This is a genomic window from Sphingomonas sp. CFBP 13706 (assembly GCF_014842355.1).
GTDB classification, from domain to species: Bacteria; Pseudomonadota; Alphaproteobacteria; order Sphingomonadales; family Sphingomonadaceae; genus Sphingomonas; species Sphingomonas aerolata.
Genome location: NZ_JACYVM010000002.1, coordinates 110,829 through 226,171, shown reverse-complemented (window position 1 = coordinate 226,171; position 115,343 = coordinate 110,829). Strand labels below are relative to the sequence as shown.

General features: G+C 66.0%; 100 protein-coding genes, 1 tRNA gene and 2 pseudogenes (2 of these 103 cut by a window edge). 44 read left to right on the top strand and 59 right to left on the bottom strand.

Going from position 1 to position 115,343, the window contains the following annotated elements; genetic code table 11:
• The 3 genes from IFS44_RS04425 to IFS44_RS04415 all read left to right on the top strand — a co-directional run.
• On the top strand, positions 1-764 hold the 3' end of the coding sequence (locus IFS44_RS04425) for a lytic transglycosylase domain-containing protein (protein WP_107929884.1). Its footprint begins 1,108 nt before the window's first position; only the last 764 of its 1,872 coding nucleotides appear in the window; its start codon lies beyond the left edge, outside the window; its stop codon occupies positions 762-764.
• A gap of 6 nt (positions 765-770) precedes the next feature.
• Positions 771-1,298: a molybdenum cofactor biosynthesis protein B gene (gene moaB / locus IFS44_RS04420; RefSeq protein WP_031394583.1), complete on the top strand. Its 528-nt coding sequence runs from the start codon at positions 771-773 to the stop codon at positions 1,296-1,298.
• 221 nt (positions 1,299-1,519) lie between these two features.
• A complete protein-coding gene (locus tag IFS44_RS04415) occupies positions 1,520-1,804 on the top strand; it encodes a hypothetical protein (RefSeq protein ID WP_192097663.1) in 285 nt (94 codons plus the stop codon).
• 9 nt (positions 1,805-1,813) lie between these two features.
• On the opposite strand, the gene IFS44_RS04410 is transcribed toward IFS44_RS04415, so the two are convergent.
• Positions 1,814-1,996: a hypothetical protein gene (locus tag IFS44_RS04410; protein ID WP_031394581.1), complete on the bottom strand. Its 183-nt coding sequence runs from the start codon at positions 1,994-1,996 to the stop codon at positions 1,814-1,816.
• A 153-nt stretch (positions 1,997-2,149) separates the two neighbouring features.
• Between IFS44_RS04410 and IFS44_RS04405 the strand changes: the two genes are divergently transcribed.
• Both IFS44_RS04405 and IFS44_RS04400 read left to right on the top strand, forming a co-directional pair.
• Positions 2,150-2,872 (top strand): outer membrane protein, encoded by a 723-nt coding sequence (locus tag IFS44_RS04405; RefSeq protein WP_192097662.1) that lies wholly within the window; start codon positions 2,150-2,152, stop codon positions 2,870-2,872.
• An 82-nt stretch (positions 2,873-2,954) separates the two neighbouring features.
• Entirely contained in the window at positions 2,955-4,025 is a 1,071-nt protein-coding gene (locus IFS44_RS04400; RefSeq protein ID WP_192097661.1) for a PA0069 family radical SAM protein, read from the top strand.
• 31 nt (positions 4,026-4,056) lie between these two features.
• Here IFS44_RS04400 and IFS44_RS04395 read toward each other — a convergent pair whose 3' ends face one another.
• From IFS44_RS04395 to thiS, 4 genes are all read right to left on the bottom strand, one after another.
• The gene (locus tag IFS44_RS04395) at positions 4,057-4,212 is read right to left on the bottom strand and encodes a hypothetical protein (protein WP_156360324.1); all 156 of its coding nucleotides are present in this window, start codon (positions 4,210-4,212) and stop codon (positions 4,057-4,059) included.
• 115 nt (positions 4,213-4,327) lie between these two features.
• Positions 4,328-4,990: an HAD-IA family hydrolase gene (locus IFS44_RS04390; RefSeq protein ID WP_056406138.1), complete on the bottom strand. Its 663-nt coding sequence runs from the start codon at positions 4,988-4,990 to the stop codon at positions 4,328-4,330.
• A 141-nt stretch (positions 4,991-5,131) separates the two neighbouring features.
• Complete coding sequence (locus tag IFS44_RS04385; RefSeq protein ID WP_031394577.1) at positions 5,132-5,314, bottom strand: CsbD family protein; 183 nt, start codon at positions 5,312-5,314, stop codon at positions 5,132-5,134.
• A 105-nt stretch (positions 5,315-5,419) separates the two neighbouring features.
• Positions 5,420-6,427 carry a sulfur carrier protein ThiS gene (thiS, locus tag IFS44_RS04380; RefSeq protein WP_192097660.1) on the bottom strand — a complete coding sequence of 336 codons (1,008 nt, stop codon included), beginning with the start codon at positions 6,425-6,427 and terminating at the stop codon, positions 5,420-5,422.
• A 142-nt stretch (positions 6,428-6,569) separates the two neighbouring features.
• On the opposite strand from thiS, the gene aroQ reads away from it, so the two are divergent.
• The 6 genes and pseudogenes from aroQ to glnA all read left to right on the top strand — a co-directional run.
• The gene (gene aroQ / locus IFS44_RS04375; protein ID WP_031394575.1) at positions 6,570-7,028 is read left to right on the top strand and encodes a type II 3-dehydroquinate dehydratase; all 459 of its coding nucleotides are present in this window, start codon (positions 6,570-6,572) and stop codon (positions 7,026-7,028) included.
• Positions 7,029-7,042: 14 nt separating this feature from the next.
• Positions 7,043-7,531: an acetyl-CoA carboxylase biotin carboxyl carrier protein gene (gene accB, locus IFS44_RS04370; protein WP_037527677.1), complete on the top strand. Its 489-nt coding sequence runs from the start codon at positions 7,043-7,045 to the stop codon at positions 7,529-7,531.
• On the top strand, positions 7,531-8,883 hold the full coding sequence (gene accC, locus IFS44_RS04365) for an acetyl-CoA carboxylase biotin carboxylase subunit (RefSeq protein ID WP_031438893.1): 1,353 nt from the start codon (positions 7,531-7,533) through the stop codon (positions 8,881-8,883). The genes accB and accC overlap by 1 nt, the downstream gene beginning before the upstream one ends.
• Before the next feature lie 102 nt (positions 8,884-8,985).
• Positions 8,986-9,321, top strand: a complete 336-nt coding sequence (locus IFS44_RS04360) for an arsenate reductase family protein (protein WP_192097659.1) — start codon at positions 8,986-8,988, stop codon at positions 9,319-9,321.
• 156 nt (positions 9,322-9,477) lie between these two features.
• A complete protein-coding gene (locus IFS44_RS04355; protein WP_031394505.1) occupies positions 9,478-9,816 on the top strand; it encodes a P-II family nitrogen regulator in 339 nt (112 codons plus the stop codon).
• Between the two features lie 120 nt (positions 9,817-9,936).
• A pseudogene (gene glnA / locus IFS44_RS04350) lies at positions 9,937-11,348 on the top strand (type I glutamate--ammonia ligase); the annotation flags it as partial.
• Positions 11,349-11,544: 196 nt separating this feature from the next.
• On the opposite strand, the gene IFS44_RS04345 reads toward glnA, so the two are convergent.
• Positions 11,545-12,510, bottom strand: coding sequence for a quinone oxidoreductase family protein (locus tag IFS44_RS04345; RefSeq protein WP_192097658.1), 966 nt, complete (start codon positions 12,508-12,510; stop codon positions 11,545-11,547).
• Positions 12,511-12,614: 104 nt separating this feature from the next.
• On the opposite strand from IFS44_RS04345, the gene IFS44_RS04340 reads away from it, so the two are divergent.
• Complete coding sequence (locus IFS44_RS04340; RefSeq protein WP_192097657.1) at positions 12,615-14,039, top strand: aldehyde dehydrogenase family protein; 1,425 nt, start codon at positions 12,615-12,617, stop codon at positions 14,037-14,039.
• A gap of 34 nt (positions 14,040-14,073) precedes the next feature.
• Here the strand turns inward: IFS44_RS04340 and IFS44_RS04335 are convergent, their stop codons facing one another.
• From IFS44_RS04335 to IFS44_RS04325, 3 genes are all read right to left on the bottom strand, one after another.
• On the bottom strand, positions 14,074-15,849 hold the full coding sequence (locus IFS44_RS04335) for an SLC13 family permease (RefSeq protein WP_192097656.1): 1,776 nt from the start codon (positions 15,847-15,849) through the stop codon (positions 14,074-14,076).
• Between the two features lie 85 nt (positions 15,850-15,934).
• The gene (locus IFS44_RS04330) at positions 15,935-20,098 is read right to left on the bottom strand and encodes a translocation/assembly module TamB domain-containing protein (RefSeq protein WP_192097655.1); all 4,164 of its coding nucleotides are present in this window, start codon (positions 20,096-20,098) and stop codon (positions 15,935-15,937) included.
• Positions 20,095-22,077 (bottom strand): autotransporter assembly complex protein TamA, encoded by a 1,983-nt coding sequence (locus IFS44_RS04325; RefSeq protein ID WP_192097654.1) that lies wholly within the window; start codon positions 22,075-22,077, stop codon positions 20,095-20,097. The genes IFS44_RS04330 and IFS44_RS04325 overlap by 4 nt, the downstream gene beginning before the upstream one ends.
• Before the next feature lie 173 nt (positions 22,078-22,250).
• On the opposite strand from IFS44_RS04325, the gene IFS44_RS04320 reads away from it, so the two are divergent.
• The gene (locus IFS44_RS04320; protein WP_167396669.1) at positions 22,251-22,418 is read left to right on the top strand and encodes a hypothetical protein; all 168 of its coding nucleotides are present in this window, start codon (positions 22,251-22,253) and stop codon (positions 22,416-22,418) included.
• Here IFS44_RS04320 and IFS44_RS04315 read toward each other — a convergent pair.
• The gene (locus IFS44_RS04315; protein ID WP_192097653.1) at positions 22,415-23,047 is read right to left on the bottom strand and encodes a S24 family peptidase; all 633 of its coding nucleotides are present in this window, start codon (positions 23,045-23,047) and stop codon (positions 22,415-22,417) included. The genes IFS44_RS04320 and IFS44_RS04315 overlap by 4 nt on opposite strands.
• A 90-nt stretch (positions 23,048-23,137) precedes the next feature.
• Between IFS44_RS04315 and IFS44_RS04310 the strand changes: the two genes are divergently transcribed.
• The 4 genes from IFS44_RS04310 to IFS44_RS04295 all read left to right on the top strand — a co-directional run bounded on the left by IFS44_RS04310 (position 23,138) and on the right by IFS44_RS04295 (position 26,168).
• The gene (locus tag IFS44_RS04310; protein WP_031438885.1) at positions 23,138-23,326 is read left to right on the top strand and encodes a hypothetical protein; all 189 of its coding nucleotides are present in this window, start codon (positions 23,138-23,140) and stop codon (positions 23,324-23,326) included.
• Positions 23,323-23,649: a hypothetical protein gene (locus IFS44_RS04305; RefSeq protein ID WP_166746094.1), complete on the top strand. Its 327-nt coding sequence runs from the start codon at positions 23,323-23,325 to the stop codon at positions 23,647-23,649. The genes IFS44_RS04310 and IFS44_RS04305 overlap by 4 nt, the downstream gene beginning before the upstream one ends.
• A 66-nt stretch (positions 23,650-23,715) precedes the next feature.
• Entirely contained in the window at positions 23,716-24,912 is a 1,197-nt protein-coding gene (locus IFS44_RS04300; protein ID WP_244649923.1) for an acyl-CoA dehydrogenase, read from the top strand.
• A gap of 50 nt (positions 24,913-24,962) precedes the next feature.
• Positions 24,963-26,168 carry a CaiB/BaiF CoA transferase family protein gene (locus tag IFS44_RS04295; protein ID WP_192097652.1) on the top strand — a complete coding sequence of 402 codons (1,206 nt, stop codon included), beginning with the start codon at positions 24,963-24,965 and terminating at the stop codon, positions 26,166-26,168.
• 79 nt (positions 26,169-26,247) lie between these two features.
• Here the strand turns inward: IFS44_RS04295 and IFS44_RS04290 are convergent, their stop codons facing one another.
• Positions 26,248-27,555: a sugar MFS transporter gene (locus IFS44_RS04290; protein WP_192097651.1), complete on the bottom strand. Its 1,308-nt coding sequence runs from the start codon at positions 27,553-27,555 to the stop codon at positions 26,248-26,250.
• 172 nt (positions 27,556-27,727) lie between these two features.
• Here IFS44_RS04290 and IFS44_RS04285 point away from each other — a divergent pair, with 172 nt between their 5' ends.
• The 6 genes from IFS44_RS04285 (at position 27,728) to IFS44_RS04260 (ending at position 32,831) form a co-directional block, all read left to right on the top strand.
• Positions 27,728-28,489 carry a class II aldolase/adducin family protein gene (locus tag IFS44_RS04285; RefSeq protein WP_192097650.1) on the top strand — a complete coding sequence of 254 codons (762 nt, stop codon included), beginning with the start codon at positions 27,728-27,730 and terminating at the stop codon, positions 28,487-28,489.
• A gap of 40 nt (positions 28,490-28,529) precedes the next feature.
• Entirely contained in the window at positions 28,530-29,075 is a 546-nt protein-coding gene (locus IFS44_RS04280) for a (2Fe-2S)-binding protein (RefSeq protein ID WP_159511215.1), read from the top strand.
• Positions 29,076-29,199: 124 nt separating this feature from the next.
• A complete protein-coding gene (locus IFS44_RS04275) occupies positions 29,200-30,099 on the top strand; it encodes an RcnB family protein (RefSeq protein WP_192097649.1) in 900 nt (299 codons plus the stop codon).
• A gap of 90 nt (positions 30,100-30,189) precedes the next feature.
• The gene (locus IFS44_RS04270) at positions 30,190-30,873 is read left to right on the top strand and encodes a prolyl hydroxylase family protein (protein ID WP_159511217.1); all 684 of its coding nucleotides are present in this window, start codon (positions 30,190-30,192) and stop codon (positions 30,871-30,873) included.
• 84 nt (positions 30,874-30,957) lie between these two features.
• A complete protein-coding gene (gene recJ, locus IFS44_RS04265; protein WP_192097648.1) occupies positions 30,958-32,709 on the top strand; it encodes a single-stranded-DNA-specific exonuclease RecJ in 1,752 nt (583 codons plus the stop codon).
• 47 nt (positions 32,710-32,756) lie between these two features.
• Positions 32,757-32,831 (top strand) — tRNA-Glu (locus IFS44_RS04260).
• 682 nt (positions 32,832-33,513) lie between these two features.
• On the opposite strand, the gene IFS44_RS04255 is transcribed toward IFS44_RS04260, so the two are convergent.
• The 9 genes and pseudogenes from IFS44_RS04255 to xrtV all read right to left on the bottom strand — a co-directional run bounded on the left by IFS44_RS04255 (position 33,514) and on the right by xrtV (position 44,585).
• Positions 33,514-33,717, bottom strand: coding sequence for a hypothetical protein (locus IFS44_RS04255; RefSeq protein ID WP_192097647.1), 204 nt, complete (start codon positions 33,715-33,717; stop codon positions 33,514-33,516).
• Between the two features lie 45 nt (positions 33,718-33,762).
• Positions 33,763-35,751: a BCCT family transporter gene (locus IFS44_RS04250; protein WP_192097646.1), complete on the bottom strand. Its 1,989-nt coding sequence runs from the start codon at positions 35,749-35,751 to the stop codon at positions 33,763-33,765.
• An 8-nt stretch (positions 35,752-35,759) separates the two neighbouring features.
• Positions 35,760-36,467, bottom strand: coding sequence for a glycoside hydrolase family 97 N-terminal domain-containing protein (locus tag IFS44_RS22880; RefSeq protein ID WP_192097645.1), 708 nt, complete (start codon positions 36,465-36,467; stop codon positions 35,760-35,762).
• A 150-nt stretch (positions 36,468-36,617) separates the two neighbouring features.
• Complete coding sequence (locus IFS44_RS04240; RefSeq protein ID WP_192070620.1) at positions 36,618-37,640, bottom strand: potassium channel family protein; 1,023 nt, start codon at positions 37,638-37,640, stop codon at positions 36,618-36,620.
• 212 nt (positions 37,641-37,852) lie between these two features.
• Positions 37,853-39,160 carry a mechanosensitive ion channel domain-containing protein gene (locus tag IFS44_RS22750; RefSeq protein ID WP_192097644.1) on the bottom strand — a complete coding sequence of 436 codons (1,308 nt, stop codon included), beginning with the start codon at positions 39,158-39,160 and terminating at the stop codon, positions 37,853-37,855.
• A gap of 301 nt (positions 39,161-39,461) precedes the next feature.
• Positions 39,462-40,478 (bottom strand): annotated as a pseudogene (locus IFS44_RS22745) (endonuclease/exonuclease/phosphatase family protein).
• 1,401 nt (positions 40,479-41,879) lie between these two features.
• Positions 41,880-42,740 (bottom strand): hypothetical protein, encoded by an 861-nt coding sequence (locus IFS44_RS04220; RefSeq protein WP_031438869.1) that lies wholly within the window; start codon positions 42,738-42,740, stop codon positions 41,880-41,882.
• A gap of 257 nt (positions 42,741-42,997) precedes the next feature.
• Complete coding sequence (gene epsI, locus IFS44_RS04215) at positions 42,998-43,687, bottom strand: exosortase-associated protein EpsI, V-type (protein ID WP_192097641.1); 690 nt, start codon at positions 43,685-43,687, stop codon at positions 42,998-43,000.
• A gap of 4 nt (positions 43,688-43,691) precedes the next feature.
• Complete coding sequence (gene xrtV / locus IFS44_RS04210) at positions 43,692-44,585, bottom strand: exosortase V (protein WP_192097640.1); 894 nt, start codon at positions 44,583-44,585, stop codon at positions 43,692-43,694.
• Positions 44,586-45,008: 423 nt separating this feature from the next.
• On the opposite strand from xrtV, the gene IFS44_RS04205 reads away from it, so the two are divergent.
• Positions 45,009-45,533, top strand: a complete 525-nt coding sequence (locus IFS44_RS04205) for an FxDxF family PEP-CTERM protein (protein WP_167396671.1) — start codon at positions 45,009-45,011, stop codon at positions 45,531-45,533.
• A 366-nt stretch (positions 45,534-45,899) separates the two neighbouring features.
• Complete coding sequence (locus IFS44_RS04200; protein ID WP_128082073.1) at positions 45,900-46,325, top strand: hypothetical protein; 426 nt, start codon at positions 45,900-45,902, stop codon at positions 46,323-46,325.
• Between the two features lie 490 nt (positions 46,326-46,815).
• Here the strand turns inward: IFS44_RS04200 and IFS44_RS04195 are convergent, their stop codons facing one another.
• Together IFS44_RS04195 and IFS44_RS04190 are read right to left on the bottom strand one after the other, a co-directional pair.
• On the bottom strand, positions 46,816-47,694 hold the full coding sequence (locus IFS44_RS04195; RefSeq protein ID WP_192097639.1) for a hypothetical protein: 879 nt from the start codon (positions 47,692-47,694) through the stop codon (positions 46,816-46,818).
• Positions 47,691-48,962 (bottom strand): PQQ-dependent sugar dehydrogenase, encoded by a 1,272-nt coding sequence (locus IFS44_RS04190; RefSeq protein ID WP_192097638.1) that lies wholly within the window; start codon positions 48,960-48,962, stop codon positions 47,691-47,693. The genes IFS44_RS04195 and IFS44_RS04190 overlap by 4 nt, the downstream gene beginning before the upstream one ends.
• A gap of 246 nt (positions 48,963-49,208) precedes the next feature.
• Between IFS44_RS04190 and IFS44_RS04185 the strand changes: the two genes are divergently transcribed.
• The 3 genes from IFS44_RS04185 (at position 49,209) to IFS44_RS04175 (ending at position 52,728) form a co-directional block, all read left to right on the top strand.
• Positions 49,209-50,702 (top strand): FAD/NAD(P)-binding protein, encoded by a 1,494-nt coding sequence (locus tag IFS44_RS04185; RefSeq protein WP_192097637.1) that lies wholly within the window; start codon positions 49,209-49,211, stop codon positions 50,700-50,702.
• Positions 50,699-51,628, top strand: coding sequence for an AEC family transporter (locus IFS44_RS04180; RefSeq protein ID WP_192097636.1), 930 nt, complete (start codon positions 50,699-50,701; stop codon positions 51,626-51,628). The genes IFS44_RS04185 and IFS44_RS04180 overlap by 4 nt, the downstream gene beginning before the upstream one ends.
• A 107-nt stretch (positions 51,629-51,735) precedes the next feature.
• A complete protein-coding gene (locus IFS44_RS04175) occupies positions 51,736-52,728 on the top strand; it encodes an SDR family oxidoreductase (RefSeq protein WP_192097635.1) in 993 nt (330 codons plus the stop codon).
• Between the two features lie 58 nt (positions 52,729-52,786).
• Here IFS44_RS04175 and IFS44_RS04170 read toward each other — a convergent pair whose 3' ends face one another.
• The 15 genes from IFS44_RS04170 to IFS44_RS04100 form a co-directional block, all read right to left on the bottom strand.
• A complete protein-coding gene (locus IFS44_RS04170; protein WP_244649919.1) occupies positions 52,787-54,835 on the bottom strand; it encodes a beta-galactosidase in 2,049 nt (682 codons plus the stop codon).
• A 133-nt stretch (positions 54,836-54,968) separates the two neighbouring features.
• Positions 54,969-56,525, bottom strand: coding sequence for an alpha-L-fucosidase (locus IFS44_RS04165; protein WP_192097633.1), 1,557 nt, complete (start codon positions 56,523-56,525; stop codon positions 54,969-54,971).
• A 21-nt stretch (positions 56,526-56,546) separates the two neighbouring features.
• The gene (locus IFS44_RS04160) at positions 56,547-58,097 is read right to left on the bottom strand and encodes a GH39 family glycosyl hydrolase (protein WP_342366330.1); all 1,551 of its coding nucleotides are present in this window, start codon (positions 58,095-58,097) and stop codon (positions 56,547-56,549) included.
• Positions 58,098-58,256: 159 nt separating this feature from the next.
• The gene (locus IFS44_RS04155) at positions 58,257-59,792 is read right to left on the bottom strand and encodes a tryptophan halogenase family protein (protein WP_342366329.1); all 1,536 of its coding nucleotides are present in this window, start codon (positions 59,790-59,792) and stop codon (positions 58,257-58,259) included.
• Positions 59,789-61,339: a tryptophan halogenase family protein gene (locus tag IFS44_RS04150; RefSeq protein ID WP_192097631.1), complete on the bottom strand. Its 1,551-nt coding sequence runs from the start codon at positions 61,337-61,339 to the stop codon at positions 59,789-59,791. The genes IFS44_RS04155 and IFS44_RS04150 overlap by 4 nt, the downstream gene beginning before the upstream one ends.
• 55 nt (positions 61,340-61,394) lie before the next feature.
• Positions 61,395-64,502: a TonB-dependent receptor gene (locus IFS44_RS04145; RefSeq protein ID WP_192097630.1), complete on the bottom strand. Its 3,108-nt coding sequence runs from the start codon at positions 64,500-64,502 to the stop codon at positions 61,395-61,397.
• A gap of 406 nt (positions 64,503-64,908) precedes the next feature.
• The gene (locus IFS44_RS04140; protein ID WP_192097629.1) at positions 64,909-66,954 is read right to left on the bottom strand and encodes a M13 family metallopeptidase; all 2,046 of its coding nucleotides are present in this window, start codon (positions 66,952-66,954) and stop codon (positions 64,909-64,911) included.
• Between the two features lie 60 nt (positions 66,955-67,014).
• Positions 67,015-68,514, bottom strand: a complete 1,500-nt coding sequence (locus tag IFS44_RS04135; protein WP_192097628.1) for an ABC transporter permease — start codon at positions 68,512-68,514, stop codon at positions 67,015-67,017.
• Positions 68,511-69,458, bottom strand: a complete 948-nt coding sequence (locus IFS44_RS04130) for an ABC transporter ATP-binding protein (protein ID WP_042467059.1) — start codon at positions 69,456-69,458, stop codon at positions 68,511-68,513. Before IFS44_RS04130 ends, IFS44_RS04135 begins: the two co-directional genes overlap by 4 nt.
• A gap of 15 nt (positions 69,459-69,473) precedes the next feature.
• Positions 69,474-69,704 carry a helix-turn-helix domain-containing protein gene (locus IFS44_RS04125; protein WP_031393448.1) on the bottom strand — a complete coding sequence of 77 codons (231 nt, stop codon included), beginning with the start codon at positions 69,702-69,704 and terminating at the stop codon, positions 69,474-69,476.
• A complete protein-coding gene (locus tag IFS44_RS04120) occupies positions 69,704-70,225 on the bottom strand; it encodes a DUF2975 domain-containing protein (protein ID WP_056675356.1) in 522 nt (173 codons plus the stop codon). Before IFS44_RS04120 ends, IFS44_RS04125 begins: the two co-directional genes overlap by 1 nt.
• A 201-nt stretch (positions 70,226-70,426) precedes the next feature.
• Positions 70,427-71,821, bottom strand: coding sequence for a dihydrolipoyl dehydrogenase (gene lpdA / locus IFS44_RS04115; protein ID WP_037529779.1), 1,395 nt, complete (start codon positions 71,819-71,821; stop codon positions 70,427-70,429).
• Positions 71,822-71,842: 21 nt separating this feature from the next.
• Positions 71,843-72,184, bottom strand: coding sequence for an acyl-CoA thioesterase (locus IFS44_RS04110; protein WP_042466532.1), 342 nt, complete (start codon positions 72,182-72,184; stop codon positions 71,843-71,845).
• Positions 72,185-72,228: 44 nt separating this feature from the next.
• Complete coding sequence (locus tag IFS44_RS04105; RefSeq protein WP_031393452.1) at positions 72,229-72,441, bottom strand: hypothetical protein; 213 nt, start codon at positions 72,439-72,441, stop codon at positions 72,229-72,231.
• A 111-nt stretch (positions 72,442-72,552) separates the two neighbouring features.
• Entirely contained in the window at positions 72,553-73,932 is a 1,380-nt protein-coding gene (locus IFS44_RS04100) for a pyruvate dehydrogenase complex dihydrolipoamide acetyltransferase (RefSeq protein ID WP_192097627.1), read from the bottom strand.
• Positions 73,933-74,066: 134 nt separating this feature from the next.
• On the opposite strand from IFS44_RS04100, the gene IFS44_RS04095 reads away from it, so the two are divergent.
• Positions 74,067-74,522, top strand: coding sequence for a universal stress protein (locus IFS44_RS04095; protein WP_031394497.1), 456 nt, complete (start codon positions 74,067-74,069; stop codon positions 74,520-74,522).
• Between the two features lie 94 nt (positions 74,523-74,616).
• The gene (locus IFS44_RS04090) at positions 74,617-75,900 is read left to right on the top strand and encodes a M20/M25/M40 family metallo-hydrolase (protein WP_192097884.1); all 1,284 of its coding nucleotides are present in this window, start codon (positions 74,617-74,619) and stop codon (positions 75,898-75,900) included.
• Between the two features lie 3 nt (positions 75,901-75,903).
• Here the strand turns inward: IFS44_RS04090 and IFS44_RS04085 are convergent, their stop codons facing one another.
• The 4 genes from IFS44_RS04085 to IFS44_RS04070 all read right to left on the bottom strand — a co-directional run bounded on the left by IFS44_RS04085 (position 75,904) and on the right by IFS44_RS04070 (position 78,537).
• The gene (locus IFS44_RS04085; RefSeq protein ID WP_206757810.1) at positions 75,904-76,773 is read right to left on the bottom strand and encodes an RcnB family protein; all 870 of its coding nucleotides are present in this window, start codon (positions 76,771-76,773) and stop codon (positions 75,904-75,906) included.
• 130 nt (positions 76,774-76,903) lie between these two features.
• Complete coding sequence (locus IFS44_RS04080; protein ID WP_031439458.1) at positions 76,904-77,386, bottom strand: GAF domain-containing protein; 483 nt, start codon at positions 77,384-77,386, stop codon at positions 76,904-76,906.
• A 19-nt stretch (positions 77,387-77,405) separates the two neighbouring features.
• Positions 77,406-77,819 carry an alternative ribosome rescue aminoacyl-tRNA hydrolase ArfB gene (arfB, locus tag IFS44_RS04075; RefSeq protein WP_031394492.1) on the bottom strand — a complete coding sequence of 138 codons (414 nt, stop codon included), beginning with the start codon at positions 77,817-77,819 and terminating at the stop codon, positions 77,406-77,408.
• Positions 77,812-78,537 carry an RluA family pseudouridine synthase gene (locus IFS44_RS04070; RefSeq protein ID WP_056406102.1) on the bottom strand — a complete coding sequence of 242 codons (726 nt, stop codon included), beginning with the start codon at positions 78,535-78,537 and terminating at the stop codon, positions 77,812-77,814. The genes arfB and IFS44_RS04070 overlap by 8 nt, the downstream gene beginning before the upstream one ends.
• Positions 78,538-78,583: 46 nt before the next feature.
• Here IFS44_RS04070 and IFS44_RS04065 point away from each other — a divergent pair, with 46 nt between their 5' ends.
• On the top strand, positions 78,584-79,339 hold the full coding sequence (locus IFS44_RS04065) for a M15 family metallopeptidase (protein WP_192097625.1): 756 nt from the start codon (positions 78,584-78,586) through the stop codon (positions 79,337-79,339).
• Between the two features lie 32 nt (positions 79,340-79,371).
• On the opposite strand, the gene wrbA is transcribed toward IFS44_RS04065, so the two are convergent.
• Together wrbA and IFS44_RS04055 are read right to left on the bottom strand one after the other, a co-directional pair.
• The gene (wrbA, locus tag IFS44_RS04060) at positions 79,372-79,971 is read right to left on the bottom strand and encodes an NAD(P)H:quinone oxidoreductase (protein WP_031439461.1); all 600 of its coding nucleotides are present in this window, start codon (positions 79,969-79,971) and stop codon (positions 79,372-79,374) included.
• A 65-nt stretch (positions 79,972-80,036) separates the two neighbouring features.
• Entirely contained in the window at positions 80,037-80,756 is a 720-nt protein-coding gene (locus IFS44_RS04055) for a pirin family protein (RefSeq protein ID WP_056406100.1), read from the bottom strand.
• Positions 80,757-80,871: 115 nt separating this feature from the next.
• On the opposite strand from IFS44_RS04055, the gene IFS44_RS04050 reads away from it, so the two are divergent.
• The 4 genes from IFS44_RS04050 to IFS44_RS04035 all read left to right on the top strand — a co-directional run bounded on the left by IFS44_RS04050 (position 80,872) and on the right by IFS44_RS04035 (position 84,740).
• A complete protein-coding gene (locus IFS44_RS04050; protein WP_192097883.1) occupies positions 80,872-81,765 on the top strand; it encodes a LysR family transcriptional regulator in 894 nt (297 codons plus the stop codon).
• Between the two features lie 137 nt (positions 81,766-81,902).
• Complete coding sequence (gene zwf, locus IFS44_RS04045; protein ID WP_192097624.1) at positions 81,903-83,396, top strand: glucose-6-phosphate dehydrogenase; 1,494 nt, start codon at positions 81,903-81,905, stop codon at positions 83,394-83,396.
• Between the two features lie 185 nt (positions 83,397-83,581).
• On the top strand, positions 83,582-84,283 hold the full coding sequence (gene ctrA, locus IFS44_RS04040; protein WP_031396653.1) for a response regulator transcription factor CtrA: 702 nt from the start codon (positions 83,582-83,584) through the stop codon (positions 84,281-84,283).
• Between the two features lie 109 nt (positions 84,284-84,392).
• Entirely contained in the window at positions 84,393-84,740 is a 348-nt protein-coding gene (locus IFS44_RS04035) for a hypothetical protein (RefSeq protein WP_192097623.1), read from the top strand.
• Between the two features lie 13 nt (positions 84,741-84,753).
• On the opposite strand, the gene IFS44_RS04030 is transcribed toward IFS44_RS04035, so the two are convergent.
• On the bottom strand, positions 84,754-86,439 hold the full coding sequence (locus IFS44_RS04030; protein ID WP_192097622.1) for an amidohydrolase family protein: 1,686 nt from the start codon (positions 86,437-86,439) through the stop codon (positions 84,754-84,756).
• Complete coding sequence (locus tag IFS44_RS04025; RefSeq protein ID WP_192097621.1) at positions 86,436-87,290, bottom strand: NAD(P)-dependent oxidoreductase; 855 nt, start codon at positions 87,288-87,290, stop codon at positions 86,436-86,438. Before IFS44_RS04025 ends, IFS44_RS04030 begins: the two co-directional genes overlap by 4 nt.
• A 57-nt stretch (positions 87,291-87,347) precedes the next feature.
• Between IFS44_RS04025 and IFS44_RS04020 the strand changes: the two genes are divergently transcribed.
• Entirely contained in the window at positions 87,348-88,604 is a 1,257-nt protein-coding gene (locus tag IFS44_RS04020; protein WP_056406096.1) for a threonine ammonia-lyase, read from the top strand.
• 137 nt (positions 88,605-88,741) lie between these two features.
• A complete protein-coding gene (locus IFS44_RS04015; RefSeq protein WP_192097620.1) occupies positions 88,742-89,515 on the top strand; it encodes an arginyltransferase in 774 nt (257 codons plus the stop codon).
• Between the two features lie 10 nt (positions 89,516-89,525).
• On the opposite strand, the gene IFS44_RS04010 is transcribed toward IFS44_RS04015, so the two are convergent.
• The 4 genes from IFS44_RS04010 to IFS44_RS03995 form a co-directional block, all read right to left on the bottom strand.
• The gene (locus tag IFS44_RS04010; RefSeq protein WP_192097619.1) at positions 89,526-90,338 is read right to left on the bottom strand and encodes a transglutaminase family protein; all 813 of its coding nucleotides are present in this window, start codon (positions 90,336-90,338) and stop codon (positions 89,526-89,528) included.
• Entirely contained in the window at positions 90,338-91,273 is a 936-nt protein-coding gene (locus IFS44_RS04005) for an alpha-E domain-containing protein (protein ID WP_031439469.1), read from the bottom strand. Before IFS44_RS04005 ends, IFS44_RS04010 begins: the two co-directional genes overlap by 1 nt.
• Positions 91,273-92,796, bottom strand: coding sequence for a circularly permuted type 2 ATP-grasp protein (locus IFS44_RS04000; protein WP_192097618.1), 1,524 nt, complete (start codon positions 92,794-92,796; stop codon positions 91,273-91,275). The genes IFS44_RS04005 and IFS44_RS04000 overlap by 1 nt, the downstream gene beginning before the upstream one ends.
• Before the next feature lie 71 nt (positions 92,797-92,867).
• Positions 92,868-94,901: a protein-disulfide reductase DsbD family protein gene (locus IFS44_RS03995; protein ID WP_192097617.1), complete on the bottom strand. Its 2,034-nt coding sequence runs from the start codon at positions 94,899-94,901 to the stop codon at positions 92,868-92,870.
• A 70-nt stretch (positions 94,902-94,971) separates the two neighbouring features.
• Here IFS44_RS03995 and IFS44_RS03990 point away from each other — a divergent pair, with 70 nt between their 5' ends.
• Positions 94,972-96,654: an alkaline phosphatase family protein gene (locus tag IFS44_RS03990; protein WP_192097882.1), complete on the top strand. Its 1,683-nt coding sequence runs from the start codon at positions 94,972-94,974 to the stop codon at positions 96,652-96,654.
• A 108-nt stretch (positions 96,655-96,762) separates the two neighbouring features.
• On the opposite strand, the gene IFS44_RS03985 is transcribed toward IFS44_RS03990, so the two are convergent.
• Positions 96,763-97,695 carry a right-handed parallel beta-helix repeat-containing protein gene (locus IFS44_RS03985; RefSeq protein WP_192097616.1) on the bottom strand — a complete coding sequence of 311 codons (933 nt, stop codon included), beginning with the start codon at positions 97,693-97,695 and terminating at the stop codon, positions 96,763-96,765.
• 237 nt (positions 97,696-97,932) lie between these two features.
• Between IFS44_RS03985 and IFS44_RS03980 the strand changes: the two genes are divergently transcribed.
• A complete protein-coding gene (locus IFS44_RS03980) occupies positions 97,933-99,141 on the top strand; it encodes a cation:proton antiporter (protein WP_192097615.1) in 1,209 nt (402 codons plus the stop codon).
• A gap of 57 nt (positions 99,142-99,198) precedes the next feature.
• On the opposite strand, the gene metH is transcribed toward IFS44_RS03980, so the two are convergent.
• The 4 genes from metH to IFS44_RS03960 all read right to left on the bottom strand — a co-directional run bounded on the left by metH (position 99,199) and on the right by IFS44_RS03960 (position 105,043).
• Positions 99,199-101,826 (bottom strand): methionine synthase, encoded by a 2,628-nt coding sequence (metH, locus tag IFS44_RS03975; RefSeq protein WP_192097614.1) that lies wholly within the window; start codon positions 101,824-101,826, stop codon positions 99,199-99,201.
• 134 nt (positions 101,827-101,960) lie between these two features.
• Positions 101,961-103,019, bottom strand: a complete 1,059-nt coding sequence (locus tag IFS44_RS03970) for a homocysteine S-methyltransferase family protein (RefSeq protein WP_031396518.1) — start codon at positions 103,017-103,019, stop codon at positions 101,961-101,963.
• Positions 103,020-103,148: 129 nt separating this feature from the next.
• On the bottom strand, positions 103,149-104,093 hold the full coding sequence (gene metF / locus IFS44_RS03965; protein WP_192097613.1) for a methylenetetrahydrofolate reductase [NAD(P)H]: 945 nt from the start codon (positions 104,091-104,093) through the stop codon (positions 103,149-103,151).
• On the bottom strand, positions 104,090-105,043 hold the full coding sequence (locus IFS44_RS03960) for an ArsR/SmtB family transcription factor (protein WP_031441608.1): 954 nt from the start codon (positions 105,041-105,043) through the stop codon (positions 104,090-104,092). The genes metF and IFS44_RS03960 overlap by 4 nt, the downstream gene beginning before the upstream one ends.
• 207 nt (positions 105,044-105,250) lie before the next feature.
• On the opposite strand from IFS44_RS03960, the gene IFS44_RS03955 reads away from it, so the two are divergent.
• Both IFS44_RS03955 and IFS44_RS03950 read left to right on the top strand, forming a co-directional pair.
• A complete protein-coding gene (locus tag IFS44_RS03955; protein WP_031396521.1) occupies positions 105,251-105,622 on the top strand; it encodes a hypothetical protein in 372 nt (123 codons plus the stop codon).
• Positions 105,623-105,956: 334 nt separating this feature from the next.
• Positions 105,957-106,904, top strand: coding sequence for an aldo/keto reductase (locus IFS44_RS03950; protein WP_192097612.1), 948 nt, complete (start codon positions 105,957-105,959; stop codon positions 106,902-106,904).
• A 38-nt stretch (positions 106,905-106,942) separates the two neighbouring features.
• Here the strand turns inward: IFS44_RS03950 and IFS44_RS03945 are convergent, their stop codons facing one another.
• Entirely contained in the window at positions 106,943-107,302 is a 360-nt protein-coding gene (locus tag IFS44_RS03945; RefSeq protein ID WP_197977758.1) for a response regulator, read from the bottom strand.
• A gap of 198 nt (positions 107,303-107,500) precedes the next feature.
• Positions 107,501-108,886, bottom strand: a complete 1,386-nt coding sequence (locus tag IFS44_RS03940) for a helix-turn-helix domain-containing protein (protein ID WP_192097610.1) — start codon at positions 108,884-108,886, stop codon at positions 107,501-107,503.
• 191 nt (positions 108,887-109,077) lie between these two features.
• Between IFS44_RS03940 and IFS44_RS03935 the strand changes: the two genes are divergently transcribed.
• Together IFS44_RS03935 and IFS44_RS03930 are read left to right on the top strand one after the other, a co-directional pair.
• A complete protein-coding gene (locus IFS44_RS03935) occupies positions 109,078-109,236 on the top strand; it encodes a hypothetical protein (RefSeq protein WP_166746134.1) in 159 nt (52 codons plus the stop codon).
• A 146-nt stretch (positions 109,237-109,382) separates the two neighbouring features.
• The gene (locus IFS44_RS03930; protein ID WP_192097609.1) at positions 109,383-110,345 is read left to right on the top strand and encodes a cation diffusion facilitator family transporter; all 963 of its coding nucleotides are present in this window, start codon (positions 109,383-109,385) and stop codon (positions 110,343-110,345) included.
• Here IFS44_RS03930 and IFS44_RS03925 read toward each other — a convergent pair.
• Positions 110,339-111,874 carry an aminoacyl--tRNA ligase-related protein gene (locus tag IFS44_RS03925; protein WP_192097608.1) on the bottom strand — a complete coding sequence of 512 codons (1,536 nt, stop codon included), beginning with the start codon at positions 111,872-111,874 and terminating at the stop codon, positions 110,339-110,341. The genes IFS44_RS03930 and IFS44_RS03925 overlap by 7 nt on opposite strands.
• A 194-nt stretch (positions 111,875-112,068) precedes the next feature.
• On the opposite strand from IFS44_RS03925, the gene IFS44_RS03920 reads away from it, so the two are divergent.
• Positions 112,069-112,965 carry a DMT family transporter gene (locus tag IFS44_RS03920; protein ID WP_192097607.1) on the top strand — a complete coding sequence of 299 codons (897 nt, stop codon included), beginning with the start codon at positions 112,069-112,071 and terminating at the stop codon, positions 112,963-112,965.
• A 106-nt stretch (positions 112,966-113,071) separates the two neighbouring features.
• Here the strand turns inward: IFS44_RS03920 and gcvPB are convergent, their stop codons facing one another.
• Positions 113,072-114,652, bottom strand: a complete 1,581-nt coding sequence (gene gcvPB / locus IFS44_RS03915; RefSeq protein WP_192097606.1) for an aminomethyl-transferring glycine dehydrogenase subunit GcvPB — start codon at positions 114,650-114,652, stop codon at positions 113,072-113,074.
• Positions 114,649-115,343, bottom strand: the 3' portion of a protein-coding gene (gene gcvPA, locus IFS44_RS03910; protein WP_192097605.1) for an aminomethyl-transferring glycine dehydrogenase subunit GcvPA. Its footprint extends 664 nt past the window's final position; only the last 695 of its 1,359 coding nucleotides appear in the window; the start codon falls outside the window, past its right edge — the gene reads right to left on this strand; its stop codon occupies positions 114,649-114,651. Before gcvPA ends, gcvPB begins: the two co-directional genes overlap by 4 nt.

Sequence of the window (115,343 nt, the reverse complement as noted above, 5' to 3'; positions counted from 1 at the left end):
GCGAATTCCGTAATCTCGTCCGGGTCGCAGAGGCGCTCAGCCTGCCCGCCACGACCGTCTGGCTCGCGCATAATTGCCCGCAGGGGATCACCACCGCGGCCGAGGCGCGCTATCCGACGCCGAACTGGACGCCTGACAGCGGCTGGCACATCGACAAGGCGCTAGTCTACGCGCACACGCTCGAGGAATCGCGCTTCCGCAACACGGTGCGCAGCCCCGCGGGTGCTTACGGCCTGATGCAGATCATGCCCGCGGCGGCGACCGATTTCGCGCGCGAACGCGGCACGTCGATCGACCTCAAGGCGCTGACCAAACCGTCGACAAACATGGACATCGGCCAGCGGCATCTCGAACGGCTGCGCGACATGGCCGGCGTTACCGGGGGGCTGCTTCCCAAGGTGATCGCAGCCTATAATGCGGGCCCGCGCCCGGTCGGCGACTGGAACGCAATCGTCCACGATAATGGCGATCCGCTGCTGTATATCGAGAGCATTCCCTATTGGGAGACGCGCGGTTACGTCACCACCGTGCTGCGCAACTACTGGATGTACGAGGCGCAGGGTGGGCGGAAGGCCTCGACCAGCCGCAACGCACTGGCGCAGGGCATGTGGCCGCGGTTCCCCGGCCTGCCCGGCGCGACCGCGATCCGCATGAACGCCCGGCCCAATGCACGCGCGAGCGCGAGCCTCACCGCGCATCAGCCGATGATCGCGGTCAACGCCAGCGTCGGTGCGCAATCCTCCACCGTCACACGCGCGGACTGATCGTTTATGCCAATCGACGAAAGCCGGACCTTCCTGCCGGTCCGGATCGCCGTGCTGACGGTGTCCGATACGCGCGGGCTGGCCGAGGATCGCTCGGGCGATACGCTCGTCGCGCGGCTGGCAGAGGCAGGGCATGTGCTCGCCGATCGCCGGATCGAGAAGGATGACGTCGAGACAATCGTCGCCCGCCTCCACGCCTGGATCGATGATCCGGAAGTCGACTGCGTCATCACCACGGGCGGCACCGGCGTCACCGGCCGCGACGTGACGCCCGAGGCGGTCGAGCGCGTCGCCGAAAAGATGATCCCCGGGTTCGGCGAGCTGTTCCGGATGCTCAGCTACAAGACGATCGGCACGTCGACGGTGCAGTCGCGGGCCTGCGCCTGTGTCGCGCACGGCACCTATATCTTCGCGCTGCCGGGTTCGACCGGCGCTGTGAAGGACGGGTGGGACGGGATCCTGCGCGACCAGCTCGACAGCCGTCACCGGCCCTGCAACTTCGTCGAACTGATGCCGCGATTGCTCGAGCGCTGACCGCGCACGTCGACGGGCCATGTTTCGGCATCGATTCCCAACTGATGGCGCGATTTCCGCTGGGCGTGGATCGTGCCGATCGCCGCTGCGGGCAAAAAGACGAGGTTTTAGAGCGCAAAAGCGAAGTGTCTTAGTGTAGTAGTCAACTGGCACGCCAGATGCATTGGTCTTCATGCCGCCCCCGGGCGGCTCGACCTCATCTTCTGGAAGGACACACCGTCATGCCCGCTCTGCCAACCACGCGCACGCTCGGCCGCACCGTCACCCTCATCACGATCGCCATCGCCACGGCCGCCAGCCCGACGATCGCGAACGCCGCTCCGCGGGGAAGCGCGACACAGGCCCAGATGACGACGCTGAAATATGATGCGAAGTCGCGCAAATATTGCCTGACCGAACCCGCGGTCACCGGCACCCGCATCGACCGGATCACCTGCCGCACCGCATCCGCCTGGGCCGCGTCGGGCCTCGACATGCCGAAGGAGTTGATCCTCGCCCAGAAATGATCGTGGCGTTCAGCCTCTCGCGGCGTGGATCAGATCGACGAGCTGCTTGTTGATCGCCGCGCCGTGGAGGTGGAGATGCACCGCGTCATACCCCTCGCGACGCAATCGCTGGCGCAGACCGTTGACCGAATCGCACTCGCCGGACCGCGCAAGTTCGAAGGCCCGCTCCACCGTCGTCAGATTCTCTGCCATGCCCCGTTCTACGCGCAAAACCGCCGCGCGACCATCCGCGGCGCCTTACCCGGCCTGCCGCGCTTCCGGTTAACGTCCTGTCAGCATTCCCGCGCGATACCAGGCAGGTACCGGCCCGTCGACGACGACGGGCGGCAAGGGGGAAGTATCAGTATGCGTAAAATCTACCTGCTCGCGCTCGTCGCAGCCGGGACGGCCGCCACGCCTGTCGTGGCGCAGTCGTCCGACGGCCGGACCTATGACGGTCGCGCCTATGATCGATTCGACCGCGATTCGCGCGGCAATCCGGCGAGCCAGGTGTCGGGCCTGCGGGTCGAACCGCGGATCGGCTATGAACGCGTCATTTCCGAGCTGAACGTCGACACGGCGACCGACTCGGCAAGCGTCCGCGTCGGCAAGAGCGGCGTCACCTATGGCGGCGAGGTCGGCTATGACGCGCAGGTCAATGTCAGCGCGGTGCTCGGCGTCTATGCCGGTCTCGAAGGGTCGAGCGCGAAGGAGTGCGAGAACGACACCGTGAGCGTGGGCGATCGCACCTGCATCGCCGCCAACCGCAACATCACCGTTGGCGCCCGCGGCGGCTATCTCCTGTCCCCGACGACGCTTCTCTATGTGAAGGGCGGCTTTTCGAGTGGCCGGTTGCGCCTGAGCAACCGCAACGCGACGGTTGAGGAAAACAACGTCGCGGTGTCCGACTCGCTAAGCGGCTTCCACGCGGGTGCCGGTATCCAGACCGCATTCTCGTCGCGCTTCTACGGCAAGCTCGAGTACGTCTACACCGATTATAACGGCTATGAGGTGAACGACGGCACGACCAAGACCAGCCTCGATTTCAGCCGCCACCAGGCGATCGCGGGGTTCGGCGTCAGGTTCTGACCGCGCATGACGACATTGGGCGGCGTCGGGGACGCCGCCCGTTTGTTCTTTCTTCGTTCCCCGCTCGGTGTTAGTATCGGGGATGACCAGACCCCGCCCGGTACGCGGCGCGACGCTCAACGGCGAAAGCACGCGCTTCAACCTTCCGCAGACCGAGGCGGACGGCGACTGGCTTGATGCGCGCGATGCGATCGACGGCGCGGCCCCCCGATTGCGGACGACCATCACGGTCGAGCGGGCCAGAACGATCATCAGTCGCAATGCGTCGCCCGACATCCCCTTCGACCGCTCGATCAACCCCTATCGCGGTTGCGAGCATGGCTGCATCTACTGCTTTGCCAGGCCGAGCCACGCGTTTCACGATCTGTCGCCCGGGCTTGATTTCGAAAGCCGGCTGTTCGCCAAGCCCGACGCTGCCGCGCTGCTCCGGGCCGAGCTGGCGAAACCGGGGTACAGCGCGCGGCCGATGGCGCTGGGGACCAACACCGATCCCTATCAGCCGATCGAAGCCGACTGGCGGCTCACTCGCGGCATCATCGAGGTGCTGGCCGAAACCAACCACCCGCTGACGATCACGACCAAGTCGGATCGCGTCATCCGCGATCTCGATCTGCTCGCCCCGATGGCGGCAAAGGGTCTGGCCGCGGTCGCGATGTCGATCACCTCGCTCGATCCTAAGATTGCGGCAACGCTCGAACCCCGCGCGCCGCATCCCGAGCGACGGCTTGCGGCGGTCAGCGCGCTCGCGGCGGCGGGCGTGCCGGTCTATGTCTCGATCGCGCCGGTGATCCCCGCGATCACCGATCACGAGATCGAACATCTGATCGCGCGCGCCGCACAGGCCGGTGCGCGCTTTGCGTTCTTCATCCCGGTCCGCCTGCCCTGGGAGGTTGCGCCGCTGTTCCGTGCGTGGCTGGACGCGCATTTCCCCGATCGCGCCGGCAAGGTCATGGCGACGATCCAGTCGATCCGCGGTGGACGCGACAATGATCCGGGGTTCGGCAGCCGGATGAAGGGGCAAGGGCCCTGGGCGGACTTGCTGAAGACCAGGTTCGACATCGCCGTGCGCAAGCACGGGCTGAACGCGGAGCGGGTCGGACTGCGGTGTGACCTGTTCCGCGCGCCACAGGGGCCGCAGGGGGAGTTATTCTGATCCAGGCCCGGGCCGGTTACGGCCCCCGTGATCAGATCAGGCGCAGCGCCTGATCCAGCTGCTCGCGATAATATCGTTCAAGGTCGCGGTGCATCTGCGCGACCGCGGGGTTCGGTGCGATGCGCGCGAGTACGGCCTGGTCGTCCATGAAGCGTTCGAGCTTGGCTGGTCGCACCGGAAATTCCATCCGCCGATCCTGCGCTCAACTCATTACCAGTGTATATCCATAATGCGTCGAAAACAGATCAATCTCGGATAGTTACCCGTCATGCGGCCGGATCGACGATGTCATGATCCAGCCCTTATTCGCGGCCAAGCCGCCAGCGACCAGGACCCTCGGCCGTAAGCTCAACACCGTCATAATCCACGATCGCATGCCGCGCTGCGTCCACGCGGTGGTCGCGGCCATGCGTTGCCGTGATGACGACGACATCGGATCCCGCGGCATCGGCTGCCGCAATACCTGCCGGTGCATCCTCGAAGACAAGACAGTCGGATGCCGGTACACCCAGACGCTCGGCGGCCAGCAGGAAACAGTCGGGCGCGGGCTTGCCGTTTGCGACGTCCTCGGCCGCGATGAACTGCGCCGGGATCGCCAGACCCGCGGCGGCAAGACGCCGCTCGGCCAGCGCGCGCGGTGCCGAGGTCACGATCGTCCAGCGCCCAGCCGGCAGTGTCGCGAGGAAATCAGCCGCACCACGGATCGGGGTAATGTCCCCGACATCCTCCATCTCGGCGGCAGTGATCGCAGCCGCTTCGACGACCGGGTCGACGCCGGGCAGACCAAGCCGCCGAACCGTCTCGACCGACTGAACGCCGTGAATGGTAGGCAGGAACGTCGCGACATCCAGGCCGTGCGCGATCGCCCATGCCGTCCAGGTCCGCTCGGCAGATGCGATCGACGTCAGGATCGTGCCATCCATATCGAACAGAAAGGCGGCGTAGCTGCGGGTCGGCAGGGTCATGGAGTATCTCGCTTGGTCATTTGGCTGTCCTGGTCGGCAGCGACACCATTACCAGGTCCCGCGCAGCGCGCGACGGCGACGCCAAAGAAAAGGCCGCTCCGGTTTCCCGAAGCGGCCATATTCCTGTCATCAAGCCTAAGCTTAGATGTCGTCGCCGAGTGCGCCCTTGACGCTGCCCTTGACGTTCTGCGCAGTACCCTTGGCCTGCTGTGCTTCGCCCTCTGCGACCATACGGTCGTTGTCGGTCGCCTTGCCTACGGCTTCCTTGACGTTGCCTGCGACCTTGTTGCCTGCGGCTGCGACCTTATCGGTGAATTCGCCCATGAGAGCCTCCACTATGTTGTGCGATACGCCAATCGTACCGCTCTGAACTTGTGAGACTATAACGGCCGTCTTTATCGAGGGTTCCGTGACGTTTGCGTCATGCGCTCAGATCAGGCCGGCAAGCGGGCTCGAGGGATCGGCATAACGTCGCCGCCCCATCCGCCCCGCGCGATAGGCAAGCCGCCCCGATTCGACCGCGGATTTCATCGCCGCCGCCATCATCAGCGGATCCTTCGCCTCGGCGATCGCGGTGTTCATCAGCACGCCGTCGCAGCCAAGCTCCATCGCCACCGCCGCATCCGACGCCGTGCCGACGCCCGCATCGACGAGCACGGGCACCCCTGCCCCCTCGACGATCAACCTGATCGTCACGCGGTTCTGGATACCCAGACCCGAGCCGATCGGCGCACCCAGCGGCATGATCGCAACCGCGCCCGCATTCTCCAGCCGCTTGGTCGCGATCGGATCGTCGACGCAATAGACCATCGGCTTGAAGCCCTCGCTCGCCAGGATCTCGGTCGCGCGCAGCGTTTCGACCATGTCGGGATAAAGCGTCTTCGCCTCGCCGAGCACCTCGAGCTTCACCAGCTCCCAGCCGCCCGCCTCGCGTGCCAGCCGCAGCGTCCGGATCGCCGATTCGGCATCGAAACAGCCCGCGGTGTTGGGCAGGTAGGTGATCTTCTTCGGATCGATGAAGTCGGTCAGCATCGGCGCATTGCGATCCGACACGTTGACGCGGCGCACGGCGACAGTGACGATCTCTGCCCCCGAGGCCTCGACCGCGGCGGCGTTCTGCGCGAAATCCTTGTACTTGCCGGTGCCGACGATCAGTCGCGAGCGGAAGGTGCGGCCGGCGACCGTCCAGCTGTCGGTGTCGATCGCCGCGGCATGATCGCCGCCGCCGACGAAGTGCACGATCTCGAGGTCGTCGCCATCCTCGACCATCACGTCCGCCAGCGTCGAACGCGGCACCACCTCCATATTGCGTTCGACCGCGATCTTTTCAGGGATGAGGCCCAGTTCGGTCGCGAGCCCTGCAAGGCTGAGGCCGGTGGAAACACGCTTGTGCTCGCCGTTCACGGTGATCGAGACGGTGCCGTCGGAGTGGGGCATGCAGAGTTTTCCGTTCGTTTCGACCGAAGTCGGGAAACCACCCGTCCGCTGCCGGTCTCATGTCTCGACTTCGCTCGACACGAACGGGTAAGGGGGGTGCATATAGAGGGTGGTTTGCCGCCCCTGCAACCAGGAGCAGCCTTTGCCCGCGACAGTCCCTGCCACCGTCCCTGCGACAATCTTCGTCCTGAACGGCCCCAACCTCAACCTGCTGGGGACGCGCGAGCCGGAGATTTACGGCGACGAGACGCTCGACGACATCGCCGGCCAGCTTGAGGATCGCGCCCGCGAGCTCGACCTGACGATCGACATGCGCCAGTCGAATCACGAAGGGCACCTCGTCGACTGGATCCAGGAGGCGCAGGCGCGCGGCGCGAAGGCCGTCATCCTCAACGCCGGCGCATTCACGCATACCTCGGTCGCGGTCCATGACGCGATCAAGGGCGTGAAGACGCCGGTGATCGAGGTTCATCTTTCCAATCCCCACGCCCGCGAATCGTTCAGGCACGTCAGCCTGGTCGGACAGGCGGCGAAGGGCACGATCGCGGGTTTCGGCGCGCTTTCGTATCTGCTCGCGCTTGAAGCCGTCGCACGGTTCTGACAGGAGGCCCCGCCATGACCGATACACCAGAAACAACAGGCGCAATGCAGGTCGATGTGACCCTGGTGCGCCAGCTCGCCGAACTGCTCGACACCACGCAGCTGACCGAGATCGAAGTCGAGGACGGCTCGCGCCGCATCCGCGTCGCACGCAAGGCAGCGCAGGCCGCACCCGTCGCGCACTATGCCCCCGCCCCTGCGGCGCCCGCCGTCTCCGCACCGCTGGCGATCCCGCAGGCCGAGGTCGGCGCGTCCGCCCCGGCGATCAGCGCGAGCGCGGTCAAGTCGCCGATGGTCGGCACGGTCTATCTGGCCGCCAACCCCGAGGCGAAGCCGTTCTCGACCGTCGGCCAGAAGGTCAATGCGGGCGACACGCTGCTGATCATCGAGGCGATGAAGGTGATGAACACGATCGTCGCGCCCTCGGCCGGCACCGTCACCGCGATCCTCGTCGAGAACGGCCAGCCGGTCGAATTCGACCAGCCGCTGGTCGTGGTCGAATAATGAAGCAAATCAAGAAGCTGCTCATCGCGAACCGCGGCGAGATCGCGCTGCGGATTCACCGTGCCTGCCATGAGATGGGCATCAAGACGGTGGCGGTCCATTCGACCGCCGACGCCGACGCGATGCACGTGCGGCTCGCTGACGAGGCGATCTGCATCGGACCGCCGTCGGCGACCGACAGCTATCTGAACATCCCCAACATCATCTCCGCCGCCGAGATCAGCGGCGCGGATGCGATCCACCCGGGCTACGGCTTTCTCAGCGAGAATGCGCAGTTCGCCGAGATCGTCGAGCTGCACAACATCCTGTTCGTCGGCCCGAAGCCCGAGCACATCCGCACGATGGGCGACAAGGTCCAGGCCAAGCGCACCGCAGGCGCGCTCGGGCTGCCGCTCGTCCCCGGCTCGGACGGCGCGATCAGCGACATCGCCGAGGCCAAGCGGATCGCCGACGAGATCGGCTATCCGGTGATCATCAAGGCGGCATCCGGCGGCGGCGGTCGCGGGATGAAGGTCGTCACCGACGCCGAAGACCTCGAAACGCAGATGCAGCAGGCCGGCAGCGAGGCGAAGGCCGCCTTCGGCGATGCCACCGTCTACATGGAAAAATACCTCGGCAATCCGCGGCATATCGAATTCCAGATCTTCGGCGACGGCGAGGGCAACGCGATCCATCTCGGCGAGCGCGACTGTTCGCTCCAACGCCGCCACCAGAAGGTGCTCGAGGAAGCACCCTCACCGATCATCACCGCCGAAGAGCGTGAGCGGATGGGCGGGATCGTCGCCAAGGCGATGGCCGACATGGGCTATCGCGGCGCGGGGACGATCGAGTTCCTGTGGGAAGCGGGTGAATTCTACTTCATCGAGATGAACACCCGGCTTCAGGTCGAGCATCCGGTGACCGAGATGATCACCGGCCTCGACCTGGTGCGCGAACAGATCCGTATCGCCGAGGGGCATCCGCTGACGCTGCGCCAGGAAGACGTGCAGTTCCGCGGCCATGCGATCGAATGCCGCATCAATGCCGAGGATCCGCGCACCTTCGCGCCGTCGCCGGGGCTGGTGAAGCTCTATCATGCGCCCGGCGGGATGCATGTCCGTGTCGATAGCGGACTCTATGCCGGCTACCGTGTGCCGCCTTATTACGACTCGATGGTCGCCAAGCTGATCGTCTACGGCGCGACGCGTCAGGGCGCGTTGCGACGGTTGCGGCGTGCGCTTGAGGAGATGGTGATCGAGGGCGTCACGACGACGATTCCCCTGCATCGTGCACTGCTCGACGATCCTGAGTTTCAGGAGGGCGCGTACACGATCAAGTGGCTGGAAGAGTGGCTCGCCAAGCAGGGGGCGTAAGCGCTCCTGCCACTTAGAATGTTCTCCCGCGAAGGCGGGAGAACAAGAACCGCGCGGGACACATGGTCTTGCCAAGGCTAGTCCAATGACGACGGAGCATTCGTGAAGGCGACGATCTACCACAACTCGAAGTGCTCCAAGTCGCGCGAGGCGCTCGCGCTGTTGCAAGAGGCCGGTGCGGATGTCACGATCGTCGAATATCTGAAGACTCCCCCGTCGCGCGCCGAACTCGTCCGCCTCTATGACCGCGCAGGCATGACGCCACGCCAGGGCCTGCGCATGGCGGAGGACGGCGCGAAGGCGGTCAAGCATGGCGACGCGGAAGCGATCCTCGACGCGATGATGATCGATCCGCTGCTGATCGAGCGTCCGCTAGTCGAGACCGACAAGGGCGTCCGCCTCGGACGGCCCATCGCGCGGCTTCACGAAATTCTGTGATCGCTGCCCCCGCATCGTGCATATCCCTTCCGGATGCTGTATTTTCGGGCAGGGTTTACGGGTGAATCGGTCGTTGCCCGAGGTGGCGACAACTGGCACGTTTGGTGCAAGGCGCCCTGTAGGGCGTTGGTTTCAACGACAATCGGGGGCGTACCTGTGAAAAAGATCGAAGCCATCATCAAGCCGTTCAAGCTTGATGAGGTGAAGGAAGCGCTGCACGAGATCGGCGTGAGCGGCATCACCGTGACCGAGGCCAAGGGCTTTGGCCGGCAGAAGGGCCATACCGAGCTGTATCGTGGCGCCGAATATGTCGTCGACTTCCTGCCCAAGGTGAAACTCGAGGTCGTCGTCGCGGATGGTCTGGCACAACGCGTCGTCGAGGCGATCGCCGCAGCCGCGCAGACCGGCCGGATCGGCGACGGCAAGATCTTCGTCATTCCCGTCGAAAGCGCGCTGCGTATCCGTACTGGCGAGCGCGACGACGACGCGATTTAACGGCTTTACTGACACCGACTTCATTTGACGCGGCGCAACAATCTGTGGAATTAGCGCGCTGCGCCGCACTATCATTTCCGGCATATCTGCCGACCTATCGAGCAAAGAGGGCTTAGCATCATGGCAAATTCGGCCAACGACGTCCTGAAGATGATCAAGGACCAGGAGATCGAGTGGGTCGATCTGCGCTTCACCGATCCCAAGGGCAAGTGGCAGCATCTCACGATGGTCGCCAGCCTGATCGGTGAAGACGAACTGACCGACGGCCTGATGTTCGACGGCTCGTCGATCGAGGGCTGGAAGGCGATCAACGAGAGCGACATGACGCTCAAGCCCGATCTCGACGCGGTCTATGTCGATCCCTTCTCGGCGACGCCGATGATGATCCTGATCTGCGACATCGCCGATCCGTCGACCGGCGAGCTCTACGCCCGCGATCCGCGCTCGACCGCCAAGCGCGCCGAGGCGTATCTGCTGACGACCGGCGTCGGCGACACCGTCTATGTCGGCCCCGAGGCCGAGTTCTTCATGTTCGACGACGTCCGGTTCGAGAACAGCTATTCGACCAGCTATTACAAGATCGACGACATCGAGCTGCCGGGCAATTCGGGTCGCGAATATGAGGGTGGCAATCTCGGCCACCGTCCGCGCGCCAAGGGCGGCTATTTCCCGGTCGCGCCGGTCGACAGCGCCGTCGACATCCGCGGCGAGATGGTCTCGACGATGATCGAGATGGGCCTGCCCTGCGACAAGCATCACCACGAGGTCGCGGCCGCACAGCATGAGCTGGGTCTGACCTTCGGTACGCTGACGCAGACCGCGGATCGCATGCAGATCTACAAGTACGTCGTCCACCAGGTCGCGCACGCATACGGCAAGACGGCGACGTTCATGCCCAAGCCGATCAAGGAAGATAACGGTTCGGGGATGCACACGCACTTCTCGATCTGGGATGGCAAGACCCCGCTGTTCGCGGGCAACGGCTATGCGGGCCTCAGCGACATGTGCCTGTATTTCATCGGCGGCATCATCAAGCATGCCAAGGCGGTCAACGCGTTCACCAACCCGACGACCAACAGCTACAAGCGCCTCGTCCCCGGCTACGAGGCGCCCGTGCTGCTCGCCTATTCGGCGCGCAACCGCTCGGCCTCGTGCCGCATTCCCTACGGCACCGGCCCCAAGGCTAAGCGTGTCGAAGTGCGCTTCCCCGATGCGCTGGCCAACCCGTATCTCGCTTATGCGGCGCTGATGATGGCAGGCATGGACGGCATCCTGAACAAGATCCATCCGGGCGAAGCGATGGACAAGAACCTGTACGACCTGCCGCCCGCAGAACTCGCCCAGGTCCCGACCGTCGCGGGTTCGCTCCGCGAGGCGCTCGACTGCCTGCTCGCCGATCACGACTTCCTGCTCAAGGGCGACGTGTTCTCGAAGGATCAGATCGAGAGCTATGTCGAGATCAAGCGTGCCGAAGTCGCGCGTTGGGAAATGACGCCGAGCCCGGTCGAGTATGACATGTACTACAGCGGCTGNGTGGCTTCGCCACGGCGCTGACAGAGAAAGGGCGTCCGGAGCAATCCGGGCGCCCTTTCTTCGTTCGAGCATCCCGCTACTTCTGCCCTGCACGGGAAGATCAAATTGGGTTCTGCTCTATGCCCCTGTGTCCCCGCGAAGGCGGGGACACAGTCTGGGCTCCCGCCTTCGCGGGAGAACAGGATTACAGCGCGCTCAGGCCAGCAGCACGCTACTCCCGAACGTCTCCCCTGCCTCGAGCGCCCGGTGCGCATCAGCCGCATCCTCCAGCGCGAAGGTCTGGCCGATCTCCGGCTTGAACGCGCCCTGCTCGAGCATCGCGAACACCCGGTCGACCATCGCCTGCCGGTGCTCGGCATAATCGAACAGCGTCGGGCGCGTCACGAACAGCGACCCCTTGGCCGCCAGCACGCCCAGATTGACACCATCGACCACGCCGCCTGCATTGCCGAAGCTGACGATAAGACCCCGCTTCGCCGCGCTGTCGAGCGATGCCGTCCACGTTGCGCCGCCGACGCCGTCGAGCACCACGGGCACGCCCTTCCCGCCGGTGATCTCGCGCACCCGCGCGGCGATGTCCTCGGACCGATGGAGAATGACGTGATCGGCCCCCGCCTTGCGCGTCCGCTCGGCCTTCGCCTCGCTGCCGACGCTGGCGATCACGGTCGCGCCGATCGCCTTCAGCCAGCCGACCAGGATATGCCCGACCCCGCCCGCGGCGGCATGGACAAGCACCGTCTGCCCGGCCTCGACGCGCGCGCAGCGTTCGATGAGGAACTCCGCGGTGCAGCCCTTCAGCAGGATCGCCGCGGCGGTGCGGTCGTCGAGCGTGTCAGGCAAATGGAAGAGCTCACCCGCAGGCACGTTGCGCTCGGTGGCGTAGGCCCCGCGCGTGGGGCCGAAGGTGCCGACGCGGTCACCCGGGGCAAAGCCCGTGACCCCCTCGCCCACCGCCATCACCACGCCGACCGCCTCGCTGCCGAGCCCCGAGGGCAACGTCACCGGATAGACGCCGCTGCGGTGATAGGTGTCGATATAGTTCAGCCCGACTGCGGTGTTGCGCATCCACACCTCGCCCTTGCCCGGCGCGGGCAGGTCGACGTCGTCCCACTGGATCACCTCGGGGCCACCGGTCGTCCTGATAGTCGCTACGCGTGCCATGCCCGTCTCCTGTTGGTCATGACCCTAACTAGGCTCCGCGTTTCGGGTTGCAACCGATCCGCCCGACGCCCATTCCTCTGCAAAACACGATGCGGAGAGGCATGATGAAGAGCTATCTGAAGCAGTATATCGACGGCGCCTGGGTCGACAGCGACGGCGGCCGAATCCACCAGGTCATCGACCCCTCGACCGAACAGCCCTGCACCGAGATCACGCTCGGCACCGCGGCCGATGTCGACAAGGCGGTCGCCGCCGCCCGCGCCGCGTTCGAAAGCTGGAGCCAGACGAGCGTTCAGGAGCGGCTCAACGTGCTCGGCCGGATCATGACCGAGTACAAGGCGCGCATGCCCGATCTGGCCAAGGCGATGTCGCAGGAGATGGGCGCACCGATGGCGCTCGCATCGATGGCACAGGCGCCCACCGGCCTCGCGCACTTCTCCGCGACCGCCAAGGCGCTGGCGGCGTTCGAATTCTCCGAAGTCATCGGCAAGGCGACCGTCGTGCACGAACCGCTCGGCGTCGTCGCGATGATCACGCCCTGGAACTGGCCGCTCAACCAGATCTGCGCAAAGGTCGCGCCCGCGCTGGCGGCAGGCGACACGATGATCCTGAAGCCGTCCGAGGAAGCGCCCTCCTGCGCGATCATCCTCGCCGAGATCATGGACGCCGCGGGCGTCCCGGCGGGGGTGTTCAACCTCGTCAACGGCGATGGCCCCGGCGTCGGTGTCGCCCTGTCGAGCCACCGCGACATCGACATGGTCAGCTTCACCGGCTCGACCCGCGCGGGCATCGCGGTGGCGCAGGCCGCCGCACCGACGGTCAAGCGCGTCCATCAGGAGCTGGGCGGCAAGGCAGCGAACCTCGTGCTCGAGGGCGCCGATCTCGCCAGCGTGCTGCCGCCGACGGTGGCGGGCGTGCTCGCCAATTCGGGGCAGAGCTGCATCGCGCCGACGCGGCTGCTGGTCCATGCCAGCCAGGTCGCCGAGGCCACCGCGATCGTGAAGTCGATGATGGAGCAGACCAGGGTCGGCGACCCCGCCGAGATGGGCCAGCATATCGGCCCCGTCGTCAACAAGGCGCAATTCGACAAGATCCAGGGGCTGATTCAGTCGGCGATCGACGAGGGTGCGACGCTGGTGACCGGCGGCGTGGGGCGTCCCGACGGGCGCAACGCGGGCTATTACATCCAGCCGACCTTGTTCACCGATGTCCGCCCCGACATGCGGATCGCGCAGGAGGAGACGTTCGGCCCGGTCGCGACGATCACCGCCTATGCCGACCAGAATGAGGGCATCCGCATCGCCAACGCAACCGAATACGGCCTCTCTGCGACGATCTCCGGTGACCCCGCCGCCGCCGCGAAGGTCGCGCCTAAGCTGCGTGCGGGGCTGGTCACGATCAATTCGTGGAGCCCCGACATCGGCGCGCCGTTCGGCGGCTACAAGCAATCGGGCAATGGCCGCGAGAACGGCCGTTACGGGCTAACGGACTTCATGGAGGTGAAGACCGTGGTAGGCCTGCCCGGCTGACCCCGCCGACGCCCCCTCCCCTGCGGGAGGGGGCTCAGTGCATCGGCCAGACCGCCACGATCAGCGGCGTGCCGACCAGCAGCACCAGCAGCGACAGTGGCGCGCCGAGCCGGGCGTAATCGCTGAACTTGTAGCCGCCCGGCCCCATCACCAGCGTATTGCACTGATGACCGATCGGCGTGAGGAAGTCGCACCCCGCCCCGACCGCGGTCGCCATCAGGAACGCCTCGGGCCGATAGCCCAGATCGCCCGCAAACGTCGCCGCGATCGGCGCCATCACCAGCACGGTCGCGGCATTGTTCAGGAACGGGGTGACCGCCATCGCCGCCGCCAGGATCAGCGCGACCGCCCCCCAGGGCGGCAGCGTCGATGCGGTCGCGGACAGCCAGGTCGCGATGACGTCCGACGCGCCGGTGGTGCGAAGCGAATCACTGACCGGTATCAACGCCCCGAGCATGATCAGGATCGGCCATTCGACATGGTCATAGGCCTCGCGCACCGGCAGCACGCCGGTCGCCATGATCAGCCCCGCCGCCGCGAAGAACGCCACCGCCACGGGCACGAACCCCATCGCCGTTGCCCCCATCGCGACGCCGAGGATACCGATCGGCAGCCAGCTGCGCTTCGACACGCCAAGCCGCATTTCGCGCTGTGCCAGCGGCAGGCAGCCCAAGTCGCGCAGCTTGCCGGGTAGCTGCTCGAGCGGCCCCTGCAGGACCAGCACGTCACCCGCGCGCAGCTCGATATTCGCCAGCCTGCGCGACAGATGCTCGCCCTGTCGCGAGATCGCGATAAGGTTGACCCCGAACCGCGCCTGCAGCGCAAGCCGCGCCGCGGTCCGGCCCGCCAGCGGCGAACCGACATTGACGACCGCCTCGATCACGCCGACTTCATCGTCGTCCGCCTGATCCGCCTTTTCGCGGTCCTCGCCTTCCAGCTTCAGCCGGTCGCGCGCGATCACGCGTTCGAGCGCATCGGGTTCGCCGCCGAGGATCAGTACGTCGCCCGCCCTCAGGTGCGTATGCTCGTTCGGCGCGCTGCGCATGCCCGCGCGCAGAATCCGCGTGATCGACACCTCGCCGTCGTGCCGTGCGAGAAAGTCCTCGACCGACTCGTCGACCGCAGGGGACGTCTCGGGGATCGCGGCTTCGGTGATATACCCCTTGATGTCGAGCGCCTCACCCATCGTTGGCGCAGCCCGCCGGTCGCGCGGCAGCAGGCGATAGGCGAAGCGCAGATAGATCAGCCCCATCACCGTCAGCCCGAGCCCGACCGGGGTATAGTCGAACATCCCGAACGGCTGCCCGGTCATCTGCTCGCGGACGCGGCTGACGATGATGTTGGGCGAGGTACCGACGAGCGTGATGAGACCGCCGAGCAGCGACGCGGTCGCCATCGGCATCAGGAACACCGATGGCGAGGTGTCGTTCTTCTTGGCCATCTGGAACGCGGCAGGCATCAGCATCGCCAGCGCGCCGATATTCTTGACCAGCGCGGACGAGAACCCCACCGACGCCGTCAGCACGACAAGCTGCGACCGCACCCGCGTGACCCGCTTTGCAAGCTTCGACAGCGCCAGTTCGATCACCCCCGAGCGCTGAACCGCCGCCGAGATGACGAGAGCCGAACCGACGATGATGACGATGTCGTCGGAAAAGCCCTTGAAGGCGTCCTTGGGACTGACGATTCCCAGCGCGATGCTCGCGAGCAACGCCAGGATGGCGGTGACGTCATAGCGAAACCGTCCCCAGATGAAGAGCATCATCATGCCGATGAGCGTGGCGATCGAAAGGGATTGGGGAAGGGTCATCTGGCCTCGATATGTGACTGCCGATCAACCATGCCCGACAGGCCTGGTTCCCACGACAAGGGGTCCTCTGGCGTTTGCCGCCGGCTCAATAGTCCTTCGAAATGCGGACGTTCGCACTCTGCCTGCCAAGCGTGGAGATGCTCGACAGCAGCGACAGCCAGCGCGTGACCTGGAACTCGACCTGCGTCGCGCTATAGCCCTGGCCGTCGGTGACGATCTCCGCATAGAGCCGCCGCGTCACATATTTGCCCGCGGCGATCGACGTGCCCTGCCCCGTCTGCGGATCGGCAGGCAGGATGCGCAACCGGTCGAGACCCGCTGCACGCCGCACTGCGTTGATCGGGTTGATCCCGTTGCCGCCGTCCTGCAACGCCGCCACCGCCGCCGCGAGCTGCAGGGCCTCGGGCGCGGACAGGTTGGTGATCGACGTCCCGAACAGCAGGCGCGACAGCAGTTCGTCCTGCGGCAGCGCGGGCGTGCTCGTGAACCCGATCTCGGGCTTGAGCGCATAGCCCGTGACGCGGATCGAGGCGTTCAGCCCCGTCGAATCAGCGTTCGCTTCGATGTCGAGCGCGGGGTTCGCAGGCACGCCGCCATCGAACCGGATGACGCCGCGCGCCAGTTCGAATTCGCGCCCGGCAAATTCGTAATCGCCGCGGATCAGCGTCGCACGGCCCGTGATCGCGGGGTTCTGCGGTTCGCCGGCGATCTGGAGATTGGCGGACCATTCGCTCGTCAGCCCCAGTCCGCTGACCATGACCTGGTTCGGCGCGCGGGCCTTGATCGCGAGCGTCCAGGGGCGCGTCGGCGCGGCCTTTTCCTCGCCGCCCTCGGGCAGGTTGATTTCCCGGATGTTGAGTTGCGGCACCGCGCTTGCCGCGGTCGCCTGGCCTAGCCGATAGCGGCTCTTGTTCATCACCACGTCGCCCGCGATTACGCCGCCTATCCCGTCCGACGTGAACGTCAGCGGCCCCGTCACGGTCGCGCCGATATCGTCGCGATTGATCATCACAGCGTTCGCGGCCTGAAGCCGCAGGTCGATGCCGAGCCCGTTCCTAGCCGCGAAATCAAACTGGCCGACCCCCGTCACCCGGCCGCCCTTGCCCGCGTCTGCGGCGAAACGGTCGATCACCAGGCGCGAGCCGCCGAAGCGGCCGCTGGCCTGGACGTTTGACAGGATCGTCCCCGTCGTGCCGCTTTCGATGCGAGCGTTGGTCGCACGGACGACACCCCGGATTACCGGCGCCTCGAGCGTACCCGCGACATCCGCGCCGATCGCCACCGGTCCCGACAGGTCGAACAGCTCGACCCCCGTCAGCCGCCACAGCGTGTCCGCGGGCCCGCTGTAGCGCAGCTGTCCGAACAGCCGCGCGCGTGCGATCCGCGTGGCAAGGTCGCCCTCACCGAGCGGTGCGAGCTGCGCCTGTGCGCGACCGATCGTCTTGCCGCCCGAGGCGATCACCGCACGCAGGCCGAGCTTGTCGGGCGACAGAAGCGCTGCGACCCCGACATCGATCGGCCGCGACGACAGCACGAGCCCCGCACGGCTGAGGCCACGGATCGTCACGTCCGCCTTGCCCGTCGGCGGGTTGCCGCCGCTCGTCGCGACGCTGAACGTCCCCGATGCCAGGCCACCAAGCCCGAGGCCGGGATAGCCGATGTCGAGGATGGCCAGCGGCATCCGCGTCATGCTCGCGTCGATCGCGCTGGTCGATCCGGTGAAGCGTCCGCCGATCTGCGCCTCGCCCCCCGAGAAGCTCAGCCGCGTCGGTGCGAGGCGCCAGCCATCGCCGTCGTGGGTCACGATCGCCGGGCTCAGCAGGCGCAGCGGCCGCCGGTCGAGCGTCCCTTGCGCGGCGATGCGATAGCTGTCTGCGGTCACGTCGGTCACGCTCTCGATATCGAAAGCGCGTCCGCGCGACCCCGCGATCGACGCCTTGATCTGCCCCACTCCGCCGCGCAGCGACGCGCTGCCCGCCAGCCGCCCGATGCTGAGCGCGCCGCGTTGCAAGCCTGCGCCGGTCGCGGTCGCCTCGATCGAGGTTCCCGCGGGGTCGAGAATCGTGACGAGGTCCATATGGCCACGCCGCAACGTCCAGCCGGCAAGCGTCCCCGCGCGCGCATCGAGATGCGCCTCGACGCGCTGATTCTCGCCGACCGGCCGGAAGAGCAGTTCACCCGCTAGACCGCCGCCCGCCACCGCAAGCCGCCCGTTGAAGCCGCCATCGACGATCGCGAGCGTCCCCGTCGCGCGGGTCCCGCTGACGTCCAGCGCGGCGATCGCGATCGTGGCACCCGCGCCGCGCGGCAGGAGCAGCGTTCCGGTCGCGGTAAAGGGGCCAAGCCGCGAGCCACCCGCAGCGGCAAAGGCATAGCCCTGCGCGGTCGGATCGAGATGCGCCCGCACGTTGGTCAGCCCCAAGGCCGGACTGGGGCTGGCAAGGACGAGGTCGAGCGTCGGCCGCTCGATCCTGCCGTCCAGCGTCAGCGTGACCGGCCCGTAGTTTTGCTGGCGCCCACCGCCCTCGAACCGGAAGCTGCCGTCGCGCCGTCTGTAGCCGTTGCCGCTCAACCGGATCTGCGGCGCGACAAGGACGAGGTTGCTGAAATGCAGGACTCCGTCCGTCGTTCGTTCGAGATTGGCGGTGAGCCGCGGCAGACCGCCTGCGAGACTGCGGAAGAAGGCGTTGTCGAGTCGCAGCACCTGTGCCGCTCCCTGCCCGATCACGCGCGTCCCCTTGCCGTTCGGCCCCGGAACGACGCGCAGCGTCGACGTGACGTCGACGATCCCCAGCCCCGGGATCAGATAGCGACCAAGCCGGCCATTTACCCCGACGTCGAACCGCCCGGTGCGCAGGTCGACCCGGATGCCGATCCGTCCGTTGAGCTTGTCGGAGCGCAGCACGAGGTCGTCACCGGTCAACAGCGCAGGCGTGATCCGCAGCCGCCCATCGACCGACAGGTTGCGCAGGATCCCCCCGGCAACATCGCCCACCCCGGTCACGCGGGCGGCGGTGACGCGGATCGGGACGGTGACCGGCGCCGCCGACAGACGCCCCTTGCCGGCGATCCGCACGGAATCGAAGCCGGTCTTGTCGAAGGTCAGTCGTGCCGCATCGAGGCGGTAGTCGAGACTGGCGGTTGCGAAGGCACCGTCGAGAATGGCGCGCAGTTCGATGTCGCTGCCCCCCATCGTCCCGATCAGCGCCGTCGGCCGCAGCAGCCGTGCCTTCACGCGAAAATCGCGAAATGCGTTCGCGCCCAGATCGACGATACCTGTCGTGTCGAGCGAGACGGCCGGCGACCGCAGCGACAGCCGCCCGTCGAGCCGGCGTTCGACGAACGTCGCGGCGCCATTGACCAGAACCCGTGGCGTCGTGAGCGCCGCGAGCCGTCCGCTGAGCAGCCCCGAGGGGGCGAGCGTTCCCGACAGCGTATAGCGTCCGCTCGCCTGTGAGAGCGCGAGATCGACCGCGCGTGCCGTGCCGACATTACCCTGTGCGCGGCCCGTCCAGCGCGCCCAGCGGCCGTCACCGGTGACGACGAGCGCGACGTTGCTCCGGGCACCGACCATCCGCGCGAGCACCCCGTTCGCCGCCCCGCGCGCCGCTACGTCCAGATCGAACCGGTCGCGCGCTGGCTCCGCATCGATCCGCAGCTTGAGCCGGTCGCTGCCCGCGACCAGCGCGTTCACGTCGACGAGCGCGCGTCCCGAGCGGATATCGGCACGGCCGTCGAGCCGCGCGACGCGTGCGGTGCCGAGCACGCGGGTGTCGAGCAGCAGGCGTCCGACCGTGAGCCGCCCGATCCGGATGTCGAAATCCGGCAGGATCGGCGTGCGCCTCTTCGACGGTCGCGTGCGCGGGACGTGGAACAGCGTCGCGCGATCGATCGCGAGCCGGCGGATCTCGAGCCGGTTCGAAAACCAGCGGATGGGCGACCAGTCGAGCGCGACGCGCGGTGCCTGGAACACGAGCCCGTCGAGATCATAGACGCGCAGATCGGTCAGCCGCGTGTCGCCATAGAGCGACCCGTCGATCCGCCCGATCGTGAAACGCAGCCCGTTGGCCGCACGGATCGCGCCGACCCGTTTGGCAACATAGCGGTGGCCGATATCGGTATCGACGATGAGCAGTGCAGCACCCAGGATCGCCACCAGGGCCAGGAATGCCGCCGCAAGCCAGCGCCACCAGCGGCGCCGTGGCACAGGCCGGCCCGGCTCTGTCGTCTCGGTCGCGGCGTCGGTCAAAACGCCTGTCCCAGCGATACATAGACCGCGATCCGGCTGTCGCCCGGTTGCGGGTTGATCGGCGTCCCGACATCGAATCGGATCGGGCCGAAGTTCGAATAATAGCGCACCCCGATCCCCGTGCCATATTGCAGGCCGGTGAATTTGGGCAGCGGCGACGTGTAGATGTTGCCCGCATCGAGGAACGGCACGACCCCGAAATTGCCGAACGCCTTGATCCGCGCCTCGATCGAGAATTCGGTCAAGCTGCGGCCGCCGATCGGATCGTTGTTCGGATCGCGCGGACCGATCGACTGATAGCCATAGCCGCGTATCGATGCGCCGCCGCCGGCATAGAAGCGCCGCGACGGTGCCACCTGATCGCGCGGCGCGCCGACGATCGTGCCGAGCCGGGTCCGCCCCGCCAGCACGATCCCGTCGCTGATCGTCCTGTACACGCTCGCATCGATCTGCGTCCGCGCATAGCCGAACACCGATCCCTGGAACGAGGCCTCGGGGCTCAGCCGCCCGCCGAGCCGGAACCCGCGCGTCGGGTTGAGCAGGTCGTCCGATCCGTCATAATTCAGTGTGGTCGGCAGCGCGCCGATGAAGAAGGTGCGGCGCCGCGGGTCGCCGGTCGACACGATCACGTCGCGTTCGTCCGATGCGATCAGCTCCGCGCCGAGCGACCAGGTCCAGGTCTTCTGGAAGAAGATGTTCGTCTGGCGTTCGATGCTGCCGGCCAGCGTGAAGGTCTTGGCCTCATAGGCATCGCGGTTGATATGCACCGCGGAGACCTGCGCGGTCAGCACGCGATCGCGCGCATGGAAGTTGTTCCGCCGATAGACGATCGCGCCAAGCTGCTCCTGCGTCCCGATGACGCTGCGCAGCGTGAGCGCGCCTTCGGGCGGGAACAGGTTGCGATGCGTCCAGCTGACCTCGGCGCGTGCGCCCTCGCCCGTGCCATACCCAAGCTCGCCTGCGACCGTGCGCGGCGGCGCGCGGTCGAGCTTTACGCCGATATCGACGCTGTCCGCGGTGCTGCCGGGGATCGGCCTGACCTCGACCGACGACACCAGGCTGGTCTGGACGAGCGCCCGGCGGAGATCGTCCAGTTCGCCTGCGTCATAGGGTTGGCCGGGCGTGAACCGCGCGATTTCCTGCACATGCTCCGCATCGAACACGCGGTTGCCGGGCAGCGCGACGATCCGGCCAAAGCGCTTCTGGCCGCCCGGGACGATCGACAGGTCGAGCGTGGCGGTGCGCGTCGCATGGTCCACCACGATCGCCGGATCGCCGACCTTGGCGAAGGGAAAGCCCTCACGCCCGATCTGCGTCGTCAGCTTGGCCTCGCCTGCGACGATCGCGTCCGAATTGACCGGGTCGGCAGGCTTGATGCCGAAGGCCTGGGCCAGCGCGGGCGCCTTGTCCCCCGCCGCCGCCAGACCGTCGATCGTCACGCCCGTGAAGGTGTAGCGCGTGCCGGGCTCGGCCGAGACGATCACCAGCGGCTTCTGCCCCGGCTCGACCCGGGTGGTGACGCGCGCGTCATAATAGCCCTCGGCGCGCAACAGGCTGTTGAGCAGGTCGCCGTCCTCGCGCGCACGGCGATCGAGCTGCGCGGCATTGGCAACCTCGCCGTCGTTCGCATTGAGCGTCGAGAGCTGGTCAAACCGCTGTTTCAACAGCGTATTCTCGATCGAGTCGATCCCTTCCAGCCGCCAGGAATAGCGCGTCTCGGTCGTCGCATCGGTGTTGGTCGCGACGGTGACCGGATCATCGGTGGCGGCAGCAAGATCGGGCCAGGCGACGCCGATATCGGGCAGCGGCGCGAGCGGCGACATGGGATCGAACGACACCGGCGCGTCCGCGGCCGCATCGCCCTCCTGCGGCGTGGACACGCGTGTCTGGGCGGCGGCGCGCGGGGGCGCCGTCAGCATCGGCACGACAAGGACGGCGGTGGCCGTACCGATCCCGACCCACCCGAAGCGGTACACCATGCTCGCCTCCTAGCCGGGCTTGGCCCCCCGCAACAGTCGTTCGTGACGCATTTTCGCCACGTTTCGTCATGACATCGAAATACTCTGCCGGACAATCAGCGTGTTGCGCGGTGCATTGTCCGCGTCGGCAGCCGGCACTGGCGTCCGCGCGCGCGACGTGGCAGGTGCGGGACATGGCTGACAAACGTCCGACCGCTGCTGGCGGCTTCCTGATCGCACTCGGCATCCTTGGCGGCGCGGGGGTCGGATTTGCGATCGGCCAGGCCACGCCCGGTCTCCTCATCGGCACCGCAATCGGCGTCGCCGCCGCGCTCCTCGTCTGGATCCGCGACCGCCGCTAGCTAGGTTCGCGCATCTGCCAGACGACGCGGCCGACAATGTCGACCGGGCCGTCGGGCACCGGCGGTGCAGCAGGATTGTCGCTCGACACGCTGAGCGTCCCATCCCGCAACGCGACGCGCTTGACCATCGTCAGGCCGTCGACCCGGATGACGTGAAGGCGTCCGCGCGCGCCCGGCACCGTGGTCGCCATATCGACGATGATGTGATCGCCATCCTGCAGGCCGGGCTCCATCGATGTTCCCCGGACCCGAATGATCGCCGCCTGCCCGTCGCGCAGCCCGAGCCGCCGCGCCAGCGCGGGGTCGATCACATCCGTGCCCAGCAACACCTCGTCATCGACCAGCGCACCCGGCCCGGCCGACGCCTGCACCGCCAGCCGGGCGATCTGGAATCCGGTGCGGCTCGCCCCCGTCTTTCCCCCGCTCCCACCGAGAACATGATCCTCGACGCCGAGATACTGCGCGAGCAGCCGGCGATCGTCCTCCGCCAGTCGTCGTGGCGACCCGCGCTTCACATACTGCTGCAGATAGGCCGCGTTGCGTCCCAGCATCGCCGACAGGGCCGCCAGACTGTCCCCGCGCGCAGCCGCAAACCGTGCCAGCGCTGCTCGGGGATCGGGATCGGACATGGTGAAACCATAGCGCAGGAAAAATCCTAGACAAGTTGGATTTCAAGGAACAGATCGTGAACAGACAGAGGGAATCACAAGGAGCAAACGATGTCCGTACTGGTCAAGATCAACCGATATCTGCGGCAGACCGACATGGGGGCGGCGACCTTCGGACGGCGTGCAGTGAATGATTCCCGGCTCGTCGCAGATCTCAGACGCGGTCGCCAACCACGCGCGGGCCTGGTCGCGCGGATCGAGGCGTTCATCGCGAACACGTCCGGGCGCGGCCGGTCGTGAGGATGGACCCCCTGCGCGGCCCCGATGTCGCGACGCGGTTGATCCGCGCACTTCACGCCAGTGCCGCAGCATCTGGCACGTCAGTTGAGGTGATCGAGACGGTTTCACGCCCATGGGCGAGCGCGACCTTCTCGGGCGAGCAACACCATCTGGTCATCCTGGCGGATCCCATACCCGGTTTTCGATCCTGGCTTGCCACCCTGCCCGATGCCGAGCTGCCACTGCGGGGGCACATCCTCGCCGATCTCGCGATCGACGCGGTGGAGCAGGTCGGGTCGCGGCTGCGTGTCACCATCGCGGCGTTGACGCTGATCGACGCATAGCCATGCCTTGGGGCTGGACTTTCGGCCTTGGAAACACGAAGTCGGCGGCCAATGAAGGAGATGACGATGGCAGGCACCGGCGCCGGAATGGGCAAGTTCGAATGGGCGGATCCGTTCCTGCTTGACGACCAGCTGAGCGAAGACGAACGCATGATCCGCGATACCGCGCGCGCCTATGCCGAGGACAAGCTCGCGCCGCGGATCATCGACGCGTTCCAGCACGAACATACCGATCCCGCGATTTTCCGCGAGATGGGTGATCTCGGCCTGCTCGGACCGACTATCCCAGAGGAATATGGCGGCGTCGGCGCCTCCTATGTCGCGTACGGCCTAGTCGCGCGCGAGGTCGAGCGGATCGACTCGGGTTATCGCTCGATGATGTCGGTCCAGTCGAGCCTGGTGATGTACCCGATCAACGCGTTCGGTTCCGAAGCACAGAAGCGCAAATATCTGCCGAAGCTCGCGACCGGCGAGTTCATCGGGTGCTTCGGATTGACCGAGCCCGATGCGGGTTCGGACCCCGGCGGCATGACGACGCGCGCGAAGAAGACCGCGAACGGCTATGTGATCTCGGGCGCCAAGACCTGGATCTCCAATTCGCCGATCGCCGACGTGTTCGTGATCTGGGCGAAGTCCGACGAGCATGGCGGCGGCATCCGCGGCTTCATCCTGGAACGCGGGATGAAGGGGCTCGAGACGCCCAAGATCGAGGGCAAGCTGTCGCTGCGGGCGTCGATCACCGGCATGATCCTGATGGACGAGGTCGAGGTCGGCGAGGACGCGTTGCTCCCCGACATCCAGGGGCTGAAGGGGCCGTTCGGCTGTCTCAACCGTGCGCGCTACGGGATTTCATGGGGGGCGCTCGGTGCGGCGGAGTTCTGCTTCCACGCCGCGCGGCAATATGGCCTCGATCGCAACCAGTTCGGCACCCCGCTCGCCGGGCGGCAGCTCTATCAGAAGAAGCTCGCCGACATGGAGACCGAGATCGCGCTCGGGCTCCAGGCGTCACTGCGCGTCGGGCGGCTGATGGACGAGGGGCGGTTCGCGCCCGAGATGGTCTCGATCGTCAAGCGCAACAATGTCGGCAAGGCGCTCGACATCGCGCGGATGAGCCGGGACATGCACGGCGGCAACGGCATTTCGGGGGAATATCAGGTGATGCGTCACATGATGAACCTCGAGACGGTCAACACCTATGAGGGCGCACACGACGTCCACGCGCTGATCCTCGGCCGCGCGATCACGGGTATTGCGGCGTTTTGAAAGCGACAAGCCCCTCCCCTTCAGGGGAGGGGTTGGGGTGGGGGTTTTCCATGAACGCAGCCGAGAAGTTTGGGGCGCTGCCCCACCCCGACCCCTCCCCTGAAGGGGAGGGGCTGAGAAGACCGCCGCCCCTTTCCGATCTCAAGGTCGTCGAGCTCGCCCGCATCCTCGCCGGGCCCTGGGCAGGCCAGGTGCTCGCCGACCTCGGCGCCGACGTCGTCAAAGTCGAGAGCCCCGCCGGCGACGACACCCGGACATGGGGCCCGCCGTTCATCGACAACCCCGACGGCACCAGCGATGCAGCCTATTTCCACGCCGCCAACCGCGGCAAGCGCTCGGTCGTGGCGGACTTCACGACGTCCGAGGGGCAGGCCGCGGTTCGTGCGCTGATCGCCGACGCCGATGTCGTGATCGAGAATTTCAAGGTCGGCGGGCTCGCCAGATACGGGCTCGACTATCCGACGCTCGCCGCGATCAATCCGCGGCTCGTCTATTGCTCGATCACCGGCTTCGGACAGGACGGGCCCTACGCACCACGCGCGGGCTATGACTTCATCGTCCAGGGCATGAGCGGGATCATGGATCTCACCGGCGAGCCTGATGGCGCTCCGCAGAAGATCGGGGTCGCGTTCGCCGACATCATGACCGGGCTGTATTCGGTGATCGCGATCCAAGCAGCGCTCGCGATGCGCGAGCGGACCGGCCGGGGGCAGCAGATCGACATGGCGCTGCTCGACACGATGACCGGCGTCCTCGCCAATCAGGCGATGAACTGGTTCGCAAGCGGCGTCTCGCCGACGCGGGTTGGCAACGCGCACATGAACGTGTGCCCCTATGCGGTCTTCCCGACCAGCGACGGGTGGTTCATCCTCGCGGTCGGGAATGACGGCCAGTTCCGGCGGTTCTGCGACGCTATGGGCTTGCCCGAAATGCGCGACGATCCGCGGTTCGCGACCAATGCCGGGCGACTTGCCTTCAAGGACATCCTGTTCGCGGGGATCGAGGCGGCGACCTCGCTGGTGCCAAAACTGGAGCTGCTCGCGCGGCTGGAGGCGGTCGGTGTCCCCGCCGGGCCGATCAACACCGTCGCGCAGGCGTTCGACGATCCGCAGGTGATCGCGCGCGGCATGGCGATCGACGTCGTGCGTTCGGATGGATCGAGCGTGCCGGGTTTGCGCACGCCGATCCGCTTCTCAGATGCCGATCTTGCGACCGGCCGGGCGGCACCGATGCTGCCAAGACACCCGTCATCCTGACGAAAGTCAGGATCCAGAGCCAGTTGCGCTAGCGTTCCTAGCTCTGGATCCTGGGTCGAGCCCAGGATGACGAAAGGGGTCAGGCGGCCGTCACCGCCGGCTTGCGTGCATAAAGTCCATAAGCGAGAATCAGCGCGTAGCAGATCGCCGGCAGCAGCAGCGCGAAGTGCAGGCTGCCCGAGGAATCCGCGAGCACGCCCGTGAAATAGGGTATGATCGCGCCGCCGACGATCGCCGTGGCGATCACGCCCGACCCCTCGGCCGCACGCTTGCCAAGGCCTTCGGATGCCAAGGCGAAGATCGTCGGGAACATCACCGAATTCATGAGCCCGATCGACAGCAAGGCCCAACCCGACACGGCACCCTCGGTATTCGCCGAGATCAGGATCAGCGCCAGCGTCCCGGTCGCGACGCCGGCCAGAACCTTGCCTGGCGACACCTTGTTGAGGACATAGGCCCCGATGAACCGCCCGATCAGCGCGCCGCCCCAGTAGAAGGGCACGTGCTGACCGGCAGCGACATCGCTCAGGCCCATCACGCTCGGCTGCATCAGGTAGTTGACGATCAGCGAGCCGACCGCGACCTCGGCGCCGACATAAAGGAAGATGCACGCCGTCCCCATCGCGAAGCGCGGGCGCTTGAGCAGCGTGAAGGCGTGGAGGATGCTGCCCGTCTGCTCCTGCTCCTCGTTCAGCCGGTTCCGCCGCGTCCAGACGACGGCGGCGACGATCAGCAGCGCGATGGCAAGGCCGATATAGGTGTGGACGACGGTCCGCGACGATTCGGTCCGGTAGGCGTCAAGCGCGGCGCCGGTCAGCGTCGATGAATCCACCGTCGCGAGACCACCGAGGATGACCGCGGAACCGACATAGGGGAAGATCGTCGTGCCGAGCGAGTTGAACGCCTGCGCGAAGGTCAGCCGGCTCGATGCCGATTTCGGCGCGCCGAGCGCCGAGATTAGCGGGTTGGCGACGACCTGGACGACGGTGATGCCCGCGCCCAGCACGAACAGCGCGAACAGGAACATCTCGAAGCTGGCCTTGCCCGCCGCCGGGATGAACAACAGGCACCCGACGGTCATCGTCACCAGCCCGATCGAGGCGGTGCGCATATAGCCGGCCTTGCGCACGATCGCCGCAGCGGGAATCGAGAACAGCGCATAGGCGAGGAAGAAGGCCGACTGGACCAGCATCGCGGTCGCATGGTCGAGCGTGAACAGCTCCTTCATCTTCGGAATGATGATGTCGTTCAGCGAGGTGATGCCACCGAAGATGAAGAACAGGGCGAAGACGAAGACGCGCAGGTCGGGGGCGTCGTAGCCGTGATTGGCATCGCCCTCTGCGGCGGTGCCTCCCGCGGCGGCGGTGTGATGGGTGTCGACATGCATGATAAATTGCGCCCTCTCGCGGTCTTGTTGGGCGGCGGCATAAGCCGGGGCGACCGCGCGTGGCAATGGCAGAGGCGCGTTCGCGCGCCCGGCTGCGGCGTGCCACCCGTCGATTGCCGCGCTTTCGGGCATCGGGTATGCCATTTGCAAACGCGACAAGGGAGAGCATGAGATGGCGACCGCAGCGCTGCGCAATTCGACGGTTTCACCCGCGGAATGGGAGGCCCGCCAGCAGCTTGCCGCCTGCTACCGCGTGTTCGACATGCTCGGCTGGTCCGAGATGATCTACAACCACATCACGTTGAAGATCCCCGGCGAGGACGGCGCGTTCCTGATCAACCCGTTCGGGCTGCATTTCAGCGAGGTGACCGCGTCGAGCCTCGTCAAGATCGACATCGACGGCAACAAGCTCGACCAGAACCCCTATCCGGTCAATCTCGCGGGCTTCACGCAGCACGCGCTGTTCCACAAACACCTGCCCGACGCGCATTGCATCATGCACACGCACACCACCGCAGGCATGGCGGTCAGCGCGCTCGAGGGCGGGCTTCAGCCGACAAATTTCTATGCATGCAACTTCATCGGCCAGATCGCCTATCATGATTTCGAGGGCGTCACCGTCCGGTCGGAAGAGGGCGAACGGCTGATCGAGCATCTCGGCGACAAGCGCGTGATGCTGCTGCGCAATCACGGCATCCTGGTCATGGGCCGGACGCTGCCCGAGGCGTTCATCAAGCACTGGTCGCTGCAGCGCGCCTGCGAGATCCAGGTCGCGACCGCATCGATGGGCACGCCGATCCTGATCCCCGACGATGTGGTCAAGGTGCACCAGCGCGATCTCGGCAAGGTCTCGCTGCCCGGTGGTGCGGGCAAGGCGGATTTCGAGGCGATGGTCCGGCTGGTCGACAAGCGCGACACGAGCTGGCGGCAATAGCCCCCTCCCCTCCGCCCGGGGGATCGGCTAGCGCGCGGGGATGACCCGCTTCACCGTCAACAACCAGGCGATCGAATATCGGCTCGATCCCGCGACGCCGCTGCTCTGGGCGCTGCGCGACGCGTCGAACCTGACGGGGACCAAATATGGCTGCGGCACCGGCCATTGCGGCGCCTGCACGGTCGATATCGACGGTCGTGCGGTGCGCAGCTGCCGCGTGCCGATCGGGTCGATCGAGGGGCGCTATGTCACCACGATCGAGGGGCTGTCGCACGAACGCAACCACCCGCTGCAGCTCGCCTTCATTGCCGAAGCGGTGCCGCAATGCGGCTTCTGCATCCCCGGCATGATCATGGCCGCCGCCGCACTGCTGAAACGCGATGCAGACCCCAGCGAGGCGCTGATCCGCGAACAGATCACCAATCTGTGCCGTTGCGGCGTCTATCCGCGCGTCGTCGAGGCGATCCAGCGCGCGGGCCGCGCGACCCGCGGCGAGGAGGTCCTGCCCGCCGGCCCGCGCCCCGGGATCGACCCGGCGGATTCCGCACGGCTCGTCCCCGCGCTCGTCCCGCCGCCCGCGCGCTAGGCCGCCCGCGCACGAATCCTGTCGGATCGCTGACCAAGCCATTCAGCGTCGCCTCACGCCCGTAAGGCTAGACGGGGTGCACCATAGGAGCCGGCTCGTGCGCCGGCAGTCGAGGACGACGGCAATGACGCGGAGTTTCCTGAAGATCTTGCTCGTGGCATCCGCACTGGTGCCGGTTGCCGCACAGGCGCAGCGGTTCGGTGCCGAGGCGCCGGGGAATGGCGAGATGCGTGGTGATTGGAGCGATCGCGGCGATCGCGGCGATCGCGGCGATCGGCCGCAGCGTCCCGACCGGGGGGCGATCGTGCAGGGTACGGCACGCGGCGATACGCCCGATGCGCGCAACGGCCGACCGGACGGCCCCCGGCAGGACTGGAATGCGCGTGTGGGGTCGGACCGGCAGGCCGACCAGGTTCGCGAGAACTGGGTTCGCGGTAACGCGCAGCGCGATGCCGCCCGCCAGGACGTCCGAAACGATCGCCGCGGTCAGCCCGACCGCGCCCGCTTCGACGGCCGCCCCGGCGAGGACCGCGGCTATCGTGACGATCCACGCGGGCGCGACGACCTTCGCGGCCGCCCGGATGGGCGTGGGCGCGACGACTGGCGTGGCCGCGACGGCGATCGGGATCGGAGCGGCTATCGCAACGGCCAACATTTCGGCGGCTACGGCACCGTCCAGGGCTATGGCCGCGGCGGATATGGCCAGCGCGGCGCATGGAACCGCGGCTGGCGCAGTGACACTCGCTATGGCTGGAGCGACTATCGCGCGAGCAACCGCGGCGCCTACCGCCTGCCGCGCTATTATGCGCCGAACGGATGGGGCTCGGGCTATCGCCGCTTCGGCGTCGGCTTTTCGCTGAACAGCATCCTGTACAACCAGAATTACTGGATCCAGGATCCCTACACCTATCGCCTGCCCGAGGCTTACGGCCCGTATCGCTGGGTCCGCTATTACAACGACGCGCTGCTCGTCGATCTCGACAGCGGGCGGGTCGTCGATACGGTCTACGACATCTTCTGGTAGGCGCATCGCGGCACGACGGGACGCCGCGCCCGTCGTGCCGCACGCGTTCGCCCCCTTGCGTTTCGCGGACGGCTGCGCAAATTCGGATCCATGGGTTTATTCACCAAAGCCAAGCCGCAGGATCCGATGGCGCCGACACGGCAGGCGGCGGGCACCAGCGTCGCCGCGCGGCTCGACGCCAATCCGAAGGTCCAGCGGGTCGCGATCGACGGCGTGCAATTCTATCACCACGCCAACTTCCTCGACGCTGCGACCTGTCGTGCGCTCATCGCGCTGATCGACTCGAAACGGCGGCCATCGACGCTGCTGTCCGACCGCCCGAATAGCAGTTTCCGCACGTCGGAGAGCTGCGACATGGATCGCTGGTCCCCCGATGTGCAACCCACCGACGAGGCGATCGCCGCGCTGCTCGGCATCGACCTGCCGCATGGCGAGACGATGCAGGGGCAGCGTTACGCCCCCGGCCAGCAATTTCGCGCGCATCACGATTATTTCCATGCGAGCGAAAGCTATTGGGACAAGATGCAGGAACAGGGCGGCCAGCGCACCTGGACCGCGATGGTCTATCTGAACGACGTGCCCGAGGGCGGCGCCACGTGGTTCCCGCAGGCAGGCGTTAAGGTTGCACCCAAGCGCGGGCTGCTGCTCGCGTGGAACAACATGAGCCCCGACGGCAGCCCCAATGGCCTGACGCTCCACGAAGGCATGCCGGTGGTCGAGGGCGTCAAATATATCGTCACGAAATGGTTTCGCGAACGCCCCTGGATCAAGTGACGCCCCTCCCCCATCGGCGGAGGATCGCCTGCCCGCGTCGGTGAACCCGCTCGACAATCCCCCCGCAGCCACTACCTCCGGCGCATGACAGTTCTCGGCGTAACCTCCTCGATCCTCGGCCAGCCCTGGCGCTGGCGCTCGCTCGCCGCGGACGCGCGCGACGGGTTCGGCGGCGACGATCTGGTGACCCAGCTCCTTCTCGCACGCGGCTGCCCGCGCGAGGCGCTCGACGCGCACCGCACGCCGTCGATCCGCGCGTTCATGCCCGACCCGTCGATCTTCCGCGACATGGACCGCGCCGCCGACCGGCTCGCCGATGCGGTGCAGGCGGGCGAACAGGTCGCGATCTTCGGCGATTACGACGTCGACGGCGCGACTTCCGCCGCGCTGATGATCCTCGTGCTCCGCGATCTGGGGATCGAGGCACGCGCCTATATCCCCGACCGCCTGCTCGAAGGCTATGGCCCGTCGGGCGAGGCCATGGTCCGGCTCGCGGGCGAAGGCGCCTCGCTGATCGTCACGGTAGACTGCGGCGCGCAGGCGTTCGACGCGCTCGACGCCGCGCGCGATGCGAAGGTCGACGTGATCGTGATCGACCATCACAAATGCTCGACCGCACTCCCGCACGCGCTCGCCCTTGTGAACCCCAACCGGCTCGACGAGGACGAGGGCGCCGCGCACGGCCATCTCGCCGCGGTCGGCATGTGCTTCCTCGCTGCTGCCGCGCTCGTCCGCACGCTGCGCACGCGCGGCTTCTTTGAGAACCGCGCCGAGCCCAAGCTCATCGACCTGCTCGACATCGTCGCGCTCGGCACGGTCGCCGACGTCGCGCAGTTGCGCGGGCTCAATCGTGCGTTCGTCGCGCAGGGGCTGAAGGTCATGGGCGCGCGCCGCAACATCGGCGTTGCCGCGTTGATCGCGGCGTCGCGACTGACGCGCAACCCGACCTGCACCGATCTCGGCTTCGCGCTCGGCCCGCGGATCAACGCCGGCGGGCGCGTGGGTCGCGCCGATCTCGGCGTCCGCCTGCTGACGACGCAGGACCCCGACGAGGCGCGCGGGATCGCCGAGGAGCTCGACCGTCTCAACGAGGAACGCCGCGCGATCGAGACCGCGGTGCAGGAGGCCGCCGACCTGCTCGCCAGTCGCGACCGCAGCGTCGCGGTCGTTGCGGGACATGGCTGGCATCCCGGCGTCATCGGCATCGTCGCGGGCCGCCTGAAGGAAAAGCTCGGCCGGCCCGCGATCGTCATCGCTATCGACGAACACGGCATCGGCAAGGGATCGGGCCGGTCGATCCCGGGCGTGGACCTCGGCGCGGCGGTGATGGCGGCGCGTGAGCAGGGCCTGCTCGTTTCAGGGGGCGGCCACGCGATGGCGGCCGGACTGACGATTGCCGAAGCGGCGATCCCGGCTTTCGCCGATTTCCTCGAGGAGCGACTCGCCGCGGCGGTGGCGCAGTCGAATGACGGCCGCGCGCTGCTGCTCGATGCGGTCCTTGCCGCGGGCGGGGTCAATCCTGCGCTGGTCGAATCGATGGACGCAGGCGGACCCTATGGCATGGGCTGGCCCGCACCGCGCGTCGCGATGGGGCCAGTCCGCGTGATCAAGGCGGATGTGGTGGGCAATGGCCATGTCCGCACGATCGTCGCGGGCGACGACGGCCGCAGCGTCAAGGCGATGGCGTTCCGCGCCGCCGAGACGCCGCTCGGCCAGGCGCTGCTCGGTGCGGCCCCGCACCGCAAGCTCTGGCTCGCCGGTCGCGCCAAGATCGACGACTGGGCATCGCGCCCCGCAGCAGAATTGCACGTCGAAGATGCCGCCTGGGCCGATTGAAGGGTTGACGGGCCAGCCACTTGGCCTTAGGCGCCTCCAACCACGCAGGCCCCTTCGTCTAGCGGTTAGGACGCGGCCCTTTCACGGCTGAAGCACGGGTTCGATTCCCGTAGGGGTCACCATCTCATCGCCAAGCGGCTGAGATTGGCAAAATATCAATAGAATCAACGCCTCGCGAGGCGCCCAGTGCTACAGACGGCGTCCCATACCGCATTCCGTCGAGCGCGGCAGATCGCGTTTCTCGCAGTTTCGAATGATCGTTGCGGAGGGTGTCCGAGGGGTCATCGGCAATACGGCGTCGACAGGGTGTCTGAGAACATCCGGCCCGTTCCTGGCGCGTAGGAAGCGCGCCGTGCCGGTTATCGGATGCCTGCCGAGATCAGGCAGCGCGAGACGGGATCACCGCCTGACAAATGGTCGCTGAACGCACCAAGGCCGTATTGCATTGAGACGGCTGTTCCGCGACTGCGGCGCATGCCTCACGCCAGCAACATCGTCTATTGCGACGGTCCAGACAGCCCCCACGCCTTTGACATCGTTCCGATCCAGCCCCGTAAGGGGAGCTTGGATGCAATGTGCCCATTGTGCAAAGGCCGGGGCCAATGGAATACCGAGATTGATCTCGTAAGCTTCCGCTGCAAGCGCACTGCCTGCGATCGGTGCCATGGCGCTGGATGGGTAGAAACCGGCTCGGACCCGGTCGGCCTGCCCGACATCGAGATTTCACCGGAAGGCTACCCCCAGTGGACCCTGCGCTTCGAACCTGCCGACGAAGTCACGCCGATTGACCCGGAAAAACCAGGCCTATCGCAGACCTAGGAAGTTTTTGGTTTGGTCAGGCGCACCGAGCTTGGCCGCGACCCACGCAACGTCCTCGTCGCTTCGCTCCTCCGGCAGGTCCTCGGCAGGCGAGAGCCCGCCATCGGGACGGCCTTGCGGGGTACCGGCAATCGGCTTGTCGATGGCGCGCTTGTTGGCACTGTCCGTGATCTTCTCTCTGTTCGGCATGTCATTCTCGGCCGCGGCGGCTCTTGGTCGGCGAACAGCCCTCGCTCAGGTCATCCGCCGAACGTGGCGGAAGCGCGCATACCGGTTGAGGAGATCGTTGATCAGCTGTTCGTCGCTCAGGCCGGTCACATCATGCGCGGGCTCTCCCTCCGAGGAATGCGCCACCGCCCGGTAGTGGAGACGCTCCTGTTCGTTCGCCTTGCGCGACGCCGCCCAGGCAAAGCTTGCCTGGCGGAAGCCGCGTGCCCGAACCCCGTAGCGGAACTCCCCACGCTCGCCGTGCGGGATGCGCAGCTCGACCTGGTTTTCATCCTGAACGAGGGTTGGCGAGAGGCCGCTGTCGCGCATCTGTGCCGCTACTGCGTCGAGCGCCGGGCTTGCCGTATCGGTGAGGAACGCCGCAACTTCACGCTTGTCGTGGAAGCGCGTGATGGTCGCGAGGCGCTGCTGCCAGCTCAACGGCGTTTCGGCGATCGGATCGGAACCCGCGGCGGACAGGTCCATCGCTTCCTGACCCTCGGTCTGCAAGGCGCGCAGCAGCCCATAGCAGATGAACACCATCACCACCGCGAATGGCAGTGCACTGGCGATCGCGGCCGTCTGAAGGGCCTGAAGCCCCCCGGCGACCAGCAGCACCGCGGCGACGCCGCCCGCGGATACCGCCCAGAATACACGCTGCCACACCGGCGGGTTCTCCGCCGCGCCCGATGTGATCATGTCGATGACCAATGCCCCGGAATCCGCCGACGTGACGAAGAAGGTGATGATCAAGAGTGTCGCGATACCTGAGACAATCGTGGCAAGAGGCAGTTGCTCCAGTGTCTCGAACAACGCCACCGGCAGATTGTTGGCGACGGTGTCGGCGATGGCGGCCGTACCAGCCATGTCCAGCGCGATCGCGGTGTTGCCGAACACCGTCATCCAGAGGAAGGTGAATAGGGTCGGCACCAGCAGCACGCCGCCGATGAATTCGCGGATCGTGCGCCCACGCGAGATGCGGGCGATGAACATGCCGACGAAGGGCGACCAGGCGATCCACCAACCCCAGTAGAACAACGTCCAATTGCCCAGCCACGGGTTGGGTTCATAGGCGTAGAGGCGGAAGGTACGCGGCACGACTTCGCCGAGATAGGTGCCGATGTTCTGCACAAAGGCCTGGAGCAGGAACACCGTCGACCCGGTGACGAGGACGAAGGCGAGCAGCAGTCCGGCCAGGATGATATTGAGTTCGGACAGGCGCTTCACGCCCTTGTCCAGTCCGGCGACGACCGACAGCGTGGCCATGCCGGTGATGGCGGCGATCAGGACGAGCTGAACGGGGATGCTCGTCGGCAGGCCGAACAGGTAATTGAACCCGGCATTCACCTGGAGCACGCCGAGACCAAGCGACGTCGCAACGCCGAACATCGTGCCCAGCACCGCGAAGATGTCGACGGCGTGGCCGATCGGGCCGTAGATCCGGTTGCCGATCAGCGGGTATAGTGCCGAGCGGATGGTGAGCGGTAGTCCGCGGCGAAACGCGAAATAGGCAAGCGCCAGCCCGACCACGATGTAGATCGCCCAGGCGTGCAGGCCCCAGTGGAAGAAGGTGAGGACCATCGCTTCGCGCGCGGCTGCGATCGTCTTCCCCTCACCCACGGGTGGCGATGCATAATGCTGGATCGGCTCGGCCACGCCGAAGAAAATCAGGCCGATCCCCATCCCCGCACTGAACAGCATCGCGAACCAGGACAGGTAGCTGTAATCCGGTTCGCTGTCGTCGGGCCCGAGCTTCACATCGCCATAGCGACTGAACATCAGGAAGATGGCGAAGATCAGGAACCCCGCGACGGCGGCGATGTAGAACCAGCCGAAATCCGCGACGATCAGCGCCTGCACGGTCGTGAACACCCGGTTCGCGGTCTCCGGGGCGAGCGCGCCGAAGAGGGCGAAGGCCAGGATCAGGCCAGCCGAAACGAAGAATACAGGCGGATTGATCTCCGCCTTGCGTCCCGCGGCTGGCTGTGGCGCGTCACTCGGTACCGGCTCGGTCAATGTACCCCCTATTCATGGTTAATTTCCTGTCCAGTGAACGGAACGACGCTGAGCCTTGTCAGTTGCGAACGAGTGTTACGATGCGGAAACGATTGACCAGGTCTCGCTTGCGGCCTCGCCCTGTCGGTGGTGCTGTCGTCGGCGGCAGCGCAGGACGCCCGGTTAAGCAAAGCGATGAGCGTCTGACCGAGACGATGCTGCCGGCCGAGAAGAAGGCCAGTGTGCTTGCCGGAACATGGAACAGTATCCAGGGGTTGAAGCCCGGGCTCGGCCAGCCGAACGATGGCGCCTTGCCGGGCTGGTACGAAACCGACCTCTATGCCGGCGCGTCGATCGAGCTCGACAAGCGATGGACGGTGTCGGGAACCTGTTATCGATACGTCTCGCCCTCGGCATGCGTAATCGCGCGGGAAGCGAAGCGCGGTCGTCTCGGACGAAAGCCGTATTTCTCCCTGTCTTGGCTCGGCAGGAATCTCGAGCCTGAACGCTGCGCCCTGATCATAGGCCCGCAGGCGCAGCGGGAATGCCCGTTTACCGCCATTGAGCTCACGCCCCCTGACCAGCAATTCCCCGTGTCGCGCTTCATCAATGTTGGCCGACGCAACAGCCTCTGAGCCTTCGATGATCATGGGCCCGTACGCATCACCCTCTGGCCGCAAACCGACGTCCGAGGGGGCGACGACATCACGATCGTCATGCCGGATTCGAACGGCCAATCCGCCATTTTCAGCCGGCCGGCGACGATTTCGGTTCGGCCGTCAGGCGATCGAAACGAGGCCTCGCCCTATCTTGGTGAAGAACGCCATGGATCCGGTAGACGAGGTGCCCCCGCAAATAACGGCGCTGGCCGGACATTTGGTGGTAATTTAGCGCCGGGGGACAACCTCAACGATAATATCGCCCGCTTCCAGACGGGCGGCCTCGGGTTCCCAGAAGCAGAAGTCCTGATGCCCACGATAGATGCGGTGGCCGAGTCCGGTGGCGATGGCGGCAAGCGGTTTGCCGACCTCGTCGGCAGCGACCTCGCGTTCCCGCAGGACTACACGCCCGCCCGACGCGGCAAGATCGGCCATGTATTCGGCGGTGTGAGCGCCGTGCGTGGACCCGGCGAGCAGAAGGCCGGCGAAGCTGGCCGGGTTGATGACGACGTTTGCGCCTGCCTGATGCGCAATCGCTTCATTGTCCTCCGACCGGATCACCACGCTGATCGGTAGATCGGGCGCGATCCGCCGCGCTGTCAGTACGATAAGGATCGAGGTATCGTCACGGCCGGCGGAGACGATGAGCGCGCGGGCCTTGGAGAGACGAGCTGCCTCCAGCGCGGCGTTGCGCGTGGCGTTTCCCTCCATCACCGTCGTGCCGCAACTCTCCGCCGTGCGTAACGCCGCGGCGCGCTCGTCGACGACGACGATCATGCCCGGATCGGCACCGCGACGGATGAGTTCGCTGACCGCCTCAGACCCGCTCGTACCGAAACCGGCGACCACGACATGGTCTTCGAGGTGTCGCTGGATCACCGACATACGCCATTTCTCCCAGACGCCCTTGAGCAGAAAATCATATGCGGTACCTAAAAAGATGAGCCATACGAAGAGCCGGATGGGCGTCACGACGAAGGTATCGAACATCCGCGCCTGCTGCGTCACCGGCACGATGTCGCCGTAGCCGACCGTCGTGACGGTAATCATCGTGAAATACAGAATGTCGGCGAACGTTACGGGCTCGCCCGAGTTCTGCCGCAGACCGCCGCGATCGAACCAGTGCACCGCGAGCGCGATGCCGATCAGCGCCAGCGCAACCAGCGCCCTCCAGGACAGGGCCAGCCACGCCGGGGTTCGGCTCTGGCGGCGAAGGCGATAGTGCACCGTGTCTGCATCGTCAGTGTGCATGCCGTCTCTTGCCTCTCCGCTGTGCCGCTGTGAAGTCTTTCGGTGATCCGCTTGATTGGTTGGCATTTGGGGAAGTTACAGATTCTCGACAGCGCCGGTCTGCAATCGCTTACGGTGGATCGACATGAGGATCCCGAACAGGATCAGGGCCGTACGCCGCGGAGCAGTGCCCCGCTTTATCCAACGGGCGCCCTGATCACTGCGGCAGTGACCTAGGCCGGGGGCGCTTGCTCGCCTGATGTAGAATGAAAACGGAGATCGCGCTGAGGCACCGGGATGGTGACGCCGTGTTCTTTGAACAGGTCCCAGATGCGAAAGAACACGTCGCTTGTGACGTTCCCAACCCCCGCCTCGGGGCTGTCGATCCAGATCCGCAGGTCGAATTCCACCCCATTGTCGCCGAATTCCTTGATCCAGCAGACAGGGGCGGGTTCGGTCAGCACGCGGGGCGAGACGGACGCGGCCTCGACGGCAAGCCGCTGCGCCAGTCGCAGATCGCAATCGAACGACACCCGAAACCCGACATGAACCCTGACGTCCCGGCTGGAGAAAGACCAGTTTTCGACTTCGTCGGTCATCAGCCGTTCGTTCGGGATCAAATGCTCCTTGCCATCGCGGGTCAGTACCGAGACCGCACGAACGCCGATCTTGTTGACCCAACCGAAGGTGTCGCCGACCGCGATGACGTCGCCGGGCTTGATCGATCGGTCGAGCAGCAGGATGAGGCCGGCGATCAGATTGCCGAGCGTCTTCTGCAAGCCGAAACCGATCGCGAGCCCGAACGCGCCGGAGAACACGGCCAGCGCCGTGAGATCGATGCCGAGAAGATCGATACCGACGAAGATCGCGACGGTGACGACCGCAATCTGGGCGAGTTTCTGGAACAGCACGCGTTGCGCCGCGTCGAGCAGTCGAGCCTGCCCGATCCAGCGCAGGATCAGCCCTAGCAGCGCGCGTGCGGCGAGGAACAGAAGCAGCGACAAGCCGACCGCGTTGACGATGTCGAGCAGCGAAATACGCCGGGTGCCGACCCCCATGCTGGCGCGGTCCAGTCCGGCGATCAACGGAGCGAGGCCCCCCAGTCGACTTGCCAGCACGATGAGGAACAAGGTGGCGGCAATCAGCGACGCTGGTCGGCTCCGAAGACCGAGCGCACGGCCGAACTCATAGGCCAGCACCGCGACCGCGATGCCGAGACCCGCCGCAAGCAGAAGATCGGCGCCGGGGTTGAGCCCCCGAACGCCAAGAAAGGCAGTCAGGACCAGCGCCGTCATGCCGGCACGGGTAATCGCCATCAGGCGCGGCGCGACCACGTCGGCGTGGCGCGGCGTCAAGGCCGGCAGGAGGTATCTACAGGCAAGGCGCGCTGCAACGATACCCAGCAGAAGGGCCGTGCTCAGGATCGCGACAGCCGCGATCAGGTCATGAAACGGGAACGCCGTCCATTGATCCAGATAGGTCTGCCACCAGGCATCATGTTCCAACCGGTTCTCCAATGCCATCTCGTCGGCGTCGGTCACCCGACAATCACAGCGTCATTCCCATCTGGTCGCCAGATCCCTGTTAAACGGAGTTGGCACCCCGGTCAGCCCTTGTACGTCATGCGCGTTACCGCCGTGCCGTTTGCGCCATTCTGGGCAAGGGATAGCTGGTGAAGTAGCGCGAAGCACGGGCGAGTTGCCCGGCGATTGATCGGCACCATCTCTGTGCCCCCTGCCCTGTCATGCGACGCCAAAGCCGTTCGCCAGATACCAGTGTCTTGAGCTGGTCGTCGTGCAACGGCTCTGTCCCAATCATGTACGTCAAATCGGTGAGCTTGGCTTACCGCTCGCGCTGATCCTCGTGATACTCCTGAAGGACCTCCTTTACGTCCTTGCGGTCTTCGTTCGACACTGCGTCAGGCGCCTTGTTGGCGCCTGACCGGCCGGTCAGGCAAAGACGCGAATGTATCGGGAGATGGTCTGAACCCACATCTTCCAGCACCTCCAGGCTATGCACCTTGAACTCGGGGGTGACGAACATGTGGTCGAGCGGCCAACCGAGCAGCGGCGTGCGCGCGGGGAAGGTCGCGAACGTGCCACGGCCGATCCGAGCATCGAGATAGCCACCGACCCGCTTGAACAGCTGCGACGTGTGCGACCATGCGACATCGTTGAAGTCGCCGATCGCCAATACCGGTAGCTTCGCGCGGGCGGCGCGACTTGCCGCGATCGCGATCTCGGCGTCGCGTGCCTCGGTATCCTGCCCGGGAACGGGCGGGCGCGGGTGAAGTGCTATCACGCGAAATCGATCACCGGCCGTCAGCTCCGCATGGACCGACGGCGTATCCTTTTATGCGATCGTTTCGATCCGCCCATCGCGCATCGGCAGCCGCGTGGCGAAGATCATGCCGTAGGTATTGCCGATCGGTTGTTCGAGCCGGTGTGGATAGCGCGCAAGCTGCTTGGCCAATGCGTCGGCCCAGCGCTGGTCGGTTTCCATCAATAGCAGGATATCGGGCCGAACCCGATCGATCAGCCGCGCCGTTCGCCCATAGTCTCGATTGGACTCCAACACGTTCAGCGAAAGGACGCCGAAACACCGGCTCTGCGCGGTTGAGGCATCATCCGCAAAGGCCAGCTCCGTCTTGGCAAGCGGTGTATACGGATAGATGCGATAGAGTTGCCACCCAGCTGCGACGGCGCACCCCAACGCGATCCATCGTCCTGCCTGCCGATCCAGCCACAGCGCCAGGCCTCCGCCCAACAGCAGGAGGCCGAGTATCTGAACCCGGGGAAAGTCCCAGATCCTGATCCACCATTCATTGGACTCGATGATGCTGAGCCCGGTTACGAGCATCAATACGCCTGTGAGGGCACGGATCGGAAATGTAGCTAGCCGCATTGCTGATGCCTAAGAGCGGCCTTGCCTTGGACCAAGCCCTATAACCTTCAGGCCGAGATATCACCGGCGCCGCTGCCGAAGCCGGAGCCGTATCGAGGCCATGTTCGGTCGTTTTAGAGACGGGCGCGGCGTCGTCAGTCGCGACGATCGATGCCCGAAGGCCTTCCTCTCCGCAATCGACCTCGCCACCACGGGCCTGGTGTAACACTGATTAACGAGTCGTCACCCTAGTAACGGGAGTTCCACCGATTCGTCGGCCAAAACGCTCTGTTCAACGAATATTGGATCCCGACTCGGTTTTAGTAGATTGCCATATTAACCACGACCGGGCAGGACGGTCTTGCCGCGGGGCGGCAGCATAATCCATTTAACTCAAAGGAAATTTTATGCGTTATTGGCAGAACGGCAAGCCTTTCAAGGGTTAAGTCGAACATAAAGGACGACTCGCTATCTGATAGTGGGTCGTCCTTTGTTTTTGCATGCTATGGCATTGATAAAATTGTTACAGCTTTTTACGTTATGATGAGTCGACTGGAAAAGATTCATTCTTGCGACAAGCGACGGCTTCTAAGTTCTTATCCCGGATAACTTTTGGATCGGAATAGCCTGTCTGACGGTTTTCAGCCGCCTTAGGGTTGCTGTGATCATACCGAAGATGTTGGCGCCAGGCATGAGACATGCTCTGCCGACCATAATCTAAATCATCTTTACCTCCTGCTGCCCACATTGCGCGGTAACCGGTAATTTAGCGCCGAATGACGGCGCCGATGGCTCTTCAGGGCCCTTTCACCCAGCGCTAATTCGCGGATCTTATCAGGTGGCGGACGCTGCTCGACAGAGTGAACGCCGTACTTGAACTCAGCTTGATACACACCGAGAATAAGTACTCGCTGCTTTCCAGCGCGTAGGCAGGATCGCACGCAAAGCCGGCGAGGCACTCTTGGTCCGCATCGGCGCGACCTTACCGAACCGCAAAGCGGTCAGTTCACCAGACTTCGGGCGATACAAGTTCATCATTTTACGTATTACGATCGCGCCGCGGGTCGGTGCGGCGGCGTGAACGACGGCCTGATCGCACCGAGACGTCCGCTGGCAAACGGTGCAACCCGCGATACATCTGCCGGTCCTATCCAAGCCGGCGACGCTTGCCTGACATAGAGTCGACACGGCATCATCGCGGCCGCGCCCGCATGCGTCCGCGACGCTGCCGCCCTCAGACGAAACTTCGCCCAGCGGCATGTCAGATCCGCAGAGTCCCCTCTGTCGCGGACGTCAGCGGCACGTCCTTGCCCGTTGTAGCGGAGGCCGGCGCACTCCGCGCCAACGGGCGCCGATCGAAAGAGCCTTCAATAGGAATTACTGAGAAGCCTTCGCCTTGGGATCGAGGGGTTTGGCATACTCGATCTTCGCCGCGTTCCGCAGCGCCGCCTGATGCTGAACGATGCCTGCCTGGATGCGGTCACGTGCGATCCCCTGCTTGGCGAGTTCATTGATAGCAGCAGAGCTCGCTTCGGCTGGACGGACGCTTATAACATGATTGGCGATCGCCGTTGCACCTTCGAGAATAACCAGAGGCTCACCGTTCACCGTCGTCATCAATCGACCGAGTGCGTTACGATCCAGACTTGCGCTGTCGAGTTCCACCGTTGCCCGCTGATAGCTCACGCCCCGGCTATCCAGAACTGCTGTCAATTCCGCCAGTGTCTTTGCCGGCTTCATAGCCGCGATTAGGCTCGGATTATTTGGTGCTGGAAAACGAATCTGTTCCACCGACAGTGTCCGGCGCTCCCTACTCAGTTCGGGATGCTTCGCTAGATACGTCTCGACGTCGCGCGTCGTGACCGGTTGAGGTACACCTGCTGCGACCGATTGCAGCGCAAGGTTCGCCATCACGATATTTTTGGCACGCTCTACGGCAAGAACGGCGTTCGGCTTCTTGTAAAGACCATCGCGCTCGCCGGCCTGAATGACCAGCTTTCGATCGATAAGGGCCTGCAAGGCCTTTGGCTGAAGGTCTTTCGAGTTTTGCGCGTTGGCCCCGCTCAACCCCAGCTCGAAATTGAGTTCGCTTTGCGTGATGGCTTCGCCATTGACCGTAGCAACCGTCTGACCGCTCGGTCCGGCCTTATTGCAGGCCGCTGCCGCCAGCGTGAGTGCGAGTGCTGCGGCAGACAGGGTTTGCCGCTTGGTGATGAGGAACCTGGAGGATGCTGACATAAGCAATTACCTTAGACATAATGCAGAAGAAAACGAGATGGGAACCGTATAGAACTGGTTAAGCGTCGTGATTTTTGCAGGGCTTGCGCGTTTTATACCTGCGGCGATCGATGGATGAAAAGCCGGTTGATACGGTGTGGTGCTATTTGCTGTGCGCGCTGAGCAAGTGACGTGGCAATGAGGGCGCTGCCGCTCCCACCATATTATGGTCGCGGCGAGACTTGACGATATATTCAGTGCCTTGCGACCCTCATCGCCTATGCGTTGATCGGGCCAGCGAGAAGTGCGCGGCCGGAGGGGCCGCAGGACTCGAACAATGTTTTCGCAAAGCCCATCATGGTTGCCTCTGCAGCCTTGGCATCGGGATCGATGATCGAAAATCGTATCAACGCCCCGTCTGGGACAAGGCCGGCCAGGTTCTGCATTGCGATGGACCGCCGCTGATCATCCCACGACACCGGAAAACGATTCCCCAGGCGAGTCCAATAAAGAACCTGCTCTGTACGGGTATCGCGCACGGTCGTTAGGAAGCGCCCTGGTGCACTTACGCCTTTGCCCAGAGGAATATCCACGTCTCGTATATCGGTGATGGTAAAACCGGATCCGGGGTAGCAGGACTCTGGACGATGCACCATCAACATGCCGCTCTGCCGATACGCATAGGCGATCAGAAGCATGATAGGCGGAGCGCCATCGGCACCGTAACTGCGCATCAGCTGCTTCTCATAGACGGCTGCCGCTTTTGCTTCATCCTCGGGGGGTAGAACAAAGCTGACATCCGGCACCATCGCCCAAGGGGCTGCTTGCTTTGGAATGGCGTCGTTCAGGTTTCCGGAAGGAATGGCAACGACAAGCTCGGTAGGGCGTCGAGCATAGGTGACGCCTGCGGTTATGCCGAAGGCGAGACCCAGGGCAGCTTCTCGTCGGGTAAATCGAGCGATTGTCATGTCGTTACTTTCGGGCCCAACGTGAAACAATAGGATGCAGCACCGCATCCAGTCCCAGCAGCATAAGCAATGCCAGGATAAACATGCCCATGCCGACCAGCTCGTGCGCCAGGCCCTGCGCGGCCTCTTCCGAGATGTAATAGGTCATTAAGACCAAGATGATGATACGCAGAAAGTTTGCCGCTATAGCCAATGGTATCATCAGCGATATCAGCAAGAGCGCGTAGCGCGGCGCATTGCCATGCCGAAGATAGACGTAGAAAACACCCAACGCACAAATGCCGATCAGGGAGTTTATCCCGGAGCACGCCGTCGCGACCAGCAACTGATATCCGCCAATCTGAATAACCGTTCCGGTACTCCCGATGGGGAGACCAAATGCAGCCAGCAAGTTTACGGAAGCATCGGAGATCAAGTCCTTGATGGGACGCGTAGCGACGAAAACCCAGTTCTCCGGCGGCGTGATGATGAACAGCAGGTACACCAGGGGGAACCACAGCCTCTTGAGTGCCTCCTTACCGAGATAAGTCCATAATAATACTACGATCACGGCGTAGAGGGACAGCGCCTCGATCGCCAAGATGCTGGTAATTCGCCCTACGGAATAGAGGAGCAGCGCGGGGACCAGCAGCAAGCCGACAGGAAGGAAGGATTGGCGCTTGGCAACCTCCCACGGCCGCGCGCGCCAGATCAGCCACAGCGCGGAAATGAAGATAATGGGCCCGTGCGCGCCCTGTTCGGTGGACCAGCTGACGGTCGCCAGCCGGCTCAGCGTCGGCAGGATGAGGCACGCCAATCCTATCAGAAGCGGCCACCACCGCGCTGTCCAGCGCGCCAGGCCGCTACCGACGTCAGTCCACGACCCGCTTGGCTGCGGCCGCGCCTCTACCCGTATCACGCATTTCTCCCGACGACTTATGAGCGGCAAAGCTAGCGTCTTTTACCCAATATTCAAAGCCATCCCCACGATCGCCGAGAATGCCATCGCCCGCACCATTGATAGGCCACCCGTATCGCCCCGGGACAAGGCGAGGCCATACCACCCCTATCAAGCAGCGCGCGCCCATGCGCCGAAACCGCGCTTTCCGGCTGCCTGGGGGCCGCCCCCAGGAGAGCATAAGGCCTAGCGGTGCTCGAAGCGGAACGTGCCTTCCGGCCCCGTCTGCGACGAAGGAAGGCCGATTGTCCCAAACTTGGACATTATTGAGATCATGGGGAAATCTCAGCGTTATATCGGTTTGCGAATCGCCATGCCCCCCGGTAACAGCTTGTTAAGTATCAAATAGAGGGAACCATCATGAAGCGTCTACTACTCTCGACCATGGCATTCGCATCGGCTTTCGCGATGGCCCCTGCAGCTCACGCAGCGGATTTCGTTCCGGGCAACCCCGAGTTCACCGTAAGCGGTGACATCACGGACGGTACTGTTTCGGCAGACTTCGGTCGTTCGGGCATTGCGTCGGGCATGTTCACGGATACCTTCAACTTCATCATCGATCAGACTGGTCTGGCCAGCGGCACGCTGAGCACGAACACCACGCGTCTGACGAGCTCGACCGATCTCGACATCCTGTCGGTGTTCATCAATGGCTTCGCAGCCACGAAGACCATCGTCGGCAACGCCGAGTTCTTCGAGATCAACAACGTCGCGATCACATCGGGTGCGACGAACAAGATTGTCGTGAACGGCATGTCGCGTGGCAACGGCTCTTATGCCGGCACCGCAACCTTTGAGCCTTCGGCAGTTCCCGAGGCTGGTACTTGGGCAATCATGCTGTTCGGTATCGGCGGCATCGGCGCATCGATGCGCGTTCGTCGTCGCCAGGCGAAGATCGCATTCGCCTAAGCGCATTTCACAGCTGGTCCCAGCGCCCATCTGTGTGAAGGCAGCCGTCAACCTTTCGAGGTTGGCGGCTGTTTTTGTTTAGTCTACGGCGCGGACGGGTCGACGAAAGGATCCATGCGGCGCGACCAGCGCCGTTGATCGATACTTGGGCAGGCGGGATGGTCCATGCTGCGCCCAAAGGCACAAACCCCGAGATCGCGAACCTGCCTGAATGGATGCCGCCAGTTACTAAGCACAAGGCCTGGTATCGGCACCCATCGGTCGACAACCGCTCCCAGCCAGGTAGGCGGCTGCGAGTGGCAATGAGCACCCGTGTGCGCCGTTCTGCGATCTCTAGATCCTCAAGTACAGGCGGAGAGCTGTAACATGAGTTTACGGTTAGAGCATGTTACCAAACTTGCACACAGCAAAGAAGGCCTGAGAGCGGCCTACGCCGCGGGTGTTGATCATCAGCAGAATGGCTGGCTGAGATATCCCCCATGCAAATGGGATCATCCCGCAATTCTGGCTTTTGACGAAAGCGGAACGTGCGTTGGCGGTATCAATTGGGGCGAGGACCATGATGATCGAACGCTCACGATCACGTTCGCGTGGGGTTCGCCTACCGCTCCCGCAGCCTTTGCTGCCGTGCTATCGCGATTTCGGAAAACTCATCTGAACGGTTGGTTCACCGAAATCCACTTCACGATATCGACGCATAACGAAGCCATGCAAAAGGCTGTAAAAGTACTTGGGCTTGTTCCTCGGGCCTTCACCTTTGAGATGCCGGTAAAGGCTATGGCCAGGTCTTGATGGCAAAAAAAATGCCCAGCTTGGAAAGCCGGGCATTTTCGAGTTCAGCCGTTATAGGGCTTCACGGTATTCCAATATCGCAAATTGGCTCATGATTTTATTCATGACAATATTTGCCAGTCATCACTCCTGTACGCCTTACTATTTCTCTAGTAACACATTGCATTATGCCGTGCAGTATGCGTTAATTAGAGAATATAAAAGCACAGGCTGTTGACTGTTTAGCCCCTGATGGGCTTGCCGATTGGCCAGTAGCGCATGTGAATCCCCCTCGTTGAAAAAGTGTCTGTCTTTCGACAAGGAGACATATGCAGCAAATTCATTTCGTAATTGCGACTGCAAGCGGTTTAAAGTGCATTAACCGCAAATTGTGAATTTCAATTTGCTGCGCGCATGATGATGCACTGACGCTCTCGGAGCTTTCACCCGTGAAAAGGGCGCCCGAGCCTCGCCGCCAAAATGGGAGGCGGCAACCGCTTGCGCGCGGGAGTCACCAGGCCATGGTGATCGACAGGGTCGCCAACGGCACGACATCGGCGGTCGTGCCACCGGGAGCGTCGAGCCGGGCCAGATGATGGTCACGGACCACGGCGAGGATTTCCCCCTGCAACGATGCCGCCGCACCGGCGATCTTGACGGGCTGCGCGACCGCCACCCCGGCGCTGCCATATACCCTGTCGCCGCTGTCCGCCGCATAGAAGCCCCGCCAGCCGACACCGGCCGAAACCGGCACCGTGAGCGTCGGACCGTCCTTTGCCCGTGTCAGGGCAAAGCCGGGGGCGATGCCGGCGATCGTGTAAAAACCCCCCTCGCCTTTGGTCCGCTTCGTCGCGGCGAAACGCGGCGCGAGAAATCCCACCGCATTATCGCCGGTGTAGAGGATCGTCAGGCTGGCCTCGTGGTTCGTGCTCGCCACCCCGTTGGGGCTGGCCTTGATGGCATAGGCGGCCGCAGCGGACAGCCCATCGACAGGTCGCCATGCAAGACCGACGATCGTATTGCTTTCGTACCAACTGCGCGGGCGCGACCGTTCGTCGGCGCGCGGCGCGTGAAAGCCGTTCGAGCTTTGCCCGACCAGGAACAGGGCGCCCTGCCCGTCCGCGCGGCGCGTCAGCACTGCGGCACCGCCGACCGAGAGATGGACCGGGACTCTGCCAAGGCCAGCATCATCGTCGTCATAGGCGCCGCGCGCATAATCGCCGTTGCGGACGTCGACCGTGACGATCGGATGGACCGTCGCGTCGCCGACATCGACCTCCGACAGCGTCGCGTCTTCGGTATCGATGAACGGCACGGTCTGCGCCGACGCGCGGGACGCATCGACACACGCACACATCGCCGCCAGACCGATCAGCGCCTTGGCGGTCACGCGGTGCGTCGCACCAGCCAGACGGTATCCCCGGCATCGTCGACGACGAAGATCGCGCCATCGTCGCGTGTCTGCACGCTGACCGGTCGACCATAGACTTCGCCCGTCTTCTCGTTCGCGACGAACCCCGTCAGGAATGGCTGCGGCGCGGCGGTCGGCCTGCCATTGGCAAAGGGGACCGCGAGGACGTCATAGCCGATGAACGCGGATCGGTTCCACGAACCGTGCCGCGCGACATAAGCGACCTGTTGCGCGGCGGACGTTCCCTTCGCAAACGCCACGCCCAGCGCCGCGGCATGGGGCCCGACGGCAACATCGGGAAGCAACGTCGTCGCCAGCAACTCGCGCCTGGTATTGGCGTGACGCGGATCCTGCTTGCCATAATAGCTGTAAGGCCATCCATAGAACCCGCCGTCGCGAACGCCGACGAGATAGTCGGGCGCGATATCGTCGCCGAGCTGGTCGCGTTCGTTCACCGCAGCCCATAAAGTACCCGTACCGGGTGCCCAAGCCATGCCGACCGGGTTGCGAAGCCCCGACGCGTAGAGACGCTCGCGCCCGCTCCGCAGATCGATCGCGAGGATGGCCGCTCGTCGCTTCTCCTCGTCCATGCCATGCTCGCCGACATTCGAGGCGGAACCGACTGACACGTACAACGTCCGCGCATCGGCGCTCAGCAACAGGTTGCGCGTCCAGTGATTGTTGTAGCCCCCCGCGGGCAGCGACACGAGCGGCTGCGGGGTTGCGGTCACGCGCGTCTGGCCGGGCGAGAACGGAACGCTGACGACGCCGTCGGTATTGGCGACGTACAGCCGCCCGTTCGCATATTGCATCCCGAACGGCTGGTTGAGCCCGTCGATCAACACGAAACGCTGTTCCGCGACTCCGTCGCGGTTCGCGTCGCGCAACAGGGTGATACGGTTGGCGCTGAAGCCCGTCGTCTTCGACAGCGCCTGACCGCGCTCGACGTCGGGTTCGGCATCCAGTTTGGGCTTCGTGCGCGCCTCCGCGACCAACATGTCGCCATTGGGCAGCAGCAGCGCCTGGCGCGGATAGTCCAGCCCGCCCGCAAACTTGATGACCTCATACCCCCGCGGCGCCACGGGCTTGCGCCCGTCGGGCCAGCCGATCGTCTTGGGATGGTTGACCACGGACGCAGTCGCATAGGGCTCAGCCTGCGTCTTCAGACCCAGCACCGGCGGCGGGGTCTGCGCCATCGCGCCAGCTGCCAAACCCAATGCGCTGACGGCGGCAAGGATCGTCCTCATAATGTCTCCCAGAACATGACAAGAGTGTAACCCTCTCACAATCAACGATATCCATGAGGCTACCAGCGCCGCGGATTAATTTGGTGATGTCGCGACCAATCCCCTCGGCAACAGCCTTAGTCACCACCGCGAAGCCACCGAACCGCCGCCGGAACGAGGCGCCGCCGACATGACAAAATTTTCATCTCGGCCGTGGCACCATATAGCGCCCGAGCGTTGTCGCCGTTCGTCAGAGAATGGGATATCATGCCGAAAACATTGACTATTATCGGCATGGGGGCCTGTGGCGTCGCCGCCTTCGCCGAAGCCGTCACGCGACTTTGCTATGACCCGGGCGATGGATGGATCCTCCATCTGGTCGAGCGGGACGACGAACTCGCACGCGGCCTGGCATTCGGCACGGAACAGCCGGGGCATCGCCTGAACACCGAATCGCGTCTCATGGGGCTCTATGACCGCGAGCCGGGTCACTTCCGGACCTGGCTCAAGGCACGGCGCGCGGCAGCCGGGACTCCGCTCGATCCCGATGGCGTCGAATATCCCGAGCGCCGGGAATATCGCCTCTACATGCAGGACGTGCTCGACCGGGCGCTCGACCAAGCCCGGCGCGCGGGGATCGATGTCCGGATCCATCATCAGGAAGCCGTCAGCATCGAGGGCGACCATGATGCGGCGACCATCACGTTCTCGGACGGATCGACGATCGCGACGGACGTCGTGCTACTGACGATCGGCACGCCCGATCCCGACCGGTTCGGCACCCTGAACGGCAAGCCCGGCTATTTCGACTCGCCCTACCCCGCCGATCGCATGATCAGGGGTATCGACAGCGATCAGTCCGTCGTCATCCTCGGCAGCGGCCTCAGCGCGATCGACGCGGTGATGACGCTGCTCGACGAAGGGCACCGCGGACATATCCACCTGATTTCGAAGGAAGGCCTACTGCCGCGTGTCGAAATTCCCGCACCCGAGACGGGGTATGACCGCCAGCATCTCACGCTTGAAAACGTCCACCGGCATATCCGCGAACGCGGCGCCGCCTTCTCGGTCGTGGACCTGTTCCGCCTCTTCCGCATCGAGGCCGAGACTGCCGCGGGACGGACGATCGACTGGCAGGCCGAGGATCGCGCCGACGGTGACGCCCAAGCCGCACTGCTACACGACATCGCCGCCGCGGAGGCCGGCGACGAGCCGTTCCAGCGCATCTTGACCGCCGCCCGCCATGATTCCACCGCGATCTGGAACCTGTTGCGGCCCGTCGACCAGAAACGGTTCGGCCAATGGCTGGCGCCGCATTTCGCCGCAGCGCGGTTCGTCACGCCGATGGTGAACGCGCGGCGCCTCGCCGAGGCGATGACGCGCGGGCAGCTCAGCGTCCGCGGGCGGGTCGATGAAACCGTCGCCAACCCGACCGGCAGCGGCTTCGTCGTCCGGTTCACGACGGGCGACACGCTGGAGACGCCGATCGTCGTCAACGCCACCGGCCAGGCGACCACCCTCGCCGAGATGAAGGAATCGCTGGTCAAGGATCTGCTCGCCAAGGACTGGCTGCAACCACACCCGGTCGGTGGTGCCATCGCACACCGCGCGACCTGCCGGATCATCTCCGCCAGCCGAGACGCACCACGCATCTACGCGCTCGGCCAGTTGCTCAACGGCGAGTTGCGCGACACCAACGCAGTCTGGTTCAACGTCGAGTGCGCGGGCCGCGCGATCGACGATATCCTGCGCCAGCAATGAGCGCGCTGGGCAACATCGCGGCGGTACTGCTGCCGCTTTATGGCGTGATCCTGCTCGCTTGGGGCGTCGGGGCGCGTGTGCCCTGGGCGGCGAAGCTGTTCTCGACCATCCTCGTCTTCGGCCTTATTCCGTTGCTGGTCATCGACAAGGTGCTCGGCGCGGAAACGCAGCAGTTGCTCGTGATCCCCCCGCTGATGTTCGCGGTCGCCGCGCTGATGAGCATCCCTGCCTACCGGTTGGCCAAGCGGGTCGGCGACGATTTCGACCCCAAATTGCTGTCGGCCTCGTTCTCGTTCTTCAACGTCGCGTTCTTCGGCGTGCCGGTCAGCCAGGCGCTGTTCGGCGAGGTCGGCGTCTCGACGGTGATCTGCGCCTATATCGGCAGCGCGCTGTACGGCGACACGATCGGCTATTTCCTGATTGCGCGGACCAAGGAGGGTACGCGCAAGGCCGCGACCAAGGCGCTGCGCGTGCCCGTCGTCTATGTGATCGTCGGCGCGATCATCGCGAAGGCGGCCGGTGTCACGATGCCCGAGGCGGCGTCGCCGATCCTGTCGGTTGCCGGTACGCTGGTGTCGGTTCTCGGCATGGCGGTCATTGGCCTCAATCTCGCCGAGACCGGTCGCGACGACTGGCGGCCCCGCCTGATGACTCGGATCCTCGGCGTCAGACAGGCCAGCGGACTCGTGCTGATCGCCACCGCACTTGTGCTCGAAGCCGCGTTCATCGGCATCCTCGCGCCCCGCGACCGCGTCATTGTCGGGCTGATCGCACTGTTTCCGATCGCGAGCAACGTAACGCTGTTCGCAACCCTGCTCGATACGAACCGCAAGGCCGCAGCCGTCCTCGTCGCACTGTCGAGTGTTGTCTCGCTAGTGCTCGTGTTGCTGGTCGTCGGCGTGTTTCACTCGGCGATACCGACTTAAGAATTGCGCAAAGCACCGCGGTCCGCCCCCTGAAACAATCTCGGTAGGATCCGGAACAGACACAGTCGGTTGGCGCTTTGGATGTCACGCATCCCGGGAGCTGAACCATGACCGATCCAACACGCCGCACCTTCGTGTCGGGCGCCGCCGTCACCGCTGGCGCGCTCGCCGCGACCACCGTTGCCGCTGCGGCTCAGGGTGGGGGCAAGCCCGCCGCGACACCGACGCCGGCCGCTGCGGCCTATCCAAAGCCGCCCTATCCCGTCCAGCGTCAGCCCTGGCCGGGTCTCGCGTCGAAGATGACGCCGCGGCCCGATCATGGCGAGACGAGCTACAAGGGGTCGGGAAAGCTGACCGGCATGCGGGCGCTGATCACCGGCGGCGATAGCGGGATCGGGCGTGCCGCGGCGATCGCCTATGCGCGCGAAGGCGCGGACGTCGCGATCAACTACCTGCCGGCCGAAGAACCTGACGCGCGCGAGGTCGTTGCGCTGATCCGGGCCGAGGGACGCAAGGCGGTCGCGATTCCCGGCGACCTGCGTGACGAACGCTTCTGCCGCAAGCTGGTGCAACAGGCCGCCGAACAGCTTGGCGGGCTCGACATCCTCGTCAACAATGCCGCGCGCCAGCAGACCCGCCCGGGCATCGCCGATATCTCGAGCCAGGATTTCGACGATACGATGAAGACCAACGTCTATGCGCCGTTCTGGCTGACCAAGGCCGCGCTCGAGCGGATGGGTGCAGGCGCGGTGATCGTGAACACCTCTTCGGAGCAGGCCGGCAACCCGTCGCCCGACATCGTCGATTATGCACTCACCCGCGCGGCGGTGCTGAACTTCACCAAGAGCATGGCAAAGCAGGTCGCCAGCCGCGGGATCCGCGTCAATGCGGTCGCGCCGGGCCCGTTCTGGACACCGTTGCAGGTCAGCGGCGGCGCTACGCCTGAAAAACTGCGCAGCTTCGGCGGCGATTCGCCCATGGCGCGTGCGGGCCAGCCGGCTGAAATCGCCGCGCTCTATGTCGCAGCGGCTGATCCGTCGCTCAGCTATTCGACCGGGCAGATCTTCGGGTCGACCGGCGGCAATGGCCAGCCCGCCTGACGAGTGTTGTCGCGCTGGGGCTCGAAGCATCAGCCTCGAGCCCCCAGCGCGACGCCCCTTACTCGACCAGGGCGACGCCATAGCCCGCGAGGTCGAGCGCGCCGGGCAGCTTGCGTCCCGTCAGAACGTCGCGGGCCGTACCCGACTTCGCGCCGGGCATCGCCACGCTCAGCGCACCGGACGTCGTATTGACGTAGAGCGTCCGTCCTTCGACCGTGCGCGCGACCACCCCGTCGGGAGTTGCCGGCCCCGTCCGGATCTTCAGCTCGGCGTAGAGCGACCGAATCAGCGGATCGATCAACCCCGGTTGCGCCGCGGTCGCGAGATAGATCGCCTGCCCCTTGCCGAATGTGTTGACGGTGATCGCCGGGCTCTTGTCGGGCGTGTTTTCGAACCGCGCGAGGACCTTTGCCGTGCTCGGCTCGAGCACCTCGTAATAGGGGTCCGTACCGCTGAGTTCGCGGCCCTCGAAGCGGACGCGGAGCGGCTGTTCGGATCGGTAGAAGGCGTTGGTCCGCAGCCCGAACACGTCGGTCATGCCGCCCGGCAACGGCGTGCCGAACCATTTCCCGGTCGCGTCCACCTTCGCCGAATAGCCCGTCATGACCACCGTACCGCCCCGCTCGACGTAACCGCGAAGCGCCGCCGCGATCTTCGTATCGACCAGATACGCGCTCGACACGATGACGAGCTTATAGGCGTCGATCGGGTCGTGGCCGATGTCGATCACCGCCGCATCGATATTGTCGCGGTAGAGCGGCGCAAAGGCCGCCTTTACCGCGGTGGTGTAGTCGGTCTTGAAATATTCGGGCGTGGTGTTCGGCCCCGGCGGCGGGCTGGTCAGCCACATCGTGTCGAACGAATAATGCACCGCGACCTGCGGCGGGTCGTAGCGGGGGAAACCCATCGTCTGGAGCTGGCGGAACTCGCGCGCGATCTGCGCGAATTCGCCCACCTTCCACGACGGCCGGTCGTCATGGTCGACCAGCCCGAACAAGGCCTGCTCCTCTCCGCCGAGATGGGAATTGAAGGTCCAGGCGAGCACCGTCTGCGCATAATGCAGCAGCCCGAAATACGCCCACATCCGCGACCGCCCGGGCGTGCCGTAATAGCCCCCGCCTCCGGCAGTGAACTCGTTGAACCAGACCGGCGTCTGATGCCCTGCCCGGTTCATCATGACCTCGAATCCCGCACCGAGCGGGTCGCCGGGGTAGAATCCCTGCGCACCATAGGTCGAGACATCTTCCCAGGAGCGGAGATAATCGAACCCCTTGGTCCCTGCGGTCGGCCAGAAGTTCGACGCGACCGGCAGGTTCGGGGCAAAGCGCTTGCGGATCGATTCGAGGTCCTTTAGCGCGCCGATCGTGTCGTCCGACCAGAAGCGGCGCAGGTCGAGATAGCGCTCATTGGGTCCCGGACCCCGGCCATAGGGCAGGTCGACCTGATCCCAGTCGCCGATCCGGCGGGACCAGCGCTGCGTCGCCCATGCGGTGTTGAGCGCGTCGACCGTCCCGTATTTCTGCTTCAGCCAGACGACGAACCGATCCCGGTCCGCCGCCGAATAGGACATCTGGCCATTGCCGATCTCATTGTCATAGCCCAGCGCGATCACCGCGGGATGTTTGGCATAACGTTGCATCATCCGCTCGGCGAGACGACCGGCGAGGCGGCGATAATCGGGGTCGCTGATATTGTCCCAGTAGCGCGAGGCGGCGTTGACCCGCACTCCGTCCTGCGTGACGATGTCGACGCCCGGATAGCGCTTGTGCAGCCAGATCGGTGCCGGCTGGCCCGGAATGTCGACGATGACCCGGATGCCCGCCGCCTGCATCTGACGCAGCACATCGTCGAAGCGCTCGAAGGTGAACCGCCCCTCTTCGGGTTCGAAATAGTCCCAGGACAGATCCCCCATCCGGACCATGTTGAACCCGGCCGCTTTCATCACCGCGATATCGCTGGTGATCTGCGCCGGGCTGCGGTCGACGGGCTGATAACAGGTGCCGACGAACAGCTGCCCCTTGCCGGGCCAGCCGGGATGGCCGGCGGCGCTCTGCGCGCACGCAGGAGCCGCAAGCAGCGCCGGCGCGGCCGTTGCAAGGGTCAACATCAGGGCGATGGATCGCGTGCGGCGGCGTAACATGGAGATGGTCGTCCTTATCGAAGCGATGCCCCCCGTCGGGGGGCGCCGGTACTGCGCCAAGCTGGCGAATGCGTGGATCGGTGACGCGGGGACCTGACGCTCAAGCAAAGTCGATCCGGAACGCGCTGGCGTGGCGGGTCGGGAGTGTCGCGGGCACGTCGATCACCAGCGCCTGTCCGGTCTGACGAAAGCGGATCGGCCCGCGATGGCCGAGCAGGCGGACCGCCCGCACCGCGCGCGGCTCGTTCGGATTGCCAAGCGCCAGCGCGGTGATCGCCACGGTCCCCGCAGGCTCCCCGAGCGTGATCGCGAAGAGCTCGTCCTTCTTGGTCGTGAACCGTATATCGCGCGGCGTGTAATCCGCTTTTTCCGAGAACATGCCCGCGGCGGTTTCGGTCGGCCCCTCGCCGAAGATCTTCCAGGGCCGCGTGCCATGGATCGCCGGCGCGTTGACCGCCATCCACGGCGCCAGTTCCGCCAGAAGCGTCTCGGACTCCGGTGGCAGGCTGCCATCGGGATACATCACGACGTTGAGCAGCATGTTGCCGTTCTTGCTTACGATATCGGCGAGCATCGTGACGATCTGGCTGGTCGTCTTGTAGGGGTGGCGGTCATTGAAGAACCAGTCGCCATTCGACGTATCGGTCTGCCACGGCAGCGCATTAATGCCCTTGAGCACCCCGCGCTCGACATCCTCGACCGACGCCTCGCGGTGGAACTCCCCCGACCCCGAATTCTTGCAGGTATAGACCGCTTCGAGCCGGCCGCGCCGCGCGATGCTGCCATTGTAGAGATGCGCGACGAGGGCGCGGCCTACGGCCCCGAACGGCAGCCCGCCATCCGAATAGAGCAGGTCGGGCTGATAGCTGTCGACCAGATCGACGATCCGGTCGAACCAGTGCCGCTGATAGGCGGCGTTCGTGGTGTACCAGGAGGCCGGCGTGTTGCGGTAGGGTTCGTCGCGATTGCCGTGATAGAGATCGGCGTTAGCGGGATCGGCACCGTCATAGTCCAGCCCGAGCTTCGGCCAGAACTGATCGTACATCTGGTTCGGATACCACCAGGTATAGCTTGCGGCGAGATGTTCGGACACGCCGAAGCGCAGCCCGCGCCGCGTGGCCGCGGCCTTCCATTCCCCCACCACGTCGCGCTTCGGCCCCATCGCCACCGCGTTCCACCGCTGATGCTTGGAGCGCCAAAGGTCGAAATTGTCGTGATGCACCGCCATCGAGACGAAATATTTGGCACCGGCGGCGGCATATTTGTCCATCAGCGCGTCCGGGTCGAACCGCGCCGCGGTCCATAACGGCAGCAGGTCCTTGTAGCCGTGCTCCGACGGATGGCCGTAGGTCTTGAGATGATGCTCGTAATGCGGGTGGCCGGGGACATACATGAAGCGCGCGTACCAGTCGCCCTGGCGGGGTACCGCCTGCGGGCCCCAATGCGCCCAGATCCCGAACTTCGCGTCACGAAACCAGTCGGGCGTCTGATAGGTCTTGAGCGAGGCGACCGACGCGTCGAACCGTCCCGCGGGGATTGCCGGGCCGCCGCGTGCTGCGCCTGCCGGAGCCGCCGCAGCCCCCAGCCGCGCCGCGCCGACCCCCAGGGCGCCGAGCAGCGGTGCGGCCAGCACGTCGCGCTTGCTAAATCCCGCCATGTCTTCTCCCCTTTTGCCCGATTATTCTTCGATGCCCGCGGTGCCTGCGGGTTCCAGCGTGACGAGCGCGATGTCGTTGCTGCGCATCGGCACTGTGACGCGCGTCGATCCGCTGCGACCGACCCGGACGGTCCGCGCCTGTTCGGGCAGATCCTGCGTGGCCTGCTCGAGCCCCTTGCGCTGCGCGGGATCGAGCGACGCGGGCATACCCATGTCGATATAGAGCGAGAGCGGGTCGTTCCGGCGATAGCCGGTCCGGCGGATGGTCAGCCGGTACGTCCCCGCAGGCACGTGATCGAAGGTCAGCGCGATCGGCCGGGCCACAACCGCGGGCACCTGCCGCGTGTAGAAGGGCTTGTTGCTCAGCGTCTGGACCGGCTGTTGCCAGTCCCAGACCACGGCCGCGATCCGCTGACCATCGGCGGCGGCGAGCACCGTGTCATCCGCCACGGGTATCGCGCGGCCCTTCAACGCGTTCAGATATTTATACGCGAACCAGGCCGGCTTGCGGATGCCCTCGCGGTTCATCAACCCGAACCCGCCATGGAAGGGCGTCGGCGGCGGGCCCGGCTCCTCGAACAGGTCGGTATAGGTCCAGTAGCTCATACCCTGCGCATAGGCCCGCGATTGCTTCAGCTTGGTCAGGATGTACGGCGCGCTGATATAGCTGTCATGGACGAAGTCGCGCGGCGTGTAGCTCGTGCTCCATTCGGTGAAGTAGAGCGGCAGCCCCGGATAGGCCGAGGCTTCGATCTGCTCGCGAACGCGGCGCACGTCGCCGACCACCGCGTCGGGCGACGCCGACAGCTTGGTGTCCTGTTTGCCCTCCTCGTCGAGAAAACCGCCCTCGACGCCATAGGTGTGCGTCGTCACGAAATCGATCGGCACGGCGTTCCGCTTCGTAAAGGCAAGGAGCTCGGGCACCCAGGCCGCGCCCGCGGTCGATGGCCCACCGACCCGCAACGCCGGATCGATCGCCTTGATCGTCCGCGCGGTGTCCGCATAGAGATCGAAATACGCCTTCTGATCGGCCTTTTCCCAGAAGCCGTCGAGATTGGGCTCGTTCCAGACCTCGAAATACCAGCGGCGAACCTCGTCGGCGCCATAACGCTGCCGAACATGGCGGACATAGGCATCGATCAGCCCGCGCCACAGCGCCGGATCGGGATGCGAGGTATTGCCCTTCCAGTAAAAGATCGTCTGCTCCGACGTCCGCATCGCATTGGGCGTGAAGCCGAGCTCGACGAAGGGCCGGATCTTCTTCGCCAGCAGCGCATCATAGAGCTGGTCGATCTTCGTCCAGTCATAGACGATCCCCGCATCGGTCTTGCGCACCGTGCCGAGGACGTCGTGGAAGATGTCGTGGAAGCGGATGTAGCGGAAGCCGAGCTCGTCGACCGCGGTCTTGAGCTGCGTCTGGCTGTCGCTGCGGATCAGCGTGCCCGGGAAATCCGAACCGATCGACAGGTCGAAGGATCGATCGACCGGGCCTGCGACCTTGGCGGCATCGATGACGACGCGCCGTTCGCCTCCGCCGGCAACGGGGGCCGCTGCAGCCGGCAGAGTGCCCAACGCTACGACTATTGACGCAGCCATTCCCGCGCTCGATGCCCACCGCATACCCGCTCCCGTTCTTATACGAATTGCCATGATGGTAGCGCGATCAGGCGGAAGGGCAAGCTTTGTCCGACAAATAAGCTTTTTAGCGGTTGCCGATACGTGCCGATCGTATCATGCCGCGGTCCGCAGCGGTGCCGCACAATGCCGGGCGATAAAGTCGGCGTGGCGCGGCATCGCCTCGGCGGTCTTAGCGACCATCTCCCGCACATGGTCGAGGAACATGGCGCTCTCCGCCACCGGCAGTCCCGCGGTCAGCGGATCGACCGACGCGGGCCAGATGCCCTGGCCGAGCAGGACCGCAATCCAGCTGTCGGGGGTGAACAATTCGCCCTGTTCGCGAAAGATCCGCGCCCGGCCCGCCCAGAGATCGAGCTTGGCCTGCAGCGACGGCGGCAGCGTCATGCTTTGGCAATGGCGCCAGAACGCCGAATCCGTCCGCGTCGTCGCATGGTAGTGAAGGATGATGAAGTCGCGGACCTGATCATACTCCCGGAGCATCTGCCGGTTATATTCGGCGATCTCGACCGCGCTGAACCCGGTATCGGGGAACAGGCTCATCAGCCGCGCGATACCCGACTGGATCAGATGGATGCTCGTCGATTCCAGCGGCTCGAGAAAGCCGCCGGCCAGCCCGATCGCGACGCAATTGCGCTCCCACAGCCGGTCGCGCCGCCCCGCGACGAACCGCAACTGGCGCGGATCGGCGAGCGGCGGGCCGTCCAGTCCGTCCAGCAGCACGCGCAGCGCGGTGTCATCGTCGACATGGTCGCTGGCATAGACATGGCCGTTGCCGACGCGGTGCTGGAGCGGGATCCGCCAGCGCCAGCCGGCCGCTTCCGCGGTCGCGCGCGTATGCGGGGCCGGCGCATCGCGGGGTGAACTCGGCACCGCCCAGGCGCGATCGCACGGCAACCAGTGCTGCCAGCTCGTGAACCCGACGTCCATCGCGTCGCCGAGCAGCAGCGATCGAAACCCGCTGCAATCGATGAACAGGTCTCCGTTGATCGCACGCCCGTCCGCGAGCCGGACCGCTTCGATGAAGCCAGTCCCGGCCTGCCGATCGACCGCCGCCACGCGCCCCTCGATCCGCACCACACCCCCCGCCTCGGCAAGGTCGCGCAGATATCTGGCATAGAGCGCGGCATCGAAGTGGAAGGCATAGGACAGCGTCGACAGGACCGATTGCGGATTGGCCGACGGTCGCATGAAACGCCCGTTGCGCGCCGCCACGGCGGACAAGCAATAGTCGCCGATAGGCCCCGGCATGTCGGCTCGCCCAAGCCGGGCCTGACGCAGCCAGAGTTGATGGAAGGCCACCCCCTCGACATCGCGGCCATGCGTGCCGAACGGGTTGATATACGTGTCGCCCAGCCGCCCCCAGTCGCGAAACTCGATCCCGAGCTTGAACGTCGCCCCCGTCGCGCGGACGAACTCGTCCTCGTCGATGCCGAGCATCCGGTTATAGTCGAGCAGCGAAGGGATCGTCGCCTCGCCCACCCCGACCGTGCCGATCTCCTCGGATTCGACCAACGTCACCGCGACGCCGCTCTCGACCAGCCGCGCCATCGCGGCGGCGGCCATCCACCCCGCCGTCCCCCCGCCGACGATGACGATCCGGGTGATGCGGGCCGGGCCGGGATCCGTCACGCCGCCGCTCGCGCACCGAAATGATGGTGCTGCGCATAGGTGACCAGATCGCGGTTCGACGGCAGGTTGCGGACCGCATAGTCGGCCTGACGCCGGACCTCGGCAAACGCACGCCGCGCATCCTCGGCATAGCGCAGCGCGCCGGCCTTCGCGCTCAGGTCGGTTTTCCAGCCCATGCCGTACAGGACATATTGCCAGCTCGCATCGGTGAAGATGTCGACCTGCCCGTCGATGTCGAGCTCGTTGGGCGGCCGGAACCGCCACCGGTCGAACAGCTCGAGCAGGCTGTCGGGGACCGAAGCGTCGGCCACATTGTCGCGCCAGAACGCCGTGTCGCGCCGTTCCGAGATGCAGTAATGCAGCTTGATGAAATCGAGCGCGCGCTCGTAGCGGCGCAGCATGTTGGCGTTGAACTGGCGCGCCGACGTCTCGTAATCGCCGCCCCAGGGGAACAGGTTCGCGATCATCCCCGCCGAGACTTCGGCAAACGCGATCCCCGTCGCCTCGAGCGGCTCGAAAAACCCGCTCGACAGCCCGACCGCGACGCAATTCTTGACCCAGTTGACCTCGCGGTACCCCGCATCGAACTTAAAATGGCGCACCTCGGCCTTGTCGCCGCCCGCGCCCAGATAGCCGCGGAGCACGCGTTCGGCGGTCTCGTCGTCGCTATGGTCGGACGAGTAGACATGCCCGATGCCACGCCTGCGATCGAGCCCGATGTCCCAGATCCAGCCCGACTCCTGCGCGGTCGAAATCGTATAGGACGCGATCGGATCGCCGGGCTTTGCATAGGGCCGCTGCGCAGCGATCGCGCGGTTGCAGAACAGCACATCGCGGCACGACCGGAACGGCACCTTCATCGCCTTGCCGATCAGTTCGGCACGAAAGCCTGTGCAATCGATATAGAGATCCGCGTCGAGCATCCCGTTCCGCTCGGTGCGCACCCCGCCGATCGCACCATCTTCCGCGAGCAGCACCTCGGACACGGTGTCGGTCAGATGCCGGACACCGTTCCTGACCGCATGTTCGCGCAACAGCCCGGCGAGCGCCACCGCATCGAAGTGAAACGCATAGTTGAGCGGCCCGACATAATCGGGGTTGGTCGCCAGCTTGGGCGCGCGCATCGCATCCGCGGCCTTTTTCTGCGGATTGGAGACCTCGTCCCAATTCGCCGCGCCGCCATGCCCCAGCAGCCAATAGGGCAGCAGGTCTAGGCCGTCGCTCGAATCGGCGATCTGGAACGGGTGCGAATAATGATCGGTGCGGCCCTGCCCGGGCGCGTGACGCCAGTGGACGAACTTCGCGCCCTGCTTGAACGTCGCGCCGCATCGCCGGATCAGCTCGGCCTCGTCGATGCCGATCGTCGCCAGGGTCCGCCGGATCGTCGGGAAGGTCCCTTCCCCCACGCCGAGGATGCCGATGTCCTTGGATTCGACCAGCGTGATCGAGACCCCGCCCGCCAGATCGGCGCCCAAACGCTTCGCCAGATAACCCGCGGTCAGCCAGCCGGCGGTACCGCCGCCAACGATCAAGATCCTCTTCCGCATCACGCGCTCCGCTTCGTCCCCTGCCGACAGCGCGTCGACAGGGGACGCATCATCGTCAGAAGGCGAGGTTTATGCCAGTGCTGATACGGCGATCGGCCTGGAACCAGCTGCGTCCGACCAGCTTGCCGCCGGGATAGCCACCCATCAGCGTCCGCTGCGTCGCGGCGGTCAGGTTGGTCCCCTGCACGCCGAACGAGAACTGGTCGTTCACCTTGAACCGCACACCCGCATCGACCGAGCCATAATTGCCGCCATAGATCGGCAACGCGATCTGGGTCGACGCATCTTGGCCGCCATCCTGGTTGGTCACGACGCCCGGCGCGCTATAATAGGTATAGGTGCCGTTCGTGCCGTTGCTGTTCGTCGACAACAGATAGCGCGAGCGCCAGGAATAGGCGACGCGCAACGAGATCGGGTTGCGCTCGTACAACAGCGTCGCGTTCAGATTATGCTTGGACAACCCGACCAGCGGCGCGTCGTTGCGAGCGGCGCCGGTGATGTCGCGATAGACATCGCCCGGATTGCTGCTCTTGATGAAGGTGTAATTGCCCTCGAACCCGATCCCGGCAAGCGCACCGGGCAGCATGTCGAGGAAGAAGCGGCCACCGGCCTCGACGCCCTTGACGGTCGCGGCCTTGGTCGAGTTGACATAGTCGGTCGCCGACGCAGCCACGTTTTCGGTCGTCCCGTCAGTGAACTGGATCGTGACCTGCCGGCTGGTCAGCGCATAGATCGGCAGGTTGGTCAGCCGCTTGTAGAACGGGGCGAGATGGAAGGACGTGCCCGCTCGCCCGTAATATTCGAGCGAGAGGTCGACATTGTTCGACAGCGTCGGCTTCAGCAACGGATTGCCCGTGTCCGCGGTAAAGTTGTTGAACGTGCCGATCCCGCCGGGCGTCTGGCTGGGGGTCGTTGCCACGCCGATCGAACCCGACGCACGCAGCGCGTTGAAGCTCGGCAGATCCATCGTGATGTTGTACCCGCCGCGGACCTTGATCCGGTCGGTCGGCGAATATTCGAGATTGATCGACGGCAGCACGCGCGTGAAGTCCGCCTTGCCGCCGCGGGCGAGGAACGTGTTCGCCAGCGTCACCTGCGCGCCGTCGCGGATGAAGACGGTCCCGCCATTCTGCTGGATGAACCCGCTGCCTTCATTCTCGATATGCACGACACGCACGCCGACGTTACCGGAAATGCCGCGTGCGCCTTCCTCGGGCCCGAAGCGGAGCAGTGCATAGCCCGCGATATTCTCGGTACGGTTATTCACCTGATCGCCCGGCAGGACGAACCCGACAGGCCGGATCGCCAGCGTGCCGTCGGGGTTGAACTGGCCGCCATAGCCGGTGACCGGGAGCTGCCCCGCGACCGAGCAGTTGAATTCATTGCCGGTGCAGAAGCCGGCAGGCGGTGCCGTTACCAGCCCGGTGCGGTTTTCATTGAAGCGCGACGCCAGATCCTCCGACGCGAACATCAGGTTGCCCGGCAGCGTCGTGTTGCCGCGGAAGAAGTCCTTGAATGCATGGCTGGCGACGTCGCCCGGCGCGGCGTTGGCATAGGTCAGCTGCGGATCGCCGTTCCAGCCGCGCCCCAGCGCGGTCCAGTTATAGCCGTTCGACAGATCGCGCTCGGTCCGCTTGGCATAGCGCCCGCCGACCTTGACCGACCGGAAGAAGCTGTTGTCGAACGTATATTCGGCATCGAGCTGCCCTGAATCGAGCCGCCCCTTGTTCCGTTCGTTGTGCGGCATCGACGCCGTCCAGAAATAATTGGCCGGATCGGCGAACGACGCCTGCGTCGCAGGACTGACGGTGATCTGCGGCAGGTCACCCGTAAGATCCATGCCGAAGCTCTGGCCAAAGCCGACGTCGCGGAAGATGTCGAGGCGATCATAGATCTGCCGCGAATCGACGCGCTGCAGCGATCCCTTCAGCGACACATGGCTGTCTGTGGGTGCCCAGACGAACGACAGCGAATAATCGCGCGTCCGCGTGTTGCTCTCGACGAACCCCTTGTTGCCGCTGCTGTTGACCGACCCACCCGTCGGGGCAAACGTCGCCGTGTCGCGGTTGAACAGCGCGCTCGTCTTGGTGAGCAGGCCGTTGCTGTCGAACGAGCTGCTCGCCGGATCGACCGCCAGAGTCTGCGAATCCAGCTGCGTGCCGTAATCGCTCGACTGGCTCTTGTAGCGCGACTGGAAGAAGCTGCCGGTGAAGGTCAGCGATTCGGCCGGCTGCCACTGTGCCGCGCCATAGATGCCGTAACGCTTGTACTGGAACGCCTCGTCGCCATAGGCGAAGCCGCTGGGGACGTACCGCTCGTTGCCATCGCTGAGCTTGGTCTTGAAATACGGGCTGACGCGGATGAACTGCGACAGCGAGCTGAACTGGCTGAACGCGACGTCGCCGAGCAGGCCGATCCGGCCGATCGGCGTATCGAACGAATCGGTGATCAGGACCGATCCCGACGGATCCGCCTTGTTCGCCATGTCGCCGAGCGCGAGTTCGCCGGTGCCAGCAATGTGGAACTTGCCGTTGAAGTCGAACGGCATCTTGGTGCGCAGGTCGATCTGGCCGCCGGTGCCGCCTTCGATCAGGTCAGCCGTCGATGCCTTGTAGACGTCGACCGCCGCCATCAGTTCGGGCGTGACGTCGCTCCACAGGATTGCGCGGCCGTTGTTTGCGCTGAAGATCTCGCGGCCGTTCAGCCGCGACGCGACGCCCGTCAGGCCACGGACCTGCACGCCCGACCCCTGCACCGAATAATGGTCGGGATCGCCCAGCGCGGCAAAGCGGACGATCGAGACGCCCGAGACGCGCTGCAGGACTTCGGTGATCGAGTTGTCGGGCAGCTTGCCGGCATCATCGGCGACGACCGAATCGACGATCGTCTCGCTGCGACGCTTGCGCTCGTCCGCCGCCTCGAGCGCGGCGCGACGGCCGGTGATGACGATATCACCGTCCCCGGTCGCATCGGCGGCGGGTTGACCGACCTCCTGTGCCGGCGTCGCGGCCTGGGTCGTGTCGGGCGACACGGTCTGCGTTTCCGCCTGCGCCCATGCAGCGCTGCCCGCGCCTGCTGCCAGCAGCGCCGCAAGCGACACACCGACCCGCATCGCGATCGCCACACGCCCACGTGGCCCCGAATTCAGAACGAACGCCTTCATAACCCCTCCCCATGCCGCAGCGCATCAGACGCACCACATCAGCAACGGCGCATCTGTAAACGAATGCTACCGCTACCGCCGTTAGGCTGATCTGATTTAGAAGACAATAGAGACAAAGCGAGGATGTGAGACTTAAACGAAAGCAATCAAATCATAAATTGATTTTGTTAAAACCAAGCAAACAGGCAGCTGTGAGCCGATATTTGCGACACGGGTGCTTACCTTTGTTGCTGAGTGCCCGCCGGCCCGTCAGGCTAGCCTGGTCCCGTATCCATTGCCCTCGTCGGGCGCAACGGCCTTCGGGTCGCAGTTGGGCGCTATCTCGGATAGCGATATCACGGCCGGGTCGCGCGTGGTGCGCACAGGACAATCGGGGCGTGTGGACGACCACACGCCCCGCGAGATGTTACCAGATATGAACGCGGTCGCCGGGCGCCAGATACAGCGCATCGCCGGGCTTGACCCCGAACGCCGTATACCAGGCATCGACGTTACGGACGATCCCGTTAACGCGGTAGAAGGGCGGCGAGTGCGGATCGGTGAGCAACCGTGCGCGCGCGGCGCCCTCACGCAGCTTCGCCTGCCACGCCTGCGCGTAAGCGAGGAAGAAGCGCTGGTCGCCGGTCAGCCCGCCGATCACGGGCGCCTTGCCATGCTCCGCCTGGTATTTCTGATACGCGGCATAGGCGGTCTCGACGCCGCCCAGATCGCCGATATTCTCGCCCAGCGTCAACGCACCCTTCACGCGGACACCCGGGATCGGCTCATAGGCATCAAACTGCTTCGACAGCGCGGCGGTGCGCTGCGTGAAGGCGGTGCGAGCGGCCGGCGTCCACCAGTTCTCGAACTTGCCCGTCGCGCTGAACTGGCTGCCCTGGTCGTCGAAACCATGCCCCATCTCATGCCCGATGATCGCGCCGATCGCGCCGTAATTCACCGCCGCATCCGCCTTGGGATCGAAATAGGGTGGCTGCAGGATCGCCGCGGGGAAGGTGATCTGGTTGTTGAGCGGGTCGTAATAGGCGTTCACCGTCTGCGGCGTCATGCCCCAGAGCGTACGATCGACGGGCTTGCCGAGCCGCGAGAGGTCGAGCTGATGCTGGAATTCGCCCGCACGCATCGCATTGCCGACCGGATCGCCCCGGACGACGTTGAGCGATGAATAGTCGATATATTTGACCGGATGGCCGATCCGCGGATCGAACGCGGCGAGCTTGGCCAGCGCCTGGGTCTTGGTCGCGCCATCCATCCAGCTGTTCGCGGTGATGCGCTCCTTGTACGCCGCGCGCAGGTTGGCGATCAGCTCGCCCATCTTCGCTTCGCTCTCGGGCGGGTAATGCCGCTTCACATAGACTTCGCCGACGGCCTCACCCATCGTGCCGTTGACCAGCGCGATGCCGCGCTTCCACCGCGCGCGTTGCTCCGGCTGATCGGCCAGCGTCTTGCCGTAGAAATCGAACGTCGCCTGATCGAACGCCTTGGGCAGCGCACCGGCGCTTGCCGAGGCGAGGCGGAACTTCATCCAGTCCTGCCACGTCGACACGGGCGTCGCGGCGAAGATCTTGCCGAGCTCGGTCAGCGCGGTCGAGTTGGTCATGTAGACGACCGGGAATTGCGCATAGCCCGCGGTCGACAGCAACAGCGGCCAGTCGAAATCGGGGGCCAGCGCCTTGCGGCCCGCCGCATCCATCGGCTTCAGCATCGCCTGCAGGTCGCGCGACTGGACCGGCGACCACTGGACCTTGGCCATCGCGGTTTCGAGCGCGACGATCCGGTCCGCCCTGGCCGACGCATCCGCCACGCCGGACAGCGTCAGCATCTTCTCGACATAGGCGCGATAGGCCGTGCGGAAGGTGTCGTATTTGGCGCCCTGCTCGAGATAATAGTCGCGGCCGCCCATGCCGAGCGACCCCTGCCCTGCGGCCACCGCGTAGCGCTTCGGATCGGCGGGATCGGGCAGCTGCCCGACCTCGACCGGCGACGCATAGCCGACCGTCGAGAACAGCGTCTGCAGCTTCTGCTTGTCGGTCGCGGCGTCGATCTTCGCGAAATAGGGCTTGAGCGGTGCGGCGCCGGCGCGCTCGATCGCGGCCTCGTCCATGAAGCTCGCATAGAGATCGCCGAACTGCTTGGCCCCGGCGCCGACCGCGGCGGGGTCGCGCGCGGCATCGTCGAGGATCGCGCGGACCTGCTGCTCGGCCTGATCCGCCAGGATCACGCTGCCGCCCGCGGACGTGCGATCCGGCGCAATGGTGGTGCGCTTGTCCCAGGCGCCATTGGCGTGCGTCCAGAAATCGTCACCAGGCTTCACGGCCTTGTCGGCAGCGGTCAGGTCGATCCCGAAGCTGCCATAGCGTGCGCCGGCCGGCGTGCCGGTCTGGGCCAGACCGGGTGCGGACAGGGCAAGCAGCGCCACCCCCAGCGACAGACGCGAAATACGATTGAACGACATCATAGCTCCTCCAGAAAACCGGGGTTGGATCCCCGAAATGATATGAACGGTACGCATGCGTCAGGCGGGCGTACGCTGCATCAACCGGGCCAGTGCGGCGAGGTTGGGCTTCTGCCCCGCATTGAGCAGGCTGGCGCGAAACACGCGGGCGAGCAAGACGAACTCGATGCCGATGAACACCGCCAGCATCAGGCCGCTGCCGACGATCTCCATGGTCGAAACCCCGCTGCCGAGCCGCGCGAGCATCGTGAACGGCGTGTAGATCGGGATCCAGGTCAGCACCTTGATCGCGGTCGCGCCGCTGTTCGACAGGACGCCTTGCGCGACGACCGTGAACGGCATCGCGATGACCAGCAGCACGGGCGTCAGATAGCTCTGCGCATCACGCATCGAATCGCTCATCGCGCCGATCGCCAGCAGGATCATCGACACCATCAGATAGCCTGCGAGGAAGAAGTACAGCATCACCAGGATGATCCAGGGCGAGGCGAGCGGCGCAAGCGCCGCCTGCAGGAACGCGCCCACCGCACCCTGTGCCGCCACCGCGGCGCCGGTCGCGCACAGCCCCCAGACAAGGACCATCGTCAGCCCGACCGCGACCGTCCCCGCGAGCTTGCCATAGAGCAACTCGTCGGGGCTGATGCAGGCGAGTACCGTCTCGATCAGCTTGTTCGACCGCTCCTCGACCAGCCCCTGCAGGATCCAGTTGCCGGACAACAGCAGCGACATCAGCAGGATATAGGCGCTGAGCAACGGCACCACCGATCGCACCAGCATCCGTTCGCGCCCGCCCCCCGGCGCCGGGGTCGAAACCGCGATCGCCGGGACCAGACTGGTCGCGGTGCGCGCCTGATCGCGCGCAAGCCCGGTCGACTCGAGATAGGCGGTACGCAGGTCCTGCGTGAGCACGGTCTGCAACGGCTGGACGAAATTCGCGCCAGGCTGCTCGCTCGACCAGAGCCGCACATCGGCGGTCTGCACGCCGAAACCGCGTGGGACATAGACCGCATAGTCGAGCGGCTTGGCCGTCTTGTCCTCGAATTCGCCCGGCTGGAGCAGCGGCTTGAGCTGCGCGTCAAGCGCGCCGGGCGCCGCGCGCGCGATGGCGGGCGGCGTCGGCAGGACCGCGAAATCGGCGTCGGGCGCGTCGAACTTCGGCGTTTCCGAAGTCGTCGCCGGCCGCATCGCCGCCAACGCGGCAGGCAGGCCGCCGGCCTTGGCGAACATCGCGACGTCGGCATCACCGAACAGCCGGTCATGCTGCGCCCACAGCGCGCCCGGATCGGCGCGATCGAGCCCGTAGCGCTGCGCGTAGCGCGACAGTGCGGTCAGGACCCGCCGCTGGTGATCGGTATCGAGCCGCGCGCGGATCGCCGCCGCAGCACGGCCATCGGCATCGATCAGCATGACGCGCTGGGTCTTTTCGGACTGCGTCAGGCGGCTCGCGATCGGCCCGACCGCCAGCGCCAGCGGTAGGATCAGCAGCGTCAGCCAGAAGCTGCGCATGCCCGTGATCTGTCGGAACTCGCGCATCGCGACGAGCAGGATATTGTGGGTCATGCTGCATGCTCCGCCATAGCCGGGTCGGCAGGCCCGGCTGGAGGGGTGCCGACAAGATGGAGAAAGACGTCGTGCAGGCTGACGCGGTGCTGGTCGAACCGCCGCAGCGTCACGCCTTGCTCGGTCAGGCATTGCAGCACGTCGGCAGGATCGATCCCCTCGGCCAGCGTCACGTCATAATCGCGCCAGCCCTGCGCGTCGGCGGCGCCGGGCTCCGCGCGCTCGACGCCGGGACACCGCATCGGCGTATCGCGCGCGACGATCGTCAGGCGGGCCGGCAACCGCCCGCGCGCCTCCGCCTGCGTGCCCTCGAACACCTTGCGCCCTTGCGAGAGCAGCAACAGCCGGTCGCACAGCCGCTCGGCATGCTGCATCACATGCGTCGAGAACACCACGGTCGCCCCGCCCCGTGCGGCCTCCAGGATCTCGTGCTCCAGCAGCCCCTGGTTCACCGGGTCAAGACCCGAAAAGGGTTCGTCGAGCAGCAGCAGCTTCGGGCCGTTGACCAGCGTCGCGGCAAGCTGGACCTTCTGCGCCATACCCTTGGACAGCTTGTCGATCTGCATCTTGGCCGATGCCGCAAGGCCGAACCGGTCGAGCAGCGCATGGCCCTTCGCGCGCGCCGCGGCCGCCGACATGCCCTTCAGCCGCCCGAAATAGGTGACGGTGTCGATCGCGGTCATTCCGCGGTACAGCCCGCGTTCCTCGGGCATGAACCCCAGATCGGCGGCATTTTCTCGACCCGGTGGACAGCCGAGTACCGAGATCCGCCCCGCCGTCGGCCGCACGATGTCGAGCACCATGCGCAGCGACGTCGTCTTGCCCGCGCCATTCCCGCCGAGAAAGCCGAATATCTCCCCCGGCCGTACCGCAAAACTCAGCGCGTCGACCGCGGTCCGCTCCCCGAACCGTTTCGTCACCCCGTCCAGAACCAGTGCGTCCATCGGACCATCCCCCCGTTAAATTCCGTCTTCGCCCCGTTCATCCTCGTCGACGACCCGCAGCAGGTCGCCCGGCTGGCAGTCGAGCACGCGGCAGATCGCCTCCAGCGTTGTGAAGCGGATCGCCTTGGCCTTGCCCGTCTTCAGGATCGACAGATTGGCGAGCGTGATGCCGACCGCCTCCGACAACTCGGTCAGCGTCATCCGCCGCGCATGCAGCATGGCGTCCAGGCTGACCGCGACCGGCATCAGACCGTCATCGCCAGGTCGTCGCGCATCCGCGCGCCGATCCGGAAGACGCGCGCAAGCACGAAGATCATCACGACCGCGATCCACCCGCCCAGCGACGGCGTCCATGAGGTCACGTCGAGCTTGAGCAGCGAGATCCAGCGGACGACCCCGCCAAAGGCGAGATCGAGGCATTGCAGCGCCAGCAGCGCCCAGCCAATCCGCGCGAGCCGTGTGGCATTGTCGTCGACGAACGGATCCCCCGCCTCGACCGTCGCGACGATTCGGAGCAGGTTCGAGAAGATCGGATGCAGCGCGACGCCGCCGGCAATGCCGACGAACAGCATCATGCGGATCGCCAGCACCGCCTGGTCCAGATCGAGCATCGCGCCGTATTTATGCGCCAGCCGCGCGCTCAGCATGTCCTGCATCGGCCAGGACAGCAGCAACGCCAGCGCGAACACCGCGGCGCAAACGATATTGAGGACGAGCATCAGCCGAAGCAGCCCCGTCGCCCCCCAAAGAACCCGATCCCTGCTCATCGCCGCCCCCGCCTGCATATTGCAAAACGATATGGGGCCTATCGATAAACGGCAAGTCGATTCATTGGTCCATTTTGGCCGGGACGCTGACCGTCTCGGGGCGACGGCAAAACGGCGCACGATCGGTCTGATCGCGCGCCGCATCGTATACGGTGCCGCCACCCGCCGTGCCGAAGCGGGGGTGACGTCACGCGGTCGGGTTCAGTAGTGGATCGAGCGGCCGTAGGCGCCCAGCACGCTCTCGTGCATCATCTCGCTGAGCGTCGGATGCGCGAACACCGTCTCCATCAGCTCGGCCTCGGTCGTCTCGAGCTGGCGTGCGACGACATAGCCCTGGATCAGTTCGGTGACTTCCGCGCCGACCATGTGCGCGCCGAGCAGCTCGCCGGTCTTCGCGTCGAACACCGTCTTCACGAAGCCCTCGGCCTCGCCGAGCGCGATCGCCTTGCCGTTGCCGATGAACGGGAATTTGCCGACCTTCAGCTCGTACCCGGCTTCCTTGGCCTTCGCCTCGGTCATGCCGACGCTCGCGACCTGCGGGCGCGAATAGGTGCAGCCGGGGATGTTGGCCTTGTCCATCTGGTGCGGCGACCCGCCTGCGATCTTCTCGACCGCGATGATGCCCTCATGGCTGGCCTTGTGCGCGAGCCACGGCGCGCCGGTGACGTCGCCGATCGCCCAGATGCCGTCGACATTGGTGCGACCATAGCCGTCGGTCTTGATGTGCCCGCGGTCGGTTTCGACGCCGAGCGCTTCCAGCCCGATATTCTCGGTGTTGGGGACGATGCCGATCGCGACGATCGCGTGGCTGAACGTTTCCTCGACGACCTTGCCGTCCTTGTGCTTGATCTTCGCAGTCACGCCGCTGCCCGATGGCGCAAGGCCTTCGAGGCCGGTGCCGGTCAAAAGCTTGATGCCCTGCTTGGTCAGCGCCTTGTCCATGAACGCGGAGACTTCCTCGTCCTCGACCGGCAGGATCCGCGGGAGCATCTCGACGATCGTCACGTCGGCGCCCATGTCGTTGTAGAAGCTGGCGAACTCGACGCCGATCGCGCCCGATCCGATGACCAGCAGCTTGGTCGGCATCTCGGTCGGCACCATCGCGTGACGATAGGTCCAGATCGTCTTCCCGTCGGCCTTGGCGAACGGCAGGTCGCGCGCACGGGCGCCGGTCGCGACGATGATGTTCTTGGCTTCGAGCTCGACGGTCTTGTCGCCCTGCTTGACGCTCAGCTTGCCTTTTGCGGTCACGGTGCCGACGCCTTCGACGACGGTCACCTTGTTCTTCTTCATCAGGCCCTTCACGCCCGCGTTCAGCTGGCCTGCGACCTTGCGGCTGCGGTCGACGACCTTGGCGAGATCGAAGCCGACATTGTCCGCCTTCAGACCATAGCTCTCGGCGTTCTGCATGTAATGATAGATTTCCGACGTGCGCAGTAGCGCCTTGGTCGGGATGCAGCCCCAGTTGAGGCAGATGCCGCCCAGGCGCTCGCGCTCGACGATCGCGACCTTGAGGCCGAGCTGGCTCGCGCGGATTGCCGCGACATAGCCGCCGGGGCCCGAACCAAGGATGACCAGATCATAGGTGTCAGCCACGTGGAGAGTCCTTCAAGTGAATCAGTTAGAAGCGGGCGGCACGGGCCGCGGTTTGCGGTCGTCGCCGACCGCGACGAAGATGAAGCGCGCCTGTGTCACCTTGCAGCTGTCGTTGCTGTGCCGCGCGCGGCGCCATGCCTCGACCTCGATCGTCATCGACGTGCGGCCGACCGCGATCAGCTCTGCATAGACCGACACCTCGTCGCCGACGACGACGGGCATGTGGAACTTCATGGCGTCCGCCGCAATGGTCACCGCACGCCCGCCGCTGCGGCGCGAGGCGACCGAACCGGCGGCCAGATCCATCTGCCCCATCAGCCATCCGCCGAAGATGTCGCCGTAAGGGTTGGCGTCCGCAGGCATCGCGGTGACGCGGATCGTCGGCGCCTTGTCGGGGGGCAGGTCGGTCACGCGTGGCTCCTGCTGGTCTGTCGGTCGAGGATGCGGGCCTGCCGCAGCGGCCCGATTCCCATGATCACGGTCACGACCATCGCCGCCGCCCCGCACCACCAGATCACGTCCTGCCCGAGCGGATAGGACCAAGCCGCCGCCCAGGTGATCGCGACCGCGACGCCGAGCCCGACGAGGATGTGCAGGATCTCGATGAGCGTCCTGGTCATGGCGCGACCCGGCCCGACCCCGTTCGTGCCGAGCGAAGTCGAGGCACATGGGACTCATGCCCTTCGACTTCGCTCACGGCGAACGGGAGAGGGGCCACAGCGGTCACGGTCTTACGCCAGCATGCCCAGCGGGTTCTCGACGAGCTGCTTGAACGCCTTCATGAACTGCGCGCCGTCCGCGCCGTCGATCGCGCGGTGGTCGAAGCTGCCGGTCGCCGACATAACGGTCGCCACGGTGAGCTCGTCGCCGATCACGTACGGACGCTTCTCGCCTGCACCGATCGCGAGGATCATCGCCTGGGGCGGGTTGATGACCGCGTCGAACTGCGTGATGCCGAACATGCCCATGTTGCTGATCGAGGCGGTGCCGCCCTGATATTCCTCGGGCTTCAGCTTGCCGTCGCGTGCGCGGGCAGCAAGGTCCTTCATCTGCGTCGAGATCGACGACAGCGAGGCGGTGTCCGCACCGACGATGATCGGCGTGATCAGACCCGACGGCGTGCTGACCGCGACCGAGATGTCGGCGCGCTGGAAGCTGATCAGCTGGTCGGGCGTGAACATCACGTTGCAGGTCGGGACCTGCATCAGCGCGACGGCCTGCGCCTTGATCAGCAGATCGTTGACCGACAGCTTCACGCCGCGCGCTTCGAGGCTCTTGTTCAGCTCGCCGCGCAGCTTGAGCAGCGCGTCGAGACGCACGTCCACGGTCAGGTAAATGTGCGGAACGGTCTGCTTCGACTCGGTCAGGCGGCGCGCGATCGTCTTGCGCACGTTGCTGAGCTTGGTCGACTCGTGCGGGATATCCGGCACGACGGCAGGCTTGGCCGCGGGTGCTGGCACGGCAGCGGAGGCGGCCGGTGCGGCGGCTTCGGGCGCGGCGGCAGGTGCGGCCCCGGGCTTCGCGCTGTCGACATCAGCCTTGACGATGCGACCCTTCGGCCCCGAACCCGACACCGAACCAAGGTCGATCCCCTTGTCGGCGGCGAGGCGGCGGGCGAGCGGGCTCGCCTTCACACGGTCACCGCTGGCGGGCTTCGACTGAGGCTTCGATTCGGGCGTGGACGCGGACGCGGCGCCTGCATCGGCGGGACGACCATGATCCTCGGCCGACGTCTCGGTCCGGGCGACGGGCTTGGCCTCGCTGCCGGTGTCGTTGGGATCCTTGGGATCGGGCTTGGCCTCCGATTCCTTGGCCGCGGGGACGGGCGTCTCGCTCTTGGTCGGCGCGGACACCGAGGACGCATCCTCCCCTTCCTCGGCCAGGATCGCGATGACGGTGCCGACCTTCACATTGTCGGTCGCCTCGGCAACCAGGATCTTGGCGATCACGCCTTCGTCGACCGCTTCGAATTCCATCGTCGCCTTGTCGGTCTCGATCTCGGCCATGATGTCGCCGGACTTCACCGTATCGCCTTCCTTCACCAGCCATTTGGCGAGGGTGCCCTCCTCCATGGTCGGCGACAGGGCAGGCATTTTGATCTCGATCGACATGGAGGTCCCCAGGGCGTTACGTAACGGCATGCCTACTCGCGCCCCCGCCCGTCCGGGTCAACCCCGCGAAGCCGCCTTCCCCTTGCGCGAACCGCATCTGCACGGCACCTAAGCCCGATAAACAGGGGAATATGATGCGTGTCTATCTGGTGGTCATCGACGAGTCGCCCGAGGCGGGTATCGCGTTGCGCTTTGCGGCGCGGCGCGCGGTGAAGACCGGCGGCGGCGTCGAGATCCTCACGCTGATCCCGCCGCAGGAATTCATCGCGTTCGGCGGTGTCCAGGCGACGATCGAGGAGGAGGCGCGGCTGCATGCCGAGGGCCTCGTCGCGGCTGCGGCCGGCACGCTGATCGAGGAATCGGATCTGCGCCCGTCGATCACCGTTCGCGAGGGCGAAGGCCCCAAGATCATCCGCGAGATGATCGCCGCCAACCCCAATATCGCCGCGCTGGTGCTCGGCGCCGCGGCGAGCGGTGCACCGGGTGCGCTGATCGCGCATTTCTCCGGCACCGATGCGGGTGCGCTGCCCGTACCGGTCATGATCATCCCGGGGTCGCTGACCAGCGAGGCGATCGACCGGCTGAGCTGACGGCGGCGGGAGATTACGGAGGCGGAGGGCTAAACCGAGCGAATCCAACACTCCCCGCTTGAGGTCCCCGGCCGAAGCCGCCACGGTGACGCCGATGCCGATCCTCGCCCTTCCGCTGCTCGCCGCAGCCGCCGCCGCGCTTCCCGCGCCCTCCGCCACCCGCCTCAAGGCCGATGTGACCGCGATGGTCGGGTTCGGCACGCGCCACACCGCATCGACCACCACCGATCCGAAGCGCGGCATCGGCGCCGCCCGCAGCTGGGCCGCGGCGCGCTTCACCGAGATCGGCCGCGCCTGTGGCGGCTGCGTCACGGTCGAGCGGATCGGCCGCACCGTGTCGGGTCCGCGCGCACCGACCGGCGTCTATGTCGAGGACGTGCTGGGCATCCAGAAGGGGCGCGACCCGAATCGCGTCGTGATCGTCGGCGCGCATATCGACAGCCGCGTCACCGACGTCATGAACGTGACGAGCGATGCGCCGGGCGCGAACGACAATGCCTCGGGCGTCGCGCTGGTGCTCGAAGCCGCCCGCGCGCTGTCAAAGCGGCAGTTCGACGCGACCATCGTCTATGCGGTCTTCTCGGGTGAGGAACAGGGTCTGTGGGGCGCCGAGCTGCTCGCCGACACCGCCAAGGCGCGCGGCTGGACCGTCACCGCGATGCTCAACAACGACATTGTCGGCAACACGATCGGCCAGGGCGGCGTGCGCATGGCGTCGAGCGTCCGCGTCTTTTCCGAAGGCATTCGCGCATCCGAAGACCTTGCCGCGCAGATCGGTCGCCGCGCCGAGGGTGGCGAGGACGATGGCCCCAGCCGCGCGCTCGCCAAGACGATCGACGGCGTCGCGGGGACGATCCCCGGCGGGCTCGACGTGATGCTCGACCGTCGCCCTGACCGGTTCGGCCGCGGCGGCGATCACGAACCCTTTCTGAAGCTCGGCTATCCCGCGGTCCGCTTCTCGGTCGCCGCGGAGAACTGGGATCGCCAGCACCAGGACCTGCGCACCGAAAACGGTGTCGACTATGGCGACACGATCGCCGGGATGGACTTCCCCTATCTGGCCAAGGTGACCGCGATCAACATCGCCACGCTCGCCCGCCTCGCCGCCGCGCCCGCGGCACCGGGTGACGTATCGATCGCCGGTGCCCTGTCGCGCGACATCCAGGTCAAATGGGCCGCGGTTCCGGGTGCGGCAGGCTACCGCGTCCGCTGGCGGCGCAACGACACGCAGGACTGGAAGGACGTGCGCGACGTCACCGGCACCGAGACGCTGCTCGCCCAGACCCCCGTCGACGACCATTTCGTCGGCGTGTCCGCACTCGGCGCGGATGGCAGCGAGAGCGTCGTCAGTTTCGCGGGTCGCGAACGCCGCCGCTGAGCGCTATCTCGCCGACCCCAGGGTGCCGCCCCGCGTCCGGCCCCGCGTCCGGCTCGGTCCACGACGCGGGGTCGTCCGCCGGTAGGTCACGGGTTCGGTGATATATTCGGTCGTCGTCGTGGTCGTCGTGACCGGCACCGACTGGACGGTGACCGTCGTCGTCCCGTCGCCGGCATAGGCTGTGCCGCCGGGATAGCCGCCGCCGGTGGTCGTCACGGTGGTCATCCCGTCGGGCGACACCCATGTCCCGCCACGCTGCTGCACGGGCGGCAATGGCTGGTCGCGATAGGCGGCCCCCGCAAAGTCCGGCGCCGCTTCGACGCGGGTCGTCACATAGGTCCGCCGCGTTACCGGCCGCGGCTGGCGGCGGGCATAGACCCGGTCGTCCGCCCGCCCGTCGAAGCTTTGCACGTCATAGCGCGGGGCGGCATCGCCGCCGACGGCGCCGTTCCAGTCGACCCCGGTACGCGTATCGAAGATCGATCCCCGCGCATCGATCAGCACCGCGTCGTCGAAATAGCGCGTCCAGCGATAGCCCGGCGGCGGCGGTGCCAACCCATAGTCGCGCCAGTCGACGATCCCGAACCGGGGCGCGATCCAATAGGCCGGCAGCGCCCAACCCCGGTACGGCCGACGATAACCGCTCCAGCCGCCCGGCGCGTTCGCCCCGGCCGACCAGCCACCATCGACGCTGCTGCCCCGGCGCGGGTCGCGGGACGCGGCGGGCTCCGGGCTTACGCTGACCGCGCTGCGGGTCGGAACAGGATAGGTCGCACCGGGCAGCGATGCCCCGTCCGGACGCCGCTGCGCCTCGGCCGTCGTGCCCGCCACCGACACGATCAGCGCGAGACCAACGATCACCTTCATGCGCATGACATCTTCTCCCCTGACGCACCGCACGCTTCGGGGCCGCGTCCTATGCTGCCGCAGTGCGTACCAAAGCCGCCCTGACACGGCCAGCCGCAACCCGGTCCCGATTCGGAGCAGGCGTCAGGTCCGGGCGTCAGCCGATCCGCGACGCCAGCAACGCGACCAGCGCCTCGCACCCGGCTGCATCCTCGGCATCGAACCGTGCAGGCTCGGGGCTGTCGAGATCGAGCACGCCGATCAACCGCCCGTCGCTGACGACCGGCACGACGAGCTCGGACCGGCTTGCCGCGTCGCAGGCGATATGCCCGGGAAACGCATGGACGTCCTCGACCAGCTGCGTCGTCCGCTCCGCCGCCGCAGTGCCGCACACGCCCTTGCCCATTGCGATCCGGATACAGGCAACCTTGCCCTGGAACGGCCCCAGGACCAGCTCGCCCTCGACCGCACGGTAGAAGCCCGCCCAGTTGAGATCGGGCAGATATTCCCAGACCAGCGCCGCCGCATTCGCCATGTTCGCGATCGGATCGCGCTCGTCCACGGTCAGCGCGTCGAGCGCCGCGAGCAGGTCGCGGTACAGATCGGCCTTCGAACCGCCGGAAATATCGAACTGGTACATCGTCGCCTCGTGTCTGCGGTTAGTCTTCGCGAACCCGCCCGCGCCCGGCCTTGACCGAACTGCGGACCTTCTTCGTATCCACCCGCCGTGCCTTGGCGGCCCTGGACGGCTTGGTCTTGACCCGGTGCGCGTCGCGGTGCTGCGCCTGTGCGATCAGTTCGAGCACGCGGTCGCGCGCATCGGCGCGATTGGCCTCCTGCGTGCGAAACCGGCGCGCGGTGATGACCAGCACCCCCGCCGCGGTCATCCGGCTGCCCGCGACCAGCTTCAGCCGGCGATAGGTTTCGGGGTGCAGGCCCAGCGCGAATATGTCGACGCGCAACTGGCACGCGGTCGCCACCTTGTTGACGTTCTGCCCGCCCGGCCCGGAGGCCGCGAGGAACTTCTCCTCGATCGCCCCCTCAAGCAGGGAGGCGTCGATCACGTCAGCCATTATCGGGTTCGGGACGCGGATCCGGCGCGGGTGCGTCCTGCGGGGACGGCGTCGCCTCGACGCCCGGTTCCTCGCCGAAGCCCGCGGTCGCGAACCGTTCTGGCAGCGGCGCGATACCAACGACATCGGCCTTGCCCGGCCGCGGCACGACCAGCCGCTGCGCGTGGAGCATCATGCCCAGGCGATCCTTCTGGCCATAGACCGGATCACCGACGACTGCTGCGCCGAGGCCCAGCGCGGCATGGACACGGATCTGATGCGTCCGCCCGGTCTGGGGGATGAATTCGACCAGCGAGCGTCCGTCGCGGGTCGCAAGCACGCGCCAGCCGGTCCGCGCCGCCTTGCCCTTGGCGTCCTCGACCATCCGCCAGCCCTCTTCGGCGCTGCTGATCTTGCCGAGCGGCATGTCGATCGTCCCGGTCTCTTCGGCGGGGACGCCGTCGAGCACCGCGAGGTATCGCTTCGAGACCAGGCCCTGCTCGAACGCCTGCTGCAATCGCGCATGCGCCTTGGGATTGCGCGACAGCAGCAGGCAGCCGCTCGTGTCGCGATCGAGCCGGTGCACCGGCATCGGCCAGCGCTGGAATCCAAATTTGAGACTTTCGAGATGATTCTCGAGGCTCAGCGAGCCGTCACGAGGGGGATCGACCGGCAGCCCAGCGGGCTTGTCGATGATCAGGGCCTCGCCGTCGAGGAAAAGTACGCGTTCACCATGCATGTGCCGCCCTTGCCAGCATCTGCGCCCGCATGCCAGAGCCCGCACGATGTTGCGTAGCCCCCTAGTTCTTTCGTTGCTGCTGATCCCGGCCGCCGCCAATGCGCAACTCTGTGCCGGACAGAGCGCGGCGATCGCCGCCGATGGTCGCGCATTCGGGCATCTGCCTTACGGCGACGCCGCCCCGTCCGAGCTGGTCGCCGCCCCGTCCGACTTCGGCGTCCGCCAGACGTGCGTGGTCCGCCGCGACATGCTGCCCGACCTGCTCCGCCTGCTCGCCGCAGCCAAAGCGGACCCGGCGGTGATGGGGGAATTGCGCGGCCTGTCGTGCCAGCGTTCGATCGCCCAGCAGCGCAGCGTGTTCTGCCGCGAGTCGGGGACATCGGCGGCCGAACGCGCGATCTCGGTCGCGCCGCCGGGCTATAGCGAACATTCGACCGGCTATGTCGTCGACTTCGCCATTCGTCCCGCCAATGGCTGTCGCGATGCCGAGGCGTGCATGGCGGCGACCCCCGCCGCGCGCTGGCTGCGCGCGAACGCGACGCGGTTCGGATTCGAACAATCCTTTCCCGGCGGCAACAAGCAGAACGTCAAATGGGAACCCTGGCACTGGCGCTGGGTCGGCGTGACCGCCGCTGCACCCGGCGCGGCAAAGGCGCGGTTCGTCTTCGCCAGGGCGCGGCGGTTCTATCCCGCCGACCCGGCGATCCTGCCGCCCGCGCCCCCGCCGGTCGTCGCACCCGCGGTGCCTGTCGCGCCCATGCCCGTGCTCCCGCTCGAAAAGGGCAAACGCCGCAAGCGCTGATCCCTCCGGTCGCCCGGAGGGAACGTTCGCGCTTACTTCAGCTTCGCGGCCGTCTCGGCGATCCGCTTGCCCTGATAGCGCGCACCGTCGAGTTCGACGCTGCTCGGCATCCGGCTGCCATCGCCATCGGAGATCGTCGTCGCGCCGTAGGGCGAGCCGCCCTTGACCGCGTCGACGCCCATCTGCCCCTGGAAGCCATAGTCCAGACCGACGATCGTCATGCCGTGATGGAGCAGGTTGGTCAGGATCGAGAACAACGTCGTCTCCTGCCCGCCATGCTGGCTCGCGGTCGAGGTGAACGCACCGCCGACCTTGCCGACCAGCGCGCCGGAGAACCACAGGCCACCGGTCGTGTCCCAGAAGGACGCCATCTGCGCAGGCATCCGCCCGAACCGGGTCGGTGCACCGACGATGATCGCGTCATAGTCCTTCAGTGCATCGGGGCCCTCGATCTCGGCATGCGCGCTGTCGGTCTTGAAATGCGCCGACTCGACGACCGCCTGCGGTGCGGTCTCGGCGACCCGGCGGATGTCGACTTCCGCGCCGCCCGCGCGCGCGCCTTCGGCGACGGCATCCGCCATCTGCTCGATATGGCCGTAGGACGAATAATAGAGAACCAGAACCTTGGTCATGTCAGTCTCCTCAAAGGCAGACCATCCCGGCACAGGCCGGAATGGTCATAGGATGATCGGTAAAATTACTCGGAATCGACCAGAACGATCTCGGCCTCGTCGAGTGCCGTGATCCGCACCGTCTGGCCGCCCGAAAGCGCCGCACCGTCGCGCGTGTTGATGGTCTCGTCGTCGATCGTGATCGCGCCGGTCGCCGGGACAAGATAGGCGTGACGCCCCTCGCCCACAGCATAGTCGACACTGTCGCCCGCCTTCAGCGTCGCGGCCAGCACCCGCGCATTCGCCCGGATCGGCAGCGCGTCACCGTCGTTGGCAAAACCGCTTGCCAGCGTCACGAACTGCCCCGAGCGCTCGCCCTTGGGGAACGGCTTTGCACCCCAACTCGGCGAACCACCCTTGCGGCTGGGCTCGATCCAGATCTGGAAGATCGTCGTCGTCTCGGGCTCCAGATTATATTCGGCATGGCGGACGCCCGAACCGGCACTCATTACCTGGACGTCGCCAGCCTCGGTGCGGCCCTTGTTGCCGAGCGAGTCCTGATGCGTGATTGCGCCGCTGCGGACATAGGTGATGATCTCCATGTCCTGGTGCGGATGCGGCGGGAAACCCGAATTGGCGGCGATCTGGTCGTCGTTCCAGACGCGGATCGCGCCCCAGCCCATCCGCGCAGGATCATAATAGCTCGCGAACGAGAAATGATGCCGCGCATTCAGCCAGCCATGATCGGCATGGCCCAGGCTGTCGAAGGGGCGGCGGTCTACGGTGTTGAGAGTCGTGGTCGTCATGAGAGGTCTCCACTTGTTGCCACCAAGATAGACACTGGCATCGCACCGTAAATAGAAACGCTGGAAACCGATCGTTTCGATTGCTAGCAAACGTGACCGCTGCGGAGAGTGAATGATGCGCCTTCCCGACCTCGAAGCCTGGGCGATCTTTGCCAGCGTCGTCGAACATCGCTCGTTCAGCGCCGCCGCCGACGCGATCGGACTGAGCAAGGCGACCGTATCCAAGGCGATTACCCGGCTCGAGGCGCATCTCGGCCAGTCGCTGTTTCATCGCACCTCGCGCCGGCTCGCGCTGACCGAGGCGGGTAAGCCGCTTGCCGAGCACGCCGCGCGGATCCTCGGCGAAGCGCGCCTCGCAGAGGAATCGGCGAACGATGCCGCAAGCGCGCCGACGGGTCGCGTGAGGCTGGCGGCGCCGATGAGTTTCGGCATCACCAATGTCGCGCCGCTGCTGGCCGAGTTCCTGGCAGCGCATCCCGGCATCGAGATCGACCTGCATCTGTCCGACGCGCGAGTCGACATCGTCGCCGAAGGGTTCGACGTGGCGCTGCGGATCGCCGAGCTGCCTGACAGTTCGCTGCGCGCGCGACGGCTGTGCAGCATCCAGGCGCACACCGTCGCCGCGCCTGCCTATCTGGCGGCGCACGGAACGCCGACGCATCCCGCGCAGCTCGGCGAGCACCGCCTGATCGGCTATTCGAACGTCGTCGGTCCCTGGCGGTTTCAGCGCCCCGGTGAAAGTGACGTTTCGGTGCGGCTGCAGGGTCAGCTCAACGCCAATAGCGGCGAGGCGGTCGTCCCGGCGCTCGTCGCCGGTCTCGGCATCGCGCGGCTGCCCCATTTCATCATCGAGGCGCAGCTCGCGTCGGGTGCGCTGGTGACGCTGCTCGACGACTGGGCGCCCGCACCGATCGGCCTCCACCTGCTGACCCCGCCCAGTCCGCTCCGCCCGGCCCGGGTCGAGGCGCTCATCGCGTTCCTCGGCGCGCGGCTTCGCGACCCCGGCTGAACTGCGCTGGCTGGCCCCCGACGGAACCGCGGACGGAACCCCGGACGGAACAATGCCCGCCGCCAGGCTATTGCTGTGAGTCACCACGGAAGGATGTCGATGCTCCCCTACCAGACCGCGCCCCGGACCCGCCGCGCATGACCGGCGCGATCCATCCCGCCCCGCCGACCACGCTCGTCATCTTCGGTGCGATGGGCGACCTGACCCGCCGGTTGCTGATGCCGGCGCTGACCAACATGACCCGGCTGGGCATGATCGGTGACGATTTCTCGGTCCTCGGGATCGGTATCGAACCCGGCGACGACGACACGCTGCGCACCGCGCTCGCCACCTTTCGCGCCAGCGCTACCACGGCGCATGCCTCGCCCGAGCAGGAGGCCGCCTGGGACCGGTTGCAGGCGCGCGTCCAGTATATTCAAGGCGATTTCACACAGGACGACGTCTATGCACGGCTGAGAGACCGGCTATCGGGCAACGCCGCCTTCTATCTCGCCGTGCCCGCGCGATTCTTCGGCGACATCGTCGATCGGCTCGCGGCCAACGGGCTGACGCATGAAAGCAAATCCGCGTTTCGCCGGATCGCGATCGAGAAGCCGTTCGGCCACGACCTCGCTTCCGCGCAGGCGCTGAACGCGCGCATCCTGTCGCACGTCGCCGAGACACAGATCTACCGGATCGACCATTTCCTCGGCAAGGAAACCGTCCAGAACATCATGACCGCGCGCTTTGCGAACATGATGATCGAACGGGTCTGGAATGCCGACTGCATCGCGCACGTCCAGATCACCGCCGCCGAGACCGTCGACGTCGGCACGCGCGGTGCGTTCTACGATGCGACGGGTGCGTTACGCGACATGGTCCCGAACCATCTGTTCCAGTTGCTGGCGATGGTCGCGATGGAACCCCCTGCGAGTTTCGACGCGGAGGCCATCCGCAATGAAAAGGGCAAGGTGCTGAAAGCCGTTCGGGCTTATTCACCCGCCAAGGCACGCCGCAACGGCGTCCGCGGCGCCTATGGCGCGGGGACGATCGGCGAGCGCGCCGTCCCCGCCTTCACGGCATCGCCCGACATTTCCCCCGACAGCACCACCGAGACCTATGTCGCGCTGAAGCTGATGGTCGACACGTGGCGCTGGGCGGGCGTGCCCTTCTACCTTCGCACCGGCAAGGCGATGGAGATTCGCGATACCGAGGTCGTGATCACCTTCAAGCCCGTGCCGTTCGCACAGTTTCACGCGACCGCCGCCGAGAAGCTGCCGCCCAACCGCCTGATCATCCAGATTCAGCCCGACGAGGGGCTCAGCATGGACATCAACATCAAGCGCCCCGGGCTCGAGGTCGACACCGCGCCGATCGCGCTGGATTTCCGCTACGCCGACTCGTTCGATATCGGCGCGATGACCGGGTATGAGTCGCTGATCCACGATCTGTTCGCAGGCGACCAGACGCTGTTCCAGCGCGCCGACGCGATCGAGGCGGGATGGGCCGCGGTTCAGCCGTTTCTCGACGCATGGGCAAGCGAAGGCGCACCCGACACTTACGCCGCGGGTACGACCGGACCGGCGGCGGCAGACGAACTGCTCGCGCGCGACGGGTTTGCCTGGCACACGCTCGACCCGGCAAAGACGTGAGCCCGCGCTGCGACTCGGTTGCCGGGGTCTCGACACGGAGTTTTGGTCGGTTCCGTACCAAGAGTTCGTATAACGCTCTCATTTAAGACGGAATTAACCTTTTGCTTTCAGATGTTCTTTGGTTAATGAATCAACGGCGGATCGCTTAGCAGGGGCTGGCGTTTTCGCTAAACGGGGGACAACCCATGCGCGTGCTGCTGATCGAGGATGAGCCTACCACCGCCAAGGCCATTGAGCTTATGCTCACGACCGAGGGCTTCAACGTGTACATCACCGATCTGGGCGAAGAGGGCCTCGATCTTGGCAAGCTGTATGATTACGACATCATCCTGCTCGATCTGAACTTGCCTGACATGCACGGCTATGATGTCCTGAAGCGTCTTCGTGTTGCGCGTGTTGCGACGCCGGTGTTGATCCTGTCGGGCGTCAACGAGATGGACTCCAAGGTTCGCAGCTTCGGGTTCGGCGCGGACGATTACGTCACCAAGCCGTTCCACCGCGAGGAACTCGTCGCGCGGATCCATGCCGTCGTGCGCCGTTCGAAGGGCCATTCGCAGTCGGTCATCCGCACCGGCAAGCTCGCCGTGAACCTCGATGCCAAGACGGTCGAAGTCGATGGCAGCCGCGTCCACCTGACCGGCAAGGAATATGCGATGCTCGAGCTGCTCTCGCTGCGCAAGGGCACCACGCTGACCAAGGAAATGTTCCTCAACCACCTCTATGGCGGGATGGACGAGCCGGAACTCAAGATCATCGACGTCTTCATCTGCAAGCTGCGCAAGAAGCTCAGCCTGGCGTGCGACGGTGAGAATTACATCGAGACCGTCTGGGGCCGCGGCTATGTCCTGCGCGAACCCGACGAGATGGTCGAAGCGCAGGTCGCCTGATCTGCTCGGCTGCGCGACCCAAAGGCCAAGGTCGCGTCGCTTCACTTCACAGGTTTAGGCTTGCAACCTTGCCTGATGGTGTCAGTTTAGTCTTCAACGGAGGTGTTCCATGAAGACTATCCTATTCGCTGTCGGACTGATTGCCTGTTCTGCGGCAGCTTCTGCGCAACTCGGCGTTCCTGGCCCTAGCGGCTTGATAGGTACCAGCGCGCCGTTTCCCGGCAATCCCGGCTGGACGCCGCGCACGAACATTTCGCCCCCGTCGATCACGCCGACGATGCAACGCGAGCGCGAGGCGCGGTTGCGGCTCGTCCTGGCGACCTTCCCCGACCTGCCGACCACTCTCGCAGCCGCACCGCCCCGCCAGCGGGCTGCGCTCTACGCAAAGGCCGAACACAAGGCGGTATGGGCGCGGATCAACGCGCGCGCATCGAAGGACGCCAGCGGCGACCTTTGAGGCTATTGCCCGGCTATTTCCGAACCCAAACCTTCTCGCCCCCGACCCAGGTCTCGGCAACTTTGATCGCGCGCAGTTCGGTCGGTGAAGCGATCATCGGATCGCGGTCGACGACGATGAAGTCCGCGCGCTGTCCGGCGGCGAGCGCACCGAACTTGGTTTCCGCAAACCCTGCATAGGCGGCGGCGCCGGTCATCGCCCACCACGCCTGTTCGCGCGAGATGAGCTCCTGCGGCTGCCACCCGCCCAGCGGCTGACCGTTCGCATCCTGCCGGGTGAACGCCGCGGCCCAGGTGGCGAACGGATCGGGCTTCTCGACCGGGAAATCTGTACCAAAGGCGAGCTTCGACCCGTTCGCCAGCATCGACTTCCATGCATATGCGCCGGTCAGCCGCCCCGGCCCGAGCCGCGCTTCCGCCATCGTCCGGTCGCTGGTCTGGTGCGTCGGCTGCATCGAGGCGATCGTGCCGAACTTGCCGAAGCGCGGCAGGTCGGCGGGATCGACGATCTGCGCATGCTCGACACGCCAGCGACGATCGCCCTTGTAGGTCTCGCTCTCGACCTGGATCGCGTCGAGCACCTGCTGGTCCGCCCGATCGCCGATCGCATGCACCGCGACCTGGAACCCGTCCATCGCCGCGCGGCTCATCTGGTTCTGGAGCTGCGCATCGGTCAGGAAGCCCAGCCCGGTCTGCCCCGGCGCATCGGCATAAGGCTTCAGCAGCCACGCGCCGCGCGAGCCGAGCGCGCCATCGGCATAGAGCTTCACCCCGCCCATCCGCAGATGGTCGTCATACAGCCACGGCGTCGGCCCCTTGCCGCCGATCCGCCCCGCGGTCTCGACGCCGAGCGCATAGCTCATGATCCGGACGCGCAACCCACCGATATCCGCCATCCGCCGATAGGTCAGCCAGTCGTCGAGCGTGGTGCCCATGTCGGCGACCGCGGTCACGCCGTACCCCAGCAGGATCCGCTGCGCGGTCAGGAAGGCCGCATCGCGCTCCTTGGGCAAAGGCTGCGGCACGACCTTCTCCACCAGCGATTGCGCGGCATCGACGAACACGCCCGACGGCGCGCCGCCGCTCTTCTCGATCCGCCCGCCCGCCGGGGCGACCGTGGCGCCGGTGATTCCCGCCTCGCGCATCGCGACACTGTTCGCCCAGCCGGCATGGCCGTCCGCGCGCGACAGCCAGATCGGATGGCCGCCCGACACCGAGTCGAGATCCGCGGCGGTCGGGAACCGCCCGAGCCCCCAGGCTTCCTGGTTCCAGCCGCGGCCGAGCACCCATTTGCGATCGGGATTGGCCGCGACATAGGCCGCGATCCGCGACTTCGCGTCGTCGAGCGAGGTCGCGGCCGACAAATCGAGCGACAGCGCGCCGAAGCCAAGCTCGATCACATGGCCATGCGCATCGACGAAGCCGGGCAGCACAGTCTTGCCGCCCATGTCGGTGCGCCAGTCATAGAGCGGCTTGCCCGCATTCTTTTTCAATTCCTTGCGGCTGAGCTTGGGGGGCTCCTCCCCCGGCGGCACCAGCCGGGTGACGCGGCCGTCCTTGTCGACCAGGATCGCCTTGAACCGAACGATCTTGCCGCCCTCGGTGATGGTCAGGCCGTTGACGTTGTCGACGATCCCGTCGGCCAGCGCCGGGGTGGCGAACAGCGACAGGGCGGCACTTGCGAACAGGACAGGCTTCACTTCGGCAATCTCCGCACCAACGCACTCGTATCCTGCCGCGCGCCGCCCATGGCCTGCACATCGGCATAGAATTGATCGACCAGCGCCGCGACTGGCAGAACGGCACCGTTGCGCCGCGCCTCGTCGAGCGCGAGCCCCAGATCCTTGCGCATCCAGTCGACCGCAAAGCCGAAGTCGAATTCTTCCTTCGCCATCGTCGGCCAGCGATTGACCATCTGCCAGCTCTGCGCCGCGCCGCCCGAAATCGCCTCGAACACCTTGTCGAGGTCGAGCCCGGCATTCTGCGCGAAGCGGATCGATTCGGACACGCCCTGGATCACCCCGGCGATCGCGATCTGGTTGCACATCTTGGTCGTCTGGCCAGCGCCCGCGTCGCCGACATGGACGATCCGTGCGGCATAGGCCTGCATATACGGCTCGGCCTTCGCCACGGCGTCGGCGGAACCGCCGCACATGATCGACAATTTGCCGTTCTCGGCCCCCGCCTGCCCACCCGACACCGGCGCATCGACGACGAGCGCGCGGGCATCCGCCAGGCGGCGCGCGATCGCGGCGGACACGGTGGTATGGTCGACGAATACCGCGTCGTCGCGCATTGCCGCGAACACACCGTCGTCACCCAATGTCACCGCGGCAAGATCATCGTCATTGCCGACACAGGTGAACACGGCATCCGCGTCGCGCGCCGCCAGAGCCGGCGTGTCCGCGACCGATCCGCCATATTTATCGGCCCATGCCAAAGCCTTGGCCTGGGAGCGATTATAGACGGTGACGTCGTGCCCTGCCGCGACGAGATGCCCCGCCATCGGCGCGCCCATCACGCCAGTCCCGATGAATGCCAGTTTTGCCATGGATCAAGCGCATAAGCGGTGTTTCCCCTGCGCGCCAGATGGTCTAGCGCAACGCCTATGGCTACCCTCGCTGCCGTAGCGGCACCCACCCTTCCCGTGTCCATCGACGACGTTCGCGCCGCGCATGACCGGATCCGCGCCTCGATCGTCCGCACGCCGACGCTGATCAGCCGCACGCTGAGCCAGATGACCGGCGCGACGGTCTATCTGAAGTTCGAGAATCTTCAGTTCACCGCGGCCTACAAGGAACGCGGCGCGCTCAACACGCTGTTGCAGCTATCGCCCGAAGCGTGCGCAAAGGGCGTGATCGCTGCGTCGGCGGGCAATCACGCACAGGGTCTTGCCTATCACGCCAACCGGCTCGGCATCCCCGCGACGATCGTGATGCCGACCAACACCCCGACCGTGAAGGTCACGCAGACCGAAGGGCACGGCGCCAAGGTCGTGCTGTTCGGCGACACCTTCGACGCCGCCTATGCGCATGCCCGCATCCTTGAGGGCGAATGCGGCTTCACCTTCGTCCATCCCTTCGATGACGCCCGCGTCATTGCCGGCCAGGGCACGACCGCGATCGAGATGCTCGAGGACGTGCCCGAGATCGACATGATGGTCGTCCCGATCGGCGGCGGCGGCCTGATCTCGGGCGTCGCGACCGTGACACGGGCCAACGCCGCGCAGGGCGGTCATGCGATCGAGGTGGTCGGCGTCGAGGCCGAGCTGTTCCCGTCGATGTACAACCGCATCAACGGGACGACGATGCCCTGCGCCGGCGACACGCTGGCCGAGGGGATCGCGGTCAAGGAGCCCGGCGGCATCACCTCCAAGATGGTCGCCGAACTCGTCGACGACATAGTCCTGGTCAGCGAGCGCAGCCTGGAGATGGCGGTCAGCCTGCTGCTCCAGATCGAGAAGACGGTCGTCGAGGGCGCCGGCGCCGCCGGCCTCGCCGCGCTGCTCCAGCATCCCGAGCGCTTCAAGGGGCGGACCGTCGGAATCATCCTGTGCGGCGGCAATATCGACACGCGGCTGCTCGCCAACGTCCTGCTGCGCGATCTCGCCCGCTCGGGCCGGCTCGCACGGCTGCGCATCCGCCTGCAGGATCAGCCCGGCGCGCTGTACAATGTCGCCCGGATCTTCGATCAGGAGCGCGTGAACATCATCGAGGTGTATCATCAGCGCGTCTTCACCACGCTGCCGGCAAAGGGGCTGATCACCGATATCGAATGCGAGGCCCGCGATCGTGCGCATCTCGATCGGCTGGTCACCGCGCTGAAGGCGGCGGGCTATGAGACGAGCACCGTCGAACTGGCCTGATCCCCGGCCAACGCCGCCCGGCGCCGACGGGAATTTCTTTTACCACCGCGGGCCGCCCCACTTTCCAGCGGCCCGCACAGGAATCATATACCGCCCGCGCCTGAGAGCGCATGAAGCCGAGAGAGGGGCACTTCGCGATGACTGCGCCTTTTCGGTTTCCCCGGTTCTTCGTGACCAGCCCCGGCCCCTGCCCCTATCTGCCCGATCGGGAGGAGCGGAAGGTCTTCACCGAGCTGAACGGGCCGCATGCGGTCGAGCTCAACGACGCGCTGAGCCGGATCGGATTTCGACGGAGTCAGGGCGTCGCCTATCGGCCGAGCTGCACCGGCTGCAGCGCCTGTGTGTCGGTCCGTGTCGTGACGCCGGAATTCACGCCCAATGCGACGCAGCGCAAATTGCTCAAGCGGCACGGCGACATCACCGCGACCGTCTGTCGCGCATGGGCGACTGACGAACAGTTCCAGCTGCTGCGCCGCTATCTGTCGGCGCGTCATCCGGACGGCGGCATGGCCGGGATGGACGAGGACGATTATGCCGACATGGTCGAGCATTCCCCCGTCGACTCGCTGATCGTCGAATATCGCGAACCGGGCATTGGCAGTGCCCCGGGCCGGCTGGTCGGCGCCTGCCTCACCGATCGCCAGGCCGACGGGCTGTCGATGATCTACAGCTTCTTCGCGGCGGACGACGCATCGCGGCCGGGCTTCGGCAACTATATCATCATCGACCACATCCTGCGCGCACGCGGTGCGGGGCTACCCTATGTCTATCTGGGCTATTGGGTGAAGGGATCGGGCCGGATGGAATACAAGATCCGGTACCGCCCGATCGAGGCGCTTGGCCCGGGCGGATGGAGCCGCCTGAGCGAGGAGGACCTGCTGGCCGCCGCCCCAGGGCAGGGGAAGGACTAGTCGCCGACGGTCACTGGCCGTCCCGCGACACGACGACATCGACCTCCAGCCGCTCGCCGCCTTCGCCGAGCCGCGAGCCCGCTACCGGCGCGGCCCCTGCGGCATCGAGCGCCACCGCGACCCGGACATGATGCTCCTCAGGACAGTCCCCGGTGAACGGGTCGAAACCGATCCAGCCCAGCCCGTCGACATGAGCCTCTGCCCAGCCATGCGGCGTCGGGCGGTGATCATCCTCGCGTTCGGTCAGCAGATAGCCCGACACATAGCGCGCCGGCGCCCCCAGCGAACGCGCGGCGACGATGAACATCTGCGCAAGATCCCGCGAGGTGGCGCTGTCGAGCCGGAACGCCGCCGCCGCGCCGAGGTTTGGCTCGGGACGGCCGGGATTGGCGGCAAAACGTTCGTGCAACGCCTCGTTCACCCGGTGCAGCGCGCCGATCCGGCCCTGCGCAGGGGTCGTGACGCGTGCGGCGAAATCGGCAATGGCCTTGTCCTGCGCAGTGGTCTCGGTCGGCCGGAGGAACAGCGCCGGCGGCAGCACCTCATAAGCGCCGTGGACGACGCCGTCGGAATGGCTGGTCAACACCTCGCCCGTGACGTCGATCTCGATCCCGTCGATCGGGCCGTCGATATAGAGCATCGTGATGGCATTGCCGAACCCGTCGCGCCCCTGCCGCAGCCGGGCATCGCAATCGATATCGATCCGCCACTGCGCGACCGTCTGGTCATGCGTGTTCTGCGGGGTCATGCGAAGCATCTGGACGAGTCGGCTCTGCGGCTCGGTGAAGCGATAGATCGTGCGGTGATCGACCGACAACCGCATCAAAGGAACTTGAACTGCCGGCCGATCGCACCGTGAAGCAGCGCATTTTCCTGGATGAAGGCCTGCAGATACTGGTGCAAGCCCGATGCGATCACCTCGCCGGATCGGGTTCGCCCCAGCCGCGAGGCACGGAGCCGCGCCATCCGGTCCGCCTCGCCATGCTGGCCGGTGCGTTTCGCAAGCAGATTGAGCACGTCCACCGTCTCCTCGACCGAGGCTGCAAGACTACGCGGCAACTCCGCGCGCGCCAGCAACAAATCGATCACGTCGGCCGGCCGAAGGCCGTCATTGTACATCCAGCGATAGGCGGTCACCGCCGACACCGTCTGCAATATGGTCGTCCACTGGTCGCGATCGATCGCGCCGCCCAGCTTCTGTCCCTCCGGCAGCAGAATATGATATTTGACGTCGAGCAGCCGCGCGGTGTTGTCCGCGCGCTCGACCGCCTGGCCGAGCCGGATGAACCAGGTCGTCTGATTGCGCAGCATGCGGTGGATCGCACCTTCGAACCCGCGCGTCTCGGTCTTGACCGCCTCGACCAGGTTGAGCTGCGCGGTCGTGCTGCCGGGGGTCGCGCGGTTTTCGAACAACAGCCACGCACGGTTGATCGCGGTCCATGATTCCCGCGTCAGCGCGGTCCGCACCGCCTTGGCATTGTTGCGCGCCATGTCGAGGCAGCGGACGATCGATCCCGGATGGCTGGCGTCGAGCGTGAGAAAGCGCACCACGTCGCGCTGCCCGACCGGCACCCCGGTCTTGGCAAAGGCCTCGTCGGTCTCGGTGACCGCCAGCGCCGATGCCCAGGCCGCCTCGCCCGCAGGCTGCGACGACAGCACGTCGAGGCGCACCGTCGCCTCGACAAGGCGCGCGATGAAATCGGCACGTTCGAAATAGCGTCCCAGCCAGTAGAGGGACGAGGCGGTCCTCGACAGCATCAGGATTGCGCCTCCGGCCCGGGCATGCCTTCGCCGAGGGTCTGCGTCATTCCGCCCAGCGTCTGCGTCATGCCGCCCGCCCCCATGCGCTGCGATTGATCCGCCATCAGTACGAAGCTGTCCTTCGTGCCGCCACCTTGGCTCGAATTCACGACCAGCGATCCCTGCTTCAGTGCGACACGGGTCAGCCCGCCCGGCACGACCTGGACGCCCTTCGACCCGGTCAGCACGAACGGCCGGAAATCGACATGGCGCGGGCACAGTCCGGATTCGGCCATCGTCGGTACGGTCGACAGCGCGAGCGTCGGTTGTGCGATGTAGCGATGCGGCTCGGCGATCAGCGCGGCACGGAAATCCTCGATCTCCTGCTTCGTCGCGGTCGGGCCGACCAGCATGCCATAGCCGCCCGAACCGTCGACCAGCTTGACGACGACGTCCTCGAGATTGTCGAGAACATATTTCAGCGCCTGCGGCTCCCGGCACCGCCACGTCTCGACATTGGGCAGCTTGCAGTCGCCACCCGAATAGAATTTCACGATGTCGGGCATGTAGCTGTAGATCGCCTTGTCGTCGGCGATGCCGTTGCCCGGCGCGTTGATGATCGCGACATTGCCCGCGGCATAGGCGGCGATAAGCCCCGGCACGCCAAGCGCGCTGTCGGGACGGAAGACCAGCGGGTCGAGATAATCGTCGTCGATCCGGCGATAGATCACGTCGACCTTCACGCGCCCCGCGATCGTCCGCATCCATACGACATCATCGTCGACCACTAGATCGGCCGCCTCGACCAGCTCGACGCCCATCGTATCGGCGAGGAAGCTGTGCTCGTAATAGGCCGAGTTATAATGCCCCGGCGTCAGCACGACGCAGGTCGGTGCGCTGACGCCGTGCGGCGCGACCGACTTCATCGTCTCGAGCAGCCGGTCGGGATAACTGTCGACCGCCGCGACGCGGAACTCGCGGAACAGCTCGGGGCACAGCCGCAGCATCGCCTCGCGATTCTCGAGCATGTAGCTGACCCCCGAGGGCGTCCGCGCATTATCCTCGAGCACGAAGAAGTCGTCGGGTCCGGTGCGTACCAGATCGATCCCGCAGATATGCGCCCAGACCCCGTGCGGCGGGCGCATCCCGGCGATTTCGGGACGGAACTGCGCATTACCCATGACGAGATCCTCGGGGAGGATCCCCTCCTTCAGGATGCGCCGTTCGCCATAGATATCCTCGAGGAACGCATTGATCGCCTCGACGCGCTGGACGAGCCCTTCGGACAGCCGCGTCCATTCGTCATGCAGGAACACCCGCGGGACGATGTCGAACGGGATGATCCGCTCGGCCGCCTCATTCTCGCCATAGACAGCAAAGGTAATGCCGAGCTGCCGAAACGTCGTTTCAGCCGCCTGCTGTCGACGCCGCAACTCGGCGTCGGGCGTCTCCTCGATCCAGCGGCCCAGAGCGGCCAGTTCGGGACGGACGCGGGTATCACCCGGTGCCCCCATGATTTCGTCGAACGCTTGTTTCCCCATCGAAATGGTAAATTCCCCATCAAGCGTTGCGGTTCCATGCTGCAACGCTTCACCGCGCTGCACAAGCCGGATTAGACGCCCAGCCCCGCCAGCAGCGCCGGGGTGAGGACCTGCGGCAGGACGGTCGGCTCGGCCGCGCCCGGCGCATAATAGAGATAGAGCGGCACGCCGGCGCGGTTATGGGCCTCGATAAAGCGGCCCATGACCGGGTCGCCATCGGTCCAGTCGCCGATCAGCACCGCGACCTTGTTTTTCGCAAACGCGTCGCGGACCGTCGCGGTCTCGATCGCCGCCTTCTCGTTGACCTTGCATGTCAGGCACCAGTCGGCGGTGAAGTAGACGAACACGCCGCGCTTCTCGGCGCGCAGCGCGGCGAGCTTCGCCACGCTGAACGCCTCGTCGCCAGCGACTGCCGTCTTGGCCGCGGCCGGCGGCGCGCGGGCGATGACGACCGCACTGCCGACGAACACGATTGCCAGCGCGGCAAGGGTCACTGCGCCGAACGCCTTGCCCTTGCGCTGCCGGGTGCCGCCAACCCACAGCACCGCGCCGATCGCCAGCACCGCGACGAGCGCGAGAGTCAGGCTGTCGACGCCGGTCTGGCGGCCCAGCACCCAGGCGAGTGCGATCGCCGTCAGGAACATCGGCACCGACAGGACATGCCGGAACGTCTCCATCCACGCGCCGGGCTTGGGCAACCAGCGCCGCCACGCGGGTACGAAGCCGATTGCGAGAAACGGCAGCGACAGCCCGAGTCCCAGCCCGGCGAACACCGCCATCGCCGCGGGCCAGGGCAGCACGAGCGCAGCGCCCAGCGCTGCGCCCATGAACGGCCCGGTGCACGGCGTCGCGATGAATGCGGCCAGCGCACCGGTCGCAAACGCACCGCTCGCACCGCTTTCGCCCGCGAACCGCGGCGTCGGCACCTCGAACAGCCCGGCCAGATTGAACGCGATCGCAGTGCTCAGCAGCAGCAGCACGATGATCGCCGCGGGATGCTGCAACTGGAACGCCCAGCCGACCGCAGACCCGCCCGCACGCAGCGCGAGGATCGCCGCGCCAAGGCCGAGGCACACCAGCACGACGCCCGCGGTATAGGCGAGCGCCTCGTGCCGCGCCTCGCGCTCACTTGCGCCACCGCGCGCGAGGCTGAGCGCCTTAAGGCTCAGGATCGGGAAGACGCAGGGCATGATGTTGAGGATCAGCCCGCCGAGCACCGCGCCCGCAAACGCCGCCAGTGCGGTCGCCCACAGCCCGCCCGCATCATCCGATGGCCCCGCCGCAACGACCCCGGGCGCGGCGCTGACCGCGAGCCCCTGCGCGTCGCCGATCCGCAGCACACCCTCGATCGGCGCATTGGCCTTGCCATTGGCCGCCAGTCGCGTCGCGATCGTCAGCGTATCGCCCGACCGCGTCACGGTCTGGCGCGCGCCATTGTCGATTACGCCGGTGGTGAGCGGGAAGAAATATGCGTCCTGGGCCCTGGCCCCGGCCGGGAACGGCACCGCGACGCGCAGCACGCCCTGGTCGACCGCATAGGTCGCGCCCGCATCGAGCGGCTTGGGGATCGCCCGCCGCCATCCGGCAAAGGCGCTCGCCTGCGACGGCGCGCCGTCACCAATCGTCAGGTCGAGCGAGAGCGCCTGCTCCTCGGGCACGCAGATCGTCGCCGAACAGACCAGATAAGACGTCTTCAGCCGGATCGGGAGCTTGACGCCCGCCGCCAGCCCCGCCGGCACCTGGATCGTGACGAGCGGCGCATAGGGCGCCTCGTAGACATAGTTCATCAGCCCCGCGATGAGCAGCGTCGTCGGGACGGGCCATTCGGGCTGCCCCGCCGTCGCCCCGCGCGGCAGCGTCCAGTCGAACGTCGCGGGAAACCCCGCATCGCCCGGATTGGCCCAATAGCCATGCCAGCCCGTATCGGGGGTCGTTGCGATCGCGATGGTCAGCGGTGCGCCCGCTTTCGGATGGTCGCTTTCGGCAACGAGGCGCATGCTCAGATGCCGGCTCAAGCCGTCGAGCGAGTCCGCCAGCGCCGGCGTCGCCACGAGGCCATACAGCGCGAGCAGCATCGTCATCAGGACGCAACGTAAACTGCGCATGGCCATCCTTGTTTCGTTCATCGGCCACAGCCATAGCGAGTACGACACCGCATTACATCCGAAAGCAGTCATGCTGCTGCTCGTCAAAGGACTGTCCGTGAAAGCACTTATCGCCGCGTTGCTCCTGACCCCGGCCGCGTCCGTGACCGCGTCCGCGCAGACCGCTCCGGCCCCGGCCCCGGCCCCGGCGGTTGCGGCACCGACGCCCGCCACGCCGCCCAAGCTGATCGTGGCGATTTCGGTCGACCAGTTCGCCGCCGACCTGTTCCAGCAATATCGCAACCATTTCACCGGCGGCTTCACCCGCCTGCTGAACGGGGTGGTGTTTCCGAGCGGCTATCAGAGCCATGCTGCGACCGAGACCTGCCCCGGCCACTCGACCATCCTGACGGGCATGCGTCCCGCGCATACCGGGATCATCGCAAACAACTGGGTCGACCAGCGCGCCGGCCGCCCCGACAAGATCGTCTATTGCTCGGAGGACGAGCGCGTCGCCGGCAGCACGCATGACAGCTACACCGTGTCCGACATGCACCTGAAGGTACCGACGCTCGGCGAGATGATGAAGGCGCGCGATCCGCGCACCCGCTCGGTCTCGGTCGCGGGCAAGGATCGCGCGGCGGTGATGATGGGCGGCCACAAGGTCGACGAGCTCTGGTGGTGGGACGGCAAGACCTATGTCTCCTATGCGGGCCGCGCGGTACCGCCGGCGGTGCAGCGCACGCGCACCGCGGTCGCCGGGCTGATCGCGCTGCCCCAGGCCGCGCTGCCGCTGCCCGGCTATTGCACGGGCGTGAACCACCCGATCGTGATCGCAGGCAAGACGTACGGCCAGGGCCGCTTCGAGCGCGAGGCGGGCGACGCCAAGGGCTTCCGCGTGTCGCCCGCGTCCGATGCCGCGGTGTTCGCGATGGCAGCGGCGCTGGTGCAGGACATGAAGCTCGGCCAGGGGCCGCAGACCGACATCATCGACATCGGCGCGTCGGCGACCGATTATATCGGCCACACCTACGGCACGCAGGGGTCCGAGATGTGCATCCAGATGGCCGAGCTCGACAAGACGCTCGGCGGCTTCTTCGCGGTGCTGGACGAGACCGGCGTGGATTACGAGGTCGTGCTGACCGCGGATCACGGCGCGCACGACGCGACCGAGCGGCAGCAGCAGCGCGCGATGCCGATGGAGGCGCATATGGACGAGAATGTGCTCGCCAAGCAGGTCGGCACTGCGATCGCCAAGGATCTGGGCCTGCCCGGCAGCGTCCTGCTTGGGACCGAGGGCGACGTCTATATCGACGATGCGCTGCCCGCCAAGACACGCGCCAGGGTGCTGACCGAGGCGCTGCGCCGCTATCGCGCGCTGCCGCAGGTCGCCGCCGCCTTCTCGGCTGCCGAGATCATGGCGACGCCGATGCCGACCACCCCGCCCGAGACCTGGACGCTGATCGAACGCGCGCGCGCCTCCTATGCCGAGGGCCGCTCGGGTCAGTTCGTCACGCTCCTGAAGCCGCGCGTGACGACGATCGTGTCGCCCGCCGGCGGCTATGTCGAAACACACGGCAGCCCGTGGGACTATGATCGCCGCGTGCCGATCCTGTTCTGGCGCAAGGGGATCGCCGGGTTCGAACAGCCGCTGTCGGTGGAAACCGTCGACATCGTCCCGACGCTCGCCGCGACGATCGGCCTGCCGGTATCGGGACTCGACGGCCGCTGCCTCGACCTCGACGCCGGCGCGGCGAGCACCTGCCCGAATTGAGGGGGCTCGCCACCCCCGCCCCTTCCATCATCCCAGCGAAAGCCGGGATGACGGGGGGTATGGAGGCCGGTGCTACCGGCCCACTTTTCCCGACGGCTCTTCCAAAAACTACCGCGTCTCGAACGCCCGCAACCCCGGCCCCAGCCGGTTCGCCCCCAGCGCCAGTCGGTCATGGCTGTAATCCGCCAGGAATGCGGGGCTGGTCGCATCGCCCGGTGCCAGCCGCGCGTCATTGTCCTCGACGCGCAACCCGGTCGAGCGATAGGTCTTCGCCTCCGCCGCGACGACGATCAGCCCGGTGTGGTTTTCCTTCTGCCGTCCCTGCACGAAGGTGTTGCGCGCGATCAGCCCGGTCGCGCCTTCGGGCAGGTCGATCATGTAGTTGGTCTTGCGCCCCGCGCTGTCGTCGAAGCTGTTGTCGGTGATCGAGACGGTCGGCACGCGCAGCTTGACGTAATGCCCGCCGGTCCCGCGCTCGAACCGCGAGCGGGTGATCGTCACGCTGCCCTGGTTCGCCAGATACACGGCATGCGAACAGCTCGGCGACTGGTCGCACTGGCCGAGCCCCGAAAAGGTCGACCGGTCGATCGTGATCCGCTGCCCGCTCGGCTCGCCGCCGAGGATGCCCTCCTGGCTGTCGAGGAACATCGCGTTGACGACGCTGAGGTCGCCCATCTCGGTGCGGATCCCCGCGCCATTGCCGTCGGGAACGCTGTAGCCGCGAAAGACCAGGCCATCGACGACCGATCCCTGCCCGCGCAGCACCAGTGCCGCCTTCTCCTCGCAGGCCACGCCTTCGAAGATCGCGGTGCCCGGCTCCGCCGCCTTGAAGGTGATCCGCCCGCCCGCCTGCACCGCGCATTGCCGGTAGGTACCCGGCGCGATCAGGATCGTCGCGGTGCCGAGCCGGATCGACGACACAGCCTCCTGCAACGTCGCAAAACCCTGCCCGTCGACGGTAAAGGGCGACGCGCGGCCCACCGGCGCCTGGGCCGAGGCGGACGCGGCGACCAGCACGAGCAATAAGAGCGATCGGTTCAAGCAGGGCACTCCCTCATCGGCTCGCCACGATTGCGCCGCCACGCCCCGTCCTTAGCGCGGATGCGCCCCGGCTGCCGATAGCGGGGGCCCGCCCTGCGTCCCGCAATGGCGCAGCCTGCAAACGGATCGACACCGGTTCGACCGTACCGAAGCATATTGCCGCCGCCTGCCCAGCCGCATACCACCCCGCAACATAAAGCCGGCGGGGGGCCCCCGACCGCGCGAGAGGGGGAATGCATGCACGCCATGACACCGACGGAGGTCTTCCTCCTTGCGATGCTCATCATCTTCAGCGTCCCCTATCTGGTCTGGCGGCTGGGCCGGACCGATTACTGGGCACCGCTGGTCGTGGTGCAGATCTTCGGCGGCATCCTGCTCGGACCGGGCGTGCTCGGCGCGCTCTTCCCCGACTATTACGCGACGATCTTCACGCCTGCGACGATCGGATCGCTGAACGGCGTCGCCTGGTGGGCGGTCATGATGTTCGTGTGGGTCGCTGGCATCGAACTCGATCTCGGCGCGGCATGGCGACATCGCCGCGAGACCGCGGTCACCGCCGGCCTCGCGCTGGCGGTGCCGCTCGCGACCGGCAGCATCGCCGCCGCGCTGATGCTGCGCTATCCGGGCTGGGCAGGCGTGTCGGGCGCGCGGTGGCAGGTCATTCTGGGCATCGGCATGGCCTGCGCGGTCACCGCGCTGCCGATCCTCGTGCTGTTCCTTGAAAAGCTCGAGGTCCTGCGTGAGCCGATCGGCCAGCGCATCCTGCGCTATGCCAGCCTCGACGATATCGCGATCTGGGGCGTGCTCGCGCTGATCCTGCTCGATTGGGAGCGGGTTGGCCGGCAGGCGGGCTTTCTGATCGGCTTCGCGGTCGCCACCCTGCTGATCCGCCGACTGATGGCGCGGATCCCTGAGCGCGATCGCTGGTATGTCAGCCTGATCTGGCTCGCCGGCTGCGGGTTCGCCGCGGACTGGGCGGGACTGCATTTCATGGTCGGCGCGTTCCTGTCGGGCGCGGTGCTCGACGCGAAATGGTTCGACCAGGTCCGGATGGACGACTTCCGCCGCTTCGTGCTGCTCGCGGTGATGCCGGTGTTCTTCCTGTCGACCGGCCTGAAGACGCAGTGGGCGGTCGGCGGGATCGCGGTGTTCGCCGCCGCCGCATTGTTGCTGCTCGCCTCGGTCGGCGGCAAGCTGGCGGGCGTCCACGCCGCCGGGCGGATCCTCAAATGGCGCCCGGGCGAGGCGTCGGCGATCGGCTGGCTGCTTCAGACCAAGGCGCTGATCATGATCATCTTCGTCAACATCCTGCTCGACAAGGCGATCATCACCAACGAGACGTTCACTGCGTTGCTGCTGATGGCGTTGGCGAGCACGATGCTGACCGTGCCGATGGTCGCACCGAAATTGAAGAAGCTGGCGGCATTGGTCGGGCGTAGCGCCTGACAGCCATAATCATGGCGCCACCCCGGCGACGGCCGAGGTGACGCCATGGTTCGAGGGTCAGTCCAGGTTCGGCCGCAGCCAGCGCTCCGCAATCGGCAGGTCGACGCCGCGCCGCGCCGCATAGTCTTCCAACTGGTCGCGACCGACGCGGGCGACACCAAAATACTCCGCCTGCGGGTGGCCGAAATAAAAGCCCGAGACGGCTGCGGTCGGGAACATCGCGAAGCTCTCGGTCAGTTCGAGCCCGGTCGCGGTCTCGGCATCGAGCAGGTCGAACAGGATCGGCTTGAGGCTGTGATCGGGGCATGCAGGATAGCCCGGCGCCGGGCGGATGCCGCGATACTGCTCCTTGATCAGCGCATCGTTGGTCAGCTGTTCCTCGGGCGCATAGCCCCACAGCTCCTGACGGACATGCTTGTGCAGCCGTTCGGCAAACGCCTCGGCGAAGCGATCGGCGAGCGCCTTGAGCAGGATGTCGTTGTAATCGTCATGCCCGGCCTTGAAGCGCGCGATATGCGCGTCGATCCCGTGGATGCCGACTGCAAACCCACCGAACCAGTCGCCTGCGGGATCGACGAAATCGGCGAGGCACATGGACGCGCGCCCCTCGCGCTTCGAAATCTGCTGGCGCAGCATCGGCAGGCGCACGTCCTCGTGCGGCATGTCGTGGCCGCGCGTGTGCGAGACGACCACATCGTCCCCCTCGCGCCGCGCCGGCCACAGCCCCACGACCCCGCGCGGCGTCAGCCATTTCTCCGCGACGATCGTGTCGAGCATCGCCTGCGCATCCGCATAGAGCGAACTCGCGCTCTCGCCGACGACCTCGTCGGTCAGGATCGCCGGGAAGTTGCCCGCCAGCTCCCAGGCGCGGAAGAACGGCGTCCAGTCGATATAGTCGCGCAGATCGGTCAAATCCCAGTCCGCGAACACATGGACGCCGGGCTTCGCGGGCGCACCGGGCTTCAACGCGAAGTCCGCGACGAACCCACGCTCGCGCGCCGTCTCGATCGGGATAAGCTCGCTCTGGCCCTTGTTGGCACGCGCCACCCTCACCGCTTCATATTCGTCCGCGGTCTTCGTCACGAACTCGTCGCGGATCGTGTCGCTGACGAGCGTCGACGCGACACCCACCGCGCGGCTCGCATCGAGCACATGCACCACCGGGCCGTCATAGGCGGGCGCGATCCTGAGCGCAGTATGCACTTTCGACGTGGTCGCACCACCGATCAGCAGCGGCATCGTCATGCCCGCGCGCTTCATCTCCTCGGCGACGGTCACCATCTCGTCAAGGCTCGGCGTGATGAGGCCCGACAGCCCGATCATGTCCGCGTCATTCTCGTTCGCGGCCTCGAGGATCTTCGACCACGGGACCATGACGCCCAGATCGACCACGTCGAAGCCGTTGCACTGGAGCACCACGCCAACGATGTTCTTGCCGATGTCATGCACGTCGCCCTTGACCGTCGCCATGATGATCTTGCCCTTGCCGCGCGCGCCGGGCTCCTTGGCCGCCTCGATGTACGGCAGCAGATGCGCGACCGCCTTCTTCATCACGCGCGCCGATTTCACGACCTGCGGGAGGAACATCTTGCCGCTGCCGAACAGGTCGCCGACGACGTTCATCCCGTCCATCAGCGGCCCCTCGATCACCTCGATCGGACGACCGCCATTGCCGTCGATGATCAGCCGCGCTTCCTCGGTATCCTCGACGACGTGGAGGTCGATGCCCTTGACCAGCGCATATTCGAGCCGCTTGTTGACGCCCAGCGAACGCCATTCGGCGGCCGCCTTCTCCGCGACGACATCAGTGCCGCGATAGCGCTCGGCGAGCTGGACGAGCCGCTCACCCGCTTCGGGATCCTTGTTGAGCACGACGTCCTCGACCGCCTGACGCAGCTCGGGGTCGATGTCGTCATAGATGTCGAGCTGGCCGGCGTTGACGATCGCCATGTCCATGCCCGCGGGGATCGCGTAATACAGGAACACGCTGTGCATCGCGCGGCGCACGGGCTCATTGCCGCGGAACGAGAAGCTGAAGTTCGACAGCCCGCCCGAGATATGGACGTGCGGGCAGCGCGCCTTTATCTCGCGGCACGCCTCGATGAAGTCGACGCCGTAATTATCGTGCTCCTCGATCCCCGTCGCGACCGCGAAGACGTTGGGATCGAAGATGATATCCTCGGGCGGAAAACCGATCCCAACGAGCAGCTTGTAGGCGCGCTCGCAGATCTCGACCTTGCGGTCCTTGGTGTCCGCCTGCCCGACCTCGTCGAACGCCATCACGACCACCGCGGCGCCGTATGCCATGCACTTCTTGGCCTGGCTGAGGAACTGCTCCTCGCCCTCCTTCATGCTGATCGAATTGACGATCGGCTTGCCGCTGACGCATTTCAGCCCCGCCTCGATCACGCTCCATTTCGAGCTGTCGACCATGAACGGGATGCGCGCGATGTCGGGTTCGGCGGCGATCAGCTTCAAGAACGTCGTCATCGCGTGGTGCGCGTCGAGCAGCCCCTCGTCCATGTTGACGTCGAGCACCTGTGCGCCGCTCTCGACCTGCTGGCGCGCGACCTCGACCGCGGCAGGATAGTCGCCCGCCATGATCAGCTTCTTGAAGCGGGCCGATCCGGTGACGTTGGTTCGCTCGCCGATGTTGACGAAGGACGTGGAGGAGGGAGTGGTCATCGGTTCATTTCTTCCCCCCCTCCCGCAAGCGGGAGGGGGTCGGGGGGTGGGCGCCCGGCATCCGCGGGCCTAGTCGTTGGGGGAGAGCGCGAGCCCACCCCCTGCCCCCTCCCGCTTGCGGGAGGGGAAGAAAGTCAGGCCGCCATCGTGAACGGTTCGAGCCCGGCAAGCTTGGTCCGCACCTCCGGCCGCGAGACCGCCCGCGGTTCCAGCCCGCGCACGCCGTCGGCCATCGCCTTGATATGCGCAGGGGTCGAGCCACAGCAGCCGCCGAGTACGTTGACCTGCTTGGCCACCGCCCATTCGCCGACCAGCCCGGCGGTCGTCGCCGGCATCTCGTCATATTCGCCGAGTTCGTTGGGCAGCCCGGCGTTCGGGTAGATCATGATCAGCGTGTCGGCGATGCCGGACAGGGTCTTCACATGCGGCCGCAGCTGCTCCGCACCGAACGAGCAGTTGAGCCCGATCGTGATCGGCTTAGCATGCCGCACCGCGTGCCAGAACGCCTCGACCGTGTGCCCCGACAGGTTGCGGCCCGACAGATCGGTCAGCGTCATCGACAGCATGATCGGCACGTCGCGCCCCAGGTCGTCGCCCGCCTCGATCGCGGCCATGATCCCGGCCTTGGCGTTGAGCGTATCGAACACCGTCTCGATCAGGATGAAGTCGACGCCGACCCCCTCGCCGCCCTCGAGCAGCGCGTCGATCTGTTCGCGGTAGACGCCCTTCAGGTAATCGAAATCGATCTCGCGATAGCCGGGATCGTTGACGTCGGGGGACAGCGACAGCGTCTTGTTCGTCGGCCCGATCGCGCCGGCCACGAACCGCGGCCGGCCGTCCTTCGCCTCATATTCGGTCGCAAGCGCCCGTGCGATCTTCGCGCTTTCGACGTTGATCGCGCGGACCAGATGCTCGGCGCCGTAATCCGCCTGGCTGATGATGTTCGCGCTGAACGTATTGGTCGAGACGATGTCCGACCCCGCGTCGAGATATTCGCGCGTGATCGTCTGGGGCACGTCCGGCCTGGTAATCGCCAGAATGTCGTTATTGCCCTTCTGGTCGTGGCTGAGCCCGAGGTCGCCCGCATAGGCCGCCTCGTCGAGCTTCCAGTTCTGGATCTCGGTGCCGAACGCGCCGTCGGTGATCAGGATGCGCTTGGCGGCTTCCGCGTTGAAACGTTCACGTGGTGTCATCGATTGGACTCCCCCCTCCCGCAAAGCGGGAGGGGTCGGGGGGTGGGCGCCCGCTATCCTCGGGCGGTATCGTTGGGGGCGAACGCGAGCCCACCCCCTGCCCCTCCCGCCTGCGGGAGGGGTGATGAATTATGCCGCGGCGACCTTTTCGCTCGGCTTCGCGCGGACGCCGAGCATGTGACAGATAGCATAGGCGAGTTCGGCGCGGTTGAGCGTGTAGAAGTGGAAATCCTTCACGCCGCCGGCATAGAGCCGCCGGCACATCTCGGCCGCGATCGTCGCCGCGACCAGCTGTCGGGCCGCAGGGTGGTCGTCGAGCCCCTCGAACAGCCGGTCCATCCAGGCCGGGATCTCCGCCCCGCACGCGCTCGCGAACTTGCGCGTCTGCGCGACGTTCGAGACCGGGAGGATACCCGGCAGGATCTGCGCGGTGATTCCCGCTGCGGCCACCCGGTCGCGGAACCGGAAATAGGCTTCCGGCGAGAAGAAGAACTGCGTGATCGCCCGCGTCGCGCCCGCGTCGAGCTTGCGCTTGAGGTTGTCGAGATCGACGTCATGCCCGCCGGATTCGGGGTGGCATTCGGGATAGGCGGCGACCGAAATCTCGAACGGGTGCAGCCGCGCCAGCCCGGCGACCAGCGCCGCCGCATTCTCATACCCGCCGGGATGCGCCCGATAGGGCTGACCCAGCGTCGGCATGTCGCCGCGCAGCGCGACGATGTGCCGTACGCCCGCCGCCCAATATTCCTCGGCAACCTGATCGATCTCGGCCTTGGTCGCCTCGACGCAGGTCAGGTGCGCGGCAGCATTCATCGACGTCTCGCGCTGGATCCGCGCAACGGTCGCGTGCGTCCGCTCGCGCGTCGACCCGCCCGCGCCATAGGTCACCGACACGAAATCGGGACCGAGCGGCTCGAGCGTGCGGATCGCATCCCAAAGCTGGGCGTCCATCTTGTCGCTCTTGGGCGGAAAGAACTCGAAGCTGATCCCCACGTCACCCGCCAGATCAGCAAAGAGCGGCTCTTCGAGCGCACGCCGCGCCTCGGCCAGTTGGGGAATAGTGATTGTCGTCATGCCGCCTTCACCTCACGCAAACTCAGGCCAATCCTGCGGCCGAGCCATAATTTCACCGTCAGCTCACCGCCCTCGAGCGTCTCGACGCGCGCGGTCTGCAAACCGGCCGCGTCGAACCAAGCCGTCATCTGATCGTCGGCAAAGCCGAGACGCGTATGCGCATCGCTCAACCGCAATTCCTCGCGGTCGTGGCTCGCAAAATCCGCGATCAGCAACCGCCCGCCCGGCGCCAGCACGCGTGCCGCCTCGCGGACCGCGGCGCCCGGCTGCTGTGCGAAATGGAGCACGTGATGCAGGATCGCGACGTCCGCCGCCCCGTCGTCGAGCGGCAGGGCGTACAGATCCGCCTGCCGTAATTCGGCATGCGCCATGTCGTGCAGCTTGGCGCGCGCCAGGCGCAGCATCTCCGAACTGCGATCGATCCCCAGCGCCAGCCGGGCATGTCCACCGAACAGCTCGAGCATCCGGCCCGTCCCCGTGCCGATGTCGATCAGCGTCCCGACCCTCGCATCGCCGAGCATCGCCGCCATCGCCGCCTCGACCTCGCTTTCGGCGACGTGCAGCGAACGGATCGCATCCCATTCGTCGGCATGCCCCTCGAACCACGCCGCCGCGCTCGCCGCCCGATCGGCGCGCACCGCAGCAAGCCGCGCCGCGTCGGCAACCGCCCAGTGATCGGGTTCAGCCTTGGCCCAGCTATCGAGAGCGGCAGCGACCGGATCGACGACATCGCTGCGCCCCACGCCGACGAACACCCAGCTGCCCTCCTTGCGACGCTCCGCCAGACCGGCATCGCACAGGATCTTCACATGGCGCGACACGCGTGGCTGGCTCTGCCCGAGCACCTGCGCGAGTTCGCCAACCGACAGCTCCATGCGACGCAGAAGCGCGAGAATGCGCAATCGGGTCGCATCCGCCATCGCACGGAAGATTTCGAGCGCCATCGTCATGAGAAGTCATATAAAGAATTCTTTATATGAGGTCAACGCAGGCCGTAGCGTGTCGCTGGAGGAATGCTGGCCTTAGGTACGTCCCGACCTCGACGGATCGGAAACGCTTGGCCGGCGTTCGAACACGCGATGAACTGGAAAGCGTCCGGCTCACAAGCGTCAGGTCCGCCCGGATCGACGCCGAATTTGACGATGGGAGTGTTATTCATGAAGAAGTTTCTGATCCCCGCGCTGGTCCTGACGGCCGGCCTCGCAGCGTGCAGCAACAATGCGCAGAACGAGACCGCGGAAGCGGCGAACGCCATCGCGGCCGACGCAAGCGCGACGACCCAGAACGCGGTCGCCGATGTCGATGCCGCCAGCGACCGTGCGCTCGGCTCGGCTGAGGCGTCGCTCGACAATGCCGGTGCGCGCATGGACAACGCCGCTGACCGTCTCGACGCCAGTGCCGACCGCGCCGGCGAGCGCGCAGAGGCCAATGCCGACCGTGCGGGTGCTGCGATCAACAACAGCGCCGACCGCGCAGCAGACGCGACGGGTAACGCACTGACCCGCGCCGGCAACGCGATCAAGGACTGATCCCCGTCACGGATCGCCCCGCACCGCGTCGTCCGACGGCGATCCGGTCGATGGTCCTGCGGTCCCGGCCTGCCTGGTCGGGACGCGGACTCTCGGCAGGAGTCGCTTCTGGCGGCCGGCTCGGGGCGGTTCTGTCTCTGGCCCTGCTGGGCGCCTGTTCCCCGACCCCGGAACAACCCGGCGCGGTCACGAGGGACGAGGCAGCGCAACTTAACGATGCCGCGACCATGCTCGACGCGAACAGCATGCGCCCCGACGGCCCGCCCCCTGTTGGCAACTCGACCGCCAACGGCACGACACCGTCCCCTTCCTCTTCGCAAAGCGACCAGCCTCAATGATGAATCGCCGCCTCGGCTCGACCGATCTCAAGATCGCCCCCCTCGTTCTCGGGGGGAATGTGTTCGGATGGACAGCGGACAAGACTGCCAGCTTTGCGGTCCTCGACGCGTTCGTCGCGGGTGGCGGGACGATGATCGACACTGCCGACATGTATTCGTCATGGGTAGACGGCCATGAGGGTGGCGAATCCGAAACGATGATCGGCGACTGGCTGCGGACGAGCGGCAGGCGCGATGACGTGCTGATCGCGACCAAGGTCGGCATGTTGCCGGGTGAAGGCGGCGAAAAACTCCAGCCGGCGCGTATCGCGGCAGCGGCCGAAGCATCGCTCAAGCGTCTCGGCACGGATCGCATCGATCTCTATTACGCGCATCAGGATGACGACACGGTACCGCAGGAGGCTGTCCTCGAGGCCTTCGGCAAGCTCGTCGATGCCGGAAAGGTGCGCGTCATCGGCGCGTCGAACTTCCACGCCGCACGCCTGAAATCCGCGGTGGACGCCGCAAAGGCCAGCGACCTGCCGCGCTATCATGTGCTCCAGCCCGAATATAATCTTGTCAGCCGCGACAAGTTCGAAGGCGAACTGCAGGACTATTGCGTGACCGAGAATATCGGCGTTCTTCCCTATTACGGCCTCGCGTCGGGCTTCCTCACCGGCAAATACTGCACGCCCGACGATCTGGGCGCAAGCGTTCGCGGCGGTGGCATGCGCGACCTCCTCGACGGAAAGGGGAAGGCAGTCCTCGAGGCGATGGATGCGGTCGTCTCTGACACGGCCGCCAGCCACGCGCAGGTCGCGCTCGCGTGGCTCCTGGCACAGCCCGGGATCACCGCACCGATCGCGAGTGCGACCAGCGCGCGTCAGATCGAGGATCTTCTGCCCGCCATGACGCTTGAGCTATCTGACGAGCACCTTTCGGCGTTGACGCTGGCGGGGGCGTGATGCGTCCCGCGCCCGGGTGACCGGGCGCGGTCTATGCCTCAGCGCAAATGGTTCACCAGGTTCGAATAGTCGTAGGGTTTCTGGAAGAAGGCGACGCCATCGGGCAGACCTGCGGCTTTGCTCGGCCGCTGGCCGGACGTGACGACGACTTGGATCTGCGGCCAGCGCCGGCGAATGATCGCGGCGAGGGCCAGCCCGTCCATCGAGCCCGGCATGTCGATATCGGTAAAAACCGCCGCGACATCGTCACGCGACGTGAGGATCGCCATGGCCTCGTCCGCATCGTCGGCGACGAGCGTCGACAGTCCGGCATCCTCGATCCGCGCCGTTGCGGTGATTTGAACAAGCAGATGATCTTCGACGATCAGAACGATCCCCGCAGCGGGGCGTCTGATCAATGGCGGTGCGAACAATGGAAACCCCATACACAAATTCAGGGTCGGCTCACGATCGGCCCGCCTGAGGCAGGTCGGGACGCGTGAGGCGCGAACCCGCTATGAACGGTCGGCGGCGAATTCGGACGCATCGCCGACGCGGATTTTCGTCGCATCACATGCGTCCTGTCGCATTCCTGGCGCGTCCAGCCGTATAGGCGTTCAGTCGCCGACGAACGTCAGTGCCGAAGTGCGACGCTCGCGTTCGTTGACGATCAACGCGCGGCCTGCGGGGGCTGCGGAACGCTGCGGGCAATCCGCGCGGAAGCATCCGCGACAGCCGATGCCGATCGGCATGGCCGCGCCGGTCAGATCGATACCGCTCGCAGCGACAAGCCCGCGCGCAAGCGCCGCCTCGACCCCCAGTCCGATCGCGAACTCGGCGCGTACCGCCCCGAAGCGACGCCCCTGCGGCCGCACCGTCCGCGCCATCGTCAGCCAGCGCGCACCGTCCTCCATCTCGACCAGCTGCACCACCAGGTCCCCCGGACGATCGAACGCGTGATGGAGTTGCCACAGCGGGCACCGGCCCTCCGCCTCGACCAGTGCCGCGCCGCTCGCGCCGGGATAGCGCTTCGACGCCTGCCCGGCGCGGTCGATCCGGATCATGAAGAAGGGAAGCCCCCGCGCGCCCACCCGCTGCAACGTCGTCAGCCGGTGCGCGACCTGCTCGAACCCTGCGCCGAACCGTCGCTGCAGCAGCTCGATATCGTAGCCGGTCGCCTCGCACCCGCGCAGGAACCGCGCATAGGGCATCATCACCGCCGCCGCGAAATAGCTGAGCAGATGGCGTCGATACAGCCGTTCGGCAGCGCGGTCGGTGAAGCCTGCGGCCTTGGCCAGCGCATCGACCTCCGCCTGCGCCTCGATCTGGCCAAGCTGGAACGCGACCGCGAACGTCCGTGAGGCGGGATCGAGCACCTCGCTCAGTTGCAGCTGCCGGGCATGGAGATCGAGCCGCCGCAACGTGTCGGGCAGCACGTCGGCAGGCAGGACGCGGATCGTGATGCCGTGTTTGGCGCGCAGACGCTCGGTGATCGCCCCGTAAAGGTCGCCGGCACCCAGCCGCAGCTCGTCCGCCAGCGCTTCGGCGGCGGCGTCGAGATCGGCAAAGTGATTCCGCCACCGCTCGATCTCGCGGCGCACCAGCGCGACCGGGTCGTCGGATGGCGCAATCGCACCATCCCCCTCCCCCATCCGGTCGAACACGCGGGCAAAGGCCTCGGCACCACCGGGCGCGCTGGCCAGCCATTCCTCGACCTCGTTGCGGTCGATCGCCAGGTCGGCGAACATGGGGTGCGCCAGACGGCGGCGGATCGCCTCCGAACCGCCGCCCGGTTCGGCCGCTGCCAGCGTCCGTGGATCGAAATCGAAGCTTTCCGCCAGTTTGATCAATAGCGTTGCGGAGATCGGCCGCTGGTTGCGCTCGACCAGATTAAGGTAGCTGGGGCTGATCGAGAGCATCTCCGCCATCGCTGCCTGGGTCAGTCCGGCACCGCGTCGCAGCCGCCTGATCGCGTGCCCTGCCAGTAATTTGCGCTCGGCCATTCCGCCTCCCCGTCCTTGTCACGATAGTTACAGAGAGACAGGGTCCGCGCAACGCCCAACGACAGCACAACCCGGCCAGGCTGCCGCTCACGCTTCCAAACCCCGCAATTCTCAGGCTTTATGATGCCATCGCCGCCCCGGTTGCTCGAGTTTGTAAACGGGGAGACACATTCGCCATGAAGGAGATGGGCATGACGACCGAACCAATGCGCGCCCGCGCCGTTTTCTCGACCGCAGATTTCGAATTGCTCAAGGAAGCGATTGGCGAATTGATCACCAAGGTCTCGGTCGACGACGTCAAATTGAGCCGCCTTAGCGCGCTGTATCACCGGCTCGGCCGGCTCGGCTGACCGCCACCGTTCGACGGGCATTTCGCCAACAGGCGCGCACGTCGGACCGAGCGATTTCCTGGGGAGGAAAAGGGCCCATTGGTGCACAGGCATCGATGGGCTTTTCCGCGTCTGGCCGACGCCGCCGTCCTCGCCTAGGAGGCGGTATGGCCGATGGAATTCTCAACAAGATCAAGGACGATATCGTCCTTTACGGCGCACTTGCCGCCAATCTCGGCATCGCCGTCGCAAAGTTCGTCGCCGCGGGGCTGACCGGCTCGTCGTCGATGCTGACCGAGGGTGTCCATTCGCTGGTCGACAGCGGCAATCAGATCCTGCTGCTGTACGGGCAATCGCGGGCGAAGCAGCCGGCGGATGCCGCCCACCCGTTCGGCTATGGCCGCGAGCTCTATTTCTGGGCGTTCGTCGTCGCGATCCTGATCTTCGCGGTGGGCGCGGGCGTGTCGATCTATGAAGGGTATCGGCACATGCTGCGGCCCGAGCCGCTGTCCGACCCTCTCATCGCCTATATCGTTCTGGGCGTCGCGGTTCTACTCGAGGGTACCAGCTGGACGATCGCAGTTCGCGAATTCGCCAAGTCCAAGGGGGATTCGGGCTGGTGGACCGCGATCCACCGCTCGAAGGACCCGGCAGGCTTCATCGTCCTGTTCGAGGATTCGGCGGCGCTGGCCGGGCTGCTGATCGCCGGGCTCGGCATCTGGGCCAGCCACGCCTTTGCCGACCCCCGGATCGACGGCGTCGCGTCGATCCTGATCGGCCTGATCCTCGCGCTCGTCGCGGTGATCCTGGCACGCGAATCGAAGGGGCTGCTGATCGGCGAGCGTGCGGACTCCGCCGTGATCGCGACGATTCGCGGCATCGTCGCAGCGCACCCTGGAATCGCCGCGGTGAACCATGTCCGGACGATCCACACCGCGCCCGACAGCATCTTCGCCGCGATCAGCGCGGACTTTGTCGACACGCTGACGATGGGCGAAGGCGAGACGATGATCGAGGCGATGGAAGGCGAGCTCCGCGCTGCGGTGCCCATGCTCGCCTCGATCTATATCCGTCCCGAAAAGCGCGAGAACGCCGTCGTGGTTCACGAGGGCGTCCCGGAGGATCAATAGGCGCGGGCGATCAGGATCCGCTCGACCGCAGGCTGGCCGGTAAAGATGCAGGCGCCATCGTCGCATCCGGTCTGGCCGATCGGCGCGTTGCGGATCGTCAGCTTGAGCGCCTTCAACCGCTCGACGACCGAGTCGAGCGCCGCGCCGGTCGGCTTCGCCCAGCGCACATCGACCCAGCCCGGGTTCTTCACGCCATCGGCAAAATGCGTCTCGAGCGCCGCAAAGTCGTCGATCGGCACGATGTTCGCGCGCAGCCGCTCCATCGACTCGACGTGCAACGCCCCCTGCACGTCCGCCAGCACGCCCGACACCGCTTCGACAAAGGCATCGCGCGGGGTCGCGACGCTGTCGAGCTTGCCGTCCTCGCGGTAGAGCCGGTCGCGGCGGATGACCGAGACGTTGCCGCCCGCCATGTCGCGGCCGCCGACCTCGATCACGATCGGTGCGCCCTTCTTGACCCAGCCCCAGCGCTTAGTCGCCGCCTTGGCGGGTTTCAGATCGAGCAGCGCACGAACCGGCTCGCCGAGTGCGGACTGCTTGGCAAGTTCGGCCTGAAGCGACTTGCAATAGTCGACGATCGCCGCGTCGTCGGGATTGTCGCGCAGCATCGGCACGATCACCACCTGCCACGGCGCGATCATCGGCGGCACGCGCAGGCCGTCGTCGTCGCCGTGAACCATGATGACGCCGCCGATCATCCGCGTCGACACGCCCCAGCTGGTGGTGTTGGCGAGTTCGAACTCGCCGGCTGCGTTCTGGAAGCGGATATTCTGTGCCGAGGCGAAATTGGTGCCGAGGAAATGCGAGGTGCCCGCCTGGAGCGCCTTGCCGTCCTGCATCATCGCCTCGATCGAATAGGTCGCGACCGCGCCCGGGAAGCGCTCATTCTCGGGCTTCTCGCCCGCGATCACGTGGAGGCCGAGGCACTCTTCGGCGAAGTCGCGGTAGACTTCGAGCATCTTGAGCGTCTCTTCACGCGCCTCGTCGACGGTCGCGTGCGCGGTATGCCCCTCCTGCCAGAGGAACTCGCTGGTGCGCAGGAACATACGCGTGCGCATTTCCCAGCGGACGACATTGGCCCACTGGTTGATCAGCACGGGCAGGTCGCGCCACGACTGGACCCAGCGCGCGAATGCGGCGCCGATGACCATCTCGGACGTGGGGCGCACGACCAGCGGCTCCTCGAGCTTGGCGTCGGGATCGGGCACGAGTCGGCCATAGCCATCCGCCTTCAACCTGTGATGCGTGACGACCGCCATTTCCTTGGCGAACCCGTCGACATGCTCGGCCTCCTTCTCGAAATAGGAGAGCGGGATGAAGAGCGGGAAATAGCAGTTCTCATGCCCCGTCGCCTTGATCCGGTCGTCGAGCAGACGCTGGATCCGCTCCCAGATGCCATAGCCCCAGGGGCGGATGACCATGCAGCCGCGGACGCCCGATTCCTCGGCGAGATCGGCCTCGGTGATGACGGCCTGGTACCAGGCGGAGAAATCCGCCTCGCGGGTGACGGGGAGTGCGCGCTTTATCATGGCGTCGCGGATAGCGGGTGCGACTGGGTTCGTCACTATGCGTTGCGGCGTGGATCCCACGCTCCGCCGTCATCCTGACGAAAGTCAGGATCCAAGATACCACCCGTAGCGCTTCTGGCTCTGGATCCTGACTTTCGTCAGGATGACGGATGTTTCGGGTGGGATCGCGGGCGCGGTTTGCGTAGGTGCAGGCAATGCCTTCAGACCGCATCCTTCCCGCCATCGGTATGCGGTTGCTGTCGGTCGTGATCTTCGCGCTGATGAACACCGCGATCAAACTGGCCGAACGCCACGGCGCGAGCGTGTCGGAGATCCTGTTCTTCCGCCAGTTCGGCGCGTGCCTGCTGGTGTCGGCCGTCATCACCGCCGGACCCGGCCTGCCCTCGATCGCGACGAACCGCCTCCCCGCGCACATCATCCGCGCGGTCGTCGGGCTGTCGGCGATGGCGTTCACCTTCAACGGGATCGTCGCGCTGCCGCTGGCCGAAGCGACGACGATCGGCTTCACCGTGCCGATCTTCGCCACGATCCTCGGGGCACTGGTGCTGCGCGAGCCGACCGGCTGGCATCGCTGGGCGGCGGTGGCGGCGGGGTTTGCGGGCGTGCTGATCGTCGCGCAGCCCGGTAGCGGCGATCATTTTCCGTTATGGGGCGCGGGCTGTGCGCTGGCGGGCGCGTTCGGGACCGCGAGCGTGTCGATCCTGCTCCGGCAGATCGGCAAGACCGAGAGCGCGCTGACGACGGTGTTCTGGTTCTCCGCGCTGTCGCTGGTGCCGCTGTCGGTGATCTACGCGCGCGCAGCGGAGTCACATGGTTTCGTGACCTGGGCATGCCTTGCGAGCGTCGGGATCTTCGGGGGCCTCGCGCAGATCGCGATGACGACCTCGTTGCGGCTCGGGCCGGTGTCGGTGGTGGTGCCGATGGATTATTCGAGCCTGTTATGGGCGACATTGCTCGGCTGGCTGGTGTTCGACACGCTGCCCGCCGAGGCGACGTGGTTCGGCGCACCGGTCATCGTCGCGAGCGGACTGTACATCGTCTGGCGCGAACATGTCCGCCGCCAGGACGAAACCGACCGCGCGATCGCCTGACGGACCTCATCTCCGTCATCCTGACGAAAGTCAGGATGACGGAGCGCGTAATGCGCGCTCCGTCTCCGCCATGCTTCGGGAAGCCGGGGTGTCGCTGGCTCGGGGCCTACTCCGCCGCCTGCGCAAGCGGTGCGGGATCCTTCCAGACCAGCACCGGTTTGCGTGCCGCGAGCGTCTCGTCGAGGCGCGCGCGGGGGGCGAAGTGCGGGGCGGTCTTGAGGCTGGGGTCGCCCGCCTTGGCGCGTTCGGCGACCGATCGCAGTGCGGCGATGAACTGGTCGAGCGCCGCCTTCGATTCGGTCTCGGTCGGCTCGACCAGCATCGCGCCGTGGACGACGAGCGGGAAGTACATCGTCATCGGGTGGAAACCCTCGTCGATCAGCCCCTTGGCGATGTCGATCGTCGAGAAGCCCTCGGCGAGACCCGAATCGGAGAACAGCGCCTCGTGCATGCATGGACCCGACGGGCCGAACGGCGCGTCGAGCGTCTCGTCGAGGCTGCGCAGGATGTAGTTCGCGTTGAGCACCGCATCTTCCGACACCTGGCGCAGGCCATCGGCGCCGTGGCTGAGGATGTAGGTCAGCGCGCGCGTGAACATGCCCATCTGGCCGTGGAACGCGACCATCCGGCCAAAGCTGCCGGCATGATGTTCGCCTGCGGTTTCCTCCTCGACGAGGACAAAAGTCTCGCCCTGCTTTTCGACGAACGGCAGCGGCGCGTAGGGCGTGAGCGCCGCCGAGAACACCACCGGACCCGAACCTGGACCACCGCCGCCATGCGGGGTCGAGAAGGTCTTGTGCAGGTTGATGTGCATCGCATCGATGCCGAGATCGCCTGGGCGGACGCGGCCGACGATCGCGTTGAAGTTCGCGCCGTCGCAATAGACGAAACCGCCCGCCGCATGCACTGCGTCCGAAATCTCGCGCATGTCGCGCTCGAACAGCCCGCAGGTGTTGGGGTTGGTGATCATCACGCCCGCGACGTCGGGGCCGAGCCGGGCCTTCAGCGCTTCGGTGTCGACGCGACCCTCGGCGGTGGCGGGGATATCCTCGACGCTATAGCCGGCGAACGCGGCGGTCGCGGGGTTGGTGCCGTGCGCGCTCTCGGGAACGAGGATGACCTTGCGGTGCCCCTCACCCTTGGCTTCGAGCGCGGCGCGGATCGCGAGGATCCCGCACAGCTCGCCATGCGCGCCCGCCTTGGGGCTCATCGCGACCGAGGTCATGCCGGTGAGCGTGACGAGCCAGTGCGCGAGCTGGTGGATGACCTCGAGCGCGCCCTGCACGGTATCGACCGGCTGGAGCGGGTGGACGTCGGAGAATCCGGGCAACCGTGCCATCTTCTCGTTGAGGCGCGGATTGTGCTTCATCGTGCAACTGCCGAGCGGGAAGAAGCCGAGATCGATGCCGTAATTCTGGCGCGACAGACGCGTGTAATGGCGGACGGTCTCGGGCTCCGACAGACCGGGGAGGCCGATCGGAGCCTTGCGTGCCAGCGCGCCGAGCTTGCTGGTCGTCGCGCGTGCGGGCGCGGCCGCGAAGTCGACGCCGGTGGTGTGGCTGTCGCCGATCTCGAAGATCAGCGCTTCCTCCAGCATCAGCGCCTTGTTGCCGGTGACGCTGGCGGGGACGTTACCCTTACCCTGCTCGGGCGCGGTCGGGCGCCAGCCGCTCTGGTTGATGCTCATGCCAGTATCTCCTGGAGTGCGGACGCAAGCGTTTCGACGTCCTCCGCGGTGGTCGTTTCGGTCACGGCGACGACGAGGCCGTTGGCGAGATCGTCCTTGCCCGGGTAAAGCCGCCCTAGCGAGACGCCCGCGAGGATGCCGCGGTCCGCGAGCGTGCGGACGACGGGGCGCGCCTCGACGGGCAGCTTCAGCGTGAATTCGTTGAAGAAGCTGTCGTTGATCAGTTCGACGCCGGGGATCTGCGACAGGCGCTCGGAAGCGGCCACGGCACCCGCATGGTTGATCTCGGCCAGCTCTCGCAGTCCCGCTTCGCCGAGCAGCGTCATGTGGATCGAGAAAGCCAGCGCGCACAGCCCCGAGTTGGTGCAGATGTTCGACGTCGCCTTTTCACGGCGAATATGCTGCTCGCGCGTCGACAGAGTCAGCACGAAGCCGCGGCGGCCATCGGCGTCGACGGTTTCGCCGCAAAGCCGGCCGGGCATCTGGCGGACATATTTGTCCTTGCACCCGAACAGGCCGACATAGGGCCCGCCGAACTGGAGGCCGACGCCGAGCGACTGCCCCTCGCCGACGACGATGTCCGCGTCCATCTCGCCGGGCGAGGTGATCGCGCCGAGCGCGACGGGCTCCGTGACGACCGCGATCAGCAGCGCCTTTTTCGCGTGGCACGCATCCGCGAGCGGACGCAGAT

Bases quoted from the DNA above. Each gene is read 5' to 3' on its own strand.
- moaB (WP_031394583.1), top strand. From the start codon at position 771: ATGCCAATCGACGAAAGCCGGACCTTCCTGCCGGTCCGGATCGCCGTG.
- IFS44_RS04415 (WP_192097663.1), top strand. From the start codon at position 1,520: ATGCCCGCTCTGCCAACCACGCGCACGCTCGGCCGCACCGTCACCCTC.
- IFS44_RS04410 (WP_031394581.1), bottom strand. From the start codon at position 1,996: ATGGCAGAGAATCTGACGACGGTGGAGCGGGCCTTCGAACTTGCGCGG.
- IFS44_RS04405 (WP_192097662.1), top strand. From the start codon at position 2,150: ATGCGTAAAATCTACCTGCTCGCGCTCGTCGCAGCCGGGACGGCCGCC.
- IFS44_RS04400 (WP_192097661.1), top strand. From the start codon at position 2,955: ATGACCAGACCCCGCCCGGTACGCGGCGCGACGCTCAACGGCGAAAGC.
- IFS44_RS04395 (WP_156360324.1), bottom strand. From the start codon at position 4,212: ATGGAATTTCCGGTGCGACCAGCCAAGCTCGAACGCTTCATGGACGAC.
- IFS44_RS04390 (WP_056406138.1), bottom strand. From the start codon at position 4,990: ATGACCCTGCCGACCCGCAGCTACGCCGCCTTTCTGTTCGATATGGAT.
- IFS44_RS04385 (WP_031394577.1), bottom strand. From the start codon at position 5,314: ATGGGCGAATTCACCGATAAGGTCGCAGCCGCAGGCAACAAGGTCGCA.
- thiS (WP_192097660.1), bottom strand. From the start codon at position 6,427: ATGCCCCACTCCGACGGCACCGTCTCGATCACCGTGAACGGCGAGCAC.
- accB (WP_037527677.1), top strand. From the start codon at position 7,043: ATGACCGATACACCAGAAACAACAGGCGCAATGCAGGTCGATGTGACC.
- accC (WP_031438893.1), top strand. From the start codon at position 7,531: ATGAAGCAAATCAAGAAGCTGCTCATCGCGAACCGCGGCGAGATCGCG.
- IFS44_RS04345 (WP_192097658.1), bottom strand. From the start codon at position 12,510: ATGGCACGCGTAGCGACTATCAGGACGACCGGTGGCCCCGAGGTGATC.
- IFS44_RS04340 (WP_192097657.1), top strand. From the start codon at position 12,615: ATGAAGAGCTATCTGAAGCAGTATATCGACGGCGCCTGGGTCGACAGC.
- IFS44_RS04335 (WP_192097656.1), bottom strand. From the start codon at position 15,849: ATGACCCTTCCCCAATCCCTTTCGATCGCCACGCTCATCGGCATGATG.
- IFS44_RS04325 (WP_192097654.1), bottom strand. From the start codon at position 22,077: ATGGTGTACCGCTTCGGGTGGGTCGGGATCGGTACGGCCACCGCCGTC.
- IFS44_RS04320 (WP_167396669.1), top strand. From the start codon at position 22,251: ATGGCTGACAAACGTCCGACCGCTGCTGGCGGCTTCCTGATCGCACTC.
- IFS44_RS04315 (WP_192097653.1), bottom strand. From the start codon at position 23,047: ATGTCCGATCCCGATCCCCGAGCAGCGCTGGCACGGTTTGCGGCTGCG.
- IFS44_RS04310 (WP_031438885.1), top strand. From the start codon at position 23,138: ATGTCCGTACTGGTCAAGATCAACCGATATCTGCGGCAGACCGACATG.
- IFS44_RS04300 (WP_244649923.1), top strand. From the start codon at position 23,716: ATGGCAGGCACCGGCGCCGGAATGGGCAAGTTCGAATGGGCGGATCCG.
- IFS44_RS04295 (WP_192097652.1), top strand. From the start codon at position 24,963: ATGAACGCAGCCGAGAAGTTTGGGGCGCTGCCCCACCCCGACCCCTCC.
- IFS44_RS04290 (WP_192097651.1), bottom strand. From the start codon at position 27,555: ATGCATGTCGACACCCATCACACCGCCGCCGCGGGAGGCACCGCCGCA.
- IFS44_RS04285 (WP_192097650.1), top strand. From the start codon at position 27,728: ATGGCGACCGCAGCGCTGCGCAATTCGACGGTTTCACCCGCGGAATGG.
- IFS44_RS04280 (WP_159511215.1), top strand. From the start codon at position 28,530: ATGACCCGCTTCACCGTCAACAACCAGGCGATCGAATATCGGCTCGAT.
- IFS44_RS04275 (WP_192097649.1), top strand. From the start codon at position 29,200: ATGACGCGGAGTTTCCTGAAGATCTTGCTCGTGGCATCCGCACTGGTG.
- IFS44_RS04270 (WP_159511217.1), top strand. From the start codon at position 30,190: ATGGGTTTATTCACCAAAGCCAAGCCGCAGGATCCGATGGCGCCGACA.
- recJ (WP_192097648.1), top strand. From the start codon at position 30,958: ATGACAGTTCTCGGCGTAACCTCCTCGATCCTCGGCCAGCCCTGGCGC.
- IFS44_RS04255 (WP_192097647.1), bottom strand. From the start codon at position 33,717: ATGCCGAACAGAGAGAAGATCACGGACAGTGCCAACAAGCGCGCCATC.
- IFS44_RS04240 (WP_192070620.1), bottom strand. From the start codon at position 37,640: ATGCACACTGACGATGCAGACACGGTGCACTATCGCCTTCGCCGCCAG.
- IFS44_RS04220 (WP_031438869.1), bottom strand. From the start codon at position 42,740: ATGTCAGCATCCTCCAGGTTCCTCATCACCAAGCGGCAAACCCTGTCT.
- epsI (WP_192097641.1), bottom strand. From the start codon at position 43,687: ATGACAATCGCTCGATTTACCCGACGAGAAGCTGCCCTGGGTCTCGCC.
- IFS44_RS04205 (WP_167396671.1), top strand. From the start codon at position 45,009: ATGGCATTCGCATCGGCTTTCGCGATGGCCCCTGCAGCTCACGCAGCG.
- IFS44_RS04200 (WP_128082073.1), top strand. From the start codon at position 45,900: ATGAGTTTACGGTTAGAGCATGTTACCAAACTTGCACACAGCAAAGAA.
- IFS44_RS04190 (WP_192097638.1), bottom strand. From the start codon at position 48,962: ATGAGGACGATCCTTGCCGCCGTCAGCGCATTGGGTTTGGCAGCTGGC.
- IFS44_RS04185 (WP_192097637.1), top strand. From the start codon at position 49,209: ATGCCGAAAACATTGACTATTATCGGCATGGGGGCCTGTGGCGTCGCC.
- IFS44_RS04180 (WP_192097636.1), top strand. From the start codon at position 50,699: ATGAGCGCGCTGGGCAACATCGCGGCGGTACTGCTGCCGCTTTATGGC.
- IFS44_RS04175 (WP_192097635.1), top strand. From the start codon at position 51,736: ATGACCGATCCAACACGCCGCACCTTCGTGTCGGGCGCCGCCGTCACC.
- IFS44_RS04170 (WP_244649919.1), bottom strand. From the start codon at position 54,835: ATGTTGACCCTTGCAACGGCCGCGCCGGCGCTGCTTGCGGCTCCTGCG.
- IFS44_RS04165 (WP_192097633.1), bottom strand. From the start codon at position 56,525: ATGGCGGGATTTAGCAAGCGCGACGTGCTGGCCGCACCGCTGCTCGGC.
- IFS44_RS04150 (WP_192097631.1), bottom strand. From the start codon at position 61,339: ATGCGGAAGAGGATCTTGATCGTTGGCGGCGGTACCGCCGGCTGGCTG.
- IFS44_RS04145 (WP_192097630.1), bottom strand. From the start codon at position 64,502: ATGAAGGCGTTCGTTCTGAATTCGGGGCCACGTGGGCGTGTGGCGATC.
- IFS44_RS04140 (WP_192097629.1), bottom strand. From the start codon at position 66,954: ATGTCGTTCAATCGTATTTCGCGTCTGTCGCTGGGGGTGGCGCTGCTT.
- IFS44_RS04135 (WP_192097628.1), bottom strand. From the start codon at position 68,514: ATGACCCACAATATCCTGCTCGTCGCGATGCGCGAGTTCCGACAGATC.
- IFS44_RS04130 (WP_042467059.1), bottom strand. From the start codon at position 69,458: ATGGACGCACTGGTTCTGGACGGGGTGACGAAACGGTTCGGGGAGCGG.
- IFS44_RS04125 (WP_031393448.1), bottom strand. From the start codon at position 69,704: ATGCCGGTCGCGGTCAGCCTGGACGCCATGCTGCATGCGCGGCGGATG.
- IFS44_RS04120 (WP_056675356.1), bottom strand. From the start codon at position 70,225: ATGAGCAGGGATCGGGTTCTTTGGGGGGCGACGGGGCTGCTTCGGCTG.
- IFS44_RS04110 (WP_042466532.1), bottom strand. From the start codon at position 72,184: ATGCCTGCGGACGCCAACCCTTACGGCGACATCTTCGGCGGATGGCTG.
- IFS44_RS04105 (WP_031393452.1), bottom strand. From the start codon at position 72,441: ATGACCAGGACGCTCATCGAGATCCTGCACATCCTCGTCGGGCTCGGC.
- IFS44_RS04100 (WP_192097627.1), bottom strand. From the start codon at position 73,932: ATGTCGATCGAGATCAAAATGCCTGCCCTGTCGCCGACCATGGAGGAG.
- IFS44_RS04095 (WP_031394497.1), top strand. From the start codon at position 74,067: ATGCGTGTCTATCTGGTGGTCATCGACGAGTCGCCCGAGGCGGGTATC.
- IFS44_RS04090 (WP_192097884.1), top strand. From the start codon at position 74,617: ATGCCGATCCTCGCCCTTCCGCTGCTCGCCGCAGCCGCCGCCGCGCTT.
- IFS44_RS04085 (WP_206757810.1), bottom strand. From the start codon at position 76,773: ATGCGCATGAAGGTGATCGTTGGTCTCGCGCTGATCGTGTCGGTGGCG.
- IFS44_RS04080 (WP_031439458.1), bottom strand. From the start codon at position 77,386: ATGTACCAGTTCGATATTTCCGGCGGTTCGAAGGCCGATCTGTACCGC.
- arfB (WP_031394492.1), bottom strand. From the start codon at position 77,819: ATGGCTGACGTGATCGACGCCTCCCTGCTTGAGGGGGCGATCGAGGAG.
- IFS44_RS04070 (WP_056406102.1), bottom strand. From the start codon at position 78,537: ATGCATGGTGAACGCGTACTTTTCCTCGACGGCGAGGCCCTGATCATC.
- IFS44_RS04065 (WP_192097625.1), top strand. From the start codon at position 78,584: ATGTTGCGTAGCCCCCTAGTTCTTTCGTTGCTGCTGATCCCGGCCGCC.
- wrbA (WP_031439461.1), bottom strand. From the start codon at position 79,971: ATGACCAAGGTTCTGGTTCTCTATTATTCGTCCTACGGCCATATCGAG.
- IFS44_RS04055 (WP_056406100.1), bottom strand. From the start codon at position 80,756: ATGACGACCACGACTCTCAACACCGTAGACCGCCGCCCCTTCGACAGC.
- IFS44_RS04050 (WP_192097883.1), top strand. From the start codon at position 80,872: ATGCGCCTTCCCGACCTCGAAGCCTGGGCGATCTTTGCCAGCGTCGTC.
- zwf (WP_192097624.1), top strand. From the start codon at position 81,903: ATGACCGGCGCGATCCATCCCGCCCCGCCGACCACGCTCGTCATCTTC.
- ctrA (WP_031396653.1), top strand. From the start codon at position 83,582: ATGCGCGTGCTGCTGATCGAGGATGAGCCTACCACCGCCAAGGCCATT.
- IFS44_RS04035 (WP_192097623.1), top strand. From the start codon at position 84,393: ATGAAGACTATCCTATTCGCTGTCGGACTGATTGCCTGTTCTGCGGCA.
- IFS44_RS04025 (WP_192097621.1), bottom strand. From the start codon at position 87,290: ATGGCAAAACTGGCATTCATCGGGACTGGCGTGATGGGCGCGCCGATG.
- IFS44_RS04020 (WP_056406096.1), top strand. From the start codon at position 87,348: ATGGCTACCCTCGCTGCCGTAGCGGCACCCACCCTTCCCGTGTCCATC.
- IFS44_RS04015 (WP_192097620.1), top strand. From the start codon at position 88,742: ATGACTGCGCCTTTTCGGTTTCCCCGGTTCTTCGTGACCAGCCCCGGC.
- IFS44_RS04010 (WP_192097619.1), bottom strand. From the start codon at position 90,338: ATGCGGTTGTCGGTCGATCACCGCACGATCTATCGCTTCACCGAGCCG.
- IFS44_RS04005 (WP_031439469.1), bottom strand. From the start codon at position 91,273: ATGCTGTCGAGGACCGCCTCGTCCCTCTACTGGCTGGGACGCTATTTC.
- IFS44_RS04000 (WP_192097618.1), bottom strand. From the start codon at position 92,796: ATGGGGAAACAAGCGTTCGACGAAATCATGGGGGCACCGGGTGATACC.
- IFS44_RS03995 (WP_192097617.1), bottom strand. From the start codon at position 94,901: ATGCGCAGTTTACGTTGCGTCCTGATGACGATGCTGCTCGCGCTGTAT.
- IFS44_RS03990 (WP_192097882.1), top strand. From the start codon at position 94,972: ATGCTGCTGCTCGTCAAAGGACTGTCCGTGAAAGCACTTATCGCCGCG.
- IFS44_RS03980 (WP_192097615.1), top strand. From the start codon at position 97,933: ATGCACGCCATGACACCGACGGAGGTCTTCCTCCTTGCGATGCTCATC.
- metH (WP_192097614.1), bottom strand. From the start codon at position 101,826: ATGACCACTCCCTCCTCCACGTCCTTCGTCAACATCGGCGAGCGAACC.
- IFS44_RS03970 (WP_031396518.1), bottom strand. From the start codon at position 103,019: ATGACACCACGTGAACGTTTCAACGCGGAAGCCGCCAAGCGCATCCTG.
- metF (WP_192097613.1), bottom strand. From the start codon at position 104,093: ATGACGACAATCACTATTCCCCAACTGGCCGAGGCGCGGCGTGCGCTC.
- IFS44_RS03960 (WP_031441608.1), bottom strand. From the start codon at position 105,043: ATGACGATGGCGCTCGAAATCTTCCGTGCGATGGCGGATGCGACCCGA.
- IFS44_RS03955 (WP_031396521.1), top strand. From the start codon at position 105,251: ATGAAGAAGTTTCTGATCCCCGCGCTGGTCCTGACGGCCGGCCTCGCA.
- IFS44_RS03950 (WP_192097612.1), top strand. From the start codon at position 105,957: ATGATGAATCGCCGCCTCGGCTCGACCGATCTCAAGATCGCCCCCCTC.
- IFS44_RS03940 (WP_192097610.1), bottom strand. From the start codon at position 108,886: ATGGCCGAGCGCAAATTACTGGCAGGGCACGCGATCAGGCGGCTGCGA.
- IFS44_RS03935 (WP_166746134.1), top strand. From the start codon at position 109,078: ATGACGACCGAACCAATGCGCGCCCGCGCCGTTTTCTCGACCGCAGAT.
- IFS44_RS03930 (WP_192097609.1), top strand. From the start codon at position 109,383: ATGGCCGATGGAATTCTCAACAAGATCAAGGACGATATCGTCCTTTAC.
- IFS44_RS03925 (WP_192097608.1), bottom strand. From the start codon at position 111,874: ATGATAAAGCGCGCACTCCCCGTCACCCGCGAGGCGGATTTCTCCGCC.
- IFS44_RS03920 (WP_192097607.1), top strand. From the start codon at position 112,069: ATGCCTTCAGACCGCATCCTTCCCGCCATCGGTATGCGGTTGCTGTCG.
- gcvPB (WP_192097606.1), bottom strand. From the start codon at position 114,652: ATGAGCATCAACCAGAGCGGCTGGCGCCCGACCGCGCCCGAGCAGGGT.